The following is a 115,343-nucleotide window of genomic DNA, read 5'->3' as shown; positions in this document are numbered from 1 at the left end:
TAGAACGAACCGCTCATATCGGTTTGAAAACGCACGTCATCAAAAATGAAGAACTCCGGCTCTGGCCCGAATAATGCTGTATCTGCGATACCAGTAGAGGTCAGATACTCTTCTGCACGACGAGCAATTGAGCGTGGGTCACGGTCATAGCCTTGACGCGTATCTGGCTCAAGAATTGAACAACGTACAATCAATGTAGGCGCTTCAGAGAATGGGTCAATAACGGCACTCTCTGTGTCTGGCTGAAGCACCATGTCAGACTCATTGATGCCTTTCCATCCTGCGATAGAGGAGCCATCGAACATCTTGCCATCTTCAAAAAATTCTTCGTCGATTTGTGACACAGGAATGGTCACGTGCTGCTCTTTACCCTTGGTGTCGGTAAAACGCAGATCAACAAAACGAATTTCTTCCTCTTCAATTAAAGCCAGAATGTCCTGTACAGACATAGTATCCTCCGGTTGCTGGTCACATCTGTGAGTGTTGCTTAAAGGTATAGCAAAGGATGTGCCATATCGCTTACTTATTGAATTATATTGATTTTATTTGAAATTAAGCGACAACAAACTTCGCAATAGCACCATTTTGGTGCGAAAGGCACAGTTAGAAATAAAAAACGCACCATATTGGTGCGTTTTCAGGTATTCAGTTTCATTCTGCGTACGACGAGGCGTTAATCGCGAGTCAGCAGGTAGTTCAGAAGTGCGAAATAGTCTTCATCTGAAACAATATCTTCAGGCAATGGATTCGCGAGTACATACCGGCCATTAACAACGATAGCCGGTACACCCCGAATATTGTTTTGTTGCATGTCATTAAAGCTAGTCTCAAGAATTCCAGCCACCTCTGCGGAGGAAGCCATCGCAAAGACTTCATCTGGGTCAAAGCCTAACGATTCAATAAAGTCCGTTAGGTCCTCACCATCCGGTAAGTCAGGTGCCTTACTGGCATAAAACTCGAGCATCTCAGGCGCAATATCACGTTCAGCTTTCATTTCGAGTGCATGAAAAATACTCCCGTCGACGGTCCAGCGCTGGGTAAGCGCACCGTGGATCCGCACCATCGAAACCTCGGGGTGCTGGTCTTTGTATGCCTGCAAAATAGGTTCGATGCGCTGACAGTAGGGGCAGCCAACCCATAAGTACTCAACCAAAAACGGTTCGGTGTTGCCTTGCTGCACTGGGTAATCGAGTACCAAATAATGCTTCCCAGTCACAAACCCGCCATTCCCGCTTGCTTCAGGGTCTGGCGCTTCAGAACATGCGCTAATAAAAAATACCGTAACCGCGGCCAGTACGGCGGCACTCAACCATTGACGAATCATGGGTAACTATCCTTTATGGTGAATCATGTATTTCAATGCTCAGTCTCAGCATACTGCCAGAAATATCGGGGCGGGCAAAGCCGAAATATATTTTCCCGCGTATACATCTATAATTCCAAGCGCATGCTACGCTTGATCCGATAGACGCTATCATTCGAGGCCCCTATGGCATCTGTATATGGCTCGGCAGCAACTCCCGTTCTCACGGAACTCAACGATTCACTTGGCCAAGGAACGCATGCCATGCTCTCGACTCCATCACAGCGTCTCGCCGAACACGAGGCACGCCTCCAGGCACTCTATCGCTATCAAATTCTCGACTCTGATATTGACCCTGCTTTTGACGCCATTACCGAGCTCGCAGCAATGCTATGCGATACCCCAATCGCGGTGATAAATTTTATCGACAAAGATCGGCAGTGGTTTAAGTCAGAAATAGGCTTGGGCACGCGTGAAACGCCGCTTGACGTCTCCATTTGCGAGCATGCGTTGGGTGAGGAAGAAATTCTTGTGGTGCCGGATACCGAAAAAGATCCTCGGTTCGTAAACAATCCACTGGTTACCGGTGAGCCGCGATTACGCTTTTATGCAGGCGCTTTGCTCAAAAACGATGACGGTCATGTGCTTGGAACGCTGTGCGTATTGGATCAAAACCCTCGGACCATCAGTGAGAAGCAACAAAAGGCCTTAATCGCTTTGGCCCAGCAAGTGATGGCAAAACTTGAGCTCATCAAACTGATTGAAGAGCAAAAGCATCTTTTAGAACAGCTGGAACAGTCTCGCCGGCGTCTGGAACGACAAGCATCCACCGATCCGTTAACCGGCCTGTTAAACCGCCGAGCGATCAATACCGCACTCTCCCATGAACTCCAGCTTCTGCCGGCCATGGAGCGTGAAACCTGCATCCTGCTCCTCGACCTCGACTTTTTTAAAGACATCAATGACACCTACGGCTACACCGTCGGTGATGACGTGCTGCGCAATTTTGCTGCGCTCTGCCGTCAGGCCTTCCGAAAAAGCGATCTTATCAGTCGCTGGGGTGGTGAAGAGTTTCTGGTGCTGCTCCCCGGCGCTTCGATGGAAGCCGCTCAAATGGTAGTCGATCGACTGCGCGACGAATTAACCAAGCGTGACTTAAATGAAGAACATCAACTCAAAGTAACCTTCAGTGCTGGGCTGATTGAAATTGGTCCCTTTGTTGAAGAAGAGGCGCTTTTCACCCAACTCGATCGATTAATGCACGAAGCGAAGTCGACCGGACGCAACCAAACCATCGCTTTTTGCATGATTTAGGACCGCAAAGGCCGGAAATTAGTTACCGTTTTGTTAATTTTCACACCTACACCCCTGTAGGTGCTTTTTTATTCACCGAAATCAGCGTATGATCCGCCCCCCTAAGGCCCGCTGCCCTGAATCGAATCGCTGATGCAGGGTGTAGGTGTGGTCTGCTACCACAGGTTGAAAAGCACGTTTATGTCAAAAGCTATCGAAAAAATTCGCAATATCGCGATTATCGCGCACGTTGACCATGGGAAAACCACCCTGGTTGATAAACTTTTGCAACAGTCAGGCACCTTAGAGAGCCGTGGCGAAATGCAAGAGCGCATTATGGATTCCAACGATCTTGAGAAAGAGCGTGGCATCACCATTTTGGCGAAGAACACCGCGATCAATTGGGGCGATTATCACATCAACATCCTGGACACCCCAGGACACGCCGATTTCGGCGGTGAAGTTGAACGTGTACTTTCGATGGCTGACTCTGTGCTTCTACTTGTTGACGCAGTTGACGGTCCGATGCCACAAACCCGCTTCGTGACGCAAAAAGCGTTTTCGCACGGTTTGAATCCAATCGTTGTTGTGAACAAAATTGACCGTCCAGGTGCACGCCCAGATTGGGTTGTTGATCAAGTCTTTGATTTGTTCGATAACTTGGGCGCTACGGATGAGCAGCTTGATTTCCCAATCATCTACGCATCAGCCTTGAATGGCTTTGCAACGCTGGATCCAGAAACTCCAAGCAGCGACATGACCCCGCTGTTCGAAACCATCATCGAAAAAGTATCCCCGCCGGATGCTGACCTCGATGGACCACTGCAGCTTCAGATTTCTCAGCTCGACTACTCAAGCTACGTCGGAGTTATCGGCATTGGCCGTGTTCGTCGTGGTACGGTGAAGCCGAACATGCAAGTCACCATCGTTGACGCGCAAGGCAACACCCGTAACGGAAAAGTGGGCCAAGTTTTCGGTTACCTTGGTTTGGACCGGATGGAAGTTACTTCATCTCATGCAGGTGACATCTGTGCAATCACTGGACTCGGCGAGCTCAGCATTTCAGATACCATCTGTGCGTACGGCCAACCGGACCCTATGAAGCCGCTTACCGTCGACGAGCCAACGGTCACCATGACCTTCCAGGTCAACACGTCTCCGTTTGCAGGCAAAGAAGGTAAGTTCGTAACCTCACGTCAGATCTTAGACCGTCTTCAGCAAGAGCTGATGCACAACGTCGCATTGCGTGTTGAGCAAACCGAAGACCCAGATAAATTCCGTGTGTCTGGCCGTGGTGAATTGCACCTCGGTGTATTGATCGAAAACATGCGTCGTGAAGGCTTTGAGCTTGCGGTTTCTCGTCCAGAAGTCATCATCAAGTATGAGAATGGCGAAAAACTTGAGCCGTATGAAACCCTGACCGTAGACGTAGAAGATCAACATCAAGGCTCCGTCATGGAAGCGTTGGGCCTGCGTAAAGCAGAGATGACCAACATGAGCCCAGACGGAAAAGGCCGCACACGGATCGACTTTATGGTACCGAGCCGCGGTTTGATTGGTTTCCAAACCGAGTTCATGACGTTGACTTCAGGCACGGGTTTGATTTACCACGCGTTTGATCACTACGGTCCGCACAAAGGTGGCAAGATTGGTCAGCGTATCAACGGTGTTCTGATCTCGAATGCACAAGGTAAATCACTCGCGTTTGCGTTGTTTAACCTGCAAGAGCGTGGTCGTTTGTTCGCATCACACGGTGACGAAGTTTACGAAGGTCAAATTATTGGTATTCACAACCGTTCAAACGATTTGACCGTCAACTGTTTGAAAGGAAAGCAGCTGACCAACATGCGGGCATCAGGAACCGATGAAGCACTGACACTGACACCACCCATTCGGATGTCGCTTGAGCGTGCACTTGAGTTTATCGATAACGATGAACTTGTAGAAGTGACACCAAAGTCTATCCGTATTCGCAAGAAGCTTCTGACCGAGAATGACCGGAAGCGCGCTTCGCGTCAGGCAGAAAAGGCCTAAGCAATAACTAAAAAACCCCGGCTTGCCGGGGTTTTTTGTGCGTATCTTGTCAAATGATCATGTCCACTATCTGAGATGCGGAGTAGACAGTGCCACTCCCATGCTCAGTATGGGTGACAACCGTGCCTCCCACCATAAACCGATTGCCAGCTTTATTTGGCCACTACATACTCACTTATTGAGAACTATTTGCAGCTATCATTAGAGTTCCATGATGGTCCTCTCATGCTTATCGTATTCGGGGACGGGCACACGACATCAGGAAATACCTGATAGTTGGAGGCTTGACTCTGAGTACTCAAGAATCTTTTGACCATCGCCTCGGTTATTTCTAATCTGCTGTCGCAGGAGTCAGAAAGCTGAACATAGAAAAACTCCCTAGCGCTGTTTGGGAAAGTCATTCCAGCCATTGGGTAAGCTGCCTCAGATCTTATAAAATATGACAAAGCATCATAGAGTTCCCTAATTTCATCACGACTCAACTCATCCATATCTATTTGAAATTTAACGATGCAATCGGAACGGCTATATAGATCGTTTTTTTCTAAACTGTCTTCTCCACACGAAGCTAGAAGAAAAATAATTAACCCGGTCAATATAACTCTCATTTCCCACCCCATTTGTATACTTTCACAGCGATCCCCGACGCATTCCCGTGCGGAGACTGATGGGAAGGCCGTCACTTGCACATAGGTCCCATCCATACCAAGCGTCACACTGTCCAGTTCAATTTTGAGATATCTACCCGCATAGACGTCGACGGTAATACCAGTTCCCAAAATAGTAGTTTCGTGTTCCCAATCATTTGCATTTTTTGATGGTTTGTTTTCCTCAGAAGAATACAAATTAAACAACGCCTGAAATGCCCCAGTGACCGCCCCGTTGGCAAACTTGCCGCCGACAATGGAGGATGTGGTTCCTCCGATAGCAGCTGATACAATGGTTCCCGCAACAATCTGATTTCCCATTTCGTCATTGAGGTGGGTTCCGACACCCTTAGCAAAGCCTGCACTAATAAATCCGTGAGCGAACTTTGCACCATTTAAAGATGAGAGCACGCCCCCCCATGTGAATCAAATCAAAATCATTCACCATGGTGTGACCGGTGTAGCCTGGCGACTGGCCTAACCCTCGCCCGTTAACTCCAACGCTCTTGACTCTCTCGAAACTGCCATTATGCTTCGGGAGTTACGTTAAGCCTGAGAAAAGACGGGTATTCAACAGACTTCGTAGGAAAAGCCACTCCCATTAGCAACAACGCTGAGAAGCTCAGTAAAAATTTACGCATTAGCAATCTCCTTCACGTCGTAAGTTGCACATGTGTAGCCGAGTGTTATCGTCGTTAATCGGCAATCCAGACGCCCTAAATCCATTCACATCAAACCGCCAAAATAACACCATAGATCACGGCTAAAAAGTGCGCGATGCTCGCTGCGAGCACAAAGACATGCCAAATGGCGTGGTGGAAGATCATTTGTTTCCTGACGTAAAAGACCACGCCGAGGGAATACAGCAGGCCTCCTGCGAGCAGCCACAACAATCCCGTCATTGGGACCATCTCAAGCATTGGTTTCATCGCAACCAATGCCATCCAGCCCAAACTGAGGTACAAGGTTAAGGAAAGCCATCTCACACGTTCTTTTTTCATCGTTTCGAGCAGGACGCCAAGAATAGCGATAGTCCAAATGATGATAAACAGTGTCCAGCCCCATGGGCCACGCAGGTTCACGAGTAAGAATGGAGTGTAGGTTCCGGCAATGAGGATAAAGATCAGGGCATGGTCCATCAGTTGGAACACACGCTTGGCTTTTGCATTAGTAATCGCGTGATAGAGCGTCGAGGCGGTATAGAGAAGAATAACAGAAGCACCATAAATGGAGGTACTGACCACCATCCAGATATCACCGTATTGTACCGACAAAGCGACCATAACCACCAAGCCAACAATGCCGAGAACAGCGCCAATTCCGTGGCTAACCGAATGTGCTATTTCTTCGAGGAGTGTGTACTTCTTTGCTGAACTCATGATCACCTCTGACCAGTTAGATGAGTTCGCATTTAATCATAATTCTGATCGATGTACTTTAATTTCTTCACGAAGTTTTCGAATGCACGCTCGGAGTCGTAGTCAAGATGATAGGTATTATGGAAGCCCGTCCGAAGCTTCACGTTGTAGCCCTCAAGGAAAACTGTGTAGCCATCGTGGTCTGTGAACCCGGTAACCCCCTCAAGTACATGGCGGCCCTCTTCATGCTCACCATGATCTTGTATCTTTTCAAACACGCTGAGGATCATACGTACACTTAAGTCGTCTTTCATACTGGCCTCATTTCTAACTTTTCTGATGCTAGATCTATGGCACTACAATACGAGAAACTCAAGTAACCGGGCCATTACGACCCGGCTTTTTCTTTCAAAAGTTCACGCTTCAAAAAGGTCTTCTCTATCCATTGATAGAAAACCGGAATGAAGAAGATAGATACGAAGGTTGCGACTAGCATTCCGCCCACCACGGTAATGCCTACTGACTGGCGTGCTGCAGCGCCAGCACCGGAGCTGAGAGCCAACGGTAACGCACCTAAGATAAACGCTAATGAGGTCATGAGGATCGGGCGGAAACGTTGTCGACAGGCGGTCAGAGCAGCGGCCGTCAACGTCATACCGCGTTTTCGATTCAACACAGCAAACTCAACGATCAAAATGGCGTTTTTGGCAGACAATCCGAGTAGAACCAATAAGCCCACTTGGAAGTAGATATTATTCTGCATGCCCGTAATCCACGTCGCGACGACCGCACCGAAAATTGCGAAAGGAACTGCAGTGAGGACTGCCAGTGGCAGAGACCAGCGCTCATATTGCGCAGCCAACAGTAAGAACACCATTAACATCGCAAAGCCAAAAGCCAAGCTCGCGGCATTGCCACTATCGCGCTCTTGTCGTGATGCACCAGTCCAAAACAATTGATAGTCTTGGTCTTCACTGACTAACTCAAGGACAACTTCCTCAAATGCACGCATGGCTTGCCCTGAGCTGTAACCTTGCGCAGGATCGGCCAACAGGCGTGCTGCTGGGCGGTTATTGTAACGATGGACCGTGTCTGGGCCTGTGGTCCGCTCAAGACGTACAAGTGAGTCGAGCGGAATCATTTCGCCACTGCTCGAGCGCACAAAGACATCGGCCATGTTATGCGGGCCTTCACGGAATGATGATTCACCCATCATGTAAACCCGCCAGGCGCGCCCGAGGAAGTTGAAGTCGTTGAGCGTTGTACGACTGAAGTTCGCGGACATGGTCGAGAAAATGTCTGTTATGGCCACCCCAGAGGACTTTGCACGCTCGCGATCGACATGGGCGACATACCGAGGAATGTCCATCGACAATGTCGTTCGAACATTCTGCAGCTCGGGCCGCTCATTCGCATGCTCAATCACGTCATTTAGCCGCGCAATCAAGTTCTCGTTATCACCATCCATAATCGCCACGAGATAAGCTTCTAAACCACCGGTCGTTGAGATTCCGGAGATGGGAGGCGGATTAAACGCGGTGATCGTTGCTTCACGATGGTCACTCCCCATTTCATTAATTTGTTCGGCGAATTGAAATGAACTATTCCGGCGCAGATTGCGATCATCCCAATGCTCAAGGGTCACAAAGCTTGCGCCAACATTCGGTTTCCGCCCTCCATTTACGAGGTCGTAGCCCATGAAGGTCAGTGTATTCTGCACCGAATCGGTATTGCGCAATTGCTCGTTCCAGCGCAATGACATATCACGCGTCCGATCAAGCGAGGCGCCTTCCGGTAAGCGATGACTCACGAGGACATAGCCTTGATCTTCGTCTGGCACGAGGCCACCTGGAAGCTGAGTAAACCCACCGTAGGCCACGGCGGCCAACGCTACGAAAACAGCAAAAGCAATACCGGTGCGTTTCAACATGAAGCGCACGCCATCGGTGTAACGTTGGGTCGCTTTTTCAAACCATACGTTAAATTTTTGAAGGACTTTGGGTGGTGCCTCTGGTTTCTCTTTTAGGATTTGTGCACACAATGCTGGGCTCAACGTCAACGCGACAAAACCTGATAGAATAACAGATACAGCGATAGTAAGTGCAAACTGCTGATACATAACACCGGCTAGTCCACCCAAAAATGCAACCGGTATAAACACGGCTGCAAGCACCAAAACCATCGTGATAATCGGCGCGGAGACCTCTTCCATGGCTTCAATTGCTGCTTGTTTGGGGGTGAGTCCTTTTTCGCGCATCAAGCGCTCAACATTCTCTAGCACGACGATGGCATCATCCACCACAATCCCTATCGCTAACACCATGGCCAACAAGGTCAGTAGGTTGACGGAGAACCCAAACACATACATGCCCGCGAATGCACCGATTAATGCAACCGGAATCGAGAGCAATGGAATAAGTGTTGCGCGCCAGCGCTGTAAGAATAAATAGATAACCCCCATAACCAAGAGCAACGCTTGGAATAGGGTTAAGACCACCTGCTGGATGGAGACTTTCACGAAGTCTGTCGTATCAAAAGACACCGAGTAGGCGACACCGCTGGGGAATGATTGGCTCATTCGCTCCATGACGCGGTCGACTTCTTCCGATACTTCCAAAGCATTTGCACCGGGGCGCAGGAAGATCCCCATTGGCACCACGGTTTCGCCATTTTGAATGGCATCAAAATCATAGTTGCTCGCACCGAGTTCGACGCGCGCTACGTCACGCAAGCGCACTACCGACCCGCCAGGCTCAGAGCGCAAAATAATCTCTTCAAATTCTTCAACGGTCGAGAAACGCCCTTCGGTTCCGATCGGGAGCGTTAACTCCTGGGGGTTCTCTGGATTTGGAGCATCACCGAACCGCCCCGCTGCGAACATATTATTTTGTTCGTTTACTGCGGCACGCACATCGGCTGGGGTCATGCCGTAGTCGGCAAGTTGGTCCGGCCGTAACCAGAGCCGCATGGAATAGGTTTTGGACCCAAAGAAGGTGACCTGAGCAACACCGTTAATCCGGCTTAATTCATCTTGCACGGTCAAGGTCGCGTAGTTATTCAAGAATAACGAATCACGGCTACCATCCGGCGAGCTTAAAGAAACAATCTTCAGGATTGCGCTCGATTGCTTGCGAATCTCTACGCCGCTGCGTTGGACCTCTTCGGGAAGGCGCGAGTAAGCCCGTTGAACTTGAGCCTCAACATCAATGGCTGCTTGGTCAACATCGGTGCCTACCTCAAACACGACGGTAATTGAAACCGAGCCCGTGTCGTCCGCAGATGAGGTCATATACAGCATGTTTTCAACCCCATTGATATACAGCTCAATGGGGGCGGCAACCGCTTGGGAGGCTGCCTCGGCGGTCGCGCCGGAATAACTGGCGCTCACCACCACTTGCGGAGGAACAATCTGTGGATACTGCTGGACCGGCAGAATGCGAAGTGACATCAACCCCGCAAGCACAATCAAAATCGAGAGGACCGATGCCAGCACCGGACGCTCAATAAAATGGCGTGCAATCATTCAGCTTCCTCCACGTGCACCCGAGTCCCTGGTTGCAGCATGGATAAACCTTCAACAATCACCCGGTCACCGCTTGCCAGACCTTGCTCAATTAACTGTTCATTGCCAACACGAACCCCAAGCGTTACCTCGCGTACTTGCACGGTATCTTGGTTGTCCACGATGTACACCACGGAGTGACGGCCTGATTGGATAATCGCACGTTGTGGCACTGTGATTGCGTGGGTCAACTCAATTTGTGGCAACTGCACCCGCACAAATTGGCCCGGAAGTAGGGTCATGTCTGGGTTTGGAATCACCGCACGCGCTTCAATGCTGCCGGTTTCGCGGTCAACAATTCGGCTCACGTAATCGATATAGCCTTCAATAGGATGCTCACGACCATCGCTGAACCGCAACCGTGCTGGCGGACCGTCTTGCTCGTCTTCGGCATTCAAACTGGTCACACGCAGCAGGTAACGCGTCGCAATATCGCTCTCTGGCACATTAAAGTGAACATAGATTGGATCGAGGCTTACGATCGTGGCCAGCGTGTCGTTTGCTTGAATCAAGTTTCCAACCGACACCGACTCGCGACTCGCAACTCCGGTGATCGGGGCTTTGATCTCTGTGTAACTGTAACGCAATTTAACGTCTTCAAGCTGCGCGCGGGCTGCCTCAAGATCCGCTTCCGCCATTTCGACGCGCGATTGTGTTTGGTCGAGCTCCCGCGCACTGACTGCACCGTCAGTAAACAGATTCTCGACTCGTGCCCAATCGCGGCGGGCCTCGTTAAATGTTGCCTCTGCACTGGTTAGCTCAGCTTGTGCTTTTTGCAGATCGACTTCGTAAGGTGCTTGCTCAATTGAAAACATCACCGTGCCAGATTCGACGAGCTGACCTTCACTAAAATGCCGAGCTTCGAGCTGGCCGCCGACGCGGGCTCGAACTTCAGCTACCATCGAGCCTTCCGTTCGGGCGGCAAATGAGCGTTCGAGCTCAAGGGTTTCTGCTTCAACGGTTTTCACTAATACACGGTGTGCAGGACGCGTTTCTGCGTCGTTCATTGCCGTGCCATCAGAACACGCAGACAGGTGGGCAAGCATAACTGTGGCGCTTGCGATCACCACGATGCGTTTCCATGCGGTCGTGGTCTGCTTCAATTTCATAGGAATCACTCCAATCGGTGTCTTTACAATTGTAAAGATGACGGAACACGGAGCAAGCTAACAGTCGATTTACCTTTACTTTACGGTATTCAACATGGTCATCACCGTGTGTTCCTATGGTATAGCTCGAAAAGTAAGCTCATGCTTACTCAGACGAATCCTTGGTGTTTTTTTCTGGTGCCTTGCTTTGGGTCGCTGAGCCACGATGCGGATGAATTTGCCCACTCGTTTGCTGATATTGACGATGGGTAAAAACAAACGCATGAATAATCGCTATGACATACATAACTGGGGCAGCCGCATAGGCTCCGGGTACTTCTCCGCCCGTTGCGATTCGAAATAGCATCAGAGCTGCTAAATAGAGCGCTAAGCTAAGCCAGACTTGCTTGCGAGCCCCTGCCATCCATACAGCCACAGGTGGCAAGACAACTGCGAGTAAATAGTTCATGAGACACATCCTTTTTTATTCTTGTGACGGTGTGGTCGTTGAAGCAAAAACGACTCACAGGATCACCTAGTTTGTGACGAACGGCAAGTGCTCTTTGCAGGTGAATGTTTCGTTTGAACTACCAGGGGAGCGCCTTACCATCCCAAAACCAAAAGCCACCGCTTTGTTCAGGAGTCAGCCCTTCTATGACATCCCAGATCCGCTCTGCTGAGGTTTCAGCAGAAAACAACTTATCCTTCGGTAACCGCTCTTGGAAGGGTTCCGATAACTTGGTATCCGTTGTTCCGGGGTGAATGACTGAGAGGATGAGCTTTTTATGAGTGCGTTTAAATTCGATGGAGGCTGTTTTAAATAACATATTTAAGGCCGCTTTGGATGCCCGATAGCCATACCAGCCCCCGAGCTCATTGTCACCGATACTGCCCACTTTGGCACCGAGTTGGGCGAAAAAGCATGGCTCTTTTTTCGGGAGTGTCGGCTTACAGGCTTGCAGTAACAACGCAGGCAAGGTGGCATTCACGTAAAAATAAGCCTGCAGTTGCTCGCCATTCAATTGCTCAATACGGCGCTCCGGCTGCCATTCCCCGTGTTCAGGATGCACTTGATGCAGCCAACCAATGGTTGAGATCACACCGTTGAGTTCAATGCCGTCAGCTTGCCACTGGTGGACGGCTTTCGTCACGGTTTCAAGAATGTCATCGCTACACTGATGCCACTGGAGGTTGTTATCGGAAGATAAGGTGTCAGGCCGGGCGCTGCGACTGAATGCATGGATGGTTGCATCTGGTGCGCGTTTACGGAGTTCCTGCGTGAGGGCAAGTCCGAGCCCGCCGCCGGCACCGAATATGGCATATGTTGACATGTGAACTCCTTGCGCTGGCCCAACGCAGTGCGTTGGTTACGGTTTTGAGCCCAACGCGGTGCGTTGGCTACGGTTATTGAGCCCAACGCGGTGCGTTGGCTACGGTTATTGAGCCCAACGCGGTGCGTTGGTTACGGTTATTGAGCCCAACGCGGTGCGTTGGCTACGGTTTTGAGCCCAACGCAGTGCGTTGGTTACGGTTTTAAGCCCAACGCAGTGCGTTGGCTACGGTTTTGAGCCCAACGCGGTGCGTTGGTTATGGCCTTTTATACGGTGGGAGCGCGGTGTCGGTTCAAGATTCCAGGAGGAAGGTTACTGGTCCGTCATTGGTGAGGGACACTTGCATGTCTGCGGCGAAGCGTCCCGTTTGAACGGGTACTTTCAGGGCGCGTACCGCGTCACAAAACACGTGATAGAGTGTTTGTGCGTGTTGTGGAGAGCCAGCAGATGAGAAACTGGGGCGGCGTCCCCGCTTGGTATCAGCGGCTAGGGTAAACTGAGATACCACGAGCAACGAGCCACCGATGTCGCGGACGTCGAGATTCATTTTGTCTTCCGCATCAGCAAAAATCCGATAACCCACAACACGTTCCGCCAAGCGCTGTGCATCGGCAATGCTGTCATCTTTCTGAACGCCGAGTAAAACCAAGATTCCTTGATTGATTTCACCCACAACATCTCCCGCCACCTCAACTCGCGCTTCGGTGACCCGTTGGATCAATGCAATCATGACATCTCCTGCACGGGTTGCTTTTTCGCAGGCGCTTCGTGCTCTTCGGCATCTTCACCTTGCGCTTTCGCTTGCTCTTCTTCATCCGGTGGGAGGGGCTCATCTGGGTCATTCATATATTCACTGATACTGACGCTCAGCTCTGCACCCAGCAAAATAATGTTCCATGACAAGTAAATCCAAACAATCAGGATGGGGATGGTGGCCATTGCGCCGTAAATCAGTTCGTAGGATGGGAAATATTGGAGGTATATCCGGAATCCGTTCTTCGCAATCTCAAACAACAGTGCAGCGACCCCAGCACCCCAGATGGCATGGCGAAATTTCACCACTTTGTTGGGGACCATCACGTACAGCAGCATAAATGCCATGAGACTCGTAAAGAATGGAAACAGCGTTAACATGGTCGTACGTACGCCGGTGACGTAATCGTCAGCAAACGCCGCCAATGAGAGCAAGTACGAACTCAAGCCAATCCCGGTTCCCACCAAAATCGGTCCCATGGTGAGTACCATCCAGTACACCGCGAGGCTGATGATCATCCGGCGTTTGTTTTCGACGCGCCAAATCTGATTCATGGCTTTGTCGATAGCGCTGATTAGCATGATTGCCACGACAAAGAGAAAGACCACACCGATGGCGGTCATTTGGTTCGCATTTCCAACGAAACGCTCAAGATACTCTTGGATGGCCTCGCCGCTGGTCGGGACCAGGTTTTCCATCAGCGCCCCCTCAAGGGCCGCACGGGTATCCGCAAACATGGGGAACGCGGCAAACATCGCGAACATCACAGCCATCAAAGGAACCAATGACAGCAGACTGACATAGGTCAAGTGGCCGGCCATCACATTGATCCGGTCGGTTGCGCAACGACGCAAGAAATAGCGCATGAAATCAAACGAGGTGCGCGCTATTCCCGGTGCGTGTCGTTTTACAGTTTGCCATACCTGTTTTGGTTTACTCATGAAATGTCTCAACCCGTTGTGATGACATGCTTTATTGTGGCAGGCATCGGAGTGAACGACAAGAACCCACCTTTGGGTGTCTTGATTCTGAAATACGGCTCGCATACCCTCATGGGTTCATTTTGAAGTGGGCGACCTCATGGAATATCGGATTATTACACCTCGCACGGAGCAAGAATTTGCGGATTATTACGCGCTGCGTTACGACGTCTTGAGACGTCCTTTTCAGAAGCCTCCAGGCTCTGAACGGGACGAATACGATCAAGTCGGCGAGCATCGTATGCTCGTCGATGCAGATGGTCTATTGATTGGAATTGGACGTCTCCATTTTAATAGCACCACCGAAGCGCAAGTTCGCTTTATGGTCGTGCAGCCACAAATGCAGGGGGAGGGGCATGGTGTTCGTTTACTCCATGCCTTGGAATTGCTCGCCCGTGATCATGGAGCAAAGCGTGTCATTATTCGTTCGCGTGACACCACGCTGGGGTTTTATCTGAAGTGCGGCTACGAAATTCATCAGGAAGCAAATACCGTCGATAACCCAATGGCTGAACATCTCCTCGTCAAACATCTCGACCCAGTGAACCACATTGTGTATCGCCCGCAGTGGTGCATTCAGCTTGAAAAAACATGGCATGAGAAGATCCCGATTAGCGAAGCCATGGGCATTCGGGTGCATCAATATACCGGCCGCGAATTTGAGCTGCGGGCGCCACTGCCTCGGAATATTAATCTCCACAACACCATGTTTGCAGGCAGTATTTATACCCTTGCCACACTGACATGTTGGGGTCTGATTGATTTACAAATGCGTGAACGAGAGATTGGCGGCGCTATTGTTTTAGCGGAGGGCAACATTCAATACCAGCGTCCCATCAAGGACGCTCCTCGTGGCCTGGCGCACTTGCGTGACCTGCAAGGTGATATGAATGGGGTGCATGATGGGAAAAACGCCCGCCTCCATGCGAAAAGTTATCTATATGATGGCGACAGCAGCGAGGCTGCCGCCATTTTTACCGGAGAATTTGTCATTCTTGCGCCGCGCTAAGCAGCGCAAGAATTGCCGATTTACGACAATCGCAATTCAACCAGCTCGGTTAACTGACCTGACCGAACCAGCTGGGCAATTGCGATAATGTCCGGAGAGAAGTAGCGGTCTTCGTCATAGAAGCCAACCTTTTCCCGGAGCATCTCATGGGTTTTTTCCAGCGTTTCTGACGATTTCAACGGTCGGCGGAAATCCATACCTTGCGCCGCCCCGAGTAATTCAATCGCGACAATATTCGCAACGTTTTCCGCTATATCTTCAAGCCGACGTGCTGCAAAAGTCGCCATGGAGACGTGGTCTTCTTGGTTTGCTGAAGTCGGCAAGCTGTCAATAGAAGCAGGATGCGCCAAGGTTTTATTTTCAGAAGCCAACGCAGCTGCAGTGACCTGAGCCAACATAAACCCGGAGTTCACGCCGCCATTCTCGACCAAAAATGGTGGGAGATTACTTAAATTCCGATCCACTAACAGCGCCGTCCGGCGTTCCGACAGCGAGCCCACCTCTGAGACAGCGATTGCAAGCATATCAGCGGCCATGGCGACAGGTTCTGCATGGAAGTTTCCACCTGAAAGAATGTCGTTGTCTTCAGGGAATACCAGTGGATTATCCGTGACGCCATTCGCTTCACGGCCTAATACTTCAGCTGCGTACCGGATTTGATCCCATGCCGCACCCATAACCTGAGGTTGGCAACGCAAACTGTAGGGGTCCTGAACCTTGCCACAGTTCGTGTGCGATTCACCGATCTCACTGCGCTCTGCCAGAATCCGGCGCAGCTCTGCCGCCACATCGATCTGGCCATACTGACCGCGTACTTCGTGAATACGCGCATCGAACGGCGTCCGCGATCCAAGTGCCGCTTCAACGGACATGGAGCCTGCCAGCAATGCAGACGCAAAGACATCCTCAATTGCGAATAAACCATGCAACGCCAGTGCGGTAGAAGCCTGGGTTCCATTGAGCAACGCTAGCCCTTCTTTCGGTGCCAGCTCAATGGGTGCTAACCCCAACTGCTCAAGGCCTTCTTTTGCACTCACGCGATGTCCACGAATTCTCAGCTCGCCTTCACCGAGGAGCGGCAGTACCATATGTGCCAATGGTGCAAGGTCACCACATGCACCAACGGAGCCTTTCTCAGGCACGATCGGATAGGCTTCTGCGTTGACGAGAGCAATCAAGAAGTCGATCACCTCGGGACGCACACCAGAGTACCCGCGCGCAAGCGAGTTAATTTTCAGTACTAGCATCAGACGCACGACTGCATCTTGCATGGCAGTGCCAACACCGGCAGCATGAGACAGCACAATGCGACGCTGTAAGTCAGCCAACTGTTCGGGCTTAATTCGCGTATTCGCGAGCAAGCCAAAGCCAGTATTAATGCCATACACCACGCGGCCCTCCGCAAGGACATCCGCGACCGTCTTCGCTGCACGGGCCACATCGGCTCGCGCCGCTTCAGGTAAGCTGAGTTCAACGGGCTGCCGACTGATTTGACGCAGTTGCGCCAAATTCAGATGCCCCGGGTTTAATTCAAGTTTCATTACGCTCGTCATAACGATTTCCTACAACAAGGCGGCCTTATCGACCGCGCTTCGAATATGGGGTTCGGTCTAAGCCGACTCATCGCGGATCATCGGGAGGTCAAGTTGACTCTCACGCGCCGCCTCTTTTGCGATGTCATATCCTGCATCTGCATGACGCATTACGCCGGTCCCCGGATCGTTCCAAAGAACACGCGCAATGCGCTGATCAGCCGCGTCCGTTCCATCCGCCACAATGACCACACCCGAGTGCTGGGAGTAGCCCATGCCAACGCCACCACCATGATGCAATGAAACCCAGGTCGCACCCCCTGCCGTATTGAGGAGGGCATTCAAGAGAGGCCAATCGGAAACCGCATCTGACCCATCCAGCATGGCCTCGGTTTCCCGGTTAGGACTCGCCACAGAACCAGAATCGAGGTGATCTCGGCCAATCACGATTGGGGCTTTAAGCTCACCATTTTTCACCATCTCGTTGAATGCACGGCCCAAACGCGCGCGGTCTTTGAGCCCTACCCAACAGATTCGCGCGGGTAAGCCTTGAAATTCAATCCGTTCACGGGCCATATCGAGCCAGTTATGGAGATGGGTATCGTCTGGAATCAGCTCTTTGACTTTTTGATCGGTTTTATAAATATCCTCAGGGTCACCAGACAACGCAACCCACCGGAATGGGCCAATGCCTTGGCAGAATAATGGGCGAATGTAGGCTGGAACAAACCCTGGGAAATCAAATGCATGATCAACCCCGACATCTTTCGCCATTTGGCGAATGTTGTTGCCATAATCGAGTACCGCCGCACCGCGTTTTTGGAAATCCAACATGGCACGGACCTGCACTGCCATTGACGCTTTGGCTGCTTTGACAACCGCTTGCGGATCGTCTTCGCGCATTTTGGCCGCCTGCTCTAGTGTCCAACCTTGGGGCAAATACCCATTGAGTGGATCATGCGCCGAGGTTTGGTCCGTCACTACATCCGGTGTAATCCCGCGGGCTACAAGTTCTGCGTACACGTCTGCCGCATTGGCGAGCAAGCCGACGGAAACCGCCCGACCTTCATTCTTCGCATTCTCAAGGCGTGCGAGGGCATCATCGAGATCTGTGGCTTTTTCATCGACATAACGGGTGCGCAGACGGAAATCGATCCGCGACTCATCGACATCACAGGCGAGCATTGAGAAGCCAGCCATGGTTGCCGCCAAAGGTTGCGCGCCGCCCATGCCGCCAAGTCCTCCGGTGAGAATCCATTTTCCTGTGGCGTCTCCGTCAAAATGTTGCCGTGCCACCGCGCCAAATGTTTCATATGTTCCCTGCACGATGCCCTGGGAGCCGATGTAGATCCAAGAGCCTGCAGTCATTTGGCCGTACATCATCAAGCCCTTCTTATCGAGCTCATTAAAATGATCCCACGTGGCCCACTCGGGAACCAAGTTTGAATTGGCGATCAGCACGCGGGGTGCATCCGAATGTGTTGGGAAGACACCCACCGGCTTGCCGCTTTGAACCAACAATGTCTGGTTGTCTTCCAACCGATCAAGCACCTCAACAATGGTGTCAAAACACTCCCAGCTGCGTGCCGCACGACCAATTCCGCCGTACACCACCAGACCGTGCGGATGCTCCGCAACATCCGGATCAAGGTTATTCATTAACATCCGCTTAGCCGCTTCGGTTTGCCAGCTCTTGGCGGTTTTTTTTGCTCCCCGGGCCGCGCGAATGACGCGACTGGTATCAATCCGAGTAAAACTCATAGCTCGTCTCCAAGGTTATTTTTCTGCGCGCTTATACTTCGGCATTCGAAACACGCGCTGGGGCTTTAAATGTCATATGTCCGCCAAGGCGGAATCGGCTTCCTGGGTGAGTCAGGGTGGCTTGACTCACCACGCCATCGCGACACCAGGTGCGTCGTTGAATTTGTAAACAAGGTTCTGGATTTTCGAGGGCTAACCAGCTCAACTGTTGTTCCGTTGGCAAGACGGCCTCGATTAGATGGCTCGCTTCGGTCAGCGGAGTCACTTCGCACAGATACTCATGCGGCGTATGTTCCACAAAGTCTTGCTCCAAGTATTGAGGAACCAAATTTGGGTTCACGTAACGGTCTTCAATTTGAACCGCATGGCCGTTCTCAAAATGCGTGATGACTGAGTGAAAGACCTCTGCCCCCGGGCTAAGCTGAAGGGCTGATGCCACGGCATTGGGAGCCACGACTCGCTCAAGAACACGTACCACCGCGTGATGCTTGTGATTGCGCATCCGAATTTCATCGGCAATATTGCGAATCGTCAGCAGGGCCGACTGGCTTTTTAACGGCGCAACGAAGGTTCCTGAACCACGCGTGCGGGTCACTAGCCCCTCTTCAGCGAGCTCCTGCAATGCGCGACGCGCGGTCATACGGCTGACACTAAATTGCTCGGATAACTCATTCTCAGAACTAACCGGGTGATATTCAGGCCACTCGCCTGACTCAATCTTGCGGTAGATATGCTCTTTAATGACTGCAAACTTAGCCATGGGATTTTCCAACTTGTAATTATGTGCGAATTTGCTATGTTGTATATACATTAGCAAGTTCATTGAAATTAGCAAAGGATTTTTATGTCAATTGCATCTGCCTCCCCTCAAACCTGCACACTGATTGAGAATGTCACCGCTGCGACCATGACAAATGCAGACCTTGGGCTCATCGAAGAGGCAACGATCTTTGTGCAAGATGGCTTTATCGCGTGGGTCGGACCGCGTGATGCCCTGCCAGCGAATCTTCGCCAGGCCTTTCTCGGCAGTGAAGCGGCCGGAAAGGCACATCGCATTGATGGTCACGGTATGTTGGCAACACCGGCATTAACCGACTGTCACACACATTTAGTGTGGGCGGGGAATCGTGCAGAAGAGTTTCGCCAGCGTCTGCATGGCGCCAGCTATCAAGAAATTGCAGAGCAGGGCGGCGGAATTCTCTCCACAGTTCGTGCCACTCGCGCGGCCAGTGAAGAGGAGCTTTTTCGCCAATCCTTTCCTCGCGCCGTGGCGCTCATGCAGCAAGGGGTTGCCCATATTGAGATAAAATCAGGCTACGGCCTGAGTCTTGAGGATGAATTAAAACAATTGCGCGTTGCCCGTCGCATCGGCGAAGTCCTCCCAATCAAGGTCAGCACCACGCTTCTTGCAGCCCATGCGTTGCCTCCTGAGTATCAGGGGCGCAGTGACGAATATATCGATTACGTGGTCCGCGACATTCTGCCAGCGGCCGCCAACGAAGGGTTGGTCGATGCGGTGGATGTGTTTTGTGAGAACATTGGTTTTACCCGACAGCAAACAGACCGGGTTTTTCGTGCGGCACAACAACTGGCATTACCGGTTAAACTGCATGCCGAACAATTAAGTGACCAAGATGGCGCGGCTTTAGTTGCATCCTACCAAGGCCTATCCGCGGATCACTTGGAGTACCTTTCAGACAAAGGCATTCGGGCGATGGCCGACGCGGGAACCGTTGCGGTTTTATTGCCCGGTGCATTTTATTTTTTACGGGAAACCAAGCTTCCACCCATTGATGCACTCCGCGAGGCTGGAGTGCCCATTGCGGTCGCCACTGATGCTAACCCCGGGTCGTCCCCGATCATTCAATTACCCCTGATGATGCACTTTGCCTGCTCGTTTTTCCGGATGACACCGGAAGAAGCGTGGCTCGGGGTCACCACCCACGCAGCGCGGGCGCTCGGGGATTCTGAGCAAGGGATGTTAAAAGAAGGCCAGCGTGGGGATATCGCGTTGTGGAATCTCCGCCGGCCCGAAGAGATCTGCTACACCTTTGGTGTCAATCCACTGCGGGCTTTATTGATTGCGGGACAAGAGGTAGGTGAACACTAACTCACTGAGAATTTGCCCGACGGCTTTTTGTCCTGCTGCGAAACCAGCAGGATGACAAGCGGGAGCAGCCTCGGCTAAATGAAGGTAACGCGCTTGGGGAAGCATTCCGAGCCGCTGCACAAAGGTTTGCGCCTCGGGTAAAGTAACACCCGCGTAGTTATAAGCGCTCGCCGGAGCTCCCGTGATGGCATCAATATCGAGTTCAATCCCGAGCGGAACATCCCATTCCAAAGCTTGGCGAACCACTTCGCTCATGACCTTATCCATCCGCGAATCGAGTAGCTGGTGCATTGAGATGTAACGGCCACCAGCCGCTTGTAGTTGGTCCAGCGTTGCTTTGGAATTCTTGGCTTCATGCAAGGTAACAACTTGATAATGTTGTAATACACCCTCGGCATGCGCATAGCTGAATCCATTCCCACTGTGGCGTCCTTCCTGCGGGCGAAAATCGGAATGTGGGTCAAGATTAACCGCCCCGACCAAACGCTCGCTCGCCGATGCCAATGACTTCAACAGTGGATACGCATTGTTGTGACCACCGCCAATTAAAATCACGCGAGCGCCCGTTTGGAATAGAGGTGTAAGTACCGACTCAACGCGTGTGTCGACCTCCGCACACAGCGCTCGTAGCTGCGCAAGTTCTTCTGGCTGACTGGCATCAAGTTTGGCCGCCTGTGCCATTAAATCGGTGCAGTCGACTTCCCCGCCAAGACACAATGAGTGCAACGGAAGACGCCCTGTCTCTTGCATATTCAAAAACTGCGCCAAAAATGCAGAGAATCCAGCTTCAGCACCACCTTGACCCAAATTTGCGCGTGGCCCAATTGATTCCGGCACACCCACGAGGACGATGGTGTCGGAACTCAACGCTGATAGGAGCGTGTCCCACGCCTGCGGAGCAAGCATGGATTGACCAATCCGGCTCTCACCCGGACGAGATTTAACAAATGCGCCCGGATGAACCGGGCGCCAATACAATGGGGTGTCAGTCGTCATGGAGATTACTCGATGTCGAGTGCTTCCGGTGACAAGATAATCCCAGTGCTGTCAGCATAGAGATGATCCTCAGGCAAGAAGGTCACACCGCCAAAGTTCACTGCGATATCCGTCTCACCCACGCCTTCTGACGGCGCACCAACTGGAATAGAGGCGAGTGCCTGAATCCCGATATCGAGATCCTCGAGAGCATCTACATCACGCACACAGCCGTAACAGACAATCCCTTCCCAGTCATTTTCCAATGCCAGCTCGGCAATCGCGATATCGATCAGCGCACGGCGCATGGAGCCACCACCGTCGACAAGCAGGACTTTTCCTGCGCCTGGTTGCTCGAGGGCCGTTTCAATCAACCCCTTATCCTCATGGCATTTGATCGTCACAATTTGACCACCAAATGAAGGTCGGCCGCCAAAGTTCACAAACATTGGCTCGACCACGTCGACTTGATCTGCATACAAGTCACAAAGTTCCGAGGTATTGTATTCCATAGAAACGCTCCTGCGGGGGTTAGGATGTTCAGGCTTGAGGGGTAGTATAAACCTTTTATGGGATGGTGCGAAAGGAATACTGGTCGGGGCAATTTTAAACGTTCTCTGCTTGATTTATGTCATAAAAGCACGTTTAATTTGTGCACACACATAATAATAAGAATCGTGTATGCCTTTTAGCGATGGAGCGGTACTTGCTGCGACAAACGCCGGACAAGCCCTCATGGTGCTTGGCTTTGCGCTCCTCCTTTCCTATTACTTCCGAGTTTATAAACGTTCCTATCTTCGTTTTTGGTCTTACGGGGCGGTTTGGTTTGGACTGAGTTCCGCACTCATAGTCATCGCGCAAAGTGATTGGTTAGCCCTTTCGAGTCATGTGGTCGCAACCCTCGAAACCCTCAGCTATTTTCTTACCTATCTGGCGCTGGGTGTGCTAACCATTGGCGTCTTTGATATCACCGTTAACAGCATTCCTGAAAAGCGTGTGCGCTGGTGGATTTATGGTGCCTGCCTCCTTATCGCGGTCCTTACGTCCACGCAACTCGTAACCTGGGCTGAACCGAGCATTTGGCAACCTTTTTTCCGAGAGGCCAGCTTGTATGTCATTAGTGCGCTCACGCTTGGAATGATTGGTAGCGTTATTTTAGTTCTGTCTACGCCCACCATGGGCCCACGCTTGATTGCATTCGCCTTCCTTATTCAAGCGTTGAAAAATGGCTTTTTGGTCAGCTTACAACTCCTTGATAGTGTGTGGTTAGGGGCGCAATTCTTGTGGATTGTGGATGGCATCATTAACATCCTGTTCCTTACTGCTGCCATGCTGGGGATTACGATTTGGTTGCTCGAGTCAGAGCGTCACAAAGCCATTGATGCGCTGCAAAAAGCCGAATATATGAACCGCCACGACGCCCTCACCGGGATTGAAAACCGCGAAGAGCTCATGACCAAGCTCCCGGTATTTTTAGATTCCTGTCGTGGCGACGGGCGTGAACTCAGCGTCTTTATGCTGGGCGTGGATCGCTTTAAAGCCATCAATGATACCCTCGGGTTACGGGGTGGAGACCGGGTACTCGTTGAGATCAGCCAACGGCTGCAGAATCTCCAGCAACGGCCGTTATCGGTGGCGCGGATTAGCGGTGACGTCTTTGTGGTGCTGTATGATCACATGAAGACACGAGAAGCTGTCTCCAACCTTGCGCACCAAGTGCAGACGCTTCTGCAACAGCCTATGCTGATTGATGCAAAAAGTCTCAATATCAGTTGCAGCATTGGTGTCGCGCGTTTTCCACACCAAGGTGCGCATCCAGAAGGCCTGCTCAGTAAAGCAAACATTGCCCTCGCCAATGCCAAGTTGCCTGAGAACCCCTCGGTCATGCTGTATCGCGATGGGATGGACGAACAATACATTAAATTGGTCGATATGGAGCCGGAGCTGCGGCGTGCCCTGACGCACAATCAATTTGTGGTCCACTTGCAGCCAATCTTTGATGTCCGGACCCAGTTTTTGAGTGGCTTTGAAGCACTCCTCCGCTGGCAACACCCCACCAAGGGCATGCTCAATCCCGACAACTTCCTGCCTTTTGTCGAGCAGCTTGGTCTGTCGGCTGAGGTGGATGATTGGGTCCTCAAGCACTGTGCGAAGCTTATTTCTCGTTGGCGTGCTCAAGGCGAGAAGGTTCTACCCATTGCAGTCAACCTGTCCGCCAAGCATTTTCAGCAACCCGAACTGATCGATAAACTCCGACGACTGTTCCGTGAATACCAGTTGCAGCCTGGTGATTTGGAACTTGAGATCACCGAAAACGTCGCAATGTCGGACGTGGCTACGGGGATGAATGTCCTGAATCGCTTACGGAAAATGGGTGTTCGCGTTGCGATTGATGATTTTGGTACAGGCTATTCCTCACTGGCGTACTTACGCAAACTGCCCGTCGACAAAATTAAAATTGATCGCAGCTTTATCAATGAACTGCTCGCCAGTGAAGAAGACTCCACTATTGTTCGCACCCTGATTGAGCTATCTCATGTATTGAACAAGCAGATCGTTGCCGAAGGTGTTGAGACTGCAGAACAATTTGCTCTGCTCGTTGAGATGCGCTGTGACTCGGTTCAAGGCTTCTACTTCTCGCCACCTGTAAGCGAGGAGAAATCCCGCGGATTACTGCGCAACTTCTGGCGTGATTTTCTACTGCAAAATAAAGAAAAGGGAGAGGATGACCCTCTCCCTAGCACACTAAACGCGTAATTATTTGAACCGCGTTAGAGAATAAAGCGGCTTAAATCTTCATCCTCAGCCAACGAATTCAAGTGCTTATTCACGTACTCACGATCGACTGTAAGCGTGGTGCCCTCCATATCCGATGCGTTAAACGAAACCTCTTCCATTAGACGCTCAAGTACCGTGTGTAAGCGGCGAGCTCCGATGTTTTCGGTTTTCTCGTTCACCTGCCAAGCGATCTCGGCAATGCGGCGAATTCCGTCCTCGGTAAACGACACATCCACGCCTTCAGTCTGCATCAACGCTTGGTACTGAACCGTCAATGAGGCATTCGGCTCGGTCAGAATTCGCACAAAGTCTTCGGTCGTGAGCGCACTGAGCTCAACCCGAATGGGCAAGCGTCCCTGGAGCTCGGGGATCAAATCCGAAGGCTTCGACATTTGGAATGCGCCCGACGCTATAAACAAGATATGATCGGTGCGCACCATCCCATGCTTCGTACTGACAGTCGTACCTTCCACTAAGGGCAACAAATCACGCTGCACCCCTTCGCGGCTTACATCGGGACCACTGCTGTCACCACGTTTACAGATTTTATCGACCTCATCCAAAAACACGATGCCATTTTGCTCAACCGCTTCGATAGCCTTTTCCTTAATTTCCTCTGGGTTGAGCATTTTGGCCGCTTCCTCTTCGACCAATTGCTTCATTGCATCTTTGATCTTGAGCTTGCGCTTCTTGGCTTTTCCAGAGCCCATGTTCTGGAACATGCTCTGTAATTGCGAGGTCATCTCTTCCATGCCCGGCGGAGCCATGATCTCGACCCCCATATGCGGCATGGAGATTTCAATTTCAATTTCTTTATCGTCGAGCTTGCCCTCGCGCAGTTTTTTGCGAAATACCTGCCGCGTGTTTTCTTGCTCATCGACGCGCTGTTCGTGCTCCTCACCCCAGGTTTTCTTCGCGCGGGGTAATAATGCGTCCAGCACACGCTCTTCCGCCGCATCCTCGGCGCGATGACGCAAACGGGCCATCTCTTGCTCGCGGAGCATCTTGACCGCGGTATCCGTCAAATCCCGAATGATCGAATCGACTTCTTTCCCGACATAGCCAACCTCAGTGAACTTAGTCGCCTCAATTTTGATAAATGGTGCGTTCGCAAGCTTCGCTAAGCGCCGGGCAATTTCCGTTTTACCGACGCCTGTTGGGCCAATCATTAAGATATTCTTGGGGGTGACTTCTTGGCGCAGCTCTTCGTCAAGCTGCATCCGCCGCCAGCGGTTACGAAGGGCCACAGACACCGCACGCTTTGCGCTCTGCTGGCCAATGATATGACGGTTTAATTCATCCACAATCTCACGTGGGGTCATGTTCGACATGGGAACTCCTCGCTCGGGTTTAACCGGCAGACTCGGCATCGAGCGTCTCGATGGTCTGGAAACTATTGGTGTATACGCAGATATCGCCTGCAATGGTGAGGCTCTTTTCAACAATATCAGGTGCGCTTAATTGGGTGTTTTCAAGCAAGGCGCGTGCTGCCGCCTGAGCGAACGGGCCGCCTGATCCGATAGCGATAAGATCATCTTCCGGCTGAACCACGTCACCATTGCCAGTAATAATCAGTGAAGTCGTCTTATCTGCAACCGCAAGCAGTGCCTCGAGGCGGCGCAACATTCGGTCCGTCCGCCAATCTTTAGCCAGCTCAACGGCAGCACGGGTCAGGTGTCCTTGATGCTTCTCAAGTTTAGCTTCAAAGCGTTCGAACAACGTGAACGCATCGGCGGTTCCGCCGGCAAATCCGGCCAGTACTTGGCCGTTGTACAAGCGTCGCACTTTGCGTGCATTGCCTTTCATGACAGTGTTGCCCAGTGAAACCTGGCCATCGCCGCCGATAGCAACTTTGTCACCACGACGAACGGATACGATTGTGGTCATGTCATTTCCTCTTTATCGGTCATGGAAGAGGAAATGCGGGCGACCATTCAGGATTTCAATAGGGAGAAGCGAATCAAGCGACGTAAAGATGCTTAATCGAGGTTCCACAACCAGATCTGGCAACCATAAATACCCGAGCGTTGCAGTTGATTGTTCACGCGTTGGGCTGCGCGAAGATTCTCAAACGGACCCAAAATCACACGGAACCAACGTCCGTTGCTGCCGTGACTTTCACGCACTTGCGATTCGAACCCTTGCATGGCAATGCGTGCTCGCAAGGTATCTGCATCGGCGTAGTTGCGGAATGAGCCACACTGCATGAGCCGCGGACGGGCCTCTTGGCGCTCTGGCACGTCCACCTCAACGGTGCGTGTTTCTAGTTCACGAATGTATGTCCAGCGTTCTTCTGGCTTTTCTGGTAGCGGGTCGAGCTCACGCTCGGTTGGTGCGTTCGGGGAGTCTTGGCTCGAAACGATCCGCTCAGGCTCACCGCTTTTTAAAAACCACAGACCAAATGCAAAGGCCAACACGGCAATCAGCGCGATCACGACCTGCTTTACCGGCGGTTTTTGCCCCCCTTGCCCTTGATTCCGCACAGCACCGCGAGAACGCCCTCCTTTTCCGCGACCTTTCGGTGCAGGCTTGCGTTTCTTTGGCGCTCCTTTCTTTGCGTAATCAACTGGCATAGGGGTTCCACATCATTATTATTGGTTTACCGCGCAACGTGTGAGCGGGTCCATTACATCTTTTCGAGCGTTTCAATACCTAACAACGCCAAACCTTGTTGCAAGGTCCGTGCGGTCAGTGCCGCCAACTTCAGGCGGCTTTGCTTCAGTGCATCATCATCGCTGTTCAAAATAGGGCAGGCTTCATAGAACGATGAGAATGCACCGGCCAATTCAAACAGATAGCCGCACAAGAAGTGAGGCATTCCTTTCGCACCCACCGTGGCGATGATTTCTGGGAACTGCGCCAGCTTTGCAGCCAATGCTTCATCTTGCTCGGTTGCCAAATCGATGCTGCCCTGAACATCGTCATGGGTCAGGCCCGCTTTTTGGAACAAGCTATTGACTCGAGTATAAGCATACAACAGGTAAGGCGCGGTATTCCCTTCAAATGACAGCATCGTATCCCAATCAAATACATAATCGCTGGTCCGGTTTTTCGATAAGTCCGCATATTTAACCGATGAGATCCCAACCACGCGCGCAACATTGGCCTGTTCTTGTGCACTCAAGTCCGTGCTTTTGGCTGCAATCAAATCTGCTGCACGTCGCTCTGCTTCATCCAACAGATCCGCAAGTTTCGTGACGCCTCCATCGCGGCTCTTATACGGGCGACCGTCTTTACCAAGCACCATTCCAAAACCAAGGTGCTCCAAGCTGGTTGATTCACTGGCGTAACCTGCCTTGCGACTCAGGGTGAAGATTTGTTGGAAATGCAATGACTGACGCGCATCGACCACATAAATCACTCGCGTGGCGTTTAGCTGCCCCGCACGATACCGAACTGCTGCAAGGTCGGTCGTTGCATATAGATAACCACCATCCTTTTTCTGCACGATAATCGGCAGGGGCTCATCATCTTTGCCTTTGAATTCCTCTAAGAAAACACACTTTGCGCCTTGGTCTTCGACCAACAGGCCCTTCGCTTCAAGATCGATCACGACGTTGGCGAGGTCGTCGTTATATGCGGATTCAGCCATCACGTCCGACCGTTTCAATTGAACATTCAAGCGGTCATACACTTCTTGGCAATGGGCCAATGACGTCTCGATAAACTGCATCCATAAGGCTTTGCAATGTGCATCGCCCGATTGCAGTTTCACCACCAGGCTGCGCGCCCGATCAGCGAAACCTGCTTCATCATCAAAGCGCTTTTTCGCGGCTTTATAGAAGGTTTCTAAATCACTGAGCTGGAGCTCGGCAGATGCCCCTTCTTTTTGGACATCCTCCATATGCGCCAGCAACATACCAAACTGCGTGCCCCAATCGCCCACATGGTTTTGTGCAATGACTTTGTGCCCTTGCAGTTGCAAGGTCCGCGCCACCGCATCACCGATAATGGTGGAGCGCAAATGGCCCACATGCATTTCTTTGGCAAGATTCGGTGACGAGTAGTCAATCACTACGATATCTGGTGTTTCTGCCAGTGGAACACCAAGGCGTGCATCTGACCACGCTGCCTCAAGCTGGGCAATTAACTGGCTACGATCCACTGTGAAATTGATAAAACCGGGGCCAGCGATTTCTGCTTTGCCGATGATATCGTTCTTCGGCAAGGCTGCGATAATGGCTTCGGCAAGTGCACGAGGGTTTTGCTTGGCCGGCTTCGCCAACATCATGGCGAGGTTGCTGGCAAAATCTCCATGGCTTTTGTCGCGCGGACGATCCAATTGAATGCGGGGCGACACATCGGCTGGGAGCGTGCCGTTTTGAATCAGAGTGTCCACCGCAGATTGGAGTAACGCTTCAATATTTTGTTTCATGGGAGCCAGACAACCTTAAAAAATCGTATTCGGGATAGAAAAAAGAGTGAGCCACCTGATTGATGCTGCCGGAGCGGGCTCGTTCGTATGGCCGATAGTTTAATCGTTCAGCGACGCAAAAAAAACCGCTCAAACACGCTTCTTACGTGAAATCCTGCGGATCAATGTCGAGGTTCCAACGCGCCTTCCGTGTTTCAGGCAAGGTTTCTATCGAACTCAGCTTAGATAACAATAACTTATGCAAGGACGCACGCTGACTTGCATGCAGGATAAGCTGATAACGATAGCGCCCAGCTTTACGTGCCAAAGGCGCTGGCAGGGGGCCAATCACCGCAACATCTGGGACGCCGGCTTCATTCAAGGTTTCCGCAATAGCATTCAACATGGCCTCCGCTGCATGTTGCTCAAGTGCTTCCGAACGAAAGAGCGCCATTGCCGCATGAGGGGGCAACAATGCTTGCGCACGCTCTGCAAGGGCCGTGCGTGCAAAATCACCGTAGCCGTTGTTGACGAGTTCTTGAATGAGCGGATGCTCTGGGTGGTGAGTCTGCAAGACGACCGTTCCGACCTTTGAGGCACGCCCCGCGCGCCCTGCCACCTGCACATACAATTGAGCAAGGCGCTCAGGGGCCCGAAAATCAGCGCTGTATAGGGCACCATCGACATCCAACAGCGCCACCAAGGTCACATCTGGGAAATGGTGTCCTTTTGCCAACATCTGGGTGCCAATGAGAATTTGATGCTTCCCATCGCTCACCGCATTTAAATGCGCCTCTAACTGACCTTTTCTTCGCGTGCTATCACGATCAATGCGCACCGCTGAGTAGTCAGGGAAAAGCGACTGTATGGTTTGCTCGAGCTGCTCGGTCCCCACCCCACGACTGATCAAGTGGGTACTGCCACAACCACCACACTGACGGGGAATCCGCTGCTGAGCGCCACAGTGATGACATTGCAAGGTGTGATTATGTTGGTGTACCGTCATGCTCGCTTGACACCGTTGGCAATCAGCGACCCACCCACATTCATGACACAGCATGGCGGGTGCAAATCCTCGACGATTTAGAAACAGTAAAACTTGGTTGCCCCGCTCGAGGTGCAACTTCATGGTATTCACAAGTTGCTCAGACAAGCCATGCTGCATCCGTTGCTGCTTTAGGTCCAACACATGATGACGGGCATTTTGGGCATTTCCCGCTCGATGTTTTAGTTCGAGGTGGTGATAACGCCCTTGCAACGCATTGCTTAATGTTTCTAAGGAAGGCGTCGCCGACCCAAGAATGACCCCAAATCCCTCTAAATGCGCGCGTTTGATCGCTAGATCTCGTGCATTGTAACGAAAGCCATCCTGTTGCTTGAACGACGCATCGTGCTCTTCATCAATAATGAGCAGGCCCAAATTCTTAATAGGAGTGAAAATGGCCGAACGGGTGCCAATAATGATCGCAGCATGGCCGTCACGCGCTTGTAACCAGGCTTGTAACCGTTCTTGGTCGCTCAGTCCCGAATGCAACACGACAACCGGCACCTCGAAGCGTGCCCGAAAACGCGCGACCGTCTGAGGTGTTAAGCCAATCTCCGGCACCATCACCAATACTTGCTGTCCGCGCTCAAGCACCTGCGCCATGACCTGCAAATACACTTCGGTTTTCCCACTTCCAGTAACGCCCTCAAGCAACCACACACGTGTCTCGGCATCTTGCAGGCCGGTTTTTATCGCAGCGACGGCAACCGCTTGTTGAGGGTTCAGGGCATGGGGCTCCTCGCCTAAGCTGAACGACCACGCATCACACCCCTTTTGCTCCTCAGAAACATGCACAAAGCCTTTCTCACACAATGTTTTCAATGCGGACGGGCGGTAATCTTCATCGCGCAACTCGGCCTGTGTCATCGGGCCTTTTTTCAGTAAGGCCACGATCCGTTGCTGTTGTGGAGCACGCGCCAGATTTTGGAGTTCCAGCGCGCGGCCCGCATCACTCAAAGCATAAATTTGAACCAGCTGATAACTTGGTGGCTCGCCCTGTTTCAGAGCAATGGGCGCTGCGTGAGTGAGGACTTCACCTAAGGAATGATGATAATACTGAGCGGCCCACTGTAAGAGCTCCCACTGCTTTTCAGGCCATAGTGGTTCGGGATCCGTAACCGCACAGATGGTTTTGAGCTTATTGATAGGGGTGTCGGTCGTGATATCAACTGCGGTGACATAGCCAATCAGTTCACGGGAACCAAATGGAACCCGGACGCGCGCACCGATCTGAGGAGAGGGGAGCGTGGGTGGTAAACAATAATCGAATTGACGGCGCATTGGCACCGGCACGGCAACCCGCACACAGTTCTTTCCGTCATTCTCACTCATTGTCGCAACCCTGCCTGATTTATTCTCAAAGTATGCTACCACGCTCAAGGGAAGCGCGGATAGTTTGATCCTGTCAGAATCTGACCTATGGGTAGATGGACGGTTCTTGATCAATTGCTCAAGACGCTCTATAATCCGCGGCCTTAATTGGGCTCTGCGAGAGCCGATTGAGCTAAACTAAATCGAATTGAATTGCGCGTGGTGTTCGTGGAAAGCACGGATGGCGATGCGGCCTGAACTGAGGTAACCCCATGAAAGAAGGTATCCACCCTAAGTATGAAACAGTGAACGTCACTTGTTCATGCGGTAACACATTCAAAACTCGTTCTACCCGTTGTGAAGATTTCCACATCGACGTATGTTCTGAGTGCCACCCATTCTACACTGGTAAGCAGAAAGTGCTTGATACTGGTGGTCGCGTGGATCGCTTCAAACAGCGTTTTGGTTCACTCAAGTCAAAATAAGACTGAGTGCAAACGCCGTGCTGATGCACAAAAAAGCTGCCTTCGGGCAGCTTTTTTATTTCCTCAGAAAAATAAGCTTATTCAAGCAATCCTTCTCGGGCAGCGAGGCGAATCAATTCTGCAGTATTCGCTACATTCAGCTTGGCCAACACCCGCCCACGATGATTCTCCGCTGTCTTATGACTCAAATCCAACAACCCAGCAATGTCTTTGGTTGTATGACCCTGAACCACCAAGAAAAACACTTCTCGCTCACGACGCGTTAAGGCACCCAGCAGCGAAAAGGTTTTTTGCTTACCACTGGCGGTTCGCTCCAATGATTTTTCCAATACGTCAGGAAAGTACGTGCGACCCTTGTGGATTGCTTTAATGGCCGTCGCCAACTGATCCGTCGACGACTCTTTTAATAAATAGCCGCGCGCACCGGCCCGATGCAGTGCAACCATATACTCAATTTCATCGTGCATGGTTAACACCAGCACTTTTGCATCGGACCGTTGTTGGATGACCCGATCAATGGCCACCAAGCCATTCATTTTGGGCATCGAGATATCCATCAAAATCACGTCCGGGCTATGCTTTACGACAGCCTGCACGAGAGCTAATCCGTCCTCACACTCACAAATAACGTCAAACTCGGGATGCTGACTGAGCATTTGAACTATTCCTTGGCGAACCAAGGTGTGATCGTCCGCTACTACAAGGCGGATCTTATTTTCATATGTTGTCATAGGGGTACCAATACACTTATGTGGCAGCCGCCACCCGGACGGCTCCGTACTTCAAAGTCGGCTGCAAATGCCGCCGCTCGGTCACGCATACTCGACAACCCAACCCCTTGTTCAACTGTGTCCATGTCGAAACCGCAACCGTCATCTATGACATCAAGGCGCAGTGTTGTTCCCGCGCGACTTGCATACAAACTTATCATTGACGCATTCGCGTGTCGCACGCAATTCGTCAATGCTTCTTGCGCAATACGAAACACCAGTATACTTGATGCGGAGTCCACTGGGGTATCTATATCCACCCGCACATCCGTGCGAACGTCACTTCCCTCACATAGGGTCCGAACCAGCCAATGAAGTGCTGCCTCAAGACCCAAGTCATCTAAAATACGAGGCCGCATGAGACGCGACATCTGACGCACATCATCGAGGGCTTGTGTAGCAATTTCGGGGATTTCGCAATCGATAGCACCACTGTCCGCCGCGCTCTGCAAACGTCGCGTTAATGCGGTTAGCAGCTGACCTAAACCATCATGGAGTTCACGGGAAAGCCGAGCACGTTCTGCTTCCTGCTGACTCCATAGCCGTTGAGCGAGGTCACGAAGGGTATCTTGCTCTTGCTGTAATAGCTGGCGTAGCTCCGCCTGACTGCGCCGAAGGGCCTCAATTTCTTGCTCGATCTTGAGTTTCGGATCGCTCATAGACGCGCTGATATGCCTCAATCTGGTCGGGTGTCATATGCTCGAACAATGCACTGCGTAATTCATCGGCGCGTCGTTGCGAGTCCTCATCACTAAAAATCTCATAATACAAATGATTACGCCAGTGATAAGGATAGTTTTGCAGCATTCTACGTAAGTTTTCGCGTGCTGCTTCATCATTAAATTGCACCGCTTGTAAATACAAGCCATGCATATGTTCTTTATACATGACTGGACGTGTTAATTCACGCACTCGCTCCCATTGCCAGCTATCTTTTGGCGCTGGATGCAATTCAAGGGTTAATAGGAGTACACGCAGTTCGGTCTGTACCGGCAGAAGCTGTTTGCGGAACTTGGACCAGAAGACCGCGATATCACTGGCAGTGTATCGTTGCTCGTAGACAGCGACGGTCTTTGTAAGCCATTCCACGAGGATTTCCTGCTCTGCATTCAAATGTTCTGGCTGCTCACTCAACACGTTAATTTGCTCGGTGATGCACACACTATCTGCCAATTGTGCACACATTTCTGCAATCCAAATTCGCGTTTCAATCACCGCACGGATATTTCCAATTTCCTCCGCGAGCTCAAGCGCTCTCATACTGTTTTGCATTGCAGTTTGTACGAGCCCCAAAGAGAAATTTCGATGGCTCAAAAAATATTGAGTTACAAGCTCTTCTTCCGGTCGCCGATCGCGCGATTGCTCAAGCACATCGCTGAGAATTTGAGTTGCGCTTGTGTAATCACCTCGTGTCAGACTTAAGTGCGCCAGATTCAGTTTAGTGCGCAAAATCCCGCTCTGATCCCCAATTCGAGTGAAGATGTTCAACGATTGCTTCCAAAAAATATCGGCTTGACTAAAATCCGCCATGAGGAAATGCATGTAAGCAACGTTGTTGATACTTTCTGCTTGCTGCAATGTAGCGCCCGCTTCTACGCGCAAATCCAACGCGAGTCGATAATGCGTCAGAGCCTCACGGTAGCGCCCCTGCTCCTCAAGTAAAATGCCCCATTCATTCTCTACCTGCGCTAATCCAAGTTGATCGTTATTCTGTGAGAACAACACTGAAGCTTCTGCAAGCGCAGCCTCAGCCTCCGAGTACTGGCGCTGAATACTCTTTGCATTTGCGAGGTTCGCGAGCGTCACCGCGCGGCCCGCGGGATCTCGCTCTTCGGTTCGGAACTGGAGTGCCTCGTTAAAATAGCGCACCGCAGTGCCTGGATCTGACCAGCGAAGGTAGGCGACTCCGAAAGCATTGAGGACCATACCCTGGCCACGCATATTCTCTTGTTGACGAAATTTAATCAGTGCTTGAGTCAGTTCATTATCGAGAGCCTGCTGAATTTCACCTTGAATAATACGAAGCCGCGCGAGCTCGAACCAACGCTCTGCGGAACTCGGGTCAAGCTCTAATGCAGCTTGGTACATTTGAATAGCGGTTTCTGCATCATCTTGCCAAAGCGCCAATTCCGCTCGCCGATCCAGTAAACCTGCACGTCCCGGGAAGACTTGAATTAACCGATCCGTCACCGCAATGGCTGCGGTAACGTCCCCTGCCATTTCAGCCTCGAGTGCTCTTGCCTCTAAATGCCAGTAGTCATCGTCTTGCGAGAGTTCGAATACCCGAGCTAACTGATCGCGTGCCGCTTGTAGATTTCCGCGGTTCGCTGACAGGCGGGCTCCTGCCAACCAACCTCCTGCAAACTCGGGCCATTCCTCTTGAAGCGATTGCGCAAATAGCGCAGCCTCGGCGTCCCGCCCCTCTCGAATAGCCCGGAGTACAGGCTCGACTCGTTGCAACTCTTCAGGACGAACGATCGGTTGACGCGTAGGAAGGGCAAGCTGTTCATTCAAATGACTCAGCAACTGCTCCATCGTTTGGGGGAGAACATCGTTGCTAACCGTACCTTGAAATGCCCCATAGAGGCGATTCCCGGGCATTTCAGCAATCAAAAGCTGAACTCGAGGCGAATCGTCTTGCGATAATTGGCTGTTTTGCAACATCACTAAGACATCGGCATTCACAAGCTGCGATAAGCGATTACGATGCTCTTGCTGACGAAATGGCCTCAAGCCCAAATTTCTCATCAGCGTATCGACACGGTCTTGTTCAATCACATCAACACCACGCTGTGTGATCAAATGCAATTGGAGGAGCTCAGCGATTCCGCTTAAGAGAAAATCGTCTGGGTTATAGACTATCGCAATCCGAGTCGTCTGCATCTCTGAAGCGGGTGAGGTACTTTGCTCACCGACCGGCGATGTCCAGACAAAATACAACATGACAACCACCGAGAGGGCGATGCCCGCGCCTGTGTATGTCATATTCCGTTGTGAGGAGGGGGTCAGACGTTCTTGTGCTTCTTGAACACTTATCCGTTGGTGGGCGAGGGGTTTACTGAGTTGTTTTGCGACTCGCTTTAAGCGAAGGTACCATCGCCAATCGCCCACATGCCATAAACGCTTATGCGTTGCAGCCAACATATCGGACAGTAATCGGCCACTCGAGTAACTGTCGCTGCGCGGTGTCGCCTTCCCGAATTGAGTCACTTCAGGGGCTTTGTAGCCTTGCGAACCGGCGAAGTCCGGGCGAACTAGATCGCCGTGAACCCCAATCCCAAAGTCGAGCAGCACCAAATTCCCGCGCTCATCAATTAAGATATTTTCCGGTTTGACGTCCGCGTGCGTGATGTCATGCCCGTGGCAGGCTTGAAGTGCTAATAGAAGTTGACTGCTCCAACGTTCAGTTTGCTTTCTTGAAATTCCTTCATGCAGAAATTCAGCAAGACTCCGCCCTCCAATCAAGCCCATGGTGAAGAATACCCATTGACCGTCCTGATAAAATTCGAAGACCCGAACAATATTTGGATGGTTTAATTCGCGGGCGAGGAGGACTTCTTGGCGGAGACGACGAACTTGTTCGACATCCAGTGCGTGTTGGGGCGCAATCAATTTGACCGCAATATCTGTGCCGAGAATTTCATCTCGGGCCGCGTAGACATGCGCCTGACCACCAATTCCTATCGCGCCTAAAATGCGAAAACGACCTGCGAGAACGTGGCCTTCAGGCAACGTTCTCGTGGTCGTTAATGACGCAGTGAGTTGACCAGAACGACTACTACTCTGGTCCGAATTGGCTGTCACGTATTTTCTCCATCAGAGCCCCCGCTGATAGTAGCAAGAATATCCTGCTTCATCACATCTTTGCAAAAGCATATGTGCAGAAAACACAAAAAATTAGACCGCCTGAAGCGTAGACAAACGTTGCTCAATGTCTTGGATTTGCAGCGCCATCGAGAGCTGACGTGCAAACGCCCGAACAATCACCAAATCCGTATCCAAAAAGCTGCGTTGTTCAACCGTACTATCAGCGTACAAAACCGCGACGATTTTGCCCTGATGCACCACTGGATAACACAACAGTGCTTGGATATGGTTTTTGACGATACTTTTCGCTTGCGACAGCAACGGATCCGAACTTACCGTTGAAAGCACAACGGGTTTCCCGGTGTTGATCGCTTGCTTAATCGCAGTCCGGCTTCCGGTAAAGTTTTCCGTATCCAACCAAGCGGGGTATCCGGAGCAACGACTAATATCTCCTTGGTCATCCAAGAAGATAACGGCTGCCCGGTCGCTGGAAAGTATCGTACTCAAAGTCTCCGTAGCGGAGAGGAGTAACCGATTCAAGGATGTTTCCCGGAACATTTGCTCACTGGCCGAATTCAAGAACTTGGCTCGCCATTGTCGGAAACTACTTTCCGCAGTGATCTGGCGGTGCCCCACTTGCTCAAAGCGACACTGAACAGGGCCCAGTGTCACTTCTGCAAATTTCGCCAAGTATAAAGTTCGAACCTTTTCGTCACCCACATAACACCCGTTCTGACTATTATGGTCATTTAGTGTCCACTTCCCAGTGCGTGCTTCAAGTCGCGCATGGTAACGAGACACCTGCGGGTCATCAATGACGATGTCACAGTCATCCGCTCGACCGAGCAGATAGTCCTTCCCTTCAAAAAGGATATGACTCTCTGTCGGCCGGTGAGGATATCGAAGTTGAAGGCGTAATGGCATAAAACCCTCAGGATTAGAGTTTGCTTAATGCAAAACGTAGGTTCCGCGCACGGGTCAATAACTCACCCTTTACGTTTTCAATATCGTCTGCTGAACGCCACACATCTGGGATTTTGTCGCCCGATGAACGCTCAACGCTACGAATAAAGTTATTCGCAAGTGCGGTGGCTGCAGTGTAGCGACCGTCATACACATGTGCCTCAATATTGCGGCTCTGCGCACGCAGGTCAGCACTGATGTCATCACCGAGCGCATCGACGTATGAGTATAGGTAGCTTGATAAGTTACGTGCTTTTTCATGCACAAGCACTTTACCATCTCGGTCATCGACCAAAATCAGGAAATCTGAAAATTGCCCAGTTGAACCGCGAGCACGAAGACTACCTGCTGCGGTGAGCGTGGTAATATCTTCAAAGGTTGCTTGGTTGTGTGAACGGAACATCCGCAGGTTGTCTGCATAATCGATGCTTTGAGTATAAAGGTCTAATACCGCTTCGCCGGTGAACGCAAAACCACGGTCAGGGCGCGCATTAACGGTAATCAACACAGGGAACCCGCCATGCAAAGTAGTCAAGTCAGATGGTAAACGGCTGATGATGCTTGGATCAGTAAGACTCACGCGACGCGCAGTCACTTGAAAGTTCGTAGAGTTCAAACCAACGACCTGTTCAAATTCGATCGAAAAATCAAACGACAAGGTTGGGTCTAGTTTTACGTCTGCAACGACACGGTTGTGGTGATAACTCACATTCACGTCAGCCGCAAACGCACTAAAAAACGCTTGGCTTACTAGGCCCAGCGCAAGAATGATGGTCGCAAAATACTTTTGCATCTTCGTAATCCTCAATTTAAACATACCAAAAGCCATTACACTCTTTAGCCTACGTGCATGCTAAGACAACAGCAACTGGCATTGATCCCTTTACGGAGGAGTAATGATGGCAACTGAAATGCGTTTCCGATATAGGGGTTTCCCCTCAATTTGCAGAAAAAAAGCCCTCCTTTCGCAAAAAAGTGGGCTTATTCATTATTTTGTCACATGTTAGTCACAAAAATCGCTATGAATCAGAGCTCTTTACAATCTCAATTGCCCACGCAAAGGCTTCGTCTTCGAACATGAATTCAGAGTGGTCATTTTGCTTACTCGCCTTACCCGATGCCTTAATCAAGGCTTTTACCTCTTTTTCCGTAAGCGCAGCGTTAACTTGATCTTTTACTCGCTGCAGATGAGATTGCAGCAAGTCATAGTGGTAGGCAAGAGCTTCCATTGCCTTTTCCGCCATTTCGACACTTTTTACCGGTGCTACAATATTCGCCACTCGCGTAATAATATCATCCAACCACACGCGCTCCTCGTCCTTCGCGAATCGTTCACGGAGCATGTTCATCAAGAACATGGTGGTTTTTTCAGTCGCCTGCCCATGCTGACTGGCTTTCCACGCGTTATATGACCCGTGCTTCATGATCTCGTGACCAATTCGCACCAATAGATCAGCTTGCATAAACAAAGGGGTTTGGTTCAGCGCATAATCAAAGATGCGAATGCCGGTCTCAGAGTCTTTCACCAAGGATGACGACGCGTGATGGGCCATGATGACCAATTTTCCGCCCGGCTTGAGAACGCGCATAATTTCTTTCACAGCCGCTTTCTTGTCCGCGTATTCGAGTGCAAACTGGCTTAGGACGCAATCAATCGAGTTGTCGTCAAAAGGCAATTTGGCCATATCCGTGTTCCCGTGAAAGGTCACTTTACCCAAAAGCTTTTTAATTGGGGCCGGCGCACGAAGGTACTCTGTCGGATTAATATCCGCTGCATCCACACCATGAATGGTCCAATTCTTTTTGTTTTGCTCGGCAAACTCGGCCGCTAGAACGGCTAATGCACCGTTTCCAGTACCCACATCGACGACGACTGCATCATCGTCTAAATCTTTCAGGTGAAAATGCCAAAATGCGCGAACCTCGCCATCGTATCCTTGCCCTGCATCTCCCTCAGCAAAGCTACTCAAGGCATTCGAACCCTGCCAGTACTGACTCCAGTGTTTCATATCAACTTCTCTTCTCATTCATCGTTGTTAATGTTTGTCTCAATCATTGCCATATTGAGCATGCATTCTTGTTGTTGCATCACCTTACCTTTGCCCTCGGAGACAGGCAAGCAATGCTTGCGAGCGGACGAGTGAATTTTCGTATTTGGATGAATTACATTGGTAAGATTTGTTGACGCTCAAAAAGCAAGTAGACTTTAGGCGTATCCCAGGCTCTGAGCTTTTCCTGGTTGGTTCTCCCTACCATTGATGACGGATATTCAAACAACATGACCGATTTTCGCCAGAAAGCCCTTGATTATCATGCACTCCCCACTCCCGGAAAAATCAGTATCGAACTCACGAAGCCGGCTGAAAGTGCCCGAGATTTAGCCCTTGCATACAGTCCCGGCGTTGCAGAGCCCGTTCGAGCCATCGCTGAAAATCCCGAGGACGTCTACAAGTACACGGCGAAGGGAAATTTGGTCGCGGTCATTAGCAACGGAACCGCTATTTTAGGTCTGGGGAATCTGGGCCCAATGGCTTCAAAGCCGGTCATGGAAGGGAAGGCGCTGCTATTCAAACGATTCGCCGGTATCGACTCCATTGATATTGAAGTCACCCATCGAACCACGCAGGACTTCATCAATACGGTGGCGAGCATCGCCAACACCTTCGGCGGCATCAATCTTGAAGATATCAAAGCACCTGAGTGCTTTGAGATTGAGCAAGCGTTGATTGAGCGATGCGATATTCCCGTCTTTCATGATGATCAGCACGGTACCGCTATTGTCACAGCGGCAGGATTGCTGAATGCCCTCGAGATTCAGGGCAAAGACATAGGGAAAGCTCAGATCGTCTGTATGGGGGCCGGTGCGGCTGCGATAGCCTGTATGGAACTGCTCATTAAATGCGGAGCACAACGAGAGCACATCTATATGCTCGACTCCAAAGGTGTCATTCATACTCGCCGCACTGATTTAAACGAATACAAACAACTTTTTGCCAACAACACCGACAAGCGCACGCTGCAAGAAGTTATCACAGGTGCAGATGTGTTCGTCGGTGTTTCAGGGCCGGATCTAATCACTGCTGAGGATCTGCAGCTTATGGCGGAACGGCCTGTGGTTTTTGCCTGCTCGAACCCAGATCCAGAGATCCATCCCGATATCGCCAATGCAGCGCGGGACGATCTAATCATGGCGACTGGTCGTTCGGATTTTCCAAATCAAGTGAATAACGTGCTGTGTTTTCCATTTATCTTCCGCGGTGCTCTGGATGTGCGTGCCAGCCGTATTAATGATGAAATGAAACTTGCAGCGGTTCACGCCATCAAAGACCTTGCGAAGGAAAGTGTTCCTCAGGCGGTCCTGCACGCATCGGGCTCGCAGGCACTCAGCTTCGGGAAAGACTATATTATTCCTAAGCCAATGGATCCGCGTTTGTGTTCGCGAGTAGCGCGCGCAGTCGCGGGAGCCGCGGTTGCATCGGGAGTCGCTCGGATCGCGATGCCAGATGATTACTTTAACGACCAGTAGGTCCGGGGGTTGTGATGACACAGATATTACGTGGGATTGTTTTCGCATTATCCGTTGCGCTGATCGCGGGATGTGCGAGCGCCACAGGTGATGCAGACGAACGCGCGGTCGTTTTGGAGCAAAACCCGCAAACCTTGCGAGCATTCCGCGATGATCCCGGAATGGCTGATTTTCGTCACTCGGGGCCCATCGACATTGTCTGGTATGACAATACACTGCGCGATCAACACATTGCTTTCGCTGCGATGCCGCGCGGCAGCGAGATGCCAGCGGAACTCGCCCAAGCAGAACGTCATATCCGGCGTGCAATGAACTATCCGGTGCGTTTCGGTGTGTCTGGAAATCGTTTGTGGGTAGAGCCGCGCGGTGCCGATGTGGACTATCGCTACGTCGTTGCAGCGTTAGCAGGGACCGGCTTGTTTACACGCGTTCAAGCCGGCCATTTGATTTATCAGTAATCAATCTGTCGAGCCAAGGTGCTTGCTCAATCCTGCCGGCAAGCGCTTTGGTTCAAAAATTTCAATCCAATAACCGTCTGGGTCTTGGATGAAGGCTATATCGTTCATCTTGCCGTCTTGCGGACGTTTCACAAAAGGCACATCCAGTGCTTCAAATCGCGCACATGCCTCGTCTAAATTCGGAACCGCAAAGCCGATATGCCCAAAGCCTTTCGGAGCGTCATTGCCGTTGTGATACGTCACCTCATCATCATCTTCACTTCCCCAGTTGTAAGTCAGCTCGAGTAATGCGGGACGCGAAAAGGTTTGAACGATTCGCTCGTCAGCGTCTGCGGACCACTCATTGCGCTGCTCCGGAGTGATGGCGGCCAAAAAATACAAGGTGAATTGCATATCTGGGAACGGCAGGGATTTGACCAAGGTCATCCCGAGCACGCGGGTATAGAAATCGAGTGTCTTTTCCGGATCTTTGATGCGCAACATAGTTTGATTGAACACGTAACCATGGGTCGCCTCGTCGTGGGTTTCCGATAAACCCGGGGCCTTATCAAAATGTCGACTCATTGATTCACTCCTCGTTTTAACTCATTCATCATGAGACGTGAGGTCATCTTCAGAATATTCAATCCCTAACTGGTCCATAATAGCACGCGCTTCGGCTGGGATTTTACGCGGATTGTCTTTGCGCAAGTCGTCGTCACTCGGTAACGGTTGCCCGGTAAATGCATGCAGAAATGCCTCACACAGCAATTCACTGTTGGTGGCATGGCGAAGATTGGCGACCTGGCGTCGAGTGCGTTCGTCCGTGAGAACTTTCAAGACATTAACGGGAATCGAGACGGTAATCTTTTTTACCTGCTCGCTCTTTTTGCCATGCTCAGCATAGGGGTAGATGTATTTTCCATCCCAATCCATCGTGAAGACCTCCGCTCAAAATTGATTGCCGCTGTGCGTTTTACGCTATTTTTATGGTTCGGAAGACGGCTTTTACCTTACAGTTTCGCTATGCTTGATATGCCGCAACCTTCATATTTTCCAGTCGAAATTCACGACAGGACGCATTGAATGGAATAAGCTTATTCCAAACAGCTGCAAGTATGTCATTTTTTAATGCTTTTAGCCATCTAAACTTCTATTTGGGTTTCGTTTTCGATATGATGCAGTTCAATACACCGTCCCAGTTGAGGCAATCAGTCACCGATCATGAGTAGCGATCTTCTCCCCACGCCAGAGCGCATCCGCGCCATCGCCGACGAAATTCACTTGCACAAGTTTGGTGGCAGTAGTCTTGCAGATGCATACTGCTATCGCCGCGTGGCACGAATCGTGACGGAATACGCGGGGGTCAGCGACATGGTGGTGGTCTCTGCGGCCGGTGACACAACCAACCGAATTCTTGCCATTATTGAAGCGCGGGAAAGCCAACCGGAATACGCAGCCACCTTGTTGGCCTCGCTCCAACGCTATCAGCAGGGCCTGATTGAAGAACTCCTGTCTGGCCGTCCGCTCGAGCAAGTCATGCAAGCCTCCGAGCAGGACTTTACCCGTTGGCAAGCTTGGTTGATCGGCGATGAGAGTATCGAGCGTGCCGAGCTGTGCGCCTACGGGGAGCTGTGGTCGGCTCGCCTGCTGGCTGCGTTGTTACAAAAACAAGGAACCCGCGCTGATTACATCGATGCACGAACCTTTCTGTCAGCCAAAGATGCGGCAGAGCCCATCATTGATGTCGAATCGTCGCGAGAAGCCCTGCTCAAGCGTCTTGGGCCATACCCGGGCATGCGCTTTATTGTCACCGGCTTTATTTGCAGTGAATCAGGTACAGGTCGCACCTTATTGCTCGGTCGGAATGGTTCAGACTATTCCGCTACCTTGATTGGTAGTTTGATTGACAGTCGTCAAGTCACCATCTGGAAAGATGTCGCTGGGGTGTACTCCGCGGACCCACGTAAAGTTGAGCGTGTTGTGAGTCTGCCAACCCTCGATTGGAGCGAAGCCGAGGAGCTTGCTCGTCTTGGTAGCCCAGTCCTCCACCCTCGGACCTTCCAGCCGGTCAATCGCGAGCGCATGGTGATCAGTGTTCGTTCAAGCTTGAAAGTTGAAAACCAACAGACGCGTATTGGCCAATACGATTACACTGAAGCCCAGGGCAAAGTTTTAACCTCGTTGCAAGACGTCGTGTTGTTCAGTATTCATGTCGCCGACCGTGATCTGATTCAACGCTTCGAGGGCACACAGCTCGAGCCATTAGTCAGTTGGATCGAGGAAGAAACCCAAGAAAAATTCTACGCGTTTCACCAAAACCATCTGGAGTTCATTCGCCATTGGCTCGCGACCCAAGATGCGGAACACAAAGTGCACGAGGTGAGCGGTTACAGCATGATCGCGCTGGTCGGAGCCCGTATCCAGGAAAGTAAACAATTCGCGGTACTTCGCCGCGAAGCCAATGATCAACAACTACGCCGATTTTTGGTCTCCACCAACAAAACCTCTGCGATTGCTATTTTAGGGCAGAAGCTCGATAACCGGTTGCTGGGGCGCCTGCACAGCCAGCTGTTTAATTTCCGACGCAGTGTCGGGGTGCTTGTGCTCGGTCGGGGCAATATTGGTAGCGAATGGCTACAACTGTTTCGTCAACAACGCGATCGCATGAACGAGAATGTCGATGTCCGCATTATGGGTATCGCAAACTCATCTCGGTTGTGGCTGGACTACAGCGGGGTCGACTTACAGGACTGGCAAGAAAGCTTTGAACGGTTAGCGCGCCCCTACGTGTTAACCGAACTGTTGCGTGAGCTGCCCAATGCGCCCTGTGATGAGATGATTGTAATTGACCTGACCGATTCAGGGTCAGTCGCCCAGCTGTATCCAAGTTTCTTTGCCAATGGCATGCACATTATTAGTGCCAACAAGCGTGCAGGATCTGCGGAAGAATCTTTATACCGGGAAATTCGCACCATCCAGCATGAATACAAACGCGAATGGCTGTACAACACGACCGTCGGGGCTGGGCTTCCGCTCAACTATGCAATTAACGACCTGATTCGCTCCGGTGACCACATTCGCAGCATTTCCGGTATTTTTAGCGGTACCATGAGTTGGTTATTTGAAAACTTTGATGGGAAAGTAAAGTTTAGTGATTTGGTTCGACAGGCTCGTGCTGAGGGATTTACCGAACCGGACCCACGGGAAGATTTGTCCTGTCACGATATCGTCCGGAAGCTTCTGATTGTGGCGCGAGATATTGGCGCCACCCTCGATTGGGATGACATCGAAATTCGTGGGCTCGTGCCTGAGCATCTGCGCGAATTGAGTTTAGATGCCTTCCTAGCACAACTTAGTGATCTCGATGAACCGATGCAAAAACTGTGGGAAGAAGCTCAACAAGAGAACAAAGTTCCCCGCTTGATGGCGAGCTTTTCAATTACCGACGAGCGCTCGCACGCGCGTGTGGGAATCGAATACATCTCGGTTGAGGACATGCTCACAAATCTTATCCCGGGCGAGAATATTTTTGTGATTTACAGTGATTGGTATAACGACATGCCGCTCGTCATCAGTGGTCCGGGTGCGGGCCGAAAAGTGACTGCTGGGGGAGTTCAATCAGACCTTCATCAACTCTTGGCCCGTCTCGCAACCCCAGCTTAACCCCATGACAAAATGAAAGAACGCAGGAAATTCCCTGCGTTCTGACGTTCCTCAATTGAGTTTTTAGCGGAATAGCCCGTCATCGTCTTCGAAGATCTGCGGCTGCCGACGATCCGAGTCGGCAAACTCACGCGGCTCTGTACCCCGCACAAAATATTCGAACATGCTGGTGAAATCGGTTCGATTGGTCAGTTTGCCACTGGCCTGATCGATGCGCACTGACATCATCCCCGAAGGCAACTCAAACGGGCTACTGTCTACCTGGGACAGTTTGTGTTCCATGTAGAGGATCCAACCTGGCAAGGCAGTCGTTCCGCCGGCTTCCGAACCGACAATCGGTTGACGCTGACGTCCTAAGTTTGCATTTAGGCTTGTCCGACCCAGCGCAAACTCAAGATTGTCAAAACCAACCCATGTTGCGGCTACCGTTCCTTGGCTATAGCCAACGAACCAAGCATCCCGCACATCATTTGTGGTTCCGGTTTTGCCCGCAATATTGCGGTTCCGTAAGCTTTGAGCACGCCAGCCCGTGCCATTCCAGCCTGTTTGATTGGCCCAGCTTCCACCACCCCAAACTGCCGACTGGAGCGCCTCCGTTACCAGATACGCGGCTTGCGCAGAAATGACTTGGGGCGCCTGACGGAATGGACGCTCGATATAATCTTCGGGACCAAGCTCATGTGCTTCACGGTACGCTTTTTCAGCGCACTCGGTGCAGACAAATCGTGGATTTGCCTCGTAGACCACATTGCCCTCGCTATCTTCGATGCGTGCAATAAAATACGGATCAATTAAATGACCGCCATTCGCAAACACCGCGAAACCACGCGCCATTTCAAGCGGTGTGAACGAGGCGGAACCAAGCGATAACGACTCATTACGAGGAATTTCATTCGGTGCAAACCCGAAGTTTGTCAGGTAATCGGCCGTTTCATCCACACCCACTTCACGAATAAGGCGCACTGAAACGACGTTCTTGGAGCGAGCGAGGGCTTCACGCAAACGCATGGGGCCATCATAAACTTCAGGAGAGTTCCGTGGCCGCCAAGCAATCCCTGAACCTGGATTCCACTGCGTGATCGGTGCGTCATTCACCAAGGATGCGAGCGTGAAATTGTTTTCAAACGCTGCCGCATAAATAAATGGCTTAATGGTGGAGCCGACCTGCCGCTTCGCTTGAGTCGCTCGGTTAAACTGACTGAGGTTGAAACTATAGCCACCAACAATCGATTGCAGTGCACCGTCTTGCGGATCGAGTGCGACGATGGCTGAGCTCGGCCCCGGAATCTGAGCAAGTTTCCAACCTTCTGAGACAGGCCGAACCAAGATATGATCACCGGCATTCAAAATATCCGCAGCCCGCTGTGGCGCTCGACCTTGGCGTTCTTGATCAATAAATGGACGAGCCCAATCGAGGCGGTCCCAATCAAGGGTCACCCGCATGCCACCACGCATAATAATATCAACCGATTGCTCATGGACGTCTGTAACCACCGCGTGTTGCAAACGACCAATCCGAGGCTGTCGATTAAGATACTGTAGGATATCGACTTCGTCCCACGCTTGCCCCCCATGGCGCAGCATCACCTCGAGCGTGATTTCATCGGGCAGCGGACGGTTCGCGTCTCCCTCGCCTCGGAAATAGCGCTCCGGATCAAAGCCCCATAATTGTTGTTCCGGCCCCCGATAACCATGACGCTCGTCATACGCATGCAGATTTTCTTGCAAGGCGTTCTGAGCCGCCATTTGGTTATCCGCACGAACGGTCGTGAACACCCGATAACCACTGTTGTAGGCGTCATCGACACCAAAGCGCTCAATCATTTCTTGCCGAACCATTTCAGCAAGATAAGGCGCATTCACTTCAATCTCAGTCCCGTGGAAGCGAGCTGTAACGGGTGCATTGAACGCAGCATCAAATTGCGCACGAGTAATCAGATTTTCATCGAGCATGCGACGTAAAACGATACGACGCCGCTGTAACGATGCTTGTGGATGTGAAATTGGATTGAGGATGGACGGTCCCTGCGGTAAGCCCGCGATGGTCGCAATTTCCGCCAAGGTCAATTCATGTAAATCACGGCCATAGTAGACCTGTGCTGCTGCACCAACACCATAGGCACGATGCCCCAAGAAAATCTTGTTTAAGTAAAGCTCGAGGATCTCGTCTTTCGTAAGCATCTGCTCAATGTGCAGTGCCAAAAATGCTTCTTTAATTTTTCGCATCCACGCCCGCTCCCGCGTGAGATAAAACTCACGGGCAACCTGCATGGTAATCGTCGAAGCACCTTCCCGAATTTCTCCGGTTGTAATTAATACCCGAAATGCTCGCATCACGCCTATCGGGTCAATTCCGCGATGGCTATAAAAGCGCGCATCTTCGGTAGCAAGAATGGCATCGAGCATTTGCTGTGGCATTTCATCAAGCGAGAGGGGAATACGCCGCTGCTCGCCAAACTGTGAAATCAAGCGGCCATCCGCGGTATAGACCTGCATGGGAGTCTGCAGACGCACATCGCGTAGCGTTTCCACACTCGGGAGGTCATCTTTTACGTAATAATACAAACCCACCACAGCGCCAACACCAAGCACTGCCAGGACAAGTATTGTTACCAAGAGGTACTTTAAAAATCTGAGCACGAAAACTCCGCGATTAGCCACTAACTCGGGGGGATATTATAGAGAGATTATGCGTTAAATTTAACCAAAGTATTGTTGAATTTACGTAAGTTATCTTCACGACTGGGCTCAACATCGGCCTTATATCAATCAAGAATCAACGAAGACTCACACGCAAACATGGAGGTTGCTCGTGAAACAGTTCAAATCCAAGGTGAAAAAATCAGTCCGTATTGCGGACGAAGGGCAGCCTTCGGGCGTCGGCTTTTTTAACAATGGGAAGCAGATCACACTCGTATTCATTGAGGGCTGGGCGACATGTGCGACAATCCGCCATGTCTTCCAGCTGCCAAGCGCCGAGTTAGCTCTCACACCAAACTCGCAAACTTTTCTCACACACATTTCTAAGAAACTACTAGCGACAGGAAGTTCCCGAAATTGGTTTCAAATACGAAAAAAAATCCCCTGTGCATGGCCGATCATTCACTGGAAGAAAGCGCGCGTGTACATCCCTGATGATTTACCCCCTCCCGATGTCATTGATTTAGTCCAAGCAAAACTAGATGAAGAGTCAAAAGAAGTGCATCAAGGCTGGGCATGGGACCTCTATCCCAACGCAGACGATGAGAATGAAAGCGAAGTGCTGTTCGTTCCTCATCAAGACTTATTACCTTATGAAATTGCGCATCAAGCGTTCGATGCAACCGAAGCCCGTAACTTGGGCGTGCGCCTGCGTCCGGTTTATCCCCCCTTGCTCGATGATCTGACGCAAGAGCAATCCGAAGCCGAGCGTCTCATAGCGACATTGGCGCAATCAGATGCGGCTTCATCGTACCAAGGGTTGCTGAACAAAGATCTGGAAACCGCCACAGCTCTGGCCCTCTATGCTATGCAAAGTGCACAAAGTGACCTTGGCCGAAATACATCTACTGTCGCTGAATCAAGCTATGTCCATTAACTTTCTGGCAGATTTCCCAACCCGGTGGGGCCATCGTATCCAGCGCGCGCGCTTTGAAGTGGGTCTAGGCTGCGTCCTCTTTATTTTCTGTACTGCAGCACTCTGGTTCCAGATGCCCAGAGCGCTCAGTGCATCGGAGCAAACCGAACTCTCCAAACTAACTGCACTTCACGCACAACCGAAACCACCTGCGCATGGCCTTGATCCCATCTACGCCCTATTAAATTGGCAGGTGTCCCATCCATTCCTTTCTTCCCAAATTACCAGTATCGAGATGTCCTCAACGCAACTAAAGCTTACTGCCACTCTGAACTCAGCAAACGAGTTTACCCAGCTGATCAATGCGTTTGCGCTCGACCAATGGCAAATTCATTCTCAAACACTTGAACACCAGGACAATCAAATCTGGTTGGCTGAATTTAAACTGCAACCCCCGCAAAACGGACCTGATTAATTGTGTGGCTTCGCTTTGTTCAACTTTCTTTTTACCAGCGTGTTGGCGTCATTTTGACCGGACTTGGGTGTGCGGTGCTCGTAATGCACACCATACTAATGCTCCCCAAAACAAAAGAACGAGGGTTCGCGCATGATGCACTTCGTGCTGCCCAACAACGCCCTCGCGTCAGCGTGCCGCAATTAAGCATAAAAGCACCGCTACCACTTCCCTCAGAATCGGTTCAAGTAGTGCATTGGAGCGGTCATGAAAACGAAATGTCGATTACGGTGACAGGCGGTGTGACCCCCATCCTTGATTGGCTTTACGCGCTGAAGACTCTCGCGTGGAGTCCCACAACAATCTCCCTGACGAGGGTTCCTCAAGGTCTTATGTTAGAGGCGGTGTTGTATCAGCGGGAGCAGCAGATGAGCGCCCTCATTCGCCCGGACACGGATCATTCCTTTCGCAGCCTACCACCCCCAGAAGTAGAGCGAAGCCCCTCAGTCCCCACGTCTCCACCTATGCAAGCCTGCGCTGATATTCAGGCAATGACTGATAGAGTGCGCGCCGTGGTTCATACCGGGCATCCTGCGCAGACTAAGGAGAGTTTCGTGGTGCTTGCCGCTTCATCTCAGCGGATTGCTCTTCGAGATTTTTTGCATGAAATATCCCTCTCTTCGCAGTCATTCACTCTTGGTTATGTCTTTAAGAAGCCGGCTAAATTAAGGATATTCGAGCATGATCGGCGCTGCCTCGAAGTCGAGTTCGAGTTGTTAAAGATTCCTTCAAATCCGGTGAATTGGTTGCCATAACCCAGACAAATTGCGATAATCGCGTGTCTTTTTTTCAGGGGCACAGGGGTGGTTCAACACTCATCTAACTAAAAACAGCAAATACAGAAGTGACGTATAAAGCTATGGCTGATAAGCGTAACATTTTTCTCATCGGGCCCATGGGGGCCGGCAAGAGCACCATCGGGCGACAACTCGCCAAATCATTACACCTCGAATTTTTTGACTCTGATGCTGAAATTGAGCGTCGGACGGGCGCAGATATCAGCTGGGTTTTCGAATTGGAAGGCGAAGCAGGTTTTCGCGATCGGGAAGAAAAAGTCATCAATGAACTGACCGAAAACACCGGCATTGTCCTCGCAACCGGCGGTGGCTCAATTATTAGCAAAGAAAATCGGAATCGGCTCTCCGCTCGTGGCGTGGTGGTTTACCTCAAAACGACCATTGATAAACAAGTGGCGCGGACCGAGCGGGACAAACGTCGTCCATTAATTGCTGAAGCGGAAAACCCACGCGAAGTCCTTGAGCAGCTCTCTGAGGAGCGGACTCCCTTGTATGAAGAAATTGCCGACATCACGATCGAAACCGACGATCAGAGCGCCAAGATCGTTGCAAATGAAATTATTGAGAAATTAGGACTTTAATCCATGAGCGCGCCGCAACACCACTTACATGTTGAACTGGGAACGCGGCGCTACCCTATCTGGATCGGTTCGGGACTTATAGAGAGCCATCTAGAAGCACTCATTACGGAAGCCAATCCTCAGCTTGGACGCCAAATTTTGGTCCTGAGCAATCCAACCGTTGCTGAACACTTTCTGCAACCAGTCTTGGCAACACTCGCAAAATCTCCTCAGAACTACCATGTTCAGCATCATTTGATGCCAGATGGCGAATCCTACAAAAATCTTGCGACCTATAGTGACATCATGGACGTCCTCGTACAGGCGCGATTTAGTCGAGATTGTCTGATTATCGCTCTCGGTGGTGGAGTGGTTGGGGATATGGCAGGTTTTGTGGCCGCGACCTGGCAACGCGGCGTCCGTTTTTTGCAAATTCCGACGACCTTGCTAGCGCAAGTCGACTCTTCAGTGGGTGGGAAAACAGCTGTGAACCATCCCGGTGGGAAAAACCTGATCGGCGCCTTTCACCAGCCAAGTGGCGTGCTGATTGATACCGATGTCTTGATGACACTACCAACACGAGAGCTCGGTGCAGGTCTCGCCGAGGTGATTAAGTACGGCATCATGGCTGACGCTGACTTTTTTACCTGGCTGGAGAAAAACATCGATGCACTTCGTCAAAAGAATCCCGATGCACTGAGCGCCGCAATCTATAAAAGCTGTGCCATCAAGGCCGACGTTGTGGCTGCGGATGAAACCGAGCAGGGACAACGTGCGTTGCTTAATCTCGGACACACCTTCGGACACGCAATTGAAGCCGCGACAAACTACCAAACCTGGCTGCATGGTGAAGCGGTTGCAGTGGGGATGGTCATGGCCGCGCACCTGAGCCTGATGCGCGGTTATATTGATGCTGATTATCACCACGCGATTATTCAATTGATTCAAAATGCAGGTCTTCCTATTCATCCTCCTCAATCAATGACGGACGCTCAGTGGCTTACATTGATGGCCCGTGACAAAAAAGTACTCCAGGGAAAAATGCGGTTTATCCTTCCCACTGCTCGCGGTGCTGCTGCCATTTTTTCTGATGTTACCGAAGACGAACTTCGTCGCGTGATCGAAGCGGCAACTCAGTCCGTTTAAGTGCGTAGGAATCCCGATCAGTTCGGGTTACAATTATCAACTCATGTACCGAGCCAGCGCACGGCATTCCAAAAAAGCGTTCCAATAACAATGAAATCAAAGCAACGCGCGTTTTTAAAATGGGCTGGAGGGAAATACACCCTCGTGGAGCCAATCAAAGCAGTCCTCCCTGCGGGTGATAAACTGATTGAGCCGTTTGTGGGTGCTGGGTCTGTATTTTTAAATACCGACTACGATAAGTACTTATTGAACGACATCAATGCAGACCTGATTCATCTGTACAAAATTCTGAAACGGCGTCCAAAAACCTATATTGAAGATGCGCGCAAATTGTTTGCCCCCGCGACAAACTCAGCGGATGCTTACTACGCCATTCGGCAAGCATTCAACGCGAGCCGCGACCCGTATGAGCGCTCGCTGTATTTCTTGTATCTCAATCGCCATGGATATAACGGGTTGTGTCGCTACAATAGCAAGGGGCTGTTCAACGTCCCCTTTGGAAAATACCGAGCACCCTACTTTCCGGAAGCTGAGCTGGAGTTTTTTGCAGAGAAATCAAAACGTGCGACCTTTACGTGCGAGCCGTTTCAAAATACGTTTCGGCGGGCTCGCAAAGGCAATGTCATCTACTGCGATCCCCCATACCTGCCGCTCAGTCCGACAGCAAATTTCACGAGTTATGCCGGGAATGGATTTGGACTAGACGAACAAGCAATATTGGCACAAAAGGCGATGGACGCCGCGAACAAACGACGCATTCCGGTACTTATTAGTAACCACGATACGCTGTTTGCGCGGGAGCTTTATCAACACGCGAGCCTCACCCCGTTGCAGGTGCACCGCTTTATCAGTCAAAATGGCAATACACGGAACAAAGTCGCGGAGTTACTCGCATACTTTGCTCCCCGCATCCCTGGTCTAAAATAAGGGACGGCTCACGGATTACCCGAAAGGAACCTGCATGCTGCAATTTACCGTATCGACGTTCCAAGAACTCAGTAACGATTTGGTCCACGACATTTTTCGCCTCCGGCAAGATATTTTTATCGTCGAGCAAAACTGCCCCTATCCAGATATTGATGGCGTCGATCCCGATTGGTTGCACCTCTGTGGTTTCGATGATCAGGGGCTGGTTGCCTATGCGCGATTGCTCTGCTCGAATAGAGAGCCATCACACATTGGTCGTGTTGTCGTTCATGAGCGTGGACGAGGGAAGAGCTATGGCCGTGAGTTGATGCAGCGTGCAATGGTGGAAGTTATTGAGCGCGCGCCCGATAAACCAATTGAGCTCAATGCACAGAGTTATCTTTTAGAGTTCTACACGTCACTAGGCTTTCATGTGATTGGTGACGAATACTTGGAGGATGGTATTCCGCACCGCCACATGGAGTTTCACCCGTGACATTTATTGTCCCAATCGTGGCCGCTGAACCCGAGCTGCAAGCGGGGGCAGCGATGCTCGCTGAACGGTTAAAATTGCCGCTCCATCAGGCGGAAACAGAACAGGCTCCCTTCGTCTTAGAGTTGACGCGCGACGGATTGCAGCTTCGCTGGACTACCCAACCGAAAATGCAACCGCTCACCCTCGACTACACGCGCGGCGCACAAGCATGGCGACAAAAGCTCGGGGGTGGAAAGCAAGAAGCTGTAGTCCGCGCGATTGGGCTTGGGCACAATGTTCGTCCTAGCGTTCTTGATGCGACAGCAGGGCTTGGTCGGGATGGAATGATGCTGGCCCACGCCGGATGTAACGTATACTTCCTTGAGCGTCATCCCGGAGTTCACGCCTTGTTGGATCACGCGATTCACCAATTTCAGGAAGCTCATGCGGCGGAGCATTGGAGTTCCAAACGCTTACATATGCTGCCTGCAGGAAGCTTGCTTGAAGCCGCTCCCTTGCCTAATCACATTCAATCAATTCAGCCCGACGCGATTTATCTTGATCCGATGTTTCCCGAGCGAGAAAAGTCTGCCGCAGTGAAAAAAGATATGCAGTTCCTACAGGCCTTGGTAGGGCCAGATCTGGATGCTGATGGTCTCTTAGCTGTCGCGCTCAACCTCGCGACCTATCGCGTAGTGGTTAAGCGCCCGAACAAAGCCCCGTTTTTAGCAGGTCAGACGCCAAGCGCTCAGGTTCCGAGTAAAAAACACCGATTCGATATCTACATCAAAAAAGCTTACCCGAAACAGGCGGTTTAATTCGCAGCTCGCGCGGCTCCGTTTTGGTTTGCCGTGGCGCTAAACCGAATACCACCACTTTCGACCTGCATCGAGATTGGAACCCGCATCAGCATGCGGTGGCGAGGGTTGTCTTCACTGAGTCGGTAGACCGGCGTTTCCGCCATAAGCTCATCCAAAATCTCTTTCACTTCCCGATTCAAAAAGCCCACACTTCCCCGATAACCACCCGCATCAATGGAGGCATTTAGAATATCAAGATTACGCACATATACTGCGTGTTGCTCATGGTTGTAGTACGGAGAGCCTTCGACGGACATTTCAATCCCAATTGGGTAGCTCATTCCCAGCCCTGAAATAGTCAGTGTAAACGCTGAATGAAGGCGCACGAGGTCCGTTTCATCCGGTCCAACTTCAAGATTCAGTTGTTTCACTTCAAGCGGTGCCGACAACCCCATAAAGCTAATTTGCGGATTCATCTCATCAATCTGATCGCGCAGCAACTGCTCAAGTTGCGCCTGAGACACACGATAGCTGGCAATCTGTCCTAGCTGCGCACACCCAGCAACGAGGATTCCCATTAACATCACAACAATCCATTTCTTCATGATCGGCTCCTACAACGATTTGAATCAGTATACCGTAGCTTCCTTGCGGATGCGTATGTCTTTGAAAGCCTGTGGAATGGAGAGTTCAACCTAACCCCGCTGAAATTTTAAGCTTGGATGCCCACCCCCCATCCGGTAGACTTAAGCGGTTTGCACGGTGCCTTCGCTTGGCATCTCACGATGATAATAGATAACAAACATAGGCTGCTTTATGACCAAAGCATTTAAAGTCCCACATACGCTCACGCTTTTATTTAGCATGATGATTGTGGCGATGCTCGCCACTTGGATCGTTCCACAAGGCTTCTTTCAAACGGAACTGACCGAGACCGGCCGCAGTGTCGTCGTCCCTGGTACCTATGAGCTGGTTGAAGAGCGCCAGTTTTTAACGCCTTGGCAACTCCTCACCGCCGTGCCTCGCGCATTTGCAGCGGCACAAGACATTATCTTCTTCGTTTTCATCGTGGGTGGCGTATTGGCCATTGCGCGCCGCACAGGAACCGTTGATGCACTGATCGGACGCTTGCTCGAAAAGCATCGAGATCGCCCAGAGAAACTCATCTTCATGGTGATCTTTTTCTTTTCGCTTGCTTCAGGTGCCATTGGAACCGCAGGAGAGTACATTCCATTTGTATTGATCTTGGTTGCACTGTGTAAGGCAATGAAGCTTGACGCCATGACAGCGGTCGGCATGACCGTTGCGGGATACGGTGTCGGTTACGGTGTATCTGCATTCAATCCCTTCACGGTATTAATCGCTCAGGGTATCGCGGAAGTTCCGCCGTACTCAGGTCTCTGGCTGCGGTTAGCAATTATCCTGCCATTTGTGCTCATCGCTTTCCATCACGTATGGAGCTACGCCAAGAAGGTCAAAGCAGATCCGCAACAAAGCTTGGTTGCCGATCTTCCTTGCCCACTGGAAGGCCAAACGCAGGCAGACTACCCCCAGCTCAATAAACGCCATAAGCTGATTCTCGGCACCTTCCTCGGCACGATTGCGATTGCTATTTATGGTATCTCACAGTTCGGCTGGTATTTGTATGAGCTCGGTGCATGCTTCGTTGGCTGGGGATTACTCATTACCATTCTGGGCCGCCTAAAATTTGATGAGGCTGCTGATAGCTTTATCGAAGGTGTCAAAGATCTGACAACGACTGCGGTGCTGATTGGTATCGCACGCGGAATTGCCCTGATCTTAGAAGATGGTCAAGTGTTGCACAGCATCGTTCATGGTTTGTCGATGCCGCTTTCCCATGTTCCGTCCTATATTTCTGCGGTGGGGATGCTCGTAATTCAGACTATTCTGAACCTCTTCGTTCCTTCTGGAAGTGGGCAAGCCTTTGTCACCATGCCATTAATGGCGCCACTCAGCGATTTGGTCGGGGTGCCACGTCAGGTTGCAGTTCTTGCGTATCAGTTTGGTGACGGGTTCTCCAACATGATCGTGCCGACTAACGCGGTATTAATGGGGATTATTGGAATTGCCGGTGTGCCTTATGACCGCTGGTTCCGTTTCTGTTTGCCGCTGCTCGGTAAGTTGATGCTTGCTTGTGTGGTGGTTCTGGTACTCGCGGTATTGTTTGGCTACGGGGCAGATTACCAGCCCCAAGTGAATGCCTATTTGTGTGATATTGGCTACACGCTAGCAAGCTAATTCCCCCAGCGCATGACACTAAAAAGGCCCCCATCATGCAGATGCGGGCCTTTCTTTTTCACTGTGCACATCAACGCATTACCAATACGTTAGAAACGAGACACCGGTGCACTGCCACTCGGTCCAAACAACAATTCGCCTATCGTTGATGCTGGGGTATCGGCACCATCTCTGTCGAATACCACGTTACACGGCAAACCTCCTTGTCCACACGGCGAGGTGCGACGCAGACGCGTTCCCGTTCCAGGCGTTCGAAAGTAACGGCTCTGCAAGCGCTCCGAGAGATTCGCTAAAATATCAAGACTATCGCCCTGCATTGCCCGCACAACGATCACTTCCATATTCTCATACTCGCGAAGTGTCCGAGCAAACGCCTGAACTTCCGCGTCATCGGATGCCTCGAAGGTCTGAGTATATTCACGCAAGCGCTCTCGTGAATCACGGAAGTTACGGACCGCGAGATGCATGTATAATGCAGCTGCTTCAAACGGGTAAACCTCTCCCAACGCACCCTCTTCGTACATCCGTGCAAGTGTGTACATCGACTCAGGATGGCCTTCTTCTGCCGCATCTTGCAGAAGCTCAATCGAAGCATCAATATCGATATTCGCCTGCAAATTACGAATGGCTCGCTCATACATAGCCGGCGCATATCCAACATTAATCGCGCGGCTCAGCCAATACTCGGCCCGCTCCTCATTTTGGTCAAAAATACGTCCTACACGACGCCATTGAGATTTCACATGGTAGGCTTGTGGATTCCGAAAACGAATCGCCTCTTTCATCCATACCCGAGCGCGATCCGTATTCACGGCCACGCCTTCACCATTTGCATAGGCCACAGCCATAATGATCATGGCCTCACTTGAGCCGTAATCTGCAGACCGCTGTAAACGCTCCATAACCTCAGAACAAATGCCTTCCTCACATTCCCCAATTTCCGCTGACGCGCTGAAACTGAGGAAGCTGAGTAATGCCCCTGCTATAATCCATTGCTTTTTCATTGCGTTATCCTCACGTGATGCTCACACGCAGAGTGAGCAGGCTGGTCGTTTGGGCGCATGCCCGAGACCTAAAAATGTCGGCACTCAGCTACTGAGCTCGTTGCTCCGCTAAAGGCAAATTGCTCCGCTAAAAGCAAAATCAAACTGTACCAATTAGTAATGTAACTCAAATCTTCAACTTTGCTCAGGCTAAAGTGTTACAATTTATGTCATTCAACCAAGCGCTGCTCGCAAAAGAAAACCGATGGCCGAACCACATAAATCACTTGTTACTGTTGATACCCTTATACTCGGGGCCGGCGCTGCTGGATTAATGTGCGCTATGCAGGCAGCACAGCGGGGCAAATCAACTCTGGTTTTAGATCACGCGAAGCAAGCGGGCAAGAAGATACTAATCTCCGGTGGCGGTCGCTGTAACTTTACGAATTTACATACAAGTCCTGAGAATTTTCTCTCTGAAAATCCGCATTTCTGTAAATCAGCTTTGAGTCGTTACACCCAGTGGGACTTCCTTGAACTCGTGAATAAACACGGAATTCCGTGGCACGAGAAAACCTTAGGGCAGTTGTTCTGTGACGACTCTGCAAAAGACATCGTGCAAATGCTCTTGCGTGAGTGCAAGTCTGCTGGGGCCAAAGTTCAGCTACGAACCGAGATTTTATCTGTTGACTACGATCACGGCTATCGCGTTCGAACGTCTGAGGGTGACTTCGAAGCCAAGTCCTTGGTCATCGCGACAGGCGGTTTATCCATGCCTAAACTCGGCGCAACACCGCTGGGTTACCAAATTGCCGAGCAGTTTGGACATCGTATCGTTCCGGTCAGGGCTGGACTCGTTCCATTTACCCTGCACGATCACGATAAAGCTGCCTATGAAGAACTGCCCGGCGTTGCCACTGAAGTCATCGCTGAAAATCAACGAACCGCATTTAAAGAAGCCATGTTATTCACCCACCGCGGGCTGAGTGGCCCTGCCATGTTGCAAATTTCATCCTACTGGTTTCCAGGGGAATCACTGGAGGTAAACCTACTGCCACACCTCGATGTCAGCGACCTCCTCAAAACAGCACGCCAAGAGACACCCAAGGCAACGGTCGCAAGTTGCCTCGCCAAGCACCTCCCGAAGCGCCTCGTTCAAGCGCTTCAAACCCAAAGTGAGACACGCGGTGTGCCATGGCAGCACAAAGCCTTGGGTGATATTTCAAATGTAGAAATCGAGAAAATAAGTAAGTACTTACATTCATGGAGTGTTAAGCCAAACGGCACCGAAGGATATCGCACAGCGGAAGTCACGTTGGGAGGTGTCGATGTAAACCAAGTGAGTTCCAAGACCATGGAGAGCCAGCTACAACCGGGACTTTATTTTATTGGGGAAGTATTGGATGTAACCGGTTGGCTCGGTGGATACAACTTCCAGTGGGCGTGGAGTTCCGGCTGGGTTGCAGGGCAATCGGTGTAAAAACATCCCAATCCTCTCAAGACACCTCTTTTTTAGGCCAATTTATCGCAAAATTCAGTTATTCATACATCGGAATGTCTCAGCAGGCCGTATGATGAATTTACGTGCGAAATTAACCAACAGTTGCTTATGAATCTGCGAACCACGCTCTATGTCACATGGATCAGTTGTCTTCTCGTTTTGCTGTCAGTAACGAGTGCTCACGCTTCGCGAACTGAAATTGTTGAACAACCGCACCTGGAAGCTCAAATGCTTTCAGAATATCAGGAGGTCACGCCCGGCCAGACCTTTGCAGTCGCCGCCAAGCTTATGCCTGAAACCGGATGGCACACCTACTGGATCAATCCAGGAGACTCCGGATTAGCAACGGTCATTGAGTGGACACTACCCGAAGGAGTCGAGGTCAGTGATATTGAGTGGCCCGTTGCATCCAAATATAACATTGGACCGCTCTCTAACTACGGCTTTGAAGGCACCACCTACCTCATCTCAAACATCACGATTCCAGCTGACTTTGCCGAGGATTTCCTCTCCATTCAGGCACGGGTCGATTGGCTCGTCTGTGAAGATTGGTGTATTCCGGGTACTGCTGAGTTTGACTTTGAGATTCCCGTCGGCTCCGCAACACTTGCGGTAAATAATGTCGATTCGTTTGCAGCAGGACGCGCCAACCTGCCTGAGATTGCAGATTGGCGCGGTCAATACGACATTCAATCGCGTCAGGTCACGTTGATCGTGGATCATCCCGAAGCCGCAGCCATGGGGCAATCAGATCAATTTTATGCGTATGTTGGGGCGGGTGAGTTAGTCGAACACTTTGAGTCTGGAGATGTTCAGGTCGTCGATGATCTCTTGATTGTGCGTCGCACCCTCAATACCTATTTCAACCAAGCACCTGATTCGTTCCCGTTGCTGCTTGTGGATGGACAACGTGCCGTTCAATTGACCGTCACTGCGAGTGATGAAACAGCGGCTTCGAGTGCCTCCGGATCAGGAAGCGCACCACAAAGTCTTCTTTTGATGGCGGGCTTTGCCTTTCTCGGCGGCTTAATCTTAAACCTCATGCCGTGTGTTTTTCCGGTGTTGTCGCTAAAAGCCTTGCACCTCGCGAATAGCGGTCACCGACAACGGGGTGACGCACTCTGGTATACCCTCGGTGTGATTTTAACCTTCGTGGCCTTTGCGGCCTTACTCCTTGCATTACGCGGAGCCGGTCAAGCACTTGGTTGGGGTTTCCAGCTGCAAAATCCGTGGCTGATTGCGACTCTCGCGCTCTTGTTCGTTGCGATTGGCCTCAATTTAAGCGGCGTCTTCCAATTCGGTACTCGATTAATGCAACTGGGGCATAGTGAAACGGCAGCGAAAGGCGGAGCAAAAGGCTCGTTCTCGACCGGTGTCCTCGCGGTGATTATCGCCAGCCCATGTACCGCCCCCTTCATGGGTGCGGCGTTAGGTTTCGCGATAACTCAGTCAACTGGGGTGGCGCTCCTGATCTTCGCCTCCCTTGGTCTTGGTATGGCCAGTCCGTTTATCGCGCTTGCCTTTATTCCCGGGGCGAGCCGGTGGTTGCCGAAGCCAGGTGCATGGATGGAAACCTTCAAACAGTGGATGGCGATTCCTATGTATCTCACCACCGTTTGGCTTATTTGGGTGTTCGGTCGCCAAGCGGGGATCGATAGTGCTGCTATCTTATTGATCGGGCTAGTTTTGTTTTCCACCGCGCTGTGGTGGCATGGCAAAGGTCAACTCCAAGCAACACGCTCCCTCGGACATCGTATCCTGGTCCTTGTGATGTTAGCACTCGGTATGGGCAGTTTACCCGCTGCTATGCAATTCCAACAAGGCGCCGTGATGGCAAGTGAATACGGGCAAAGTTGGCAAGCTTGGAGTCCCGAGAAGCTCGAAACGCTCAAAGGAGAGCAACCTGTCTTCGTGAATATGACTGCCGATTGGTGTATTACCTGTCTTGCAAACGAACGGGTCGCCCTTGAAACATCCAGTACGCGCGCGCTATTTGCCGAACACGATATTACCTATTTAAAAGGGGATTGGACCCTACGTGATGAGCGCATCACTGCTTATCTTGAGCAGTATCAACGCAATGGGGTGCCGCTGTATGTCCTTTATTGGCCAGGTCAGGAGCCACAAATCCTGCCACAGATTTTGACTAATGGAATTGTCTCAGAGGCAATTCAGCGTGCTTCAGAAACTATGTAAATCATCGGCCGGAAGGCCTTGGAGGAAACCATGAACTTGAAAAAACTCGTGATTGGCCTGAGCGCCGCACTGATGACCACCGCTGCTGTCGCCAACCCTGAAATTGGCCAGCCTGCCCCATCCTTTACTGCAGTTGATACCCAAGGAGTCGAGCATTCATTGTCTGACTTCAGCGGTTCGACCGTGGTCTTAGAATGGACGAATCATGACTGTCCGTTTGTTGTTAAACACTATGCAACGAATAATATGCAGAACCTGCAGCGCGAATTGACAGAAGACGGTGCCGTTTGGTTGACGGTAATTTCTTCAGCGCCAGGAACGCAAGGCCATGTGTCTCCTGCGCAGGCCGACGAACTGACCGCAAACCGTGATGCCGCACCAACGGCCGTTCTTCTTGATGAGGATGGAACCGTCGGGCGCGCCTATTCAGCGCGCGTCACGCCACATATGTACGTAATCGATGCTGAGGGTATCTTGCAATATGCCGGCGGTATTGACTCCATTCCGACTGCAAATCACGACGACGTTGCTCGTGCCGAGCCTTGGTTTGCTGACGCAGCCCGCGCTGTGATGGCGGGTGAATCTGTAGATCGGCCGGTCACGCGCCCGTATGGTTGTACGGTAAAATATGCAGACGAATAAGCGCTAATTGAGACACAAAAACGGTGCACTTAAGCACCGTTTTTTTATTCTAGGCATGGGCTTTTTCAGCGAGCTTTTGAATCTCACTGAAGGGCATGGGTCGGTAATAGTAAAACCCTTGAATTGCATCACACCGCTTTTCCTTACAAAACTTTACTTGGTCTTCGGTCTCAATCCCTTCAACAATCACACGCTTGTTGAGTTTCTGCGCCAGCTCAATGACACTCTCGGCAACTTGGTAGGCCTGAGATTCAGGCTCCAGTTCGTGAATGAATGTCCGGTCGATCTTGATCACATCCAGCGGAAGCTTATAGAGCATACTCAGGCTCGAGTACCCAGTGCCAAAGTCATCAATAGAAATGCTCAACCCAAGCTTCTGTAATGCGCGGAGCTTTTCGGGAATCCGGTGCTGGTCATCGGCAAAAATGCTTTCCGTGACTTCAATATGTACTCGCTTACCTGAGACTCGACTGTTTTCCATCAGGTACTGAACCCGATTCACAATATCTCCCCGATGAAATAATCGACCCGAGAAGTTGAGTGAGACAAACCACCCCGTGGCATCGAGTTGATGCAAATCTCGAAAAGCCTTACGAAACACAATGTCGCTGATTTCCAAAATCTGTCCCGTATGCTCAGCGACCGGAATCAATTCGCCGGGGGAAATCATTGAGCCATCGGCTTGGGGCCATCGAATCAGTGCCTCTAAACCTATAATTTGTGCATCCTTGGTGGCAACAATCGGTTGGTAATAAACTTCAAACTCATCGTTCAAGATCGCCTCTTGAATGCGTGCCCGCAGTTCGACTTCGCGGTTGTAACTCGCAGCCATAATGGGCGCAAAGAACAAGTAGGTATTTCCGCCCGAGCGCTTGGCCCCTGTCATCGCCATATCGGCATTTTGAATCATCAGCTCAGCGGACTTCTCACTAAAATCTGCACTCGCGATCCCGATACTTGCGGTCAAGTGAATTCCAACACCATCAAGAACGAAAGGTTGACGAATCTCCAGAAGCAGACGATTCGCGAGTTGATTCAGATCTTCACTGCTCTTACTCTCGGTCACAAGAATGAACTCATCGCCACTGAAGCGAGAGACCAGACTGTTAGGCCCACCAACCCGGCGGATCCGTTCGCCGACATCCGATAACAAATCATTGCCCAAGGCAATACCGATGGTGTCATTAATTGGTTTAAAACCATCCAAGTCGATAAACATCACGTACACGGTGCGTCGTTTTTCGTCGAGCATCCGTTGCAATCGCTGCTCTAGGACATCGCGCCGCACAAGCCCGGTTACGCCATCATAGGTAGCAAGTTGATGCAGCTTATCCCGTTCCTCTGTCAGTTGCTTATTGGAATCTGCAACAATAACCAAAAGCAATGCGAACAGACTCGAAAGGATAAACACAAATTGGTTTACCCGCGCACTACGCCAAATCACCTCAGTACTTTGCATGGCAACATAAAAGCTTCGATCATAGACGCCGAGCAGTGTTGCCATACGCGCATAAACATACGGATTCTGTGTTTCAAATTCTGATTTTTTAAAGTACTGGAATTGCTCCCCAACCGTGGCAATAACAAGGTCTGTACTCACCTCAGCATACACCGTGAAGAAATCAAGGAACCGGTTGACAGGTAAATTGACGATGTTAAGGACATCAAGCGACATGACCACTTGTAAGGACTCACGCGGTTCATGCGTTCCGACACCGCGATATGGTTCAGGTACTAGGGGTGTAGTGAGGTACATAAGAGGCGCACCATTCAGCGTACTTTCTCGTGAAACCAAGGCGGCTTCCGATCCAAAGGCCGTATCTAGCCACTCGGAGGGTGGGTCACGGCGCGACGCATCCACGGTCCATGCTTGGTTGTGTGCATGAGGGGAGAGCGCTTCATATAAAAGCCGCCCGTTTGCATCGTATAGCGCAAGGTGTACGACAATCGGGTGGTCTTCAAGAAACGCCATACTATCGGGCAATAGGGTTATTTCTTGATCACTCAGATGACTCCAATGCACCGCGTGCCGACGCAATCCGCTTAAATGCTCGTCAAGACGCGCATCCACATTATTGATAGTTTGCTCTAATAATATTTCTGCACGGTCATCAATGTCGCGGATAATTTGCGCAGAGAGCGAAAACCAAATCACGATCCCAACCATGGACACCAAGCTCGCAGGGACGAGCACGGACGTATCAATCTTAAAAGCTTCATGACGCCACTTGAGCCGAGCAAAAAACATCACCGCAGTGAGCGCAATCAAGAAATTGACGGCAATAAAGCTCATCGGCAACGGTAGGTTTAAGTTATGCGTATCCGGGAACCAACCATAGGCAAACAACACAAGTGAAAGGGCGAGGGAAAAATAAGCAGCAATAAACCAAACCACGCGCCCAACAGCCATCCGAGGGGGGAATAAGAAGGCCAAGCCAATCAACAAAAAATGGATATTGATGGCGATTCGAAGCAAGGTTCCTTGCTCGAGAAGAATATCCGCATCCGTTGCTATGCGATCCGCGAGTTGTGCCAGTGCCAAGAACACACAAGCAGCACCAATCACAATTTGTGTGATACGTCCGCCGACAGCAACACCAATAAAGCCGAGTGCGACGATCAGAGCCCCAAAGGCAGTTCGCATGGGAATAATTTCGAGGAGGGTATAGGGTGCTGTGAGGTAGTAAAAAACAAACCCGACCAGGCCCATGACTCCCGCGGTCATCGCTGCAACATAATACACCGCACTTGCGGATGTTTGGGAGTTAAGCCCGATCAACGTAAGTTACCCCTGTATTCGCCAATTACCGTTGCAATCAGCTCATTCGCGATATATTCGCGTTTTTTGTTTTTTTACGAAGCAGATGCAATATCTTCTGTTTTATAGAAATCCGTGCCATCTGACAACCTAAATGATACGAAATTGTTAACTTCGGATTCAGATTTTCGAAGTCCAAATAAAAAAGCGCCCGAAGGCGCTTTTTTCCGAGGTACTCAAACTTGGACGTGTACCTATTGAACGGTGCAAGTTACCGAGTGAGCGATCACCTTGACGGTTCCTCCGCCTGCAACTTCGCCGTAATAAGTGGCTCCATCATCGGCAAAGGTGTCACGATTGCCATTGAAGTTGAACTGACCGGGGGCAAGCTGCACTCGACCATTGCGATGTCTTGGGACATCTGCACCGACATGCAAATGGGTTTCAAGAAGTCCAAAAGCAGAGTCGATAATAAATGTACCAGAGAAAAACCCATTGGTGCCGTAGTCATACTCAAAAGTACCGACCGCTGTTCCACCACTGTAATTACCGGCACCTGCGTAAATTACTGCAGAGCCTGAATCACCTGGTTCTACTCCTTCAATTACCCAACCCCAGTTGCTCGCACCATAGGCAGAGAAGCGCGTATCACTGAATGCATAACCGGTTTCTGAACCTTCACACACTTGCAGTGGGGGTGGTGGCTCATGATCAGGACATACCGCTTGATAGCCGAAATACATGCCCCAATTCCCGCCAGAGGGGTTAGGTCGTGTTCCTTTACCCCAAGCGGTCTCAGACTGTGTGCCCTTCGAGACATCAGCGTGCGCAGCGATGAGGTAAAGACTATCGCAAGTAAGGCCAAAGTTACTCATGGAAAACGAGAATGTAATCGTTGTGACCGAAGGATCAAATTCCTGCTTGTGCGGCAGTTGAGAAGGCGTTAAGTTCCCGCCATTGTTGAGGGGAACCCCATTGGCCCAATCCCCAACATAGAGATCGGCTTTCGACATTTCCCAACCATTTTCTGTTGTGAAAACAACGGTAATGGTATCTTCATCATTGCTCACGCAAACTTCGCCAACATTAATTGTCTGTCCGGCGAGCAGATCTTGGCAGACTTCATTGGCCTCTACCGTAGCCACCGATGAGAAGCTCAAAGCAGCAACGGCTGCGGCTGAGAGCATCAAATGTGTTGCATAGTTCATAGCTAGACTTCCTTACCGAGCGGGGGAGTGCTCGAATGACGTCATACTCAGCGTTTTACCTCCGCTGATCCTACCGGGGTACTGCACAAACCCATTGAATCCGGTGAGCTAAGACTAGGCGTTATGTTAGGTATTTGTAATATATTACGATGATCATATATTAAGTAAGTGCATGTTTTTTAATCACTTTGGCTTGATATGCCAAAGATCATATTTTGTTTGGGATAGCGGCTTGAAGCAAGAAGTTGGAGGTTGTCAGCGGGTATAAAAATCTGATTTTTGGAGAGGTTTTACGTGAGGCAGTTATGAGAAGACCTCATCCATGAGGTCGAATTCATCCATGTCATTTTTCCTTGGGTAATAGCCCCTCTCAGCTCCTCGCTTATCCTGATGCGTTCCGTGCACACAAAATGAGGAGGTGAGAGGAAGCACACGTCCGTGTGCGCATATTTAATCAATGAGAAACCATCAATCAAAGAAAAGCCCCTACCACTGCTATGAAAGTTATCATAGTAGCCGGTAGGGGCAAACCGTCAATTTGTAACAAATTGTTAACTGACTATATGAGACACCACAGTTTCATGAAGCCTTGGCTAGGGAAGCTCGTCGCGTAAAAACCGAGAAATCGCTTCCGCTTGCTCTGTAATTCCAAAAACGCCATCTAGGTGTCCCCATGGTCCGGCAAGCTCGAGATAGGTGCTCTCCTTCCCTAAATCAATCAGCGTTTCATGGGCATCGCGTGCCAGATAAGGCTGGAGTAGGAGATCGTTACTTGAAGGAATAAACAAAGAGCGCGCTTGCACATTCGCAAGCCCTTCCCGCAGCGTGTCTTGGTACCCGGCCATAAATAACTGATTGGCGCGTACCAGATACAAAATGTGGTTTGCATCTGCATAGGTTGCTCGCATGCGTGCCGCCGCTTGCAACTGCTCAATAACCAGGAAGTCATTGCGGATGTTCTCCAAAGGAGCCGCTTCCCGCGGCGTACTAGCGCCATACAATTGGTTCACGATCAGCGGATGCATTGCGGTCAATGTCACCATTCCAAGTGCTTGCTCGACACCTGCACGAGGCGGTTCAGCGTCGTAATAATCACCGCCATTCCAGTTTGGGTCGTTCAAAATCGGATTTGCCCAAAGCTGCAGTGTTGCAATCGTCCATGGATCAGCAGCACCCATTCCAATAACGGAAATCATGCGTTCGACCCGCTCAGGATAGGCAGCAGCCCAGTCCAACGCCTGAAGTGATCCCATTGATGCGCCAATAACTGCATGTATACGCTCAATGCCAAGTTCATCCAGCAGGAGCTTTTGCACATTGACAAAATCACGAATGGTCACCACCGGAAAATCAAGACCATACCGTCTGCCGGTTTCCGGGTTGATACTCGCAGGTCCGGTCGTGATGACGCGCGGATTATGCGGTTCTTGATTGACCAACGTATCGACGCTGAGTACAAAGAATCGATTTGTATCTATTGCTTTTCCAGGGCCAATAATCGCATCCCAGTAACCGGGCTGAGGATCTTCTTCCGTATATCGACCAGCTGCGTGACTATTACCGGAGAAAAAATGCGTAACTAAAATGACGTTACTCTTGTCGTCGTTCAGCTCGCCGTAAGATTCCCATCCGACACGAACCTCCGGAATTACCTGTCCTCCAAAGGTTTTAAAGTTCGTGGTCACAAATTCCTTTTTTTCGACCAAAGGCAACGATTCCGCATGACTTACGGAAATCGTTGCGCTGAGCGCTGCAATCAAGAAACATCCCAGCAGATATTTTGATCCTAGATTCATGTACAGTCTCCTTGCGAATCCGTTTGAAACAGAAAGCCGGCGCTTATCAAGAACGGCTCATTTTGACTCGAGATGTAAAAACCATTGTTCACGGAGTTCATTCTTACGTACTTTCCCAGTTCCGGTCTTCGGCAACTCGGTTACAAACTCCACGGCATCCGGCGTCCACCATTTTGCGATTTTACCCTGCAGATGTTTATAGATATCGTCGGCTGTCACCTGAACACCCTTATTAGCGACCACAAGTAACAACGGTCGCTCATCCCACTTTTCGTGCTTCACGCCAATCACCGCACACTCGTTGACGCTCGGATGGGCACTGACAATATTCTCTATTTCAATCGAGCTAATCCATTCACCGCCACTTTTAATCACATCCTTTTTGCGATCCACGACACGCATGTAACCTTGCCGATCAATCACCGCAATATCCCCGGTTGCTAGCCAGCCCTGGAGAAACGCACTGCGGTCTTCATTTTTATAATACTGCGAACAAATCCACGGCCCCTTGACACGCAGTTCGCCGCTTGTCTCACCATCGTGAGGGACGGGTTGATCATCCGCATCAAAAATTTCCATGATAACGCCAAAAGCTGCCTTTCCTGCTGTTGTTTGCAAGGTGTATCTCTCGCTTGCAGGAAGTGCCATTAACGCCGGAGTTGGCGGTAATGATGTGGCCAACGGACCGGTTTCTGTCATACCCCAAATGGGCTGCCAATAGACGTTGTAGCGCTCCGCATAGGTCTTCACCATACCAAGCGGGGACGCTGCGCCACCCACGCACACCCGTTTGAGTGGGGTCTTCGTCACATCGATCTCACTCAAATAATTATGCAGCGTGAGCCAGATAGTTGGCACACCCAAACCAACCGTCACTTTCTCTGCTTCGATCAACGACCACATACTCGCGCCGTCCATGCCCGCACCCGGTAGCACTAATTTGCAGCCTGCTAATGGAGCTGCATAGGGTGCGCCCCACGCACTCGCGTGATACATAGCCACCATCGGCAAGAGCACGTCATCTTGACGTAAATCGAGAAGTGCAGCGCTCACGGTCGCCTGAGCATGCAACACCATGGCGCGATGCGAATACAGAACACCTTTCGGATTCCCTGTGGTCCCTGAGGTGTAACACAGCGAACTCGCTTGGTCTTCATGGAGATCCGGCCATGGAAATGATGTGGCGTGAGGCGCAAGTAAGTCCTCGTAACAGTGAACATTCGAAAGGGTTGTTTCAGGCATATGCTGCCGATCCGTCAGAACAATATATCCCTTGACCGTTGGTAATGCGTTTTGGATTTGTTCCAAAATGCCCAAGAAGCCCAGGTCGACAAAGATATAGGTATCCTGCGCGTGATCGATTACATATTGAATTTGCTCAGGAAAAAGCCGTGGATTCACGGTGTGGAGAATCGCTCCATAACCCGATACGCCATAATAGAGCTCCATATGTCGATGGGTATTCCACGCAAGCGAAGCAACACAGTCACCCGGCTGCACGCCGAGCTTTGCAAGCGCATGCGCGACTTGATTGCTCCGCTGCCAACAGGCTTCATAGGTGTATCGGTGAACATCACCTTCGAGTCGGCGACTCACAATTTCTTGATCGGGAAATTGCTGTCGACCGAAGTCGAGCAAATCAATAATCCGCAACGGAGATGACATCATATTTCCAGCGGTTGTGTGGATGAGTCCCTCAGACATCTGGTACTTCGCTCCCATTTTCCGTTAGAACATATTGAACAGCATGATGGCCAGTGCGAGTCCAACCATCGGCACCACGACCGTCACCGCTCCCACTGCCCAATAGGCGTCTTTGTGCGTCTCATTACAGATAGCTCGGATGGTGGTGACGACATACCCATTGTGCGGCAGTGAATCGAGCGCCCCGGACGAGATCGAAACCACCCGATGCAATTGTTCAGGGCTCACACCTTGTGCCAAGTAATGTGGGCCGACTTCCGGAAGCGCGATAGCCTGTCCGCCGGACGCCGATCCCGTTAAGCCTGCAATAACGCTTACTGCAATGGCTGCACCAATGAGTTCATTGCCTGGAATCGACGTCATAGCCAATACCGCCGTTTCAAATGCGGGTGTCACCCGCGCGACCGAACCAAAACCGACCACCGCTGCCGTATTCCCGATCGCGATCAATGCACCCGTTGTGGCCGCACTGAGGGCTCCTTGAATATCGTGAAAGAACTTCCAATTAATGATCATGATGGCGAGTACGCCCCCTAACAGGGCGATGATCAAGGCCATTTGTGCGTACTTCGTGTGGAAAATAAATGAAAGCGCTAAGACCACCACAAGCGGCAAAAGACCGGTAATCGGATGAGGACGCCGCCGATCAGACAGCACTGGGTCGCCTTTGCGCTCTACAAAGTGCTCGCCGCGCGCAACCGCCTTGTTGATGATTTTCATTAACCACCAGTAGCCAAAGATGGCCATGAAAACCGCAACGACCAAACTCACTTCCCAAGCCGCATAGGGCGAAGTACCCAAGTAGGCAATCGGAATCCAATTCTGAATTTCGGGTGAACCTGCCGATGTCATCGTAAAGGTGACTGAGCCAAAAGCGAGCGCAGCAGGGATAAACCGTCGAGGCAGGTTCGCATCCTTAAAGAGACTCAGAGCCATGGGGTAAACTGAGAAAGCGACGACAAAAACGCTCACCCCGCCGTAGGTCAAAATTGCGCAGGCCAGAACGACCGCGAGTACAGCTTTGCTTTTTCCTAGCTTATGAATAATCCATTCGGCCACACTGTCTGCAGCCCCTGTATCTTCCATAAACTTGCCAAAAATCGATCCGAGCAAGAACATGAAGAACCAGGCGGCCACGAAACCTGAAAAACCACTCATGTAGTTTTCCACAAAGTTTATGTCCCCAAGGAAGACTGGAATACCACTGGTTAACCCGACAATCAGCGCACAAATGGGAGCGCTGATGAATAAATTCCACCCGCGTAGCGTCAGCACAATAAGAAGTGCTAACCCCCCAACTAACCCGATCATGCTCAGCATGTATCACCTCATTTCTTATTATTTTGGTCGCTCTCGCGGCCAGCGTGTTTTTTAATCTGCACTGATTTCCTGAGAATATAAAGCACTGCGATACTGTACTATGGTACAGGTCACAAAGTGGACAACTTGCGCTAATGTTGCTGCGGGATACAAAAAAATAACGTTTGCAGTCGTGATTACAGAAACGTTTGCATGACATAAATAACACCCCTGGGGGAAGCATCATGAACACAACGCAATCACAATCCTGGCAATTCCGGCGCAGTCTTTGCGCGGTTGCCGTGAGTACTGCATTGCTGGGTTTTGGGTTGCCAGCGATGGCGCAAGACGCAGAAGAAGCAGACACCACCGAAGCGACGGAAGAAGTTCGTCGTCTTGAACGTATTACCGTTACCGCTCGCCGAACTGTCGAAAACTTACAAGACGTTCCAGTGGCCGTTACATCGATTAGCGAAGCCGAAATCCTAGAACGTGGCCTCGATACGATTATCGAAGTTGCTCAGTTCTCACCAAACACGACACTGCAACAGAGCCGTGGCACCAACTCCACCATCACCGCATTCATTCGGGGCGTGGGACAAGAAGATCCGCTGTGGGGCTATGAGCCAGGGGTCGGGATTTATATCGATGATGTTTATATTGCACGCCCACAAGGTGCGGTATTGGATATCCTCGATGTAGAGCGCGTGGAGATTCTTCGCGGTCCGCAAGGAACCCTGTACGGTAAGAACACCATCGGGGGTGCAGTCAAATATGTCACACGCCGTATGACCGGTGATTCCGAGTTTGAAGTGAGCGCGACACGCGGCAGCTACAACCAGATGGACCTGAAAGCGACCGGACAGATTCCGCTGGTGCAGGACCACTTATATTTTGGGTTTGGTTACGCGAATTTACAGCGCAACGGTTACGGTAATTTCTTGATCAGTGCCTTGCCAAATCAAGATACCCAAAACTACAACAAGAAAGTGGAAGCCTTCCGAGCCACGATGGAATGGCGTCCAAACGATGACGTGTTCTTCCGGTTGAGTTATGACGAAACCGATGACCGCTCGAACGCAAAAGGTGGTTTCCGCCTTGTTCCGAGCATTCTGACCAACGCACCGGTGCCCAACAGCATCTATGATTCCTATACGAGCTTGCCAACCTGGAACCGTGTAGAAACGAAGGGATGGAGCTTACTTGGCGAGTGGGAATATAGTGATACCACCACATTCCGCTCCATCACATCGCAGCGGGAAAACTACTCGCCGACCAATATCGATTTTGACAACACACCGTTGCAAATATTTGATGTTCCGGCGATTTATGAAGATGAGTGGTTCACGCAAGAGCTGCAAATGAACTATCGCACAGACAACTTAACCCTCGTGTCTGGCTTGTACTACTACGATGCAGATTCATGCGGAATTTTTGACGCCATTCTCGGGGTGTTGGGGCAATCACTTGGTGCACCAGGCCTCACGCGAGAAGTTTCAGGGTGTTCGAACAGCCGAAGTCATGCAATTTACTCTCAAGGGACCTACCAAATTGATGATCGGTGGTCGGTCACTGCGGGGCTGCGTTACACCCGCGATGAGAAAGATGCCTTGGTCCGAAATGGTCTGATTTTTGATATCGTCTATCCAGAATCGGGTTGGGTTCCCGGCTACGTCCGTGGCCCTGACGTGGGAACACCGATCGTGCTCCGTGACAAAGAGACCTGGTCGAAAATCACACCAAAGTTTGGGGTTGAATATCGCCATAGCCGCGACACCATGTTCTACGCGAGCTTCAGTCAGGGCTTTAAGTCAGGAACCTTCAACCCGCGGGCAGAAGTGGCCGAGCCTGCGGCGGATCCAGAAGATGTATACAGCTACGAGATTGGAGTGAAGAGCGATCTCAGCGACACGCTCCGCGTGAATGCCTCAGCGTTCTATCTTGATCACAAAAACCGTCAATATATCTCGGTCTTCCCAGATCCGAATGATGCAACGGCATTGAACCAACGGTTAGGCAACGTTGGCCGCTCTGACGCCCGTGGCCTCGAAGTTGAGTTCCAATGGTTACCCATGAATAACCTCAACGTATACGGTAGCTTGGGATTGATTGACGCGAGCTTTAAGAATGTCTTCAGCTTTGACCCGAACGTCGGTCAAATCGACATTACGGATCAATACTCAATTACCAACACACCGAGCACCACGGCGAACATCGGCTTTACCTACGATTTCGATGTGGACAACGGCTCACTGCGCTTTGTGGGTAACTACAGTTACCGCAGCAGTTATGATGTCGTTGAGCTGAATAACCTGCTCACACAAGAAGGCTACGGCATGTTGAATCTTGGCGTGAATTGGTACAGTGATAACGGCAAATGGACTGTTGGTTTGCATGGTAAGAACCTGACGCGCGAAGAATATTTGGTGGGTAACTATGCATTCGTCGCCCCAGATCCAAACAACCCTGGGCAATTCTTGCCTGGCTTGGGTGGAGACACGACGCTGATTGGTTACTATGGCGCGCCACGGACCATATCGCTGACGGTAGGATATCGGTTCTAAGACATCTGTGTTCCTGGATGACACTGATTGCCACCGTCACACCTGTGTCGGTGGCTTTTTTATCCGCGCGAGGCAGTTGCACCGGAACCCTCCATCCGGTAAAACATGAAGGACCACAAGATGTTAGAAACCAATACTATGGCTCGTGCAATCATTGCTGATGACCATCCGCTATTTCGGAGCGCGCTCCGACAAGCTCTCGCAAACACCCTCGGGAGCGATGTGCTGGAGGCAGAAAACTTCCCGGATTTAGTGACGCTGTTACAGCAGGAACGGCAAATCGAACTGCTGTTTCTTGACTTAAATATGCCTGGGAATAAAGGCTTAACAGGCCTCACCACCATCCGAAACCAATTCCCGGATATTTTGGTACTCATCGTATCGGCCAATGAAGATATTGAGGTGATTCAACGGGCGATGGATTATGGTGCGAGTGCCTATATCCCGAAATCCGCTCCTTTGCCGGTCTTAATGCAAGCCGTGAGCTCTGTTCTCAATGGGGATAGTTGGCTTCCTGAGCACTTATTGGACCGGCTTACCGATCGACCCGACTCGAAATACAAAGATTTTGCGCAACGCCTCGAACAACTCACTCCTCAGCAATTTAAGGTACTCGCCTGCATTGCGGACGGTCTGTTGAATAAGCAAATTGCCTACGAGCTCGATGTCCAAGAAACCACCATCAAGCAGCACGTGTCGGCCATTTTGCGAAAGCTTGGGGTCATTAATCGGACACAAGCCGGTGTCATGTTCCACGATATGTTAAAAGTGGACGAGGAATCGACGGACTTACATTCCGAGTAATTTTTTCAGTGTTCTGCGAAGCGCTGCCTGTTTCAATGGTTTCGGAAGGAATGCAGCGCTCAACTCGATAACCTGCTCACGAATACTTTCATCAGGATCTGCGGTGGATAACAAAGCAGGGATAGCGTGCCCCCAGTGAGCCCTAATTTGCACAATACCGTCGGTTCCAACCGCATGATCGTCTAAATGATAATCCACAACCAGTAAGTCCGGTTGATCACTGACTAACAACGCTTCATCAATTGTGTGACATGCGTCCACTTCCGCACCCCACTCCATGAAAAGCGATGCCAGCGCCTGACGGAGCGGCTCGTCGTTATCAAGAAGCAGGATGCGTTGGCCAGTGAACCAAGTGTCCTGCCGCTCCATCTGCGGCCGACTTCGTTTGATTCGTGTGTCTTGCCAACTGTACACCGGAAGACGGATTGAGAAGCAGGTCCCATGCCCCACTTTGGAATGAATTTGAATGGGAATATCGAGCAAGCGACACATCCGATCGACAATCGCCAAACCAAGCCCAAGGCCAGGATTGTCAGCGTGCCGCTCGACTTGGTGAAACTCTTCAAAAATGACGCTTTGTTGATCTTCTGGGATCCCACGGCCAGTATCCCAAACTTGTAAATCAAGATGATGGGGACCACGGCGGCGCACACCACAAAGAATTTTTCCTTTATCCGTGTAACGCAGCGCGTTGGAGAGAAGGTTCTGCACAATCCGACTTAACAGGCGCTTATCCGTGTATACCGTGACTGCGGGCAGTCGGACTGCGAGCGTCAGCTGCTTATCCTCTGCAAGGTACTGAAATGACTCCGCGAGCGGCTGAAGGACCTCGGGCAAGGAAACGGGACGGAGCTCGGGCTTTAGATTTCCCGACTCAAGTTTGGTCATTTCCAATAGCATGGTCAGCAGCTCTTCGGCGCTCTGTAGCGATTGCTGAATTTGGCGCGCGAGTTTGGTATCGTCCTCTTGCCCCATCCGAGTCAAGCGTTGCTCTAACATTTCGCAAAACAGCGAGGCGGCATTAAACGGTTGCATCAGATCATGGCCGGCCGCTGCAAAGAATTTCGATTTACTGATATGCGCTTGCTCAGCCACATGTTTTGCGTGTTCCAACTGGGAATTGGCTTGTGACAGCGCGTGGGTCCGCTCTTGTACCCGTTGCTCCAGCTCTTGGTTAATCAAATGCAGTTCTTCTTGAGCACGCACTAATTCCGTAATGTCCGTGTAGGTTGTGACAAATCCACCTTCAGGCATCGGGCTGCCTTGCAGTTCAATGATCTGTCCATTCGGCTGACGGCGTTGATAGCGATAGCTGCTGCCCTGTTGTAGGTAATGCAGGCGCTTCGTAATTTCCGCTTGAATATCTGCATCGGGTTGACCAAAAAGCCCGCGTTCCGCGTTGTAACGAAGAATTTCTTGAACTTGCATACCGGCGCGAATAAACCCATCTGGGTACGCAAAAATCTCGAGATAGCGTGAGTTCCACGCGACCAGACGAAGCTCTTTATCAATCACGCTGATACCCTGTGGAATATTCTCAACTGAGGCTTGCAGCAGCTCCCGATTGAAGCGATAGAGCCGAGATGCCTCGGTTGCCCAATCTTCCATTGTTGCTGCGGTCACTTTCTCATGAGCCGCAAGTCCGCGCAGCACCAAACGACTCGCCGCACTGCCTATGGCCCCGGCCAGTTCCCGCTCAATCCGCTGGAATAGGAGCGGAGGAACCAATCCATCCCGCGGGGCCGCCGCAAGGGTTAACCCCAAACGCTGATCGAGCTGCCGGGTATCTTTGTCATCCATAAAGCGGGCCAATAGTGTGCGTAAGCGGCCCCAGGTAATTTGCTGTGCGCCCTCTGCTTCCGCCATTTCCCGCTCTGGGTAGACAAACCGTTGGGCATCCATATAGTCGACGCCTTTTGCTGGCCGCACCAACGAAATCAGGACGTATAGGGCGAGGTTCACACCCAAGCTCCACACCACCCCATGGCTAATCGACAAATCCGTCAACTGGGTGGTGGTACTCAAGGAAGGCAGCAACAGCAAATAACCCCAGATAATCGTGCCACAGGTAATGCTCACCGAGGCGGCTAAACGGCTTGCCCGTTGCCAAAACAAACCCGCGAGCATAGCAGGGCCTAACTGGGCGAGGAGCGCCATGGCAATTAACCCATTGCTCACCAAGGTCACACCGGCTTGGGTGGCCTCATGATACAGGTAGGCCAACAAGATAATGACCACCATTACACCGCGACGAATGGCCAATACGAAGCTGGGTGTGAGTTTTACGAGCTTATTCTGCGATTGACGAATCCGAAGCCAAAGTGGGGTAAGGACGTCGTTCGACATCATGATACTGAGCGCAAGCGTGGAGACAATTACCATGCTGGTTGCGGCGGATAGTCCGCCAATAAACGCAATCAAGCTGATGTCTGGACGCTCTGCAAAAACCGGCAGCGCCAGCAAGAACATATCCGTGGTGGCGTACTCGGGGACCAAAATTCCCCCCGCCAACGCAATGGGTAAGATAAACAGGTTGATCGCAAAGAGATAAAGTGGAAATGCCCAGCGAGCCGTGCGCAGTTCATCGGGGTGCGTATTTTCGATGAAATTGACTTGGAATTGTCGTGGTAGGAGAAACATCGCGAGCGCACCCAATACCATGTGCGTCAAATAGATATATAACCCCCCGGGTGGGGCTTGTAACATATCTTGAGTCACTGGGTTTACTGCCGCTTGCATGACGAGGTCATTAAACCCGTCGAACAATTGATAAACGCAGAACCATCCCACACACATAAATGCGAGAAGCTTTACTACAGACTCAAAGGCAACGGCATCCATTAAGCCCGGATGCTTTTCGGAGAGGCTCAATCGCCGCGCGCCAAAAAGAATGGAAAAGCCAATCATAGCGACGGCCACACCAGCCGCTACATCAGTAAACCAAGGGATCCGTGTACTGTCGATGCCCGTGATCGCTGAGAAACTTGCCGTTACCGCACGCAATTGCAGAGAGATATACGGCACGAGGGCGACCAGTGAAATCAGTGCGACACCACCAGCAAGTAGATGTGATTTACCGTAACGAGAACCTATCAGATCGGCAATCGACGTGAGATTTTGCTGCTTGACCACCATCAAGAGCTTCATCATGACCTGATGGGCAAACAAGAACACGAGAATGCCACCTACGTAGGTTGGCGCAAACCACCAACCATAATGAGCGGCTTGGGTAACCGTCCCGTAAAACGCCCAGGTTGTACAATGTACGCCGAGCGCCAAAGAGTAACGCCACGGGCGAGGACCAGAAACTTTCGAGCGCTCGCCACGCGAGGCAATCGTAAAAAGCAGTGCGAGATACGCAAACGCAGTAAACAGAACAAGACTAACGGGGAGCATGCCAAACGCCTTGTGAATTATTATTGTTGTGACCCGCGGTCGTCGTTATACAGCATCGTTTCTTTCGGGTACGATCCCATTTACAGTAGCACAACACCTTTTGTGGGTCGTGCAAATTTTCATCGAAATGGAGTGCTCTGCGATCATGCCCGATGCGTGCCCTATCTGTGCAACAGAAGCTGCCTCCCTCTGGCATACGGAGACTCGCAATCCCCTCGCTGGACGGGAGTTTTGGTGCTGCCCCCAATGCCATGCAGTCTTTGTTCCTGCATTATTTCATCCTGATGCTGCTGAAGAGCGGGCGTTTTATCAAACTCACGAAAACTCGCCAACCGATGCAGGTTACCGACGGTTTTTAAGCCGTACCCTCGAGGCCGTTCTTCCGTTCCTTCAGCCCAATGCGCGGGGGCTCGATTTTGGTTCCGGCCCAGGCCCCACCCTCTATCTGATGTTTGCCGAGCATGGCTATTCGTGTGAAAACTATGATTTGTACTTTGCGCATGATCCCGCCAAACTCGCGTCATCTTATGATTTCATTACAGCAACAGAAGTCTTCGAGCATCTCCGCGCGCCGCGTGAGATATTAGCGACTTTGTTTGCCTGCCTGAATCCCGGTGGTGTACTCGCCATCATGACCCAAAAGCCCACGACTCGAGATGCATTCGCGCGTTGGCAATACATTCTGGATCCAACCCATGTGGTGTTTTATCGCGATACGACGTTCGATTGGATAAGTCAGTACTTTGCGGCCCCAATTGTCCATCGGGGCCGCGATGTCGTGGTGTTTCAAAAACCACGTTAATCAGCGAGCGGCTGTCTCTCCCCACGTAATTGTTGGCCGCCCTGATGAAGTACGACGGAGACGACATGCCCCGCTGCATCACGCTCAAAAACAAACCGAGCGCCAAACTGACGGTTCTCAAACGTATCTTCCTCAGCATAGGCGACCGGAGCCGAGGGTTGTCCCGTGCCTTGAATATGGAGTTGGCCGTCTTGGACAAAAATTCTCAAATCAAAACCGGGCAGCAACGGATAGACGCCTTCGTATTGAGCAAGGTCTAGCTGTTCAGGCTGTTCCGGCAAGCGATACGGTGAGCCTGGGGGAATGGTTGAATCCATCAAATGCAACGCGAGTAACTGAATGTCGCCGGTTTGATACAGCGCCCCATTGGTTAGCACCACCGCTCCTAAACGGCTTTGTGGATCAAACGCCACCATGGAAGTGAATCCCCCTGTACCGCCCCCGTGCGCCACATAATTCACGCCACTTGCAGGAGCAATCATCCAGCCCCAGGCAAGATCACGACCACCGGGTGACAGCAAGGTGGTTTGACTCAGTTGCAACGCGGAAAACACGTCTGCGGGTGCCTCGCCGAGATGGCCTTTCACATAGTTCTCCAGATCCATCAAACTGGCCCGAACCGCACCGACCCCTTCCATATTTTTTGGCATGTGCCAATTCGCTACACCGTTGCCATCTGAGTTTGTTGGTGGGAGCGTTTCACCGCTAAATGAGGCAGTAGTCATTCCGAGGGGTGCGAACACCGTCTGTTCAAATAGGTCCGACAGTGACCGTTCGGCATGCTCGCTCACGAGTTGTGAGAGCAACATGTAGGCAAAGTTAGAATACGCGAACGCCTCACCCGGGTCGGTCGTCAACTCGGTCGTTTGGACCGCTTCCCAAAGTAATTCCTCTGTGTAATCTGCATATGGGTCACTGACGTCCGCTGGATTCAGGTTGCTGGGAAGTCGCGGCAATCCAGAGGTGTGCGTGAGGAGATGAGCAAGGGTCATCGACTCTGCACGCGGATCTGAAAAGCGCACCCCGTCCGGCAACAAGCTTGCTACCGTCTGGTTGATATCCAACTCTCCCTCACGAACTTGTGCCGCAACCAAAGCACCCAACATGGTCTTGGACACAGAGCCAATTTCAAATCGGCTTCGCTCATCCGGCAGCGGGGTCTGTGCATTCGCGCAGGCAAACCCACGCTCAACCTCAAGCACACCCTCCTGGTTTGGTGCAATGCGCGCAGCAGCAATGCATGCTCCTGACATATCACCGGAAATGCGCCCTTCGACCGCATTTTGCACGGGTACTGGCGCATTATCTGCAATGCCTGGCAGGCTCCAACTGAGCCCTGCAATGCAACATAACCACAAAGCCGTGCGGCGCGTCCGTAATATTTTCATGATTCCATCCTCGTCTTCACTGGAGTTCAAACTATACTTCTTGTTATAAACAGAGCGGAAGAAAAATTATTCCCATCAAATAAATGAATTCATTTCCGTCACGGTGATACATTCCAGACTTTACGTATAGAGGCATCGATATGCAAAATCACAGTTTTCTTGTTCAGGATTACCACACATCACTGGTGTGGCTTGGCATTCTGATTGCCACCATTATGCTGCAATGGTTTGTGGCGAGCTTTGCAAAAGCCCGCCAACCAGGGTCCGTTCCCGGTCTACCGCCTCGCGACGCCGCTCATCGCAGCTTCACGTTCCGCGCATGGCGGACACACCAAAACTCACTGGAGAACGCGGGAACGATGGTGGGTGGCGCATTATTTGCCATTCTCGCCGGGGCAAATCCGGTTTGGTTACAAGCACTCATGGCCATTATGGTTGTTTCTCGGATTGCGCACATGCTGCTTTACTACGGCATTGCGACCGAGAAAAATCCAAGCCCACGGAGCTACTTCTTCGCGATTAGTTGGTTTTCCAATATCGGTATTATCGCACTCGGATTTGTTGCACTGTTTGCATAAATCTTGTCTCAGAACATGCTAGGCTGTCTTCATTCTATACTGCACAATGTAAGGGAGACAGCCGAACATGAAGTTACTTATCCAAAGCCTGCTCAAAGGCCTTGCTATCATTCTTCCCCTCGTTATTACCATTGAGATTTTTCGCTGGCTCTTACAGACCATTGAAAGTGCTCTCGCACCTCTGCTTCAGCTAGTCCTCAATAACGATTGGTATTATCCCGGGATGGCGCTTTTGAGTTTTATTTTCTTGTGTACCGTGGTCGGGTTTAGCGCGCGGTGGCGTGGGATTTCATGGTTATGGGAACTGCCAGGCAAAATTCTGATGAAGATTCCTGGCGCAAGCCAAATCTATGGCATTTTGCAGGACCTGATGGAGCTGATGTCGGGAAAGAATTTTGCCGATGAATCCGTCGTACTCGTTAAACTCCCTCAATCAGACGTTGAACTGATTGGTATTGTAACCAAGAAAGGCGGTATAAAAGATGACCGGATGTCGTCGCTGATGAGCGACGAACAACTGGCGGTGTTTTTACCCATGGCGTACAACGTCGGCGGCTACACAATTATTGTCCCGAAATCCTGTACGAAGAGCATCGACATGAAGCCCGCCGAAGCGCTCCAACTCGTGCTCAGCGGCGGATTAGGAAAATCGAATGCGTCCTCGCGCTCGTAACAAATAATTCTTTTTTGACGTTTGAACAACGGAACTCTCTCATGCAACAAAAAAACATACGTTTCGCTGCGCGGCTGAGCACCCTCGCCCTCGCGACTACTGCAATTCTGGGCGGAATAAGCACCAGCTTGGCAGAAACTCAAGACGGTTATTTTCGCGCACCCGCTATTCATAACGATGTGATTGTCTTTACCGCGGAAGGCGATCTCTGGAAAAAACAGAAAGACGCCAATGTCACGCGACGCTTAACGTCCCATGCCACCGAAGAACTCGGCGCGCGAATCTCACCAGATGGTCGCTCAGTAGCTTTTGTAGCGAATTATGATGGCGAGCCCGAAGTGTACGTAATGCCACTCACTGGAGGGGTGCCCCAGCGCGTGAGCTTTGAGAACAGTCGCGTCCGAATGCAAGGATGGACGCCCGACGGCCATGTTCTGTACAGCACGGACAATATTGTCGGTCCTGCGAACCAATGGGTCCTTCGTCAAGTCGATCCAAGTACCTTGGAAACCAAGACCTTACCGTTAATGGATGCCATTGAGGGCACGACAAGTGCTGATGGGAGCCACATTTACTTTACGCGTTTCGGCTTGCAAGCTACCGCAGACAATGCACGGGTGTATCGTGGCGGAGCCAAAGGACAAATTTGGCGTTATACCGCGGGTTCAGAACAAGAAGCCCATCACTTAACGGCTGACCATGAGGGATCGGTGCGTCGCCCCATGTACTGGAACGGACGCGTCTATTTTATTAGTGATGCCGATGGAACACCAAACCTATGGTCCATGGCGAGCAACGGTTCAGATTTCCGTCAGCATACAGACTATGCCGATCTGCAAGTCTGGGATGCAAACCTCCACAATGGTCGGATTGTGTACCAACGGGGAGCCGATCTTTATACCTATACCATCGCCAATGGTCATTCAGAGCGCATTGCAATTGAGTTAACCAGTGACTTCACGCAGCGCCAAGAGCGCTGGTTAGAAAACCCAGTAAGCTACTTGACCGATGCCACCTATACCCTGACAGATGATGGGACCGATCAGGTTGTGTTGACGGCCCGCAGCCAGGTGGCGATTGCGAGTACCGGCTCGCGTAGGGTGGTCGAAATTCAAACACCGACCGCATCGCGGACCCGCTATGCTTTATTGAGCCATGATGGGAATTGGGTCTACGCGGTGAATGATCACTCCGGCGAGAATGAAATCTGGCGTTTTCCTGCGGACGGCCGTGACGGGGGCGAACAGCTAACCACGAACGGTCGGGCATTCCGCTCGGGGATCCACCTTGCGCCAGATGGTCAATCATTGGCACATCATGATCATCGAGGGCATTTGTACCTGTTAGATTTAAGCTCAGGCGAGGAACGCTTGGTTTTTGATGGCAGTATGCCGAGCCGAGGTTATTCTGATGTGCAATGGTCGGCTGATGGTTCCTTACTCACCTTCACCATTGAGAACCGAACCGCACCTTCGCGCAATCAAGTCGTGCTCTATGATATTGCATCTCAAGAACATGTGATTGTCACTTCAGAGAAGTACGAGTCGTATTCACCGGCGTTTAGCACCGATGGGAAGTGGCTGTATTTCCTCTCAGAGCGGACATTTAATCCAACACCATCGTCACCGTGGGGTGATCGGAACATGGGGCCGATGTTTGACAAACGAACGCTAATCTTTGCGGTTGCGTTGAAACCCGATGCCTGCTTCCCATTTGCCGCACCGGCAGAAATCATGCATTGCGATAATGAACGTGCCAGCGAGCAAGCGGTTCGCTTCGAAGGGCTCCCGGAGCGCCTTTGGCAAGTTCCCGTCGCGGCAGACAATTATTTTAACCTAAGCGCGAACGATGACCGACTGTATGTTCAAGCCCGTGAGGCCGGATGGGGGACACCACCGACCTTGTATTCTATTGCGTTCACTCATACCGACATTAAACGGGAAACCTTTGCCAACAATGTTTCCCGTTACGCGCTTTCGCACGATGGGAAACGGATGTTCTATCAACAAACCGGCGAACACAATATGTTCGTGGTGAACGCAGGCGCAAGCGCTCCCAGTGACGTCAGCCACGCACGGATTGCCACACGCAATTGGCAACTGGCATTTTCCCCGCGGGAAGAATGGCAGCAAATGTTCCGAGATGCTTGGCTGATGCATCGTGAATTCTTATTCGATGTGAACATGCGTGGGGTCGATTGGGATGCGATGTACGAGCGCTACGCGCCTTTTGTTGCTCGCTTAACCGACCGCCATGAACTGGATGATTTACTTGCGCAATTACTGAGTGAACTGAACGTACTGCACTCACAAGTTCGCGGGGGTGAATATCGTCAGCCACAGGAACGGGCGCGCGCAGCGACCCTCGGCGCACAACTTCAAGTTGTACCTCAAGGTGTCCAGATACAAACCATTTATCGCGTGGATCCGGAGTTGCCGAATCAAGCCGCTCCGCTCTCTGCTCCGGGTGTGGATGCACGGGAAGGCGATATCATTACGCACGTAAACGGTCGGGCGGTTGCCCACCCCGGTGAGCTATTGCACGCACTGCGAGGCACCGCCGAACGCCAGGTTCTGCTAACGCTTCTGCGGACTGAGGGCGGAGAACAACGGGAACTTCAGACCGTTGTGCGTCCTGTCGATGGGCAACGAGACCATCGTTTGCGCTATGAAACCTGGGTTCAGAATAATCGCGACCGTGTTCACGAAGCGAGCGATGGTCGCTATGGCTACCTGCACCTTTATGCGATGGGAGCAAACGACATCAGCAGTTTCGCGCGGGAGTTCTATGCAAACTTCCAAAAAGACGGTTTGATTATTGATGTTCGCCGCAATCGAGGCGGTAACATTGATAGCTGGGTACTGGAGAAGCTTCTGCGCCGTGCTTGGGCGTTCTGGCAACGCCGTGGAGGTGGTGATAGCTTTACCAATATGCAACAGGCCTTCACTGGACAACTGGTGGTGCTCGCGGACCAGCTCACGTATTCCGATGGAGAAACCTTCTCCGCAGGTGTTCGAGCGCTCGAGCTTGGCCCAGTAATTGGGATGCAAACTGCAGGGGCTGGGGTGTGGCTCTCTGATCGCAATCGACTGGCGGATCGCGGCCTCGCACGGGTTGCCGAGCTCGGTCAGTATGCGGTCGATGGTCGTTGGATATTGGAAGGATCAGGGGTCAACCCAGATATTCAGGTCGACAATTTGCCGTTTACCACCTTCCAAGGACACGATGCGCAGCTTGAACGGGCACTCGAGGTCTTACGGGAGTTGGTCGAACAGTCGCCACCACCTGAATTGATTCCAGGGTCCTTGTCGGCGCCGGTAGGCGATGATATTCGCTAACAGCACCTAAGCAGAATCTTAGTAGAAAGCCTTGTGACAGAGAGCGGTTACAAGGCTTTTTTATTGAGTGTTGTTTAAGGTGTTTTAAACACCGAGCGAAGCTGTTCCACGCCCTGAATATCGGTGGGTTGCAGCGGGACTTTGAAGAGCGGAAGCCTGTTAAACGCACCTTCAATTTCTTGTAATCGTTGTGCCTCTTGTTGCCGACGAATCGCCAGAAATTCGCCATCCGCATGGCTAGGCAACACACGATTCACAAAGATACCACCAACCGGAACAGACTCCTCTTGCAATGTTTTCACCGCGCGTTGTGTCTCAAGAATCGGGAGTTTCTCTGGTATCAACACATACAAAAGTGCCGTGGTTGACGGATCTTTTAAGATCCGCCTCGTGCGCTGAAATAACCGCTGGCGCTGCAGCAAAGTTTCTGTAATCCCGCGACTACGGGGACTCATTTCAGCAGTTGCTAACTGCTCAGGCTCACCAAGAGGATTATCCACATCCTTGCCGGCCTTAGGGCTCAAATGGGCTAGGACACCACTGAGTTCTGAAGACTTCTTATCATGTTGCAGCATGCCTTGTGTCCAAGCCGCCATGGCCTCAGGCAAAGTTAATAAACGCAATGTATGGCCCGTTGGGGCCGTATCAAAAATTAGCAAGTCATAGTGGGCCAATCCATGCTCAATCTCCCGACAAATTCGCTCGAGCAGGGCTGCCTCTTGAGCCCCAGGAGAGTTTGCTGAAAGACGAAGTTGACGCTCTGCTTCGGCATAGAGATCAGGATGCACGAACTGCTTCATTTGCTGAATAATTCGTTCTAAGTGCGCGCGCGCCTCCTTGTCTGGGTCGATTTCAAGCGCATCTAGATGTGCATAAACAGATTTTATTTTTCCCCCAATGGAAGTGTTGAAGGCGTCTCCTAGGTTGTGGGCGGGGTCTGTCGATATCAGCAGAGTTTTCTTACCCATCTCCGCGGCTTCAAGGGCAAGCGCAGAGGAAATCGTGGTCTTGCCGACACCGCCTTTCCCACCCACAAGAAGCAGCCGCCGGCCGAAGAGGTCTTGTTTTTCTTTGATCGAAAAATCCGTCCAACTCATATCCAACATACCTTAGGCTGTTTTAGCCTGCTAGACTCAAGAAAAGCTTGAGGAGCAATCATGACTTTACTTCGCTTGGGATTGCTATGTGTCATCTTTGTGATTATGGCAATGACCTATCAGAATCACGTACCGAATGGTGCGCTGATGCTCGTTAATTTTTTACCTCTGCTATATCCAACACTCGTCATCCTGCTCTACCCTCGGCTGAATCGCTTGTGGATGCGAACGCTGTCGGTTGCTGCTTTCTTCACTACTTTAATGCAGGGAAACTTCCAGATCTCTTTGTTTTACGGTTGGGCGGGGCTCGAAGATCGTGCGCAAACATACCACGCCGTCGCACTGTGGGCACCGCTTTATAGTTTGATGGTGGGTGGGTTTGTCACCCTTGCGATATACATCGTGTTACGCATCAAACTCGCTCGCAATGAAAAGATTTAGCAGCAGCGAATATTGTCCAGTGGCGAATGCTCCATGCCCATTCGAATGTGCCATTCATGGAACCGTTCGAGCATCAATGGCTGCAATTCGAGAGTGTAGAAACTCGCTGGATTTGGAATACCCATTAACTCCGAGTAAACCATCAACATGAATAAATCGTCTTGATCGCGTTTTGCCCGAGCTATCGCAGAACGATAGGGCGCGTTGTACGCCTCTTCGGCAAATGCATTGGCTTTGCGCCAGAGCGCTTTGATACGACCAAGACGATCATTCATAGCTGACCTCGCTTAATCTTTGACTTCAGAGGATTCAAGCTCACCTTTGCGCAGTTTATTCAATGTGGAACCACACTCAAGCGCAATGAAGATAGCGGCAATCAAGACCACAATATCTAAACCAAACAAGAACCAATCTTGCTGCTCATAGAAGGTCCGTAGCTGAATAATGAGTGCCGCCACGGTCATGACTAAAAGAAACAGCAATGGAATCAAGGTGTAATACATTGGCCGACCATAGCGCACCAAAATCACCGTAATCACCAGTAACGTCAAACCGGCTAGTAACTGATTCGTGGTACCAAATAATGGCCAGATTAACAGACCACCCGAGCCATCTGCGCCACCCGCACCAAACGCAAGCAAGACACAGGCACCCACAGCGAGTAAGGTCGCAGGAATGACTTTTTGCATCCATTTGATGTCATAGATTTGGCCCCACTCTTGGAAAATGTAACGCTGAAGTCGCAGCCCTGTATCCATCGTGGTTCCGGCAAAAAGCACCGCCATCACGGTTAACAAGGTTTGTGCAAGCCCTTCACTCAACCCGATACCGTTGCTTAAGATGTTGGCACCACCGGCTACGAACGCATTCACGCCACCTTGACCGAAGCTATGATACACCGCCTGCCAGTCCGCTAAGGTTGCGAAACCTGCCGCCGCAGCAATAATAGCCGCCAGCGCGAGTGAGCCCTCACCAACAGCACCAAAATATCCGACAAAGCGTGCATCGGTTTCTTTATCGAGTTGCTTTGAAGTGGTACCGCCTGCAACCAGACCATGGAATCCAGATATCGCACCACACGCAATGGTTACGAACAGTAAAGGCACGATCGACGGCGTACCCGCCGGCACATCCGTATTAAAGGCCGGAGCAACCATGTCTGGTCCAGCAAGCAAGACCGCTGCATACAGTAGAATCAAGCCAATAAAGAGCTGCAGCCCGTTAATGTAGTCCCGTGGCTGGAGCAGCACCCATACTGGAAGTAGAGAGGCAATGGCCGCATAACCAAACAGGATAATAATCCACTGGGCACGGTCGGACAGACCCATAAAGGTTTCCGGCAGTGCAAGGGGAAAGGCAGGACCGAGGCCAATGAGTGTGTAGAGCGCTATCACACCAATAATCGATACGGCGAGTAAGCCCACCAACTTTCGGTAGATGAGCTGACCGATAATCAAGGCGACAAAGATGGCTCCCCACACAGGGATAACAGCACTATTAAAATCGACAAGGAGTCCAGCAATGACCACTGCAAAAACAGCATTCACCATCAACAGTACGAGGAAAATCACAATCATAAACAAGCTGCGTGCGCGCTTGCCCACCACGTCACCCGTGAGTGCACCGATTGATTTTGCTTTGTTACGGTTACTGGCCCAAATGGCACCGGCGTCGTGTACACCAGCAAAGAAAATGGTCCCTAAAATGACCCACAGAAAAGCGGGAACCCAACCCCAGATCACCGCAATTGCGGGGCCAATGATGGGGGCAGCACCCGCAACAGAGGTAAAGTGGTGACCCCACAATACGTATTTGTTAGTCGGAACGAAATCGACGCCATCTTCAAATTCGTGTGCGGGCGTCCGAAAATTCGGGTCGAGTTTGTAAATCCTTTCCGCGATAAACTTGGAGTAAAAAAGGTACCCCAAAGCCATAGCGCCAATCCCTGCAATCAAAACAAATATTGCATTCATAATGATTTCCCAGTTGTTGTTATTGAAAGCAAGATAGCAGACCTATCAGGTAGCTGGCTAACCTAACATGCTTTCAAAACGGATCAGATTAGACTTTAGCCCAATTGCCTTCTTGAATTGGGTTGTTCTCATTTTTATCCCGCGAAGAAGCCTTTTGCGCACAAAAAAAACCGGCCTCATATGAGGCCGGTTTCACTAGCTTTCGCTTGGAATTTGCTTAGAAGCGGTAACGGATACCGATTTTCGCATTCCAGGTTGAGGCGCGCGCATTGTAACGAACCGCGTTCTCAACGCCACCGAAGCCACCGAACGGAGCACCGTAGATGTACTGTCCAGTTTCTGGATCGATTTGAACAGACGCTAAACGAACACCGGTATCAGAGAAGCTAACCGTGTGACGCTGGTTCGTGTCCAACAGAGCGAGAACGTTACGCAAGTCGAAGTAGATCGCACCACGGTGGTTGTTGAACAGACCTGGGATTTCTTGCTCGAAGCGGAAATCAAGGTTTGTCACGTATGGACCACGGCGACCTTCGTTACGCACTGCATAGCCACCTGCATAGCGCGTTAAGTTACCCGCTTCCAACCACTCAGCGAACTGCTCATACGTCAACCCACCAGTGTAGCGAACGTTTGGATCGTTCGGGCCAGTCGGGATGTACGGCAAGTAGTTGGTCGATGTCCACAAGTTTTGCTGAGACGCATCACCGAAACCACGGAACTGGAAGGTATCCAGCGCGTAGCTCCAAGGACGACCCGAGCTGCGATCGAAGAACAGGTTGAAGTTCGACGCATAGCCCGCGAAGATTTCCGTACGGTAGTTCAAGCTTGCCATGAAGCGGTGCTTGATTTCATACGAAGCAACACCAACAGTTGGGTTTTGCTTGTCGACTGCGGTCTGGAAGTTGTAGTTCGAGTGCGCAGTTGATGAACCACCAGACGTGATGTCTTTTACGTCTTGGTTGGTGTAGCTCAAGCGCAGGCTCAGACCGTTGTCCCAGTTGTTACCGATGCTGAATGTCGACACGAGCGAACGGCCACCTTCAACGTTGGTCAACATGACGTCGTACCGGTTGGTGTTAAAGCCACCAATTGTGGTAGGACGTGGACCAGCCAGTGGATCCCAGCTTACATACAGTGGACGACCGCCCGCTGAAGTCACCTGATTTCCGTTGTCGTCCAACAAAGCAACTTTCGCCAAGTTAGTCCATGCAACTTCACGATCCTTCTGCGTGTAGATAACTTCTGCTGACGCAAACCAGCCATCACCTAGCAAAGGAATGCTCAGGTCAGAGTAGTCCAACGCCAAGCTGTAACGCGTGTCGTATGGCATTCTGAAGTTTGGATCGATTGGTGTGGTGTTACCGTCACCTGCAGACAGTGCATCACGCATTGACTGAGGAACTTGACGGATATCAACGTCAGAGACGTTGGTCAGGTTAGGTGCTGCAACAATCGTCACACCGTCGTTGGTGTAAGCGTTTGAAATCCACACGTTTGGACGACCACCCGAGAATTGACCTACACCACCACGTACTGTGATGTTGTCTGTCCACTCGTAGTTGAAGCTAAAGCGCGGCAACCAGAGATCCAGACCGTCCATGTTCATGGTATTGTCGAAACCATAACGGTCGAAGAAGTTCTGGTTGAATGCTGGGCGGTCGCTTGAACCGAAGCGCTCATAACGAACACCGAAGTTCAGGGTCAAATCCCAGTTTACGTCCCAGCTGTTTTGCAGGTAGAACGCCGTGTTGTTGTACGCAAACTCAGCAGCACCATCACGCGTAACGTTTGTGAATGCGTTTTGGTAAGCGATTTGGTTCGCGAAACGGTTTTCGAAGTTCTCAACGCTGGTAAAGATAAATGAACCTAACGCGTCTTGAATGAACTCGTTGAATACGTCAATTTCTTGGTACTCAGCACCGAACTGGAGCTGATGGTTACCAATTAGGTATTCACCGTGGATCTGGAACTCGGTGGTTTTGGTTTCAAGGCTGTTCGCATGACGTGAACGGTCTGGACCGATGTTAATCTGACCGCCAGCACCCGCTGCGTTTTCATCATCAGTAAAGCGAACCTGAACCTGACCAAAGTTACGGCCAAGGCTTGGATCCTGTCCAGTCGCAACGTCCTTCACAGACGCTTTAACCTCGGTGCTGAAGTTTGGTGACCAGTTGGAGTACAACTGCAATGCAAAGTTGTCCATGGTCTGAGTCCGCGTGTACCAATGCGAATTCAAGTTCAGGTTGGTCACACCGCCCGTACGGGTGTTAAACGCCGCTTCGTCGTCAGCACGTTGATATGTGAATGATGCACGGTGGTCGTTGTTGATGTTCCAATCCAACTTAACGAGAATCTTCTCGTCTTTTTGGTCAGGACGCACGTTCCAGTCGCCTGGCTCAACGCCATACACGTTGCGCGCGATGTTTTGAATGCGCTCAACCAACGCAGGATCGATTTGCTTTTGCTCAATTGCAGAAGAACCAGCAGGACCTTGATCGATTGACGTCGGCTCTGAGTAGTTCTCATAGTTTACGAAGAAGAACAAACGGTCACGTAAAATTGGACCGCCCAGGCTAAAGCCATAGGTTTCCTCTTTGTATTCGAGATTCGGGCGGTTTCCACCCAAGATGCTGCTGCGCTTCGGACGGCCTGCAAGGTCATCTGATGCGTATTCATAGAATACAGAACCGCTGAACTCGTTGGTTCCTGAACGCGTAACCGCGTTGATACGAGCACCAGCAAAGCCAGAGTAACGCGCATTGAATGGTGCGCTCTGGATAGAGACCTGCTCAATCGCGTCGATTGAGATCGGTGTCCGGTTCGTTGGGTAACCACCGGCGTTCAAGCCGAAATCATCGTTCTGGCCAATCCCGTCAACCGTGATGCTGTTGTAACGTGGGTTGTTACCACCAACGGTCAATGAGCGGCTGTCGTCGCCCAAGTCAGCTGCCAGTGGGTTTTGACGCACGATGTCTTTAAGATCGCGGTCAAACGTTGGCATGTTTTGAATTTCTTGTGCACCCCACGTGCTCGAGGAGCCCGCTTGCAGTGATGTGGTGTTAATGGCGCGGCCGGTGACCGTGATGCGCTCGATGTTCTCGCGACGCGGCTCAAGCTGTGCACTCAAACGGTACTGATCACCTAACTGCAGGAAGATATCTTCCAGAGTTTTTCCTTCGTAGACTTCGGAGTCGATCATTACAATGTAAGGACCGCCAACCCGCAGACCAGAAGCGGTAAAGATACCTTGGTTGTTAGTGGTGGTAGTCTGAACAGTACCAGAAGGTACGTGCTGGATGATTACGCGAGTGTTGGCGACCACTTCACCTTGTGGTCCAACGATTTGTCCGCGCATGGAGGAAGCTGTTTCCGCCAGTGCAACACCAGACATACCCAACGTAAGCGCTACTGCCGCGGCGATGCGGGTCAGTTTCGTCGTCTTAGTCATGCCAAATTTCCTGCATAGTTAGTGTGTGAGAGTTTGTAGAGTAGCTTGGACGCGTAACGATAATCCCGAATTGTGACAATTCGATGACGACCGCATGAACGAAACGCGCGAATTCTATTACAAATAAAGGACAGTTTCACAGGTTTTTTGTCCAATTTAGCTTCTTTTTTGTTGTAAATTTGTAGCTACATCTGTGTGTAGTGATTATATCTTAACCAGACTTTATGACAAAATATTTACAAGGTCTAGGTGAATAAATATACAATTTGTTAGGAGTTGACTGTAAAGGTCGGATTCAAGGTGGGTTTTTAGCAGGCCAAGGCCGCAAAATAATTTCTTACTGGCCTAAATAATCTTTAATTTCAACGATAAAGCTATCGGCATACCGATCGAGTTTTACTTGCCCGACACCGGAAATTCGCAACATAGCATCGCGCGTGGTGGGGAGCAGTTGTGCCATTTCTCGCAAGGTCACATCGCTGAATACCACGAACGGCGGTTTTTCTTCGCGTTCCGCAATCATTTTTCTCAATTTTTTCAGACGCTTGAAGAGCGCCTTGTCATGTTGGCCGCGGTCGTTCACCGTTTCCGCATCGATTTGAGTCTGCAAACGGGGCACTGCGAGAGTGAGCGCTATCTCACCGCGCAAGACCGGACGCGCCTCCTCCGTCAGAACCAAGGCGCTATGTCGGCGAATATCTTGAATCAGCAGTCCGCGATGAATGAGCTGCCGTAGCACCGACGTCCAATATTCAGAGCTATGATCGCTCCCAATGCCCCAAGTACTCAGTTTCTCATGCCCGTATTGCTTCACTTTTTGACTCGCACCACCCCGCAGCACCTCAACCACGTGCTGGATTCCGAATTGCTGACCGGTCCGATACACACAACTGAGTGCTTTTTGAGCATCGATGGTTCCATCATAGCTGCGCGGTGGATGAAGGCAGAGGTCACAATTTCCACAGGCTTTGTCACGATACTCATTAAAGTAATTCAAGAGCACCAAGCGTCGGCAGGTTTGCGCTTCTGCAAACGAAGTCATGGCAGAGAACTTCTGTTGTTCCACCCGAACTTGAGGCGTTTCCTCTTGCTCGGCAAAAAGACGCCAAATCCAAGCCGCATCATTGGGTTCGTAAAACAGCATGGCTTCCGCAGGTGCGCCATCCCGGCCTGCACGTCCGGTTTCTTGATAATAGGCCTCCACGCTGCGGGGAATATCGTAATGTAATACATACCGAACGTTCGGCTTATTGATGCCCATACCGAAGGCGATCGTCGCAACCACGACATCAATATCGTCGCGAATGAAGCCACGGAGGGTCCGTGCTCGGGCGTCATGCGGAAGTCCTGCGTGATAGGGTGCAGCGCGCACACCTGCTCGCATCAAGCTTTCGGACAACTCCTCCGTACGCTTTCGACTCCCACAGTAGATAATCCCTGGAGCTCCTCGCTGACGCTTCACATACTGAACCACTTGTTCCCGAGGCTTGAATTTTTCTTGCACAAGGTAACGAATGTTCGGACGATCAAAAGAACCTTGCACCAACTCCGGATCGTGGAGCTGTAAGCAGGAAATGATGTCATGGCGTGTCACAGCATCCGCTGTGGCTGTCAAAGCAAGAATGGGGACATGGGGCAACCACTCGCGAATTTGTCCAAGCTGACCATACTCAGGGCGGAAATCGTGCCCCCATTGAGAAACACAGTGCGCCTCATCAACTGCAATAAGTGAGATATCCAGTTCCATGAGCCGGCTGCGAAAGCCCGATTGGAGTAACCGCTCTGGAGCCAGGTACACGAGCTTCAACTCGCCGCGGTGCAGCTGCCGAAAAGTTTCAATCACCTCAGGAGAGCTCATGCCTGAGTGAATCGCACCGGCAGGAACACCAAGCTCGCGCATGGCATCGACTTGGTCATCCATCAAGGAGACCAGTGGTGATACGACGAGCGTAATACCTCTAAGAAGCAGCGCGGGGAGTTGATAACACAGGGACTTTCCTGCTCCGGTAGGCAGCAAGGCGAGGGTATCCTGGCCACGCAAAATGGCGCGAATGATCGCTTCTTGCCCGAAGCGAAAGGACGTATACCCAAAAATATCCCGTAGCTGGGCTTTTGCCGCCGCTAGATCCATATCGACGCTGGCGTCTTTTGCGTTAGTTTTCATGGACCCTTGGGATATCGGCACGACTCACTCATCTAGTTGACTCAACTTCGGTTGCTCTCTATTGTAAGCATCCCAATTCAAGATAACCATGAGCATATGTCTTCTTCTGCCCTACTTGAACAAATTTCCACCTTTATGAACGAGCAAATCCCCTTTCAAAAACACTTGGGGATTGTGGTGACGAAGTTCGATGCCCAGCAATCGGAAGTCCGCTTTCGCTGGCAAGACCAGCTCGTTGGGAATGCTCCGATGCAAATTTTACATGGTGGGGTGACAGCAACGGCGTTGGATACTGCAGGCGGTGTGGTGATTATGGCCAGTGTGATTGAGCGTCTAAAGCAAGATTTACCTGCGGACGAAATCGTCAAGCGCATCGCTCGTTGCGGCACCATCGACCTGCGCGTCGACTACGTTCGACCCGGGCGTGGCAAAGAATTCATTACCACTGCGACCATTATCCGTTCAGGGAACAAGGTTGCTGTAGCACGCATGGAAATGCATAACGAAGATGGAATGCTTATCGCCTTTGGAACGGGCACGTACATCGTAGGATAAATGTGTGAACTCACCAATGAATGATGCTGATCGTCAGGCCCGCCAAGGGGTGCTTTTTGCGATCGCTGCGTACACAATTTGGGGGATAGCCCCCGTCTACTTTAAAGCCGTCGCGCACGTCCCCGCATTCGAGGTCCTTGCCCATCGAATCATTTGGGCATTCTTTCTGGTCTTCATCTTACTCGTTGCAACCGGTAAATTAAGTCGGGTCGTCGCCGCCTTTAAAGCACCCAAATTGCTATTCAGACTGGCGATTGCCGCACTATTGGTGGGATTCAATTGGCTTTTGTTCATCTGGGCCGTGGCGAATGACTTTATTCTGGATGCGAGCCTTGGTTACTACATCAACCCGTTGTTAAATGTGGCCATCGGCATGCTGTTTTTTGGTGAGCGACTGAGAAAACTACAGATCTGGGCGGTTGGACTCGCATTTACTGGCGTCGCAATCCAAATTATCACCTTTGGCTCGGTTCCCTGGATTGCCCTAACCCTTGCCGCATCATTTGCCACCTATGGAGCCATCCGCAAGAAGCTGCCCTTTGATTCCCTGACAGGGTTATGGCTTGAAGTCCTTATTTTGCTGCCGGCCATTTTGATTTATTTCTTCGCGTTTGCGAGTAGTGACTCGAGCAATATGTTGCAGAACACTTGGCAGCTTAACACCTTATTGGTCATGGCCGGAGTCATCACCACGGTTCCCTTATTGTTTTTCACGGGCGCTGCGAAACGCATCCGCTACTCGACACTCGGATTCTTCCAATATATCGGTCCGAGCCTCATGTTTATCCTTGCGGTCTTCGTGTACGGAGAGCCTTTTGCCATTGATAAAGTCGTGACCTTTACGATTATTTGGAGTGCGCTCGCTATCTATTCATTCGATGCGGCCAAGGCACATCGCGATGTGCGTCGCGCAGCCAAAGCGACGCAAAGCATTAACGCAAAGGGGTGAGCTTGGCGTACGCCACAACCAGCCACTTACTGCCGACATCATCAAAATTGACTTGGATCCGGCTTTGCGGGCCCGTGCCCTCATAATTGAGTACAGTTCCCTCGCCAAACGTTTGGTGTAAAACACGCTGGCCTAGCTGGAACCCCGTTTCGTTAAACGCTTCGTGTGAAGCGCTCGTATGGAAGCGGCTCCGGCGAGCAGCGGGCTGCTCAATCCGCGTCTGAACACGCACCTCACTGACTAAATCCGAGGGAATTTCGGCGATAAACCGACTAGGCCGATGGAAATTCTCCTGCCCGTACAATCGGCGGCTTTCTGCATAGGTTAAGATGAGTTTCTCCATGGCGCGGGTCATACCCACGTAGCACAACCGACGCTCTTCTTCGAGTCGCCCCGGCTCACCTGATGACATTTGCGAGGGGAAGGTCCCTTCTTCCATCCCCGTCATAAAAACCAGCGGGAACTCCAAGCCTTTCGCGCTGTGCAAGGTCATCAACTGAACCGCATCCTGATAAGCATCCGCTTGCTCATCACCGGCTTCCAATGCCGCATGCGCAAGAAACTCCGCCAATGGGGTCATCCCCTCTTCGCCAGAAGGTACAAAGCTGTCGGTTGCACTGACCAATTCTTGTAAGTTTTCCACCCGCGTTTCAGCTTTATCGCTCTGTTCTGCTTGATACATGGCCAGCAACCCACTGCCTTTCAATACACGATCCGTTTGTTTGGAAAGCGGCTGATCGACACAGGCTTCCTCAAGGCTTTGGATTAGGTCCAAAAAGCCCACCACGGCCGTCTTTGCTCGCCCAGCCAACAGTGATTGACTGACCATTTTACGAGCCGCTTGCCACATTGGAAGTTGCTCAGAACGCGCGAGCTCTCGAATCAGACCTAACGTCCGTTCACCGATTCCGCGAGTGGGAGTATTCACCACCCGTTCAAAGGCCGCATCATCTTGGCGATTACTGATAAGGCGTAGATAAGCAATGGCATCTTTGACTTCTTGTCGATCGAAGAATCGGAGCCCACCATAAATTCGATAGGGGAGACTCGCGTACAATAATGACTCCTCGAGGACCCGAGATTGCGCATTATTTCGATACAAAATCGCGACATCATTGAGGGCTCCTCCCTCATCTTGCCATTTCTTTATTTGCGCAACGATATAGCGGGCTTCCTCTTGCTCATTGAACGCTGAATACAGCAAGATAGATTCACCTTCATTGCCTTCGGTCCATAAATCTTTGCCCAATCGATCACTATTGTTTGCAATGACCTGATTCGCTGCTTTCAAAATGGTGCTGGTGGAACGGTAGTTCTGCTCAAGTCGGATTGTCTCAGCCTGTGGAAAATCACGTAAGAAATGCTGGAGATTCTCGACTTGAGCGCCGCGCCAGCCGTAAATAGACTGATCATCGTCTCCGACAATTGCGACATGATTATCCTGTCCGGCAAGCAGACGCACCCATGCATATTGGATTTGGTTGGTGTCTTGAAACTCATCCACTAAAATATGCCGGAAGCGGCGTTGGTAATGCTCTCGAACATGGCGGTTATCTCTTAATAGCTCATGAGCGCGCAGCAAAAGCTCAGCGAAATCGACCAAGCCGGCGCGATCGCAAGCTTCCTGATATGCAGTGTAAATCTGTAAGTGAGTTTTTTCGGCAGGATCGTGGGTTTCAATATGCTGAGGTCGCAGTCCATCATCTTTCTTGGCGTTGATATACCACCCCGCCTGCTTTGCGGGCCATTGCTTTTCATCAAGGTTCAACGCTTTGATGGTCCGTTTCAGCAAACGCAATTGGTCATCACTGTCAAGAATCTGGAAGTTTTGCGGTAGTCGAGCATCTTGATAATGAGCACGCAGAAGCCGGTGAGCGAGGCCGTGGAAGGTGCCAATCCACATCCGTTGCACATCGCGCCCTAGCAAACGTTCAACACGGCCACGCATTTCCGCTGCCGCTTTGTTGGTAAAAGTCACCGCCAAAATAGACATTGGCGAGTAATTCATGACCTGAATTAGCCAGGCGATTCGATGCACTAACACGCGCGTCTTCCCGCTTCCCGCACCCGCGAGAACGAGCATATCTTGCTCACCGGCACTGACCGCTGAACGTTGACGCTCATTCAGCCCATCAAGTAAGTAAGAAACATCCATTCGCTCGCTCCATCGCATTGTTGAGAGGTAGGGAAAAGCACTCGCGCTCCGAGTGTATTGCCTCGCATGATACTGTACATAAAACCAGTAGGCAATGATTGCCCCGAGCTACTGACTTCCGGGGACTAACGCATGCAAGGCGGTGAGTTCCGAGACTCGCGCTTCTGGGAGGCGAGTTGGGTGTTGCGACAGGGAAGCAGGCTCGGGTACATACCAGATACTCTGAGCGCCAAAATTAAGGGCGCCTTGCACATCACTGACTGGATGGTCGCCAATATGCAATAGCTGATCCGGAGCAGTTAGCTTCGCACCCTCTGCAGCCGCCACAAAAAGATCGGTAAATGGTTTTCCTCGACGGCCATGACCTGGGTGATAAGCCGCAATAAAATAATCACTGAGCCCCAATCGATGAATATCTGCATTACCATTACTGACCGCTACCAGTGGATAGTGGGCCGCAAGTTGGTCGAGCAATGCGATCACCTTCGGATCGATGGTGACATCATTTCGCGCGACTAAAAATTGTTCCATCCCCTCTTCGGCAAGCGATCGCGCTCGGCGCTCAAGAACGCCCCGCTGCCTTAATCCACGGATCAGAGTAGCGAGGCGAAGTGCGGTCATATCACTGGCGAGTGCCGCATCTTCTTTTGCCACATGATCCCTCAATTGACGCCATGCCGCGGCATCCATATCACTGACCTCGGGCCATGCACGAGCAATATAATCGGCAAGTTGCTGCTCGGCATTTAAAATCACCGGCCCGTTATCATACAAGGTGTCATCAAGGTCAAAACTAATCAGGGAAAACGGGCGTAACCTTCGGTGAAAGTGCCACATATTAAAAATCCTTCACTCCAGTTCGTTAGCTGTTGCCTTTGCGTTTCGCCCGCGGATGCGCTGCATCATATACTTGCGAGAGGCGTTGAAAATCGAGGTGGGTGTAAATTTGAGTCGTACTCAGATTTGCATGCCCAAGTAACTCTTGTACGGCGCGAAGGTCCTGACTGGATTCCAACATGTGGGTCGCAAAGCTATGCCGCAGCTTATGCGGGTGAAGATTATCGAACAACCCCTGCTCGAGGCCCCACTTCTTGAGCCGTAATTGCACTGAACGAGCCGAGAGACGTCCACCGTTCTGATTCAAAAAGAGTGCCTCACTGGTAATTTTTTTCCAATGACTTCGGACCTCAATCCAGCGCTCCAGCCATTTTCTTGCTTCTTTTCCATACGGGACAATACGCGTCTTGTTTCCTTTTCCCACGATTCGCAGTTCACAGTCTGCCTGCACATCGCGCAGCTCGAGTGAAACCAACTCGGAGAGTCGTAAGCCGCTGCTGTACATCAGTTCAAACATCGCGCGGTCACGCAAAGCAAGAGGGTCGTCCGGATGGATGTCGAGTAACTGAAACACACTATCGACATCGAGGTTTTTGGGAAGACGTTTCGCACTTTTGGGAGCTTTGACAACGCGGGCGGGGTTTGTAGTCAGGCGACCGCGCTCTATTTGAATCCCAAAAAAGGTGCGTAACGCTGATAGTCTCTGATGAATTGAGGACGGTCCGGCCCCCTGGCGTCGCCATTGCATCACCAAGTTTTCAATGTGGGTCACGGTGACATCATCCCAACGCCCGACGCCGACATCAACGAGGTCAGATACACACCGTTGCAGTTGACGCTGATAACTCATGACGCTGCGCTGGGCATACCCTCGTACGCGCAACAAATAATCCGTAAAAGCTTGGAGCTCCTCCACAAGATGACTTGCTGCCGCATCTGTCATTAGGGTTCGCTCCGATGCGCTCCCAGCACTTTGGGCAACACCACTGCAAGTACGTCCTGTAATTGCGTAATGAGGAGATAATCCATCATGGGATCAAAGTGTAAGGGGTCTTTGCTTCCGACGGCTAGCATGCCCACTTCACCTTTCTCACCGAGTAAGACCAATGCCACTGACTTAATGTGTTCTTCTTGATGGAACAACAATTTAATTTCTTCTTTCGGGAGCCGCCCTAAAAAAACACGCTCATCCTTAAAACGGCGAGATAGCAGTTGTCTGTGCGTGTCTGCAGTAAACGTAAATTGCTCAGGAAGCGTCAGAGGACTATCAAAAAACTTGAGGGACAGCTCTGGAAGCGAAAACTGTTCCCGAAATGTCGTCTCGAGGTGTCCAATCACGGCATCGAGGGTGTCACATTTAAGAAGTTTACGATAAAGCTCACTGTAGCCTTTGAACACTTGCTCATTTCGCTTCGCATGGGCCATCAGTGCTGTGATCTCATCTTCAAGGGCCGCGACTTTATCACGCAACACCCGTTGTTGACGTTCGACGAGCGACACAGAACCGTCCTGCTGATGACGCAAATTCATACGCATCAATACCTTCGGATACTGCTCGAAGAAGTCCGGATTGGCGCGCAAAAAATCGGCGACCATCTCCGCATCAAGCTGTGTCGTATCGAGCTCTGTTGCGAGTGATTTGTCCTTGCTCATAATAACTGGCTCATAATGAAAATTGTCCATCAAATACATGTTCAGCCGGACCGCGCATCCAGAGGGATTCACCCGGTTGCCAACTGATCTCGAGGGAGCCACCGGGCAGCTCGATGCGCGCAGGTGACTTTAGTTTTTCTTGTAAAATGCCCCATACTGCAGCGGCACATGCACCGGTTCCACATGCCTGCGTCTCACCCACACCGCGCTCAAATACGCGTAACTTGGCCGCGTTGGTGTCAGTAATTTGCAAGAAGCCGATATTTGCTCCTTCAGGGAACCGCTCAAATTTGGTCAACAATGCACCGGTTTCTTGAACGGGTGCACTCGCAACATCATCGACAAGCATTACACAGTGCGGATTTCCCATACTAACCGCACCGACAAAGAACGTTTGTTCCTCTGCTCTAAGAATATAGGTAATTTCTTGCTTATTTGCGCGAAATGGAATCTCACTCGGCTCCAGAATAGGCGCCCCCATATCCACATTGACCTGACCATCAGCTTCCAAGCGAATTTGAATCACCCCTTTCTTGGTGCTCACGGAAATTTCGCTTTTATTAGTTAGACCTTTCATGCGGACAAAACGACCGAAGCAGCGTGCCCCGTTTCCACACTGCTCAACTTCTGAACCATCTGCATTGAATATGCGATAGTGAAAATCGACATCGGGATCATAGGGCGGCTCGACCATTAAAAGTTGGTCAAATCCGATGCCCAGGTGTCGGTCTGCTAGTTTACTGATCTGCTCACGACTCAAAAAAATATTCTGCGTGACGTTGTCGATCACCACAAAGTCATTTCCGAGTCCGTGCATTTTTGAAAATTGAACCAGCATAATGGTCTTCGATTCCTTTTATTTTTCCGTCTGCGCAGGAATCAAGGTTTCCCCTCGCCAGACATCTTCGAGCGTTTCCCGTGCTCGGATTAAGTATGCTTCATTGCCGTCCACCATAACTTCCGGTGGGCGTGGGCGGGTATTGTAATTCGAGCTCATCACAAACCCATAAGCGCCTGCACTTTTTACTGCAAGTAGGTCTCCGGCAGCCACGCGGAGCGTCCGTTGTTGACCCAAGAAGTCCCCCGTTTCACACACCGGACCCACCACATCACCGGTAATTTCGGGAGCCGAGGACTCGCAGACATTCACAATATCATGGAAAGCCTGATACAAGGACGGTCGCAGCAAATCATTCATGCCGGCGTCAACCATCACAAAATGTTTGGTTCGGCTTGCCTTCAGGTATTCGACCTGAGTCACAAGAATTCCTGCATTCGCCACAATGGCGCGACCCGGCTCGAGGTACAATGCGAGATGCGGATGACTCGCCATCCGCGCCAGCAAGGCTTGAATATAATCTCCAACCGCAGGTGGCTGTTCGCTTTGGTAAGTCACACCCAAACCACCCCCCATATCTAAGTGCTTGAGCGTAATGCCAATGGCTTCTAGCGCATCTACCAGAGCAAGCATGCGATCGAGTGCATCGAGGAACGGCTGAGTTTCTGTCAGCTGAGAGCCGATGTGGCAATCCGCTCCAACAATCTCAAGACCCGGAAGCGTCGCTGCGCGTTTGAAGGTGTCCAACGCGTCTTGCATTGGAATCCCGAATTTATTGGCCTCAAGACCCGTTGCGATATATGGATGGGTTTTTGCGTCCACATCGGGATTGACACGAAATGAAACACGAGCCGTGGTATCCATCGCTACCGCTATCGCCGAGATACGATCCAACTCCGCATCACTCTCCACGTTGAACTGACCAATATCGTGTTCAAGTGCATAGCGAATTTCATGCTCCGATTTCCCGACACCGGAAAAAACAATATCTTGGGCGCGACCACCCGCTTTCAATACGCGAGCAATTTCGCCACCGGACACCACATCGAAGCCCGCACCTAATTCTGCCAAAACTTGTAAAACCGCTAAATTCGAATTTGCTTTGACCGCGTAACACGCCTTGTGAGGTGCCGGCAGATGATCCTGAAAGGCCTTCCAGTTACGAGCTATTGCAGCACGCGAATAGACATAACACGGGGTTCCGAACCGCGCCGCCAAATCAGGAACGGAAATGGATTCTGCGTGCATCACGCCGTGACGAAATTCAAATTCTGACATGGACTACCTGTTCTCTTCTGACGCGGAAAGAGCGTCTTGACTCGAGGATTGCTCCGGAGACTCCGGTGTTGTTTGCTCAGGCGCTTCGGGCAAATAAAGAGGGCCCTTCTGGCCACAACCTGCAGCGATAAAAAGCACCGCGAGCGCTAACATTATGGTCTTCGTGCGTTTTCTCATGAGTCACGTTACACTTGAGTTCGAAAGTCCCTTATAATCGCATTCAAGCGCTTGTTTGTCACCCGCAAAGCAGGTGTAGACGACAAAACCGCTCGATTGGAACTGAAGTCACCATCAGGGAGTACCATGACCGCACAAACCCTCACGATTGCAACGCGAAAAAGTGCTCTGGCACTTTGGCAGGCTGAACATATCAAAGCCCGACTGGAGTCACTTCACCCCGGGCTGTCCGTTACATTACTCCCAATGTCGACGCGAGGTGATGTGATTCTGGATACTCCGTTGGCAAAAATTGGCGGAAAAGGACTTTTTGTCAAAGAGTTAGAAGTTGCAATGCTTGAAGGGCGGGCGGATATAGCCGTTCATTCCATGAAAGATGTTCCCGTCGAATTTCCTGAAGGTCTTGAACTTGCCACAATTTGCACACGGGAAGATCCCCGCGATGCATTCGTTTCAAACGCTTATAAAAGCTTGGCGGATATGCCCGCCGGAAGCGTGGTAGGTACCTGTAGCTTGCGCCGGCGCTGTCAAATTGCAGAGCAGTTCCCCCACCTTGTTATTCGGGATTTACGGGGCAATGTGCAAACACGCTTACGGAAACTTGATGACGGCGAATTCGATGCAATTATCCTGGCCGCCTCGGGTCTAAAACGACTCGAACTCGACAAGCGAATTACCGCGTGTCTGCCCGTCGAACTCTCCCTTCCTGCCAATGGTCAAGGCGCACTCGGGATTGAGTGCCGTTCAGATGATAGCCGCGTTAAAGCACTCTTAAAGCCGCTCGAGGATGAGGCAACTCGTGTCTGTGTTCTAGCAGAACGTGCGATGAATCGTCGATTGCAAGGGGGCTGCCAAGTCCCGATCGGGGCGTTTGCAGAACTTCACGATGGTAAGATTCACCTGCGCGGACTTGTTGGTGATCCGGATGGAGCGCGCGTAGTTCGCGACGAAATTGACGGGCCTGCGGCCAATTTTGAAGACCTTGGTATTCAGCTCGCTGAGAAGTTACTTGCACAGGGTGCGGGCGACATTCTCGCAGCCGTCTATCGCGAGGGAGAATAACATGACGCGCCCCGCCACACTGCTTATTCGACCTGATCAACACGCCGATCCGATCGAGCTAGCGCTGCGCGATTACGGGGCGCCGGTCTATAAATTTGCGGTCATCGAAATCGAAGCCTTGACGATCGATCCCGACCGCCTTGCGACATGGTGTGAAACCACGTGGGACGGTGTGATTGCCGTGAGTCCGAACGCCGTACGCGCTTTTGCAAAATCCCTTGAGGCGGCTGACGCTGACCTCACATGGCCGAAGGCAAAAACCTATTATGCCGTCGGCTCGGGAACCGCTGAAGTGCTCGCCGCAGCCGCCAAACAACCGGTGCATTATCCAGCCACTGATTTCACCAGCGAAGGCCTCTTAAATTTGTCTGAGTTTACAGACTGTACTGCGCAAAAATGGCTGCTGCTGACCGGTACAGAGGGGCGCACATTGCTGCGCGACACGCTGCAAAAACATGGTGCTGAGTTAACAATTGCCGAGGTTTATCAACGTGTTCCTCGTGTAAATTCTTTGCCCGATGAGGAACCTGCGTGGCAGGAAAACGTCCAAGTCATTGTGGTATCCAGCGTAGAGCAAGCAACCCTATTCTGGGAGCATTTGAGTCCCGCAGGCCGTACATGGGCCCGCCGCTGTCACTGGGTCACGCCTCAAGGGCGCGTCACACGCTATATTAAAGAACAAGGCGTTTCCGCGGAGCACATTCATGCTGCAGAGAACGCGACCCCCACGTCACTCATTCAAGCATGGAAAACCATCAGGAAAACTGCCATGACGGAAAAATCGAAGGACCATTCAAAAGAGGTCGCTGAGCGCTCAAAATCAGAAACTCCCGAACGTACAGAAGGTGCTACGGGGTCGGCTCGTCGAGACACAGCAAAAGTCCCTCCTGCTAAGCTGGGGTGGTTTGCTCGCTTTTTCCTCTTTCTCATCGTGTTAAGTGTCGCTGTTTTGGGAGCCGGAGGGTATTACGTCTGGCAGCAGCAACAAGCGGTAAGCGCAGAGACCCAAGCGCGTCTTGACGCCATGAATGAACGTCTGGCTGATGCAGAGCGAACAACAGCTCCAACGCACGATTGGTCCGAGGATATCGAGGCGCTTCAAACGCAAATGACTCGACAGTTTGAAGCCGAGCGTCGCGCCCGTGAGCGTGGGTTAGAACGCCTTGACACCTTGCGCTTAGATTCCGAGGAAAACCTGCAACAAGCCCTCGATGAATATAGTCGCACGACGCAACGCCTAGCCGAAGAGGTTCGGGCAAACGGCGCGCGCCAAGGTGAATATCGGCATTTATTTGAAGCGTATGATTTAGTGACGTTGGCACAGCAACGACTCGTATTGGAATTTGATAAAGAAGGCGCTATCCGAATTCTGGGGCTCGCGAAGCAACGGTTAGAAGAGAACGCACCAGGTCGCTTCCAAACGATTATCCGCCAACTTAACAACGATATTGATATGCTCAACGAACTGCCAACCATCAATGTTCAGGCAGTCGCACTGCAGCTTCAGCAGTTACAACCGCGCACACGGACTTTGCCTTTTAAAGCAGGGTTCGGCGAATCAGAAAGCACGACTTCAAGTCAGGCCTTAAGCAGTGACCTGAGTGAGTGGCGACAGAACTTAGCCAAAGCATGGGATAACTTTAGCGGCGACCTGATTAAGGTGCGTCGACATGATGAGCTTCCGCTGCGTCTTGATCACGACCAGCGTACGCTAGTGCTAGGTCAAATTGAGATGGCATTGCAGATCGCTCAACAGGCCGCCATGCGACACCATCAAGACTTGTATCGCAGCACATTAAACGAAGTTTTGGAGGTTGTTGATACCTACTTAAACACAGAGCATTCGGACGTTCGGCAATTCCGAGCGGAAGTCGATGCACTGCGCGGACTCCCTATCGAGCCGGACTACCCAACCCGTCTTTTATCCCACGCGATGCTGCGTGACCGGGTTGAAGAAGTCCGCAATCATCAAGGGGAGTAACGCGCGTGCTGAGAGCTCTCTTTATTATTCTAATTCTTGCGCTTGGACTCATTGTCGGCCCGATGTGGTCTGGGCATGTGGGTATGCTAACGATTGTGACTGCACGCTACACCATCGAAATGAGCTTGGTTGTTGCGGTGCTCTTATTCGTGGCCTTCCTGCTGACCCTTTGGCTGATCGAAACCTTGGTACGTCGGATCATTTCAGGACGGCGAATCACCATGGGCTGGTTCCGTGGACGTAAGCGTCGCAAAGCAGAGCAGCGTATCGAACACGCCATGAATGAATGGCTCAGCAAAAATTATCGTGCGGCAGCCCAACTCGCAGAAAAAGCAGCTCCGCAGTTACGCAGACCGCAACAGGGTTACCTGCTGGCTGCAACTGCTTGGCAAGCACTCGGAAATCTCAAAGAGCAACAGCGTGTACTCGCTCTTGCGTTTGATACCGCGAGTGATGATCTGAACGTGCGTCTGCAGCAACTTGAACAAATGACTGACAGCAGTCTCGCTCTGCGCACTGCCCAGGCACTTCGTCGAGAACACCCTAAGCATGCGGGAGTGCTCCGTGCATGCGCTGAAACACTCTACAAGCATCAACACTACGAGACCTTGCGGGAGCTGCTTCCGGAGATCCAAGACCGGGATGTCATGCCGGGAGCTCGACTGGCAGAATACACCCGTGCTAGCTATCGTGCTTATTTCCAGAGTGCGGGAACCTCTGCAGAGCGGCTTCTTGAGTTTTGGAAACAAACGCCGAGCCGACTTCGCCGCAATCCATCCATCCGAATGGCTTACTTGGACGTATTATCACAGCGAGGTCTTGGTTCAATCGCTAGCAAGGTTGCGACGCGAGGCTTGCAACTCAACGTGCTGACAGCGAGTGACCTGTTGAGCTTTGATATTCGAGAATGGCGACAAACAGAACGGCTCCGCGAAGAAGTGGAAAAGCAAATTAAGTCACACCCTGAGCACCCGAACTGGTTCTTACTGCTCGCCTTTCTCGCATTGCAGGAATCTGATTATGGTCTTGCAGAGCGCGCCTTGCAGAAGGCCATCGCCATGAAGCCTTCAGCACTCGCTTATCGTCTGTTGGGAGACGCTTATTCTGGAAGCGCGCAAAAAGAAGCTGCATTGAGTGCCTATCGACAAGCAGCCAATCTTCGTTAAAGGGTTCTCATGATGTATGGAGTAAACCGACTTACCTGTTATTTTTTCTGTATTCTTGCTCTGGTATTTGTCTCCTCGGGGCAAGCTCAAGAATCGCAAGGACGGGTGTTCGTCACCATTGAGGGTGTCGACGGTCGGGTTGCGAATAACGTTCGCGGTCTGCTCAGTATTTATGCCCTCCATGAACAAAATGCCCCTGGAGCAAGTCGCGTTCGCTATCTTCATGGGCTAGCCTTTCGCGACGTCCGCCGTGCGGTTGCCCCTTTCGGCTATTATCAGTTTGAACTCGAGAGCGACCTCGAACGCAGAGGCGACGATTGGCATGCGCATTATCGAATCTCCCTAGGTCCGGCAATTCCAATTGGCACCGTCGATGTTCGAATTGAAGGGGATGCTCAAAACGATGATGCGTTTCGAAACATCCGCAATCAATTAAACCTTCGTTCGGGCACCCCATTGCGTCACAGCAATTACGAAGGTGCGAAAACACGCATTCGTGATTTAGCGGCCGACCGCGGTTATTACCAAGCGCGATTCACCCAGCAGGAGCTGCGAATCGACCTTGACAGTTACCTTGCTCACATCACCTTGGTCTTCGACTCGGGCCCACGCTACCGCTTTGGCGCCGTTCAATTCAGCGAGGGGCATTTAGACGAAGACGTATTGCGCCGCTTCATTGATTTTCAGGAAGGGAGTTTTATCACCAGCCGGGAAATTCTCGACTTACAACAAGGGATGGCCGGTACCGATTACTTTGGCCGGGTTGAAGTTCAGCCTTTGTGGGCCGAAGCTGATGAAGATTATCAGGTTCCAGTTCGCGTTGACTTTGAACCGAATAAGCGCAAATACGACCGGATCGGCCTTGGATATGGAACCGATACCGGACCACGAATTAGCTTCGATGCAAATCGCCGGTGGGTGAACACCCGAGGCCATCGCGTTCAGGGAAACGTCCAGCTCTCTGAAATCCTGACTGGGGTCGGGGCAAGTTACATCATTCCAGGTTCGCGCCCGCAGACGGATCAATATGCAATTCGCAGCGCATACCGTGATGAAAATACAAGTAACACGCAATCAGAGCTCTTCACATTAGGGGTCAGCTGGCAAACCGAGCTCACGCGAACACAACGTATTATTGCCCTCGATTGGCAAACTGAACGGGATTTATTTGACGGTCAACGCAGACGGTCTGACTTCCTTCTCCCCAGCGCACAGTGGACCCGAATCCATGCCGATAATCGACTCAATGTCGATCGTGGTTTTCGTCTGACTTTCGGTGTGCGTGGCGCGAGCCGTGATTTGTTCTCCGACACAGACTTCATGCAGGCCAACCTCTCTGGAAAATTTGTCTCTCGTGTTTCCGACCGAGTCCGCGTTTTAGCGCGCTCTGAGCTTGGCTTTTCAGAAAGCGCCGAGTTCGACCGCGTGCCGACATCACTGCGTTTTTATGCCGGTGGCGATAACAGCGTCCGAGGCTATGGATATCGCTCAATTAGTCCACGAAGTGAATCTGGTGAAGTGGTCGGTGCTCGCCACTTGATTATCGGGAGTCTTGAAGCGGATTATGAATTCCGTACCAACTGGCGCTTCGCCATCTTTACGGATGCGGGCAATGCGTTTAACGATATTTCCGATCCAATGAAGTTTGGCGCGGGCGCTGGTATTCGTTGGCAGAGCCCTGTTGGCCCCATCCGAATTGATTTAGCGCACGGCTTTTCCTTCCCCGGCGACCGGATTCGGCTTCATTTAACCATAGGGCCGGATTTATGATGACATTTAAGAAATGGCTCCTTCGTTCCCTTTATACACTGCTCGGAATCGTGTTGATTCTGGTGACGACCCTGACGATTCTGCTCACCACCGAAACCGGTAATCGGTTGATTGTCAGTCAGGTACATCATTTTGTCCCCGGCGAGTTCGACTACGAGGAATACTCCGGCCTTCTGTTACGTGACTTCACAATCCGAGGTGTTCGGTTTCGTGATGAGGACTTGGCGATTGAGGCCACAGTAGCCTACCTGAATATTCGTTGGCGTCCTTGGGAGCTTATGCAACGGAAGGTTCATATTCGTGCCTTTGAAAGTCGCGGCATTCGAGTTTATTTACCCGAAGCAGAGCGAGAGCCGCCCGAGGCGAATGAGACTATCTTTCCTATCGAACTACCGGACATCATATTTCCAGTCAATCTGCGGATCGACCAGTTTGAAGTGACTGATGTTCAGTTCGCCCAAGGCGACACTCTGCAAGAAATTAACCGTGTAAGTCTGCGGGGTCGTGTCCGAGACAATACGGTTCAGTTGCACAGTCTGGTTGCGACAACTCCCGAATTTCATGCGCAGCTGCACGGTCAAATCACCCCTCAAGGGGATTACCCGGTTAACTTGAACAATTTAATTCGGGTTCATCTTCCCGAGCATGGCCCGGTAACAGTTACAGGCACTCTGAATGGCTCGACCAACAATCTCCTTTTGCGCCAGCAAATCAGTGGCCCAATCAGCGCAGACATTCATGTAAATGTAGCTGATGGACTCACCGAAGCCTTGCGCTGGGAAGGTGAGATCCGAGCCGCGCAAAGTCCAAATCAACCGTTGGTAGATGATATCGAGCAAGTGCTCTTAGAGCTTCGAGGATCTGGCTCGCTGAGCGCCTTACAAGGCGACTTGCGAATAGAAGGTGTGCATAGCGAGCACGGCGACTTTGTCGTAAATACACGGGCGGCATACGACCCGCAAGGCGCGTCTCTCGACACACTATTTGTCCGGGCTGATGCACTTGGTCTTCTCATCGATTGGACTGGACATGCTGATATCCGAACCATTGAAACGGACACTGGTCCCGAAATCCAGGCTATTGCGGCCAGTATGGGCGGCGAAACCCGATTTGGTGACTTTGCCCCAGCCGATGTTCTGTTCAGCTACCAAGGAAACCTCACGTCCGCCGAGGCCATTTTTGTTCAACTAAAATCCGATGAAGCAACGTTCTCGGTGGCAGGAAATGCACAATGGGGAGAGGGTATCGAGTGGGATCTCGTCGTGCGTGCCGACCCGTTTGAACTTGATTCTTTTGTGCCCGAAACGTCCGGCGTAATGTCAGTTGAGCTTGTGACGCAAGGTTTCTGGGGCGAAGAGCCTGACATTCGCGTGGATATCGCAACCCTCGCGGGAAACATTCAGCATCCCTTGGGGGATTATGAGATCGAAGCGAGTGGACAACTCCGATGGTCTGGGGATGAACTTGAATCCCAGAACTTGCGCCTGACCGCAAATGACTCCTTAATCTTGGCAGATCTCTGGTTAAGCCTTTCACAAACCCTCGCTCGAGCTCGGGTACATGGAAGTACGCTTGCATATGAAGACTGGTCTGTAGAAGAACTCAATGCCGATTTAGAACTTGATTGGTCCCTTGCTTCCCTTCCGGTTGGGACCATTGATATTAGCCGAGTTCAACAAAATAACTCACCCTTGCTTGATAACTTAACCATTCGATCTGAGCGTGAACAGGACCGATATGACCTGCGCATTCAAGGAGCCGGACAACAAGCTGAAGTGGATATTCACACGTCGGGCACCTGGCGTGATATGGCTTGGGATGGCATGTTGCACCAAGTCCTCTTGGCACACCCCGAGGCAGGGAATTGGCGTACCACCCGTGAAAGTGCGATGCGATTCAATCAAGAGCGCGTTTACGTCTCTCGTTTTTGTATCGAGCGTACGCGACAAAATGCCGGATTTTGCATGGATGTCGATTGGGACCTTGAGTCAACCCTTGGCACCATCAACGCAGATGCTCAAGATATTCGACTCGATCTTATTCAACCGCTCCTCCCAGAGCAGGTTCAGATTTCTGGGCTTCTTAATGGGCAGGTCGCGATTGAGATTCTCGAAAACCGCTTTACTGCCGATGGTTTGATCCGTATCTCAGACAGTGTGGTCGCATTGCCCGATCAAGATATTGAGCTGCGATTGCGCGAGAGTGACTTGCTCCGCTTTAGTGGTGACCAAGACGAGCTAAATCTGCGTTTTGAACTACTCACAGCAGATCTTGAAGGCGGTATACAAGGAACCCTCGTCGTTTTTGATGCACTTCAAAATGCCCGGATAGAGGGCGCTTCTGAGCTTACGCTTGAAAATTTAGCCTTCATCTCAATCCTTGCGCCACAACTACAAGCAATTCAAGGCCGCATTGCCGGAGATCTCAGTTACTCAGGTGATCCAAGGAATCCCGCCATACAGGGACAAATACGCCTTGAAGAGGCCGGTGCAGAAATTCCCGCGGCAGGAATTACCTTGCGAGCACTGAATCTGGAAGCAAATGCGCCCGGAGCGGAGGGCGAACCATTTCGGCTTGAAGCCACGGCAGAGTCAGGCGATGGCTCCATTCGGTTAAGTGGTCAGTATTTTTTGCTTGATCAACGCGCCGAGCTTCGGGTAGAGGGAGCCAACTTTCAGGCAATGCAGACTCGTGATATTGCGTTGGCCATTAGCCCTAATCTAAATCTGGTTTATACAGAAGCGGGTCTGCGAGTGCGAGGAGAGGTGACAGTTCCACGAGCCCGGATCACTCCCCCTGATTTCGAGCAACTTGATACCTCATCGCGTGATACCGTCATTGTGCAAGGGGATGAAACCATCTTTACCTTTGAGGAGCAAGACCTTCCAATTGATGCCGACGTGCAGGTTATCCTGGGCGACAATGTGCGGGTTGAAGCATTTGGTTTTGCCGGTCAATTAACGGGGCGCCTGCGCGTGATTGAACAACCGGGTCAACCAACCACCGGAGTAGGAAACATTAATGTAGCCACCGGTCGTTATGAGATTTTCGGACAGCCTTTAGATATTGAACGTGGAAGCCTGGTTTTCACCGGCGGTGCAATCAACAATCCAGGGTTAGACTTACGTGTTTCCCGAACGATCGATGTCGAAAATGTAACAGTTGGCGCTCGCGTTGCAGGAACACTGCGAGAACCGAATCTATCGTTTTTCTCTACCCCAGCTATGCAAGACAGTATGGTGTTGTCATATCTAGTCTTAGGACGCGCGCCCGGGGAAGGCTCTGGCGAACAGAATGTGTTTGCGCAAGCCACGCTTGCACTCGGCATGCGGGGTGGAAATTTCCTCGGGGAACAAATTGGGCAAGCCATTGGGGTAGATGAAGTCATGCTCGATGCGACCGGAGAGAACCTGGAAAACACTTCCTTGTTTATTGGAAAGCATCTCTCGTCACGTCTGTATGTCCGGTATGGAATCGGTCTGATTGAACCGGTTTCAACGTTCTTTATTCGCTATCGATTAACCGATAGCCTGAACTTTGAGAGTCAAACCAGTGGCGAACGAAGCGGTGCAGACCTCTTCTTCACCATCGAACGATAAATCCGAGATATAAAAAAACCCGATGTATCAACATCGGGTTTTTTACTGTTACTCAGGATGATTAATGGGCGTGGTGATCGTGCTCATCAATGTCCGCGTCAACAATCACGCCACACAGAACACGGGCACCGGCATCACCGGTCGGCTGTGTTTGGTAATCATCTGGCTGAGCGTGAACAATCACTGATTTACCTAAAATCGAGTGTGGCCCACTGAGTTCAAGCTTGGTATCAATCATCTCCAGATGCGCAATACCGGCATCATCTGCACGCAGATTACCGAGATCACCTACGTGACGCTCAGTCGACTGCGGTGAACCATGGTCGGCACCATGTGGGTTGAAGTGCCCACCTGCTGACATCGCTTCTGGATCGCTGCAATCGCCATATTCATGCACGTGAAACCCATGAACGCCGCCTGCATCGAGGCCTTCTACATGAGCAAGAACAAAGACACCATCGGCGGTATCTTCAAACATCACGAAGCCATGCAAGCCCTCATTGCCCTCGGTTGGATTCAAGGTCGCGCTGAAAGAACGTTGGCCAATATGCTCACCGTCACCATGCACATTGTGTGCATCATGATGATCGCTCCCACATGCTGCTAGCAAAACTGCCGCAGATGCGGCAGTTAAAATCGTCTTCAATTTCATGCCTTTCCTCCTAGTGTTTAGGAATTAAGCTTACCAGAAATTGGGCTGATCGCCATTGGCTGTTGACGAATCCGCGCTTTTTGCAGTTTCTTTAAGATGGCCGGTGGCATGCCTTTTGGCAATTGCACCGTCGTATGGGTTGCAAACAACTGGATTTCGCCAATGTAACGCGAGTCCATATCGGCTTCGTTGGCAATTGCGCCAACCACATCACCTGGACGTGCGCCATGCTCAGTCCCTACCGACAATCGATACGTATCAAACTCGATGCCCAGATCACGACGTGGCTTCCGCTCACGGCGTTCGCCCCGGTCACTCCGCTCACCACGGTCTTGACGCTTGCCTTTTGCGCCGCGCTCGAAACGGTCATTGCGATCGTTACGCTCAGTGCGCTCCTTGCGGTCGAACTTAGGCTTCGGCTCATCTTTTACGATCAATGGGCGTGCCACTTGATAATGATGCAACAACGCTGCAGCAAGATCTTCAAGCGACATGTCGGTAGACTCCACCATTTGATTGACCAACGACTTCATCGTCGTCATATCTTGGCTTGCAACCGTTTCAGCCAGTTTGGTTTGTGCTTGCTGAATACGGAGCTTTGACAGTTCCCGGCCTTGCGGAACAACCATCATTTCGATCGAACCGTTCGTTGCGCGCTCGTAGCGCTTCAACAAATGCATTTCACGTGGGCGTGCAAACGAGATCGACTCACCAGAACGACCGGCTCGGCCTGTCCGTCCAATACGGTGAACGTAAGACTCAGCGTCTTGCGGCAAATCATAGTTGATGACGTGCGTGACACCAGGGACATCCAAACCACGAGCAACGACGTCGGTTGCAACGAGAATCCGAATTTTCCCTTCTTTGAGCTGGCTCACTGTCGCTTCGCGTTGATCCTGACTCATGTCACCGTTCAAACCTGCAGCTTTAAAGCCTTGCTCACGCAGCATTGCAGACACAGTGAGGGTGTCATTCCGTGTCCGAACGAACACGAGTGCGAGTTGATACTCAACCGACTCGAGAATACGCTCTAACGCGACGTCTTTTGTCATCCCTTGAACTTTCCAAGCTTTCTGCGCGATGTTCGCTTTCGTTTGCTTGGTTGATTCAATTTTTACGTGAACAGGATCGGCCAAGAACTTGTTGGCAATCTTACGGATCTGCGGCGGCATAGTTGCAGAGAACAAAGCACGTTGTGCTGACGCTGGAACTTGCTCCATGATCCACTCGATGTCTTCTACGAAGCCCATGTTCAACATTTCGTCGGCTTCATCAAGAACTGCCATTTTCAGGCCACTTAAATCCAATGTGTTTTTACGCAGGTGGTCCATCAAACGTCCCGGCGTACCGACAACTACTTGCGCGCCACCACGTAACAATTTGATTTGCGGGCCATACGCAGCACCACCATATACGGTAGCAACGTTGAGGCCTTTCATGTATTTACCCATCGCTTCAATCGACTCAGCAACCTGAATCGCCAGCTCACGGGTTGGCGCCACTACCAATAACTGAGCACCGCGTGAACGGGTGTCAATGTTGGCTAGCGCAGGCAAGCCAAAAGCGGCGGTTTTACCGGTTCCGGTTTGCGCTTCACCCAAAACGTTTTGCTTCTCCAACAACGCTGGAATCGCCTGCTGCTGGATAGGCGTTGGGGTATCGAAACCGAGCTCCTGAATTCCACGTAAAATTGACTCGGGTAACTCAAGGGCAGAAAAAGTATTAAAATCAGACATATTTGTCCCACTATCTAAGCTCCGCACAATGTGGCGGAACACAAAAAATAATCAGACTCGGTAAACAAATCGCGCACGCGATGCATAAGCAACATCATTCACGATATTGCGATGGCAGACCAAGGCTGGGCATTGGCGCTTCCTCGTTGGAAACGCAACCGACAACTGCCCCTTAGACCCTGTTCTCATATGAACGGAAGTAGCTCTAAACTACCTCGTTTTTAGCGTTGTCAGGCATTCAAATATGCCTGCAAGATAGGGGACCACTGTCAATCTTCACCTTCCGGATTTCCAGAAGGTGGCGAAGTATACCACTAAAATTTGAAATGTATTGTTGTTTGTTTGTTATTCAACGCAAGGCTGTTACCTATTAACGCCGGTTTTGGTAAAGTCGTAACTCATATTGTTGCCGAGGAGAGCATTATGCGCCGGATTGCGCCTTTCATTTTGACCTGTTTACTTACCGCCTGCGCGACCACCAGTCCGCAAGAACGCGAACTAACCCAGCTGACTACTCATTATGAAACGCTTGATGCGATCTGGGACAGCTACCGACCCTCTGAGCGAATTCTTGGTATCTACGATTCATCAGGCACAATTACCGTGGCAACAGGACGTCCCGAAGTGCGTGGCTTTACGCGCCTAGATTCGGGATTGTGGCAGTACCAAAACCCGAACGTTGACCTGCAAGCGAGCTTCTATATTAACCGTTCGCTTAATAACGAACGGATGACCCTAGTCCGGCAAACATCCGAACGCGATCGGATTCCTTTTCTCATCCATGAGGATTTCCACGGCCATCAACGCGCGGTATTTCACGATAATAGCGGTTCAACATTGACGAATGCTTATACCGGAGAGATGCCAATTCCTGAGCTCATCGCATCAATCCGGCTCGAGAGGAATCTTCTCATGAGTGCCATCGAAGCACCCACTGAGTTAGATCGAGTGCGAGCGCTCGCCGCATATATTGGCCTTCGTGAATGGCGAGCAGGGCAACTTCCCGAATCGTTTTTAAATGCTGAAAACCGCACGGAGCGAATTGAAGGGTCAGCCCACTGGGTTGAATTGCATGCCAGCGCCCGAATCCAAGGAAGTGACAGCATTCAATCTGAACTTATCACGGCACTCAGCAGAGATATGGAGAGTATCTCCGGTGATCTTTCAGTAAGTCTTCTTGCAACTCGCCTCTATCCCACCGGAGCTGCATTGCTCGAACTCGCAAATACGCTCAACATTGATGCCTGGCAACAACGAATTTCTGAAGGCACAAGCCCTTACGCGTTGATCCGTGCGCAAATCAACTTGAGTCCGGAGCAGCTTGAATCATTTCAAGCGGATATGATCGAATCACCGGTCTTTGCCCGTGAAGTAGAACGTGCCCAAAGTATGCAGTTTGGGCCTGCTGGAGAGAGTGTATATCAGTCTTTCCAACAACGTTACCGTCATGAGGTGCGCTTCTTTATCCCAGCAAGCTTTGATGAGCAAGGTGAGGCCATCGATAAAAGTAATTTCACAACAAGCCAAGCAGCCCCGTTTTCGCAAGGCGTTGCAATGGACCCCGTTGATCGATTTACCTTAGAAGGTCCGGCTGCCAACATCCAAGTCACCCGCGCGCCATTCATTTTTTGGCGTGAAAGCACGAAAGAAAGAGATGGTGAATCAATCCCTGGCACAAGCTTTTCAATTTTCACGGATCAGATCCGCATTGCTGGAGAGGAAGTTGGGGTCGGGGAGCACGTTGTCACTGCAGATGATATCCAAATCCGTCGCGCTAACTTTAGCGGCACCCAACGCATTTACATCGAAATAAAGTAGCCAACGCACCGCGTTGGGGCGTGATGTAGCCAACGCACCGCGTTGGGGGCGCAATTGAATACATCACCAAGACATATGCATTGAATTGACGTAGCCAACGCACCGCGTTGGGAGCGTAATTAAATACACCACCAAGACTTATGCATTGAATTGACGTAGCCAACGCACCGCGTTGGGAGCCAAGTATCACGTAGCCAACGCACCGCGTTGGGAGCGTAATTGAATACACCACCAAGACTTATGCATTGCATTGATGTAACCAACACATGGCCCATAACGGGGTATTAAAAGGTCTGGCCCAACGCGCCGTTACGGAACGTGCGTTGGCTACGGTAGGACACTCAGATGTGAAACAAATAAAAAAGCCCCTCGCTTTCGCGAAGGGCTATTTTATTTGGATGCCTGGCGGTGTCCTACTCTCACATGGGGAGGCCCCACACTACCATCGGCGCTGACATGTTTCACTTCT

At 51.1% G+C, this 115,343-nt stretch carries 89 protein-coding genes (1 of these 89 running past the window's edge); 36 read left to right on the top strand and 53 right to left on the bottom strand.

Features of this window, described 5'->3' with window-relative positions:
* Both glnA and CWE11_RS08105 read right to left on the bottom strand, forming a co-directional pair.
* Positions 1 to 449, bottom strand: the start of a protein-coding gene (gene glnA / locus CWE11_RS08110) for a glutamate--ammonia ligase (protein ID WP_126777116.1). It extends 961 nt beyond the left edge of the window; the window shows 449 of its 1,410 coding nt (coding positions 1–449); the start codon lies at positions 447 to 449; its stop codon lies beyond the left edge, outside the window.
* A 224-nt stretch (positions 450 to 673) separates the two neighbouring features.
* Positions 674 to 1,324 (bottom strand): DsbA family protein, encoded by a 651-nt coding sequence (locus tag CWE11_RS08105; RefSeq protein WP_126777115.1) that lies wholly within the window; start codon positions 1,322 to 1,324, stop codon positions 674 to 676.
* Positions 1,325 to 1,489: 165 nt separating this feature from the next.
* Here CWE11_RS08105 and CWE11_RS08100 point away from each other — a divergent pair, with 165 nt between their 5' ends.
* Together CWE11_RS08100 and typA are read left to right on the top strand one after the other, a co-directional pair.
* Positions 1,490 to 2,617 carry a sensor domain-containing diguanylate cyclase gene (locus CWE11_RS08100; protein WP_198675623.1) on the top strand — a complete coding sequence of 376 codons (1,128 nt, stop codon included), beginning with the start codon at positions 1,490 to 1,492 and terminating at the stop codon, positions 2,615 to 2,617.
* A 180-nt stretch (positions 2,618 to 2,797) separates the two neighbouring features.
* Positions 2,798 to 4,630 (top strand): translational GTPase TypA, encoded by a 1,833-nt coding sequence (gene typA, locus CWE11_RS08095; RefSeq protein WP_126777114.1) that lies wholly within the window; start codon positions 2,798 to 2,800, stop codon positions 4,628 to 4,630.
* Between the two features lie 185 nt (positions 4,631 to 4,815).
* Here the strand turns inward: typA and CWE11_RS08090 are convergent, their stop codons facing one another.
* The 9 genes from CWE11_RS08090 to CWE11_RS08050 form a co-directional block, all read right to left on the bottom strand.
* Positions 4,816 to 5,688, bottom strand: a complete 873-nt coding sequence (locus CWE11_RS08090; RefSeq protein WP_126777113.1) for a hypothetical protein — start codon at positions 5,686 to 5,688, stop codon at positions 4,816 to 4,818.
* A 320-nt stretch (positions 5,689 to 6,008) separates the two neighbouring features.
* Complete coding sequence (gene trhA / locus CWE11_RS08085; protein WP_198675622.1) at positions 6,009 to 6,656, bottom strand: PAQR family membrane homeostasis protein TrhA; 648 nt, start codon at positions 6,654 to 6,656, stop codon at positions 6,009 to 6,011.
* Between the two features lie 32 nt (positions 6,657 to 6,688).
* Positions 6,689 to 6,949 carry a DUF3081 family protein gene (locus CWE11_RS08080; RefSeq protein WP_126777112.1) on the bottom strand — a complete coding sequence of 87 codons (261 nt, stop codon included), beginning with the start codon at positions 6,947 to 6,949 and terminating at the stop codon, positions 6,689 to 6,691.
* Positions 6,950 to 7,023: 74 nt separating this feature from the next.
* Positions 7,024 to 10,158, bottom strand: a complete 3,135-nt coding sequence (locus CWE11_RS08075; RefSeq protein WP_126777111.1) for an efflux RND transporter permease subunit — start codon at positions 10,156 to 10,158, stop codon at positions 7,024 to 7,026.
* Complete coding sequence (locus tag CWE11_RS08070; RefSeq protein ID WP_126777110.1) at positions 10,155 to 11,306, bottom strand: efflux RND transporter periplasmic adaptor subunit; 1,152 nt, start codon at positions 11,304 to 11,306, stop codon at positions 10,155 to 10,157. Before CWE11_RS08070 ends, CWE11_RS08075 begins: the two co-directional genes overlap by 4 nt.
* 145 nt (positions 11,307 to 11,451) lie before the next feature.
* Positions 11,452 to 11,754: a YqaE/Pmp3 family membrane protein gene (locus CWE11_RS08065; RefSeq protein WP_157981323.1), complete on the bottom strand. Its 303-nt coding sequence runs from the start codon at positions 11,752 to 11,754 to the stop codon at positions 11,452 to 11,454.
* 118 nt (positions 11,755 to 11,872) lie between these two features.
* Positions 11,873 to 12,616: an SDR family NAD(P)-dependent oxidoreductase gene (locus tag CWE11_RS08060; RefSeq protein ID WP_126777108.1), complete on the bottom strand. Its 744-nt coding sequence runs from the start codon at positions 12,614 to 12,616 to the stop codon at positions 11,873 to 11,875.
* A gap of 292 nt (positions 12,617 to 12,908) precedes the next feature.
* A complete protein-coding gene (gene dtd / locus CWE11_RS08055; protein WP_126777107.1) occupies positions 12,909 to 13,346 on the bottom strand; it encodes a D-aminoacyl-tRNA deacylase in 438 nt (145 codons plus the stop codon).
* The gene (locus CWE11_RS08050; RefSeq protein ID WP_126777106.1) at positions 13,343 to 14,311 is read right to left on the bottom strand and encodes a virulence factor BrkB family protein; all 969 of its coding nucleotides are present in this window, start codon (positions 14,309 to 14,311) and stop codon (positions 13,343 to 13,345) included. The genes dtd and CWE11_RS08050 overlap by 4 nt, the downstream gene beginning before the upstream one ends.
* A 139-nt stretch (positions 14,312 to 14,450) precedes the next feature.
* On the opposite strand from CWE11_RS08050, the gene CWE11_RS08045 reads away from it, so the two are divergent.
* Positions 14,451 to 15,359 carry a bifunctional GNAT family N-acetyltransferase/hotdog fold thioesterase gene (locus CWE11_RS08045; RefSeq protein ID WP_126777105.1) on the top strand — a complete coding sequence of 303 codons (909 nt, stop codon included), beginning with the start codon at positions 14,451 to 14,453 and terminating at the stop codon, positions 15,357 to 15,359.
* A 20-nt stretch (positions 15,360 to 15,379) separates the two neighbouring features.
* On the opposite strand, the gene hutH is transcribed toward CWE11_RS08045, so the two are convergent.
* The 3 genes from hutH to hutC are packed head-to-tail and all read right to left on the bottom strand — an operon-like array spanning position 15,380 to position 19,412.
* The gene (gene hutH, locus CWE11_RS08040; RefSeq protein WP_126777104.1) at positions 15,380 to 16,912 is read right to left on the bottom strand and encodes a histidine ammonia-lyase; all 1,533 of its coding nucleotides are present in this window, start codon (positions 16,910 to 16,912) and stop codon (positions 15,380 to 15,382) included.
* Positions 16,913 to 16,969: 57 nt separating this feature from the next.
* Positions 16,970 to 18,652, bottom strand: coding sequence for a urocanate hydratase (gene hutU / locus CWE11_RS08035; RefSeq protein ID WP_126777103.1), 1,683 nt, complete (start codon positions 18,650 to 18,652; stop codon positions 16,970 to 16,972).
* A 31-nt stretch (positions 18,653 to 18,683) separates the two neighbouring features.
* Entirely contained in the window at positions 18,684 to 19,412 is a 729-nt protein-coding gene (gene hutC, locus CWE11_RS08030; protein WP_126777102.1) for a histidine utilization repressor, read from the bottom strand.
* 84 nt (positions 19,413 to 19,496) lie between these two features.
* Here hutC and hutI point away from each other — a divergent pair, with 84 nt between their 5' ends.
* Positions 19,497 to 20,762 (top strand): imidazolonepropionase, encoded by a 1,266-nt coding sequence (gene hutI / locus CWE11_RS08025; RefSeq protein WP_126777101.1) that lies wholly within the window; start codon positions 19,497 to 19,499, stop codon positions 20,760 to 20,762.
* Here hutI and CWE11_RS08020 read toward each other — a convergent pair.
* Positions 20,727 to 21,758, bottom strand: coding sequence for a formimidoylglutamase (locus tag CWE11_RS08020; protein ID WP_126777100.1), 1,032 nt, complete (start codon positions 21,756 to 21,758; stop codon positions 20,727 to 20,729). The two genes, hutI and CWE11_RS08020, sit on opposite strands and share 36 nt — an antisense overlap.
* 5 nt (positions 21,759 to 21,763) lie before the next feature.
* Entirely contained in the window at positions 21,764 to 22,249 is a 486-nt protein-coding gene (rraA, locus tag CWE11_RS08015) for a ribonuclease E activity regulator RraA (protein WP_126777099.1), read from the bottom strand.
* A gap of 169 nt (positions 22,250 to 22,418) precedes the next feature.
* Here rraA and CWE11_RS08010 point away from each other — a divergent pair, with 169 nt between their 5' ends.
* Positions 22,419 to 24,494 carry a putative bifunctional diguanylate cyclase/phosphodiesterase gene (locus tag CWE11_RS08010; protein WP_126777098.1) on the top strand — a complete coding sequence of 692 codons (2,076 nt, stop codon included), beginning with the start codon at positions 22,419 to 22,421 and terminating at the stop codon, positions 24,492 to 24,494.
* Between the two features lie 14 nt (positions 24,495 to 24,508).
* Here the strand turns inward: CWE11_RS08010 and hslU are convergent, their stop codons facing one another.
* The 5 genes from hslU to priA form a co-directional block, all read right to left on the bottom strand.
* On the bottom strand, positions 24,509 to 25,846 hold the full coding sequence (gene hslU, locus CWE11_RS08005; protein WP_126777097.1) for an HslU--HslV peptidase ATPase subunit: 1,338 nt from the start codon (positions 25,844 to 25,846) through the stop codon (positions 24,509 to 24,511).
* 19 nt (positions 25,847 to 25,865) lie between these two features.
* Complete coding sequence (gene hslV / locus CWE11_RS08000) at positions 25,866 to 26,402, bottom strand: ATP-dependent protease subunit HslV (RefSeq protein WP_126777096.1); 537 nt, start codon at positions 26,400 to 26,402, stop codon at positions 25,866 to 25,868.
* Positions 26,403 to 26,494: 92 nt separating this feature from the next.
* Positions 26,495 to 27,088, bottom strand: a complete 594-nt coding sequence (locus CWE11_RS07995; protein ID WP_126777095.1) for an SPOR domain-containing protein — start codon at positions 27,086 to 27,088, stop codon at positions 26,495 to 26,497.
* Between the two features lie 53 nt (positions 27,089 to 27,141).
* Positions 27,142 to 28,890, bottom strand: a complete 1,749-nt coding sequence (gene argS / locus CWE11_RS07990) for an arginine--tRNA ligase (protein WP_126777094.1) — start codon at positions 28,888 to 28,890, stop codon at positions 27,142 to 27,144.
* A 142-nt stretch (positions 28,891 to 29,032) separates the two neighbouring features.
* A complete protein-coding gene (gene priA, locus CWE11_RS07985; RefSeq protein ID WP_126777093.1) occupies positions 29,033 to 31,246 on the bottom strand; it encodes a primosomal protein N' in 2,214 nt (737 codons plus the stop codon).
* Between the two features lie 251 nt (positions 31,247 to 31,497).
* On the opposite strand from priA, the gene rpmE reads away from it, so the two are divergent.
* Positions 31,498 to 31,710, top strand: coding sequence for a 50S ribosomal protein L31 (rpmE, locus tag CWE11_RS07980; protein WP_126777092.1), 213 nt, complete (start codon positions 31,498 to 31,500; stop codon positions 31,708 to 31,710).
* A 77-nt stretch (positions 31,711 to 31,787) separates the two neighbouring features.
* Here the strand turns inward: rpmE and CWE11_RS07975 are convergent, their stop codons facing one another.
* The 6 genes from CWE11_RS07975 to CWE11_RS07950 all read right to left on the bottom strand — a co-directional run bounded on the left by CWE11_RS07975 (position 31,788) and on the right by CWE11_RS07950 (position 39,259).
* The gene (locus tag CWE11_RS07975; protein ID WP_126777091.1) at positions 31,788 to 32,441 is read right to left on the bottom strand and encodes a response regulator; all 654 of its coding nucleotides are present in this window, start codon (positions 32,439 to 32,441) and stop codon (positions 31,788 to 31,790) included.
* A complete protein-coding gene (locus CWE11_RS07970) occupies positions 32,438 to 33,139 on the bottom strand; it encodes a sensor histidine kinase (RefSeq protein ID WP_126777090.1) in 702 nt (233 codons plus the stop codon). Before CWE11_RS07970 ends, CWE11_RS07975 begins: the two co-directional genes overlap by 4 nt.
* On the bottom strand, positions 33,102 to 36,284 hold the full coding sequence (locus CWE11_RS07965; RefSeq protein ID WP_126777089.1) for a serine/threonine-protein kinase: 3,183 nt from the start codon (positions 36,282 to 36,284) through the stop codon (positions 33,102 to 33,104). The genes CWE11_RS07970 and CWE11_RS07965 overlap by 38 nt, the downstream gene beginning before the upstream one ends.
* A 93-nt stretch (positions 36,285 to 36,377) precedes the next feature.
* Positions 36,378 to 37,211, bottom strand: a complete 834-nt coding sequence (locus CWE11_RS07960) for an FHA domain-containing protein (protein WP_126777088.1) — start codon at positions 37,209 to 37,211, stop codon at positions 36,378 to 36,380.
* A 13-nt stretch (positions 37,212 to 37,224) separates the two neighbouring features.
* Complete coding sequence (locus tag CWE11_RS07955; RefSeq protein WP_126777087.1) at positions 37,225 to 38,043, bottom strand: DUF6689 family protein; 819 nt, start codon at positions 38,041 to 38,043, stop codon at positions 37,225 to 37,227.
* 226 nt (positions 38,044 to 38,269) lie between these two features.
* Positions 38,270 to 39,259 carry a class I SAM-dependent methyltransferase gene (locus CWE11_RS07950; RefSeq protein WP_157981322.1) on the bottom strand — a complete coding sequence of 330 codons (990 nt, stop codon included), beginning with the start codon at positions 39,257 to 39,259 and terminating at the stop codon, positions 38,270 to 38,272.
* A 269-nt stretch (positions 39,260 to 39,528) separates the two neighbouring features.
* On the opposite strand from CWE11_RS07950, the gene CWE11_RS07945 reads away from it, so the two are divergent.
* Both CWE11_RS07945 and CWE11_RS07940 read left to right on the top strand, forming a co-directional pair.
* A complete protein-coding gene (locus tag CWE11_RS07945; protein WP_126777085.1) occupies positions 39,529 to 40,776 on the top strand; it encodes a malic enzyme-like NAD(P)-binding protein in 1,248 nt (415 codons plus the stop codon).
* Between the two features lie 14 nt (positions 40,777 to 40,790).
* Positions 40,791 to 41,234, top strand: coding sequence for a hypothetical protein (locus CWE11_RS07940; RefSeq protein ID WP_126777084.1), 444 nt, complete (start codon positions 40,791 to 40,793; stop codon positions 41,232 to 41,234).
* Here the strand turns inward: CWE11_RS07940 and gloA are convergent, their stop codons facing one another.
* Positions 41,235 to 41,798, bottom strand: coding sequence for a lactoylglutathione lyase (gene gloA, locus CWE11_RS07935; protein ID WP_126777083.1), 564 nt, complete (start codon positions 41,796 to 41,798; stop codon positions 41,235 to 41,237).
* Positions 41,799 to 41,819: 21 nt separating this feature from the next.
* Positions 41,820 to 42,149 (bottom strand): met regulon transcriptional regulator MetJ, encoded by a 330-nt coding sequence (gene metJ / locus CWE11_RS07930; protein WP_126777082.1) that lies wholly within the window; start codon positions 42,147 to 42,149, stop codon positions 41,820 to 41,822.
* A gap of 288 nt (positions 42,150 to 42,437) precedes the next feature.
* Between metJ and metL the strand changes: the two genes are divergently transcribed.
* Complete coding sequence (metL, locus tag CWE11_RS07925; protein WP_126777081.1) at positions 42,438 to 44,879, top strand: bifunctional aspartate kinase/homoserine dehydrogenase II; 2,442 nt, start codon at positions 42,438 to 42,440, stop codon at positions 44,877 to 44,879.
* Between the two features lie 63 nt (positions 44,880 to 44,942).
* Here metL and CWE11_RS07920 read toward each other — a convergent pair whose 3' ends face one another.
* On the bottom strand, positions 44,943 to 47,519 hold the full coding sequence (locus CWE11_RS07920) for a penicillin-binding protein 1A (RefSeq protein WP_198675621.1): 2,577 nt from the start codon (positions 47,517 to 47,519) through the stop codon (positions 44,943 to 44,945).
* A gap of 172 nt (positions 47,520 to 47,691) precedes the next feature.
* On the opposite strand from CWE11_RS07920, the gene CWE11_RS07915 reads away from it, so the two are divergent.
* From CWE11_RS07915 to CWE11_RS07880, 8 genes are all read left to right on the top strand, one after another.
* Positions 47,692 to 48,456 (top strand): hypothetical protein, encoded by a 765-nt coding sequence (locus CWE11_RS07915; RefSeq protein WP_126777080.1) that lies wholly within the window; start codon positions 47,692 to 47,694, stop codon positions 48,454 to 48,456.
* Entirely contained in the window at positions 48,446 to 48,910 is a 465-nt protein-coding gene (locus tag CWE11_RS07910) for a hypothetical protein (RefSeq protein ID WP_126777079.1), read from the top strand. The genes CWE11_RS07915 and CWE11_RS07910 overlap by 11 nt, the downstream gene beginning before the upstream one ends.
* 83 nt (positions 48,911 to 48,993) lie before the next feature.
* Positions 48,994 to 49,704, top strand: a complete 711-nt coding sequence (locus CWE11_RS07905; RefSeq protein WP_126777078.1) for a hypothetical protein — start codon at positions 48,994 to 48,996, stop codon at positions 49,702 to 49,704.
* A 104-nt stretch (positions 49,705 to 49,808) separates the two neighbouring features.
* On the top strand, positions 49,809 to 50,327 hold the full coding sequence (gene aroK, locus CWE11_RS07900) for a shikimate kinase AroK (protein WP_126777077.1): 519 nt from the start codon (positions 49,809 to 49,811) through the stop codon (positions 50,325 to 50,327).
* A gap of 3 nt (positions 50,328 to 50,330) precedes the next feature.
* Positions 50,331 to 51,452 (top strand): 3-dehydroquinate synthase, encoded by a 1,122-nt coding sequence (gene aroB, locus CWE11_RS07895; RefSeq protein ID WP_126777076.1) that lies wholly within the window; start codon positions 50,331 to 50,333, stop codon positions 51,450 to 51,452.
* Positions 51,453 to 51,542: 90 nt separating this feature from the next.
* Positions 51,543 to 52,379, top strand: a complete 837-nt coding sequence (locus CWE11_RS07890; RefSeq protein ID WP_126777075.1) for a Dam family site-specific DNA-(adenine-N6)-methyltransferase — start codon at positions 51,543 to 51,545, stop codon at positions 52,377 to 52,379.
* A gap of 34 nt (positions 52,380 to 52,413) precedes the next feature.
* Positions 52,414 to 52,854 carry a GNAT family N-acetyltransferase gene (locus CWE11_RS07885; protein ID WP_126777074.1) on the top strand — a complete coding sequence of 147 codons (441 nt, stop codon included), beginning with the start codon at positions 52,414 to 52,416 and terminating at the stop codon, positions 52,852 to 52,854.
* Positions 52,851 to 53,651 (top strand): class I SAM-dependent methyltransferase, encoded by an 801-nt coding sequence (locus CWE11_RS07880; RefSeq protein ID WP_198675620.1) that lies wholly within the window; start codon positions 52,851 to 52,853, stop codon positions 53,649 to 53,651. The genes CWE11_RS07885 and CWE11_RS07880 overlap by 4 nt, the downstream gene beginning before the upstream one ends.
* On the opposite strand, the gene CWE11_RS07875 is transcribed toward CWE11_RS07880, so the two are convergent.
* Positions 53,648 to 54,238: a YceB family lipoprotein gene (locus CWE11_RS07875; RefSeq protein ID WP_126777073.1), complete on the bottom strand. Its 591-nt coding sequence runs from the start codon at positions 54,236 to 54,238 to the stop codon at positions 53,648 to 53,650. The genes CWE11_RS07880 and CWE11_RS07875 overlap by 4 nt on opposite strands.
* Positions 54,239 to 54,449: 211 nt before the next feature.
* Between CWE11_RS07875 and CWE11_RS07870 the strand changes: the two genes are divergently transcribed.
* Positions 54,450 to 55,892 (top strand): YfcC family protein, encoded by a 1,443-nt coding sequence (locus CWE11_RS07870; RefSeq protein ID WP_126777072.1) that lies wholly within the window; start codon positions 54,450 to 54,452, stop codon positions 55,890 to 55,892.
* Positions 55,893 to 55,981: 89 nt separating this feature from the next.
* On the opposite strand, the gene CWE11_RS07865 is transcribed toward CWE11_RS07870, so the two are convergent.
* Positions 55,982 to 56,896, bottom strand: a complete 915-nt coding sequence (locus tag CWE11_RS07865) for a tetratricopeptide repeat protein (protein ID WP_126777071.1) — start codon at positions 56,894 to 56,896, stop codon at positions 55,982 to 55,984.
* A gap of 244 nt (positions 56,897 to 57,140) precedes the next feature.
* Between CWE11_RS07865 and CWE11_RS07860 the strand changes: the two genes are divergently transcribed.
* The 3 genes from CWE11_RS07860 (at position 57,141) to CWE11_RS07850 (ending at position 61,214) form a co-directional block, all read left to right on the top strand.
* Positions 57,141 to 58,355 (top strand): BaiN/RdsA family NAD(P)/FAD-dependent oxidoreductase, encoded by a 1,215-nt coding sequence (locus CWE11_RS07860; protein ID WP_126777070.1) that lies wholly within the window; start codon positions 57,141 to 57,143, stop codon positions 58,353 to 58,355.
* Between the two features lie 249 nt (positions 58,356 to 58,604).
* Entirely contained in the window at positions 58,605 to 60,572 is a 1,968-nt protein-coding gene (locus CWE11_RS07855) for a protein-disulfide reductase DsbD family protein (protein ID WP_241971757.1), read from the top strand.
* 30 nt (positions 60,573 to 60,602) lie between these two features.
* Complete coding sequence (locus tag CWE11_RS07850; protein ID WP_126777068.1) at positions 60,603 to 61,214, top strand: redoxin domain-containing protein; 612 nt, start codon at positions 60,603 to 60,605, stop codon at positions 61,212 to 61,214.
* Between the two features lie 49 nt (positions 61,215 to 61,263).
* On the opposite strand, the gene CWE11_RS07845 is transcribed toward CWE11_RS07850, so the two are convergent.
* The 5 genes from CWE11_RS07845 to CWE11_RS07825 form a co-directional block, all read right to left on the bottom strand.
* The gene (locus CWE11_RS07845) at positions 61,264 to 63,993 is read right to left on the bottom strand and encodes a putative bifunctional diguanylate cyclase/phosphodiesterase (RefSeq protein ID WP_126777067.1); all 2,730 of its coding nucleotides are present in this window, start codon (positions 63,991 to 63,993) and stop codon (positions 61,264 to 61,266) included.
* A 233-nt stretch (positions 63,994 to 64,226) separates the two neighbouring features.
* Positions 64,227 to 65,180: a hypothetical protein gene (locus CWE11_RS07840; protein WP_126777066.1), complete on the bottom strand. Its 954-nt coding sequence runs from the start codon at positions 65,178 to 65,180 to the stop codon at positions 64,227 to 64,229.
* Positions 65,181 to 65,773: 593 nt separating this feature from the next.
* A complete protein-coding gene (locus tag CWE11_RS07835) occupies positions 65,774 to 66,976 on the bottom strand; it encodes an E22 family MetX-like putative esterase (protein ID WP_126777065.1) in 1,203 nt (400 codons plus the stop codon).
* Positions 66,977 to 67,033: 57 nt separating this feature from the next.
* Entirely contained in the window at positions 67,034 to 68,680 is a 1,647-nt protein-coding gene (locus tag CWE11_RS07830; RefSeq protein ID WP_126777064.1) for a long-chain fatty acid--CoA ligase, read from the bottom strand.
* Between the two features lie 24 nt (positions 68,681 to 68,704).
* Complete coding sequence (locus CWE11_RS07825) at positions 68,705 to 70,000, bottom strand: GntP family permease (protein ID WP_126777063.1); 1,296 nt, start codon at positions 69,998 to 70,000, stop codon at positions 68,705 to 68,707.
* 224 nt (positions 70,001 to 70,224) lie between these two features.
* Between CWE11_RS07825 and CWE11_RS07820 the strand changes: the two genes are divergently transcribed.
* Positions 70,225 to 72,543 carry a TonB-dependent receptor gene (locus CWE11_RS07820; protein WP_126777062.1) on the top strand — a complete coding sequence of 773 codons (2,319 nt, stop codon included), beginning with the start codon at positions 70,225 to 70,227 and terminating at the stop codon, positions 72,541 to 72,543.
* Between the two features lie 120 nt (positions 72,544 to 72,663).
* Entirely contained in the window at positions 72,664 to 73,347 is a 684-nt protein-coding gene (locus tag CWE11_RS07815; protein ID WP_241971756.1) for a response regulator transcription factor, read from the top strand.
* On the opposite strand, the gene CWE11_RS07810 is transcribed toward CWE11_RS07815, so the two are convergent.
* Positions 73,333 to 76,743 carry a hybrid sensor histidine kinase/response regulator gene (locus CWE11_RS07810; RefSeq protein WP_126777061.1) on the bottom strand — a complete coding sequence of 1,137 codons (3,411 nt, stop codon included), beginning with the start codon at positions 76,741 to 76,743 and terminating at the stop codon, positions 73,333 to 73,335. The two genes, CWE11_RS07815 and CWE11_RS07810, sit on opposite strands and share 15 nt — an antisense overlap.
* A gap of 145 nt (positions 76,744 to 76,888) precedes the next feature.
* Here CWE11_RS07810 and CWE11_RS07805 point away from each other — a divergent pair, with 145 nt between their 5' ends.
* Positions 76,889 to 77,545 (top strand): class I SAM-dependent methyltransferase, encoded by a 657-nt coding sequence (locus CWE11_RS07805; RefSeq protein ID WP_126777060.1) that lies wholly within the window; start codon positions 76,889 to 76,891, stop codon positions 77,543 to 77,545.
* Here CWE11_RS07805 and CWE11_RS07800 read toward each other — a convergent pair.
* Positions 77,542 to 78,933: a serine hydrolase gene (locus CWE11_RS07800; RefSeq protein WP_126777059.1), complete on the bottom strand. Its 1,392-nt coding sequence runs from the start codon at positions 78,931 to 78,933 to the stop codon at positions 77,542 to 77,544. The genes CWE11_RS07805 and CWE11_RS07800 overlap by 4 nt on opposite strands.
* Positions 78,934 to 79,073: 140 nt before the next feature.
* On the opposite strand from CWE11_RS07800, the gene CWE11_RS07795 reads away from it, so the two are divergent.
* From CWE11_RS07795 to CWE11_RS07785, 3 genes are all read left to right on the top strand, one after another.
* Positions 79,074 to 79,511: an MAPEG family protein gene (locus CWE11_RS07795; RefSeq protein ID WP_126777058.1), complete on the top strand. Its 438-nt coding sequence runs from the start codon at positions 79,074 to 79,076 to the stop codon at positions 79,509 to 79,511.
* Between the two features lie 67 nt (positions 79,512 to 79,578).
* Positions 79,579 to 80,184 carry a DUF502 domain-containing protein gene (locus CWE11_RS07790; RefSeq protein WP_126777057.1) on the top strand — a complete coding sequence of 202 codons (606 nt, stop codon included), beginning with the start codon at positions 79,579 to 79,581 and terminating at the stop codon, positions 80,182 to 80,184.
* A 41-nt stretch (positions 80,185 to 80,225) separates the two neighbouring features.
* Positions 80,226 to 83,522: a S41 family peptidase gene (locus tag CWE11_RS07785; RefSeq protein ID WP_126777056.1), complete on the top strand. Its 3,297-nt coding sequence runs from the start codon at positions 80,226 to 80,228 to the stop codon at positions 83,520 to 83,522.
* Positions 83,523 to 83,596: 74 nt separating this feature from the next.
* Here CWE11_RS07785 and CWE11_RS07780 read toward each other — a convergent pair whose 3' ends face one another.
* Positions 83,597 to 84,619 carry an ArsA family ATPase gene (locus CWE11_RS07780; protein ID WP_126777055.1) on the bottom strand — a complete coding sequence of 341 codons (1,023 nt, stop codon included), beginning with the start codon at positions 84,617 to 84,619 and terminating at the stop codon, positions 83,597 to 83,599.
* A 60-nt stretch (positions 84,620 to 84,679) separates the two neighbouring features.
* Here CWE11_RS07780 and CWE11_RS07775 point away from each other — a divergent pair, with 60 nt between their 5' ends.
* Complete coding sequence (locus CWE11_RS07775; protein WP_126777054.1) at positions 84,680 to 85,060, top strand: hypothetical protein; 381 nt, start codon at positions 84,680 to 84,682, stop codon at positions 85,058 to 85,060.
* On the opposite strand, the gene CWE11_RS07770 is transcribed toward CWE11_RS07775, so the two are convergent.
* The 4 genes from CWE11_RS07770 to recQ form a co-directional block, all read right to left on the bottom strand.
* Positions 85,057 to 85,335, bottom strand: coding sequence for a cory-CC-star protein (locus CWE11_RS07770; protein WP_126777053.1), 279 nt, complete (start codon positions 85,333 to 85,335; stop codon positions 85,057 to 85,059). The genes CWE11_RS07775 and CWE11_RS07770 overlap by 4 nt on opposite strands.
* Before the next feature lie 12 nt (positions 85,336 to 85,347).
* Complete coding sequence (locus CWE11_RS07765) at positions 85,348 to 87,033, bottom strand: carbon starvation CstA family protein (protein WP_126777052.1); 1,686 nt, start codon at positions 87,031 to 87,033, stop codon at positions 85,348 to 85,350.
* A gap of 217 nt (positions 87,034 to 87,250) precedes the next feature.
* Positions 87,251 to 90,484: a TonB-dependent receptor gene (locus tag CWE11_RS07760; RefSeq protein ID WP_126777051.1), complete on the bottom strand. Its 3,234-nt coding sequence runs from the start codon at positions 90,482 to 90,484 to the stop codon at positions 87,251 to 87,253.
* 337 nt (positions 90,485 to 90,821) lie between these two features.
* Positions 90,822 to 92,648 (bottom strand): DNA helicase RecQ, encoded by a 1,827-nt coding sequence (gene recQ, locus CWE11_RS07755; protein WP_126777050.1) that lies wholly within the window; start codon positions 92,646 to 92,648, stop codon positions 90,822 to 90,824.
* Between the two features lie 96 nt (positions 92,649 to 92,744).
* Between recQ and CWE11_RS07750 the strand changes: the two genes are divergently transcribed.
* The gene (locus CWE11_RS07750; protein WP_126777049.1) at positions 92,745 to 93,203 is read left to right on the top strand and encodes a thioesterase family protein; all 459 of its coding nucleotides are present in this window, start codon (positions 92,745 to 92,747) and stop codon (positions 93,201 to 93,203) included.
* A gap of 16 nt (positions 93,204 to 93,219) precedes the next feature.
* The gene (rarD, locus tag CWE11_RS07745; protein WP_126777133.1) at positions 93,220 to 94,152 is read left to right on the top strand and encodes an EamA family transporter RarD; all 933 of its coding nucleotides are present in this window, start codon (positions 93,220 to 93,222) and stop codon (positions 94,150 to 94,152) included.
* Here the strand turns inward: rarD and uvrD are convergent.
* From uvrD to lptM, 7 genes are all read right to left on the bottom strand, one after another.
* Positions 94,136 to 96,307, bottom strand: coding sequence for a DNA helicase II (gene uvrD, locus CWE11_RS07740; RefSeq protein WP_126777048.1), 2,172 nt, complete (start codon positions 96,305 to 96,307; stop codon positions 94,136 to 94,138). The genes rarD and uvrD overlap by 17 nt on opposite strands.
* 108 nt (positions 96,308 to 96,415) lie before the next feature.
* Entirely contained in the window at positions 96,416 to 97,144 is a 729-nt protein-coding gene (locus CWE11_RS07735; protein ID WP_126777047.1) for an HAD-IA family hydrolase, read from the bottom strand.
* Between the two features lie 25 nt (positions 97,145 to 97,169).
* Positions 97,170 to 98,087, bottom strand: a complete 918-nt coding sequence (gene xerC, locus CWE11_RS07730; RefSeq protein ID WP_126777046.1) for a tyrosine recombinase XerC — start codon at positions 98,085 to 98,087, stop codon at positions 97,170 to 97,172.
* Entirely contained in the window at positions 98,087 to 98,797 is a 711-nt protein-coding gene (locus tag CWE11_RS07725) for a DUF484 family protein (protein ID WP_126777045.1), read from the bottom strand. Before CWE11_RS07725 ends, xerC begins: the two co-directional genes overlap by 1 nt.
* A gap of 10 nt (positions 98,798 to 98,807) precedes the next feature.
* The gene (gene dapF / locus CWE11_RS07720) at positions 98,808 to 99,635 is read right to left on the bottom strand and encodes a diaminopimelate epimerase (protein WP_133306945.1); all 828 of its coding nucleotides are present in this window, start codon (positions 99,633 to 99,635) and stop codon (positions 98,808 to 98,810) included.
* A gap of 18 nt (positions 99,636 to 99,653) precedes the next feature.
* Positions 99,654 to 100,913 (bottom strand): diaminopimelate decarboxylase, encoded by a 1,260-nt coding sequence (lysA, locus tag CWE11_RS07715; protein WP_126777044.1) that lies wholly within the window; start codon positions 100,911 to 100,913, stop codon positions 99,654 to 99,656.
* Between the two features lie 3 nt (positions 100,914 to 100,916).
* The gene (gene lptM / locus CWE11_RS12165; protein WP_420808391.1) at positions 100,917 to 101,090 is read right to left on the bottom strand and encodes an LPS translocon maturation chaperone LptM; all 174 of its coding nucleotides are present in this window, start codon (positions 101,088 to 101,090) and stop codon (positions 100,917 to 100,919) included.
* A gap of 126 nt (positions 101,091 to 101,216) precedes the next feature.
* On the opposite strand from lptM, the gene hemC reads away from it, so the two are divergent.
* From hemC to CWE11_RS07685, 5 genes are read left to right on the top strand one after another with little or no spacing between them, the layout of a single operon-like run.
* Positions 101,217 to 102,152 carry a hydroxymethylbilane synthase gene (gene hemC / locus CWE11_RS07705; RefSeq protein ID WP_126777043.1) on the top strand — a complete coding sequence of 312 codons (936 nt, stop codon included), beginning with the start codon at positions 101,217 to 101,219 and terminating at the stop codon, positions 102,150 to 102,152.
* Between the two features lies 1 nt (position 102,153).
* The gene (locus tag CWE11_RS07700; protein ID WP_126777042.1) at positions 102,154 to 104,133 is read left to right on the top strand and encodes a uroporphyrinogen-III C-methyltransferase; all 1,980 of its coding nucleotides are present in this window, start codon (positions 102,154 to 102,156) and stop codon (positions 104,131 to 104,133) included.
* Positions 104,134 to 104,138: 5 nt separating this feature from the next.
* Positions 104,139 to 105,299: a heme biosynthesis HemY N-terminal domain-containing protein gene (locus CWE11_RS07695; protein ID WP_126777041.1), complete on the top strand. Its 1,161-nt coding sequence runs from the start codon at positions 104,139 to 104,141 to the stop codon at positions 105,297 to 105,299.
* A gap of 9 nt (positions 105,300 to 105,308) precedes the next feature.
* Positions 105,309 to 107,069: an autotransporter assembly complex protein TamA gene (locus CWE11_RS07690; protein WP_126777040.1), complete on the top strand. Its 1,761-nt coding sequence runs from the start codon at positions 105,309 to 105,311 to the stop codon at positions 107,067 to 107,069.
* Positions 107,066 to 110,668: a translocation/assembly module TamB domain-containing protein gene (locus tag CWE11_RS07685; RefSeq protein ID WP_126777039.1), complete on the top strand. Its 3,603-nt coding sequence runs from the start codon at positions 107,066 to 107,068 to the stop codon at positions 110,666 to 110,668. The genes CWE11_RS07690 and CWE11_RS07685 overlap by 4 nt, the downstream gene beginning before the upstream one ends.
* A gap of 61 nt (positions 110,669 to 110,729) precedes the next feature.
* Here the strand turns inward: CWE11_RS07685 and CWE11_RS07680 are convergent, their stop codons facing one another.
* Both CWE11_RS07680 and CWE11_RS07675 read right to left on the bottom strand, forming a co-directional pair.
* Entirely contained in the window at positions 110,730 to 111,320 is a 591-nt protein-coding gene (locus CWE11_RS07680; protein WP_126777038.1) for a superoxide dismutase family protein, read from the bottom strand.
* 17 nt (positions 111,321 to 111,337) lie between these two features.
* Positions 111,338 to 113,056, bottom strand: coding sequence for a DEAD/DEAH box helicase (locus CWE11_RS07675; protein WP_126777037.1), 1,719 nt, complete (start codon positions 113,054 to 113,056; stop codon positions 111,338 to 111,340).
* Positions 113,057 to 113,479: 423 nt separating this feature from the next.
* On the opposite strand from CWE11_RS07675, the gene CWE11_RS07670 reads away from it, so the two are divergent.
* On the top strand, positions 113,480 to 114,874 hold the full coding sequence (locus CWE11_RS07670) for a hypothetical protein (protein ID WP_126777036.1): 1,395 nt from the start codon (positions 113,480 to 113,482) through the stop codon (positions 114,872 to 114,874).
* Positions 114,875 to 115,343 lie beyond the last annotated feature (469 nt).

This window comes from Aliidiomarina sanyensis, from assembly GCF_003987175.1.
GTDB classification, from domain to species: Bacteria; Pseudomonadota; Gammaproteobacteria; order Enterobacterales; family Alteromonadaceae; genus Aliidiomarina; species Aliidiomarina sanyensis.
This window is presented reverse-complemented; position numbering and strand designations above follow the sequence as displayed.

What these genes read in the sequence shown, in the direction of transcription:
- aroK (WP_126777077.1), top strand. Translation starts at nt 49,809, where the DNA reads ATGGCTGATAAGCGTAACATTTTTCTCATCGGGCCCATGGGGGCCGGC.
- CWE11_RS08010 (WP_126777098.1), top strand. Translation starts at nt 22,419, where the DNA reads ATGCCTTTTAGCGATGGAGCGGTACTTGCTGCGACAAACGCCGGACAA.
- CWE11_RS07875 (WP_126777073.1), bottom strand. Translation starts at nt 54,238, where the DNA reads ATGAAGAAATGGATTGTTGTGATGTTAATGGGAATCCTCGTTGCTGGG.
- CWE11_RS07690 (WP_126777040.1), top strand. Translation starts at nt 105,309, where the DNA reads ATGATGTATGGAGTAAACCGACTTACCTGTTATTTTTTCTGTATTCTT.
- CWE11_RS07775 (WP_126777054.1), top strand. Translation starts at nt 84,680, where the DNA reads ATGACTTTACTTCGCTTGGGATTGCTATGTGTCATCTTTGTGATTATG.
- CWE11_RS07960 (WP_126777088.1), bottom strand. Translation starts at nt 37,211, where the DNA reads ATGCCATTACGCCTTCAACTTCGATATCCTCACCGGCCGACAGAGAGT.
- CWE11_RS07905 (WP_126777078.1), top strand. Translation starts at nt 48,994, where the DNA reads ATGCACACCATACTAATGCTCCCCAAAACAAAAGAACGAGGGTTCGCG.
- hutC (WP_126777102.1), bottom strand. Translation starts at nt 19,412, where the DNA reads ATGGCTAAGTTTGCAGTCATTAAAGAGCATATCTACCGCAAGATTGAG.
- dtd (WP_126777107.1), bottom strand. Translation starts at nt 13,346, where the DNA reads ATGATTGCATTGATCCAACGGGTCACCGAAGCGCGAGTTGAGGTGGCG.
- CWE11_RS07670 (WP_126777036.1), top strand. Translation starts at nt 113,480, where the DNA reads ATGCGCCGGATTGCGCCTTTCATTTTGACCTGTTTACTTACCGCCTGC.
- CWE11_RS07780 (WP_126777055.1), bottom strand. Translation starts at nt 84,619, where the DNA reads ATGAGTTGGACGGATTTTTCGATCAAAGAAAAACAAGACCTCTTCGGC.
- hslV (WP_126777096.1), bottom strand. Translation starts at nt 26,402, where the DNA reads ATGACCACAATCGTATCCGTTCGTCGTGGTGACAAAGTTGCTATCGGC.
- CWE11_RS07950 (WP_157981322.1), bottom strand. Translation starts at nt 39,259, where the DNA reads ATGAAACACTGGAGTCAGTACTGGCAGGGTTCGAATGCCTTGAGTAGC.
- CWE11_RS07860 (WP_126777070.1), top strand. Translation starts at nt 57,141, where the DNA reads ATGGCCGAACCACATAAATCACTTGTTACTGTTGATACCCTTATACTC.
- CWE11_RS07825 (WP_126777063.1), bottom strand. Translation starts at nt 70,000, where the DNA reads ATGCTGAGCATGATCGGGTTAGTTGGGGGGTTAGCACTTCTTATTGTG.
- CWE11_RS07750 (WP_126777049.1), top strand. Translation starts at nt 92,745, where the DNA reads ATGTCTTCTTCTGCCCTACTTGAACAAATTTCCACCTTTATGAACGAG.
- typA (WP_126777114.1), top strand. Translation starts at nt 2,798, where the DNA reads ATGTCAAAAGCTATCGAAAAAATTCGCAATATCGCGATTATCGCGCAC.
- CWE11_RS07785 (WP_126777056.1), top strand. Translation starts at nt 80,226, where the DNA reads ATGCAACAAAAAAACATACGTTTCGCTGCGCGGCTGAGCACCCTCGCC.
- CWE11_RS08045 (WP_126777105.1), top strand. Translation starts at nt 14,451, where the DNA reads ATGGAATATCGGATTATTACACCTCGCACGGAGCAAGAATTTGCGGAT.
- CWE11_RS08050 (WP_126777106.1), bottom strand. Translation starts at nt 14,311, where the DNA reads ATGAGTAAACCAAAACAGGTATGGCAAACTGTAAAACGACACGCACCG.
- aroB (WP_126777076.1), top strand. Translation starts at nt 50,331, where the DNA reads ATGAGCGCGCCGCAACACCACTTACATGTTGAACTGGGAACGCGGCGC.
- CWE11_RS07760 (WP_126777051.1), bottom strand. Translation starts at nt 90,484, where the DNA reads ATGACTAAGACGACGAAACTGACCCGCATCGCCGCGGCAGTAGCGCTT.
- lptM (WP_420808391.1), bottom strand. Translation starts at nt 101,090, where the DNA reads ATGAGAAAACGCACGAAGACCATAATGTTAGCGCTCGCGGTGCTTTTT.
- CWE11_RS07955 (WP_126777087.1), bottom strand. Translation starts at nt 38,043, where the DNA reads ATGCAAAAGTATTTTGCGACCATCATTCTTGCGCTGGGCCTAGTAAGC.
- hutH (WP_126777104.1), bottom strand. Translation starts at nt 16,912, where the DNA reads ATGACGAGCGTAATGAAACTTGAATTAAACCCGGGGCATCTGAATTTG.
- CWE11_RS07700 (WP_126777042.1), top strand. Translation starts at nt 102,154, where the DNA reads ATGACGCGCCCCGCCACACTGCTTATTCGACCTGATCAACACGCCGAT.
- metJ (WP_126777082.1), bottom strand. Translation starts at nt 42,149, where the DNA reads ATGGATTGGGATGGAAAATACATCTACCCCTATGCTGAGCATGGCAAA.
- xerC (WP_126777046.1), bottom strand. Translation starts at nt 98,087, where the DNA reads ATGACAGATGCGGCAGCAAGTCATCTTGTGGAGGAGCTCCAAGCTTTT.
- CWE11_RS07890 (WP_126777075.1), top strand. Translation starts at nt 51,543, where the DNA reads ATGAAATCAAAGCAACGCGCGTTTTTAAAATGGGCTGGAGGGAAATAC.
- CWE11_RS08075 (WP_126777111.1), bottom strand. Translation starts at nt 10,158, where the DNA reads ATGATTGCACGCCATTTTATTGAGCGTCCGGTGCTGGCATCGGTCCTC.
- CWE11_RS07870 (WP_126777072.1), top strand. Translation starts at nt 54,450, where the DNA reads ATGACCAAAGCATTTAAAGTCCCACATACGCTCACGCTTTTATTTAGC.
- CWE11_RS07855 (WP_241971757.1), top strand. Translation starts at nt 58,605, where the DNA reads ATGCTTTCAGAATATCAGGAGGTCACGCCCGGCCAGACCTTTGCAGTC.
- recQ (WP_126777050.1), bottom strand. Translation starts at nt 92,648, where the DNA reads ATGAAAACTAACGCAAAAGACGCCAGCGTCGATATGGATCTAGCGGCG.
- CWE11_RS08080 (WP_126777112.1), bottom strand. Translation starts at nt 6,949, where the DNA reads ATGAAAGACGACTTAAGTGTACGTATGATCCTCAGCGTGTTTGAAAAG.
- CWE11_RS07815 (WP_241971756.1), top strand. Translation starts at nt 72,664, where the DNA reads ATGTTAGAAACCAATACTATGGCTCGTGCAATCATTGCTGATGACCAT.
- CWE11_RS07970 (WP_126777090.1), bottom strand. Translation starts at nt 33,139, where the DNA reads ATGAGCGATCCGAAACTCAAGATCGAGCAAGAAATTGAGGCCCTTCGG.
- rarD (WP_126777133.1), top strand. Translation starts at nt 93,220, where the DNA reads ATGAATGATGCTGATCGTCAGGCCCGCCAAGGGGTGCTTTTTGCGATC.
- hemC (WP_126777043.1), top strand. Translation starts at nt 101,217, where the DNA reads ATGACCGCACAAACCCTCACGATTGCAACGCGAAAAAGTGCTCTGGCA.
- uvrD (WP_126777048.1), bottom strand. Translation starts at nt 96,307, where the DNA reads ATGGATGTTTCTTACTTACTTGATGGGCTGAATGAGCGTCAACGTTCA.
- CWE11_RS07795 (WP_126777058.1), top strand. Translation starts at nt 79,074, where the DNA reads ATGCAAAATCACAGTTTTCTTGTTCAGGATTACCACACATCACTGGTG.
- CWE11_RS08060 (WP_126777108.1), bottom strand. Translation starts at nt 12,616, where the DNA reads ATGTCAACATATGCCATATTCGGTGCCGGCGGCGGGCTCGGACTTGCC.
- CWE11_RS07810 (WP_126777061.1), bottom strand. Translation starts at nt 76,743, where the DNA reads ATGCTCCCCGTTAGTCTTGTTCTGTTTACTGCGTTTGCGTATCTCGCA.
- CWE11_RS07975 (WP_126777091.1), bottom strand. Translation starts at nt 32,441, where the DNA reads ATGACAACATATGAAAATAAGATCCGCCTTGTAGTAGCGGACGATCAC.
- CWE11_RS07820 (WP_126777062.1), top strand. Translation starts at nt 70,225, where the DNA reads ATGAACACAACGCAATCACAATCCTGGCAATTCCGGCGCAGTCTTTGC.
- CWE11_RS07790 (WP_126777057.1), top strand. Translation starts at nt 79,579, where the DNA reads ATGAAGTTACTTATCCAAAGCCTGCTCAAAGGCCTTGCTATCATTCTT.
- CWE11_RS07945 (WP_126777085.1), top strand. Translation starts at nt 39,529, where the DNA reads ATGACCGATTTTCGCCAGAAAGCCCTTGATTATCATGCACTCCCCACT.
- CWE11_RS07685 (WP_126777039.1), top strand. Translation starts at nt 107,066, where the DNA reads ATGATGACATTTAAGAAATGGCTCCTTCGTTCCCTTTATACACTGCTC.
- lysA (WP_126777044.1), bottom strand. Translation starts at nt 100,913, where the DNA reads ATGTCAGAATTTGAATTTCGTCACGGCGTGATGCACGCAGAATCCATT.
- CWE11_RS08100 (WP_198675623.1), top strand. Translation starts at nt 1,490, where the DNA reads ATGGCATCTGTATATGGCTCGGCAGCAACTCCCGTTCTCACGGAACTC.
- CWE11_RS07735 (WP_126777047.1), bottom strand. Translation starts at nt 97,144, where the DNA reads ATGTGGCACTTTCACCGAAGGTTACGCCCGTTTTCCCTGATTAGTTTT.
- CWE11_RS07770 (WP_126777053.1), bottom strand. Translation starts at nt 85,335, where the DNA reads ATGAATGATCGTCTTGGTCGTATCAAAGCGCTCTGGCGCAAAGCCAAT.
- CWE11_RS08105 (WP_126777115.1), bottom strand. Translation starts at nt 1,324, where the DNA reads ATGATTCGTCAATGGTTGAGTGCCGCCGTACTGGCCGCGGTTACGGTA.
- CWE11_RS07840 (WP_126777066.1), bottom strand. Translation starts at nt 65,180, where the DNA reads ATGAACTATGCAACACATTTGATGCTCTCAGCCGCAGCCGTTGCTGCT.
- CWE11_RS07995 (WP_126777095.1), bottom strand. Translation starts at nt 27,088, where the DNA reads ATGCCAGTTGATTACGCAAAGAAAGGAGCGCCAAAGAAACGCAAGCCT.
- CWE11_RS07725 (WP_126777045.1), bottom strand. Translation starts at nt 98,797, where the DNA reads ATGAGCAAGGACAAATCACTCGCAACAGAGCTCGATACGACACAGCTT.
- CWE11_RS07805 (WP_126777060.1), top strand. Translation starts at nt 76,889, where the DNA reads ATGCCCGATGCGTGCCCTATCTGTGCAACAGAAGCTGCCTCCCTCTGG.
- rpmE (WP_126777092.1), top strand. Translation starts at nt 31,498, where the DNA reads ATGAAAGAAGGTATCCACCCTAAGTATGAAACAGTGAACGTCACTTGT.
- CWE11_RS08020 (WP_126777100.1), bottom strand. Translation starts at nt 21,758, where the DNA reads ATGACGACTGACACCCCATTGTATTGGCGCCCGGTTCATCCGGGCGCA.
- CWE11_RS07885 (WP_126777074.1), top strand. Translation starts at nt 52,414, where the DNA reads ATGCTGCAATTTACCGTATCGACGTTCCAAGAACTCAGTAACGATTTG.
- priA (WP_126777093.1), bottom strand. Translation starts at nt 31,246, where the DNA reads ATGAGTGAGAATGACGGAAAGAACTGTGTGCGGGTTGCCGTGCCGGTG.
- CWE11_RS07680 (WP_126777038.1), bottom strand. Translation starts at nt 111,320, where the DNA reads ATGAAATTGAAGACGATTTTAACTGCCGCATCTGCGGCAGTTTTGCTA.
- argS (WP_126777094.1), bottom strand. Translation starts at nt 28,890, where the DNA reads ATGAAACAAAATATTGAAGCGTTACTCCAATCTGCGGTGGACACTCTG.
- CWE11_RS08070 (WP_126777110.1), bottom strand. Translation starts at nt 11,306, where the DNA reads ATGAAATTGAAGCAGACCACGACCGCATGGAAACGCATCGTGGTGATC.
- hslU (WP_126777097.1), bottom strand. Translation starts at nt 25,846, where the DNA reads ATGTCGAACATGACCCCACGTGAGATTGTGGATGAATTAAACCGTCAT.
- CWE11_RS07675 (WP_126777037.1), bottom strand. Translation starts at nt 113,056, where the DNA reads ATGTCTGATTTTAATACTTTTTCTGCCCTTGAGTTACCCGAGTCAATT.
- metL (WP_126777081.1), top strand. Translation starts at nt 42,438, where the DNA reads ATGAGTAGCGATCTTCTCCCCACGCCAGAGCGCATCCGCGCCATCGCC.
- CWE11_RS07940 (WP_126777084.1), top strand. Translation starts at nt 40,791, where the DNA reads ATGACACAGATATTACGTGGGATTGTTTTCGCATTATCCGTTGCGCTG.
- CWE11_RS07800 (WP_126777059.1), bottom strand. Translation starts at nt 78,933, where the DNA reads ATGAAAATATTACGGACGCGCCGCACGGCTTTGTGGTTATGTTGCATT.
- CWE11_RS08065 (WP_157981323.1), bottom strand. Translation starts at nt 11,754, where the DNA reads ATGAACTATTTACTCGCAGTTGTCTTGCCACCTGTGGCTGTATGGATG.
- CWE11_RS07830 (WP_126777064.1), bottom strand. Translation starts at nt 68,680, where the DNA reads ATGTCTGAGGGACTCATCCACACAACCGCTGGAAATATGATGTCATCT.
- CWE11_RS07910 (WP_126777079.1), top strand. Translation starts at nt 48,446, where the DNA reads ATGTCCATTAACTTTCTGGCAGATTTCCCAACCCGGTGGGGCCATCGT.
- CWE11_RS07865 (WP_126777071.1), bottom strand. Translation starts at nt 56,896, where the DNA reads ATGAAAAAGCAATGGATTATAGCAGGGGCATTACTCAGCTTCCTCAGT.
- trhA (WP_198675622.1), bottom strand. Translation starts at nt 6,656, where the DNA reads ATGAGTTCAGCAAAGAAGTACACACTCCTCGAAGAAATAGCACATTCG.
- CWE11_RS07850 (WP_126777068.1), top strand. Translation starts at nt 60,603, where the DNA reads ATGAACTTGAAAAAACTCGTGATTGGCCTGAGCGCCGCACTGATGACC.
- hutI (WP_126777101.1), top strand. Translation starts at nt 19,497, where the DNA reads ATGTCAATTGCATCTGCCTCCCCTCAAACCTGCACACTGATTGAGAAT.
- rraA (WP_126777099.1), bottom strand. Translation starts at nt 22,249, where the DNA reads ATGGAATACAATACCTCGGAACTTTGTGACTTGTATGCAGATCAAGTC.
- CWE11_RS07765 (WP_126777052.1), bottom strand. Translation starts at nt 87,033, where the DNA reads ATGAATGCAATATTTGTTTTGATTGCAGGGATTGGCGCTATGGCTTTG.
- dapF (WP_133306945.1), bottom strand. Translation starts at nt 99,635, where the DNA reads ATGCTGGTTCAATTTTCAAAAATGCACGGACTCGGAAATGACTTTGTG.
- gloA (WP_126777083.1), bottom strand. Translation starts at nt 41,798, where the DNA reads ATGAGTCGACATTTTGATAAGGCCCCGGGTTTATCGGAAACCCACGAC.
- CWE11_RS07835 (WP_126777065.1), bottom strand. Translation starts at nt 66,976, where the DNA reads ATGAATCTAGGATCAAAATATCTGCTGGGATGTTTCTTGATTGCAGCG.
- hutU (WP_126777103.1), bottom strand. Translation starts at nt 18,652, where the DNA reads ATGAGTTTTACTCGGATTGATACCAGTCGCGTCATTCGCGCGGCCCGG.